The sequence below is a fragment of the Bradyrhizobium betae genome (assembly GCF_004123905.1).
Lineage (GTDB): Bacteria > Pseudomonadota > Alphaproteobacteria > Rhizobiales > Xanthobacteraceae > Bradyrhizobium > Bradyrhizobium betae_A.
In genome coordinates, this window is record NZ_MZXW01000017.1 from 57,672 (window position 1) to 173,014 (window position 115,343).

Annotated in this window: 96 protein-coding genes, 1 tRNA gene and 1 pseudogene (2 of these 98 cut by a window edge); 42 read left to right on the forward strand and 56 right to left on the reverse strand. The window is 64.0% G+C overall.

All coding sequences use genetic code 11. The features are described from left to right. The 5 genes in view from B5V03_RS15965 to B5V03_RS15985 are tightly spaced (at most 36 nt apart) and all read right to left on the reverse strand, a layout consistent with a single transcriptional unit that may run on beyond the window. Positions 1–1,560, reverse strand: partial view of a methyl-accepting chemotaxis protein gene (locus B5V03_RS15965; RefSeq protein WP_129271277.1) — the 5' portion only. Its footprint begins 138 nt before the window's first position; 1,560 of the gene's 1,698 nt are visible here — the first part of the coding sequence; it begins with the start codon at positions 1,558–1,560; its stop codon lies off the left edge, out of view. Positions 1,561–1,596: 36 nt separating this feature from the next. Then, the gene (locus B5V03_RS15970; protein WP_164988047.1) at positions 1,597–2,058 is read right to left on the reverse strand and encodes a chemotaxis protein CheW; all 462 of its coding nucleotides are present in this window, start codon (positions 2,056–2,058) and stop codon (positions 1,597–1,599) included. After that, entirely contained in the window at positions 2,058–4,166 is a 2,109-nt protein-coding gene (locus B5V03_RS15975) for a chemotaxis protein CheA (protein ID WP_129271279.1), read from the reverse strand. Before B5V03_RS15975 ends, B5V03_RS15970 begins: the two co-directional genes overlap by 1 nt. Further along, positions 4,163–4,528 carry a response regulator gene (locus B5V03_RS15980; RefSeq protein WP_092300982.1) on the reverse strand — a complete coding sequence of 122 codons (366 nt, stop codon included), beginning with the start codon at positions 4,526–4,528 and terminating at the stop codon, positions 4,163–4,165. The genes B5V03_RS15975 and B5V03_RS15980 overlap by 4 nt, the downstream gene beginning before the upstream one ends. Then, positions 4,528–4,851, reverse strand: coding sequence for an STAS domain-containing protein (locus tag B5V03_RS15985; protein ID WP_129271280.1), 324 nt, complete (start codon positions 4,849–4,851; stop codon positions 4,528–4,530). Before B5V03_RS15985 ends, B5V03_RS15980 begins: the two co-directional genes overlap by 1 nt. Before the next feature lie 286 nt (positions 4,852–5,137). Between B5V03_RS15985 and B5V03_RS15990 the strand changes: the two genes are divergently transcribed. The 3 genes from B5V03_RS15990 to B5V03_RS16000 all read left to right on the forward strand — a co-directional run bounded on the left by B5V03_RS15990 (position 5,138) and on the right by B5V03_RS16000 (position 9,306). Continuing rightward, positions 5,138–6,277 (forward strand): response regulator, encoded by a 1,140-nt coding sequence (locus tag B5V03_RS15990; RefSeq protein WP_129271281.1) that lies wholly within the window; start codon positions 5,138–5,140, stop codon positions 6,275–6,277. Between the two features lie 188 nt (positions 6,278–6,465). Next, positions 6,466–7,137 carry a hypothetical protein gene (locus B5V03_RS15995; protein ID WP_164988048.1) on the forward strand — a complete coding sequence of 224 codons (672 nt, stop codon included), beginning with the start codon at positions 6,466–6,468 and terminating at the stop codon, positions 7,135–7,137. A gap of 18 nt (positions 7,138–7,155) precedes the next feature. Further along, positions 7,156–9,306 carry an adenylate/guanylate cyclase domain-containing protein gene (locus tag B5V03_RS16000; RefSeq protein ID WP_129271283.1) on the forward strand — a complete coding sequence of 717 codons (2,151 nt, stop codon included), beginning with the start codon at positions 7,156–7,158 and terminating at the stop codon, positions 9,304–9,306. A 13-nt stretch (positions 9,307–9,319) separates the two neighbouring features. Here the strand turns inward: B5V03_RS16000 and pobA are convergent, their stop codons facing one another. Continuing rightward, positions 9,320–10,492 (reverse strand): 4-hydroxybenzoate 3-monooxygenase, encoded by a 1,173-nt coding sequence (pobA, locus tag B5V03_RS16005; protein WP_129271284.1) that lies wholly within the window; start codon positions 10,490–10,492, stop codon positions 9,320–9,322. Between the two features lie 50 nt (positions 10,493–10,542). Here pobA and B5V03_RS16010 point away from each other — a divergent pair, with 50 nt between their 5' ends. Further along, positions 10,543–11,448, forward strand: coding sequence for a helix-turn-helix domain-containing protein (locus tag B5V03_RS16010; RefSeq protein ID WP_129271285.1), 906 nt, complete (start codon positions 10,543–10,545; stop codon positions 11,446–11,448). A gap of 362 nt (positions 11,449–11,810) precedes the next feature. Then, a complete protein-coding gene (locus B5V03_RS16015; protein ID WP_129271286.1) occupies positions 11,811–12,422 on the forward strand; it encodes an NYN domain-containing protein in 612 nt (203 codons plus the stop codon). 24 nt (positions 12,423–12,446) lie between these two features. Here the strand turns inward: B5V03_RS16015 and pcaG are convergent, their stop codons facing one another. After that, positions 12,447–13,073: a protocatechuate 3,4-dioxygenase subunit alpha gene (pcaG, locus tag B5V03_RS16020; protein ID WP_129271287.1), complete on the reverse strand. Its 627-nt coding sequence runs from the start codon at positions 13,071–13,073 to the stop codon at positions 12,447–12,449. A gap of 5 nt (positions 13,074–13,078) precedes the next feature. After that, positions 13,079–13,861, reverse strand: a complete 783-nt coding sequence (gene pcaH, locus B5V03_RS16025; RefSeq protein WP_129271288.1) for a protocatechuate 3,4-dioxygenase subunit beta — start codon at positions 13,859–13,861, stop codon at positions 13,079–13,081. Positions 13,862–13,952: 91 nt separating this feature from the next. Here pcaH and B5V03_RS16030 point away from each other — a divergent pair, with 91 nt between their 5' ends. From B5V03_RS16030 to B5V03_RS16045, 4 genes are all read left to right on the forward strand, one after another. Continuing rightward, entirely contained in the window at positions 13,953–14,882 is a 930-nt protein-coding gene (locus tag B5V03_RS16030; protein WP_164988049.1) for a LysR family transcriptional regulator, read from the forward strand. Between the two features lie 145 nt (positions 14,883–15,027). After that, positions 15,028–16,302 carry an Lpg1974 family pore-forming outer membrane protein gene (locus B5V03_RS16035; RefSeq protein WP_129271290.1) on the forward strand — a complete coding sequence of 425 codons (1,275 nt, stop codon included), beginning with the start codon at positions 15,028–15,030 and terminating at the stop codon, positions 16,300–16,302. Positions 16,303–16,424: 122 nt separating this feature from the next. After that, a complete protein-coding gene (gene pncB, locus B5V03_RS16040; RefSeq protein WP_129271291.1) occupies positions 16,425–17,729 on the forward strand; it encodes a nicotinate phosphoribosyltransferase in 1,305 nt (434 codons plus the stop codon). Positions 17,730–17,975: 246 nt separating this feature from the next. Beyond that, the gene (locus B5V03_RS16045; RefSeq protein WP_129271292.1) at positions 17,976–19,283 is read left to right on the forward strand and encodes a GGDEF domain-containing protein; all 1,308 of its coding nucleotides are present in this window, start codon (positions 17,976–17,978) and stop codon (positions 19,281–19,283) included. 15 nt (positions 19,284–19,298) lie between these two features. Here B5V03_RS16045 and B5V03_RS41460 read toward each other — a convergent pair whose 3' ends face one another. After that, positions 19,299–19,919 (reverse strand): TetR/AcrR family transcriptional regulator, encoded by a 621-nt coding sequence (locus B5V03_RS41460; protein ID WP_206736156.1) that lies wholly within the window; start codon positions 19,917–19,919, stop codon positions 19,299–19,301. A 51-nt stretch (positions 19,920–19,970) separates the two neighbouring features. On the opposite strand from B5V03_RS41460, the gene B5V03_RS42910 reads away from it, so the two are divergent. The 3 genes from B5V03_RS42910 to B5V03_RS16060 all read left to right on the forward strand — a co-directional run bounded on the left by B5V03_RS42910 (position 19,971) and on the right by B5V03_RS16060 (position 24,675). Beyond that, positions 19,971–20,237 (forward strand): hypothetical protein, encoded by a 267-nt coding sequence (locus B5V03_RS42910; protein ID WP_164988066.1) that lies wholly within the window; start codon positions 19,971–19,973, stop codon positions 20,235–20,237. A gap of 351 nt (positions 20,238–20,588) precedes the next feature. Continuing rightward, the gene (locus B5V03_RS16055) at positions 20,589–23,993 is read left to right on the forward strand and encodes an acyl-[ACP]--phospholipid O-acyltransferase (protein WP_129271293.1); all 3,405 of its coding nucleotides are present in this window, start codon (positions 20,589–20,591) and stop codon (positions 23,991–23,993) included. Beyond that, positions 23,986–24,675 (forward strand): esterase/lipase family protein, encoded by a 690-nt coding sequence (locus tag B5V03_RS16060; protein ID WP_245502237.1) that lies wholly within the window; start codon positions 23,986–23,988, stop codon positions 24,673–24,675. The genes B5V03_RS16055 and B5V03_RS16060 overlap by 8 nt, the downstream gene beginning before the upstream one ends. Before the next feature lie 3 nt (positions 24,676–24,678). Here B5V03_RS16060 and tcuB read toward each other — a convergent pair whose 3' ends face one another. The 3 genes from tcuB to tcuA are packed head-to-tail and all read right to left on the reverse strand — an operon-like array spanning position 24,679 to position 28,237. Further along, complete coding sequence (gene tcuB, locus B5V03_RS16065) at positions 24,679–25,785, reverse strand: tricarballylate utilization 4Fe-4S protein TcuB (RefSeq protein WP_129271295.1); 1,107 nt, start codon at positions 25,783–25,785, stop codon at positions 24,679–24,681. 4 nt (positions 25,786–25,789) lie between these two features. Further along, positions 25,790–26,818 (reverse strand): esterase, encoded by a 1,029-nt coding sequence (locus tag B5V03_RS16070; protein ID WP_129271296.1) that lies wholly within the window; start codon positions 26,816–26,818, stop codon positions 25,790–25,792. 27 nt (positions 26,819–26,845) lie between these two features. Next, a complete protein-coding gene (gene tcuA, locus B5V03_RS16075) occupies positions 26,846–28,237 on the reverse strand; it encodes an FAD-dependent tricarballylate dehydrogenase TcuA (RefSeq protein ID WP_129271297.1) in 1,392 nt (463 codons plus the stop codon). A 148-nt stretch (positions 28,238–28,385) separates the two neighbouring features. On the opposite strand from tcuA, the gene B5V03_RS16080 reads away from it, so the two are divergent. Next, positions 28,386–29,066: a GntR family transcriptional regulator gene (locus B5V03_RS16080; protein ID WP_129271298.1), complete on the forward strand. Its 681-nt coding sequence runs from the start codon at positions 28,386–28,388 to the stop codon at positions 29,064–29,066. Between the two features lie 11 nt (positions 29,067–29,077). Here B5V03_RS16080 and ybaK read toward each other — a convergent pair whose 3' ends face one another. From ybaK to mobB, 8 genes are all read right to left on the reverse strand, one after another. Beyond that, on the reverse strand, positions 29,078–29,551 hold the full coding sequence (gene ybaK / locus B5V03_RS16085; RefSeq protein ID WP_129271299.1) for a Cys-tRNA(Pro) deacylase: 474 nt from the start codon (positions 29,549–29,551) through the stop codon (positions 29,078–29,080). Between the two features lie 218 nt (positions 29,552–29,769). Then, positions 29,770–32,538 (reverse strand): formate dehydrogenase subunit alpha, encoded by a 2,769-nt coding sequence (gene fdhF, locus B5V03_RS16095; RefSeq protein WP_129271300.1) that lies wholly within the window; start codon positions 32,536–32,538, stop codon positions 29,770–29,772. Further along, positions 32,535–34,244: an NADH-ubiquinone oxidoreductase-F iron-sulfur binding region domain-containing protein gene (locus B5V03_RS16100; protein WP_129271301.1), complete on the reverse strand. Its 1,710-nt coding sequence runs from the start codon at positions 34,242–34,244 to the stop codon at positions 32,535–32,537. The genes fdhF and B5V03_RS16100 overlap by 4 nt, the downstream gene beginning before the upstream one ends. A gap of 249 nt (positions 34,245–34,493) precedes the next feature. Next, a complete protein-coding gene (locus B5V03_RS16105; RefSeq protein ID WP_129271302.1) occupies positions 34,494–34,775 on the reverse strand; it encodes a hypothetical protein in 282 nt (93 codons plus the stop codon). 90 nt (positions 34,776–34,865) lie between these two features. Beyond that, positions 34,866–36,587 (reverse strand): OFA family MFS transporter, encoded by a 1,722-nt coding sequence (locus B5V03_RS16110; protein WP_129271303.1) that lies wholly within the window; start codon positions 36,585–36,587, stop codon positions 34,866–34,868. Positions 36,588–36,901: 314 nt separating this feature from the next. Beyond that, complete coding sequence (locus B5V03_RS16115) at positions 36,902–37,165, reverse strand: sulfurtransferase TusA family protein (protein WP_129271304.1); 264 nt, start codon at positions 37,163–37,165, stop codon at positions 36,902–36,904. A gap of 44 nt (positions 37,166–37,209) precedes the next feature. Continuing rightward, positions 37,210–38,466, reverse strand: coding sequence for a molybdopterin molybdotransferase MoeA (locus B5V03_RS16120; protein WP_129271305.1), 1,257 nt, complete (start codon positions 38,464–38,466; stop codon positions 37,210–37,212). 9 nt (positions 38,467–38,475) lie between these two features. After that, complete coding sequence (mobB, locus tag B5V03_RS16125) at positions 38,476–39,003, reverse strand: molybdopterin-guanine dinucleotide biosynthesis protein B (protein WP_129271306.1); 528 nt, start codon at positions 39,001–39,003, stop codon at positions 38,476–38,478. 208 nt (positions 39,004–39,211) lie between these two features. Between mobB and fdhD the strand changes: the two genes are divergently transcribed. Both fdhD and mobA read left to right on the forward strand, forming a co-directional pair. Then, positions 39,212–40,102: a formate dehydrogenase accessory sulfurtransferase FdhD gene (fdhD, locus tag B5V03_RS16130; protein WP_129271307.1), complete on the forward strand. Its 891-nt coding sequence runs from the start codon at positions 39,212–39,214 to the stop codon at positions 40,100–40,102. Next, the gene (gene mobA, locus B5V03_RS16135; protein ID WP_129271308.1) at positions 40,083–40,724 is read left to right on the forward strand and encodes a molybdenum cofactor guanylyltransferase MobA; all 642 of its coding nucleotides are present in this window, start codon (positions 40,083–40,085) and stop codon (positions 40,722–40,724) included. The genes fdhD and mobA overlap by 20 nt, the downstream gene beginning before the upstream one ends. 6 nt (positions 40,725–40,730) lie before the next feature. Here the strand turns inward: mobA and B5V03_RS16140 are convergent, their stop codons facing one another. The 4 genes from B5V03_RS16140 to B5V03_RS16155 are packed head-to-tail and all read right to left on the reverse strand — an operon-like array spanning position 40,731 to position 45,871. Next, positions 40,731–41,861, reverse strand: a complete 1,131-nt coding sequence (locus B5V03_RS16140) for an FAD-dependent monooxygenase (RefSeq protein WP_129271309.1) — start codon at positions 41,859–41,861, stop codon at positions 40,731–40,733. 52 nt (positions 41,862–41,913) lie between these two features. Continuing rightward, positions 41,914–43,857 carry a molybdopterin biosynthesis protein gene (locus B5V03_RS16145; RefSeq protein WP_129271310.1) on the reverse strand — a complete coding sequence of 648 codons (1,944 nt, stop codon included), beginning with the start codon at positions 43,855–43,857 and terminating at the stop codon, positions 41,914–41,916. Between the two features lie 13 nt (positions 43,858–43,870). Next, positions 43,871–44,977 carry a molybdopterin-binding protein gene (locus B5V03_RS16150; RefSeq protein ID WP_129271311.1) on the reverse strand — a complete coding sequence of 369 codons (1,107 nt, stop codon included), beginning with the start codon at positions 44,975–44,977 and terminating at the stop codon, positions 43,871–43,873. Positions 44,978–45,031: 54 nt separating this feature from the next. Continuing rightward, on the reverse strand, positions 45,032–45,871 hold the full coding sequence (locus B5V03_RS16155) for a substrate-binding domain-containing protein (RefSeq protein ID WP_129271312.1): 840 nt from the start codon (positions 45,869–45,871) through the stop codon (positions 45,032–45,034). Positions 45,872–46,208: 337 nt separating this feature from the next. Between B5V03_RS16155 and B5V03_RS16160 the strand changes: the two genes are divergently transcribed. Then, on the forward strand, positions 46,209–47,102 hold the full coding sequence (locus B5V03_RS16160; protein ID WP_129271313.1) for a helix-turn-helix transcriptional regulator: 894 nt from the start codon (positions 46,209–46,211) through the stop codon (positions 47,100–47,102). Positions 47,103–47,205: 103 nt separating this feature from the next. Continuing rightward, the gene (locus B5V03_RS16165) at positions 47,206–48,420 is read left to right on the forward strand and encodes an ABC transporter substrate-binding protein (protein WP_129271314.1); all 1,215 of its coding nucleotides are present in this window, start codon (positions 47,206–47,208) and stop codon (positions 48,418–48,420) included. A gap of 71 nt (positions 48,421–48,491) precedes the next feature. Here B5V03_RS16165 and B5V03_RS16170 read toward each other — a convergent pair whose 3' ends face one another. Next, positions 48,492–49,457: a TAXI family TRAP transporter solute-binding subunit gene (locus tag B5V03_RS16170; protein WP_129271315.1), complete on the reverse strand. Its 966-nt coding sequence runs from the start codon at positions 49,455–49,457 to the stop codon at positions 48,492–48,494. 107 nt (positions 49,458–49,564) lie between these two features. Between B5V03_RS16170 and B5V03_RS16175 the strand changes: the two genes are divergently transcribed. The 3 genes from B5V03_RS16175 to B5V03_RS16185 all read left to right on the forward strand — a co-directional run bounded on the left by B5V03_RS16175 (position 49,565) and on the right by B5V03_RS16185 (position 52,897). Next, complete coding sequence (locus B5V03_RS16175; RefSeq protein WP_164988051.1) at positions 49,565–50,539, forward strand: Bug family tripartite tricarboxylate transporter substrate binding protein; 975 nt, start codon at positions 49,565–49,567, stop codon at positions 50,537–50,539. Positions 50,540–50,883: 344 nt separating this feature from the next. Further along, positions 50,884–50,959: transfer RNA gene (locus B5V03_RS16180), tRNA-Ile, on the forward strand. Positions 50,960–51,247: 288 nt separating this feature from the next. Beyond that, complete coding sequence (locus B5V03_RS16185; RefSeq protein WP_129271317.1) at positions 51,248–52,897, forward strand: amidohydrolase; 1,650 nt, start codon at positions 51,248–51,250, stop codon at positions 52,895–52,897. 200 nt (positions 52,898–53,097) lie between these two features. Here B5V03_RS16185 and B5V03_RS16190 read toward each other — a convergent pair whose 3' ends face one another. After that, positions 53,098–53,367, reverse strand: coding sequence for a hypothetical protein (locus B5V03_RS16190; protein WP_129271318.1), 270 nt, complete (start codon positions 53,365–53,367; stop codon positions 53,098–53,100). Between the two features lie 387 nt (positions 53,368–53,754). On the opposite strand from B5V03_RS16190, the gene B5V03_RS16195 reads away from it, so the two are divergent. Next, positions 53,755–54,597, forward strand: coding sequence for an enoyl-CoA hydratase-related protein (locus B5V03_RS16195; RefSeq protein ID WP_245502238.1), 843 nt, complete (start codon positions 53,755–53,757; stop codon positions 54,595–54,597). A 236-nt stretch (positions 54,598–54,833) separates the two neighbouring features. On the opposite strand, the gene B5V03_RS16200 is transcribed toward B5V03_RS16195, so the two are convergent. Then, the gene (locus B5V03_RS16200) at positions 54,834–56,420 is read right to left on the reverse strand and encodes a peroxidase family protein (protein WP_129271319.1); all 1,587 of its coding nucleotides are present in this window, start codon (positions 56,418–56,420) and stop codon (positions 54,834–54,836) included. Between the two features lie 675 nt (positions 56,421–57,095). On the opposite strand from B5V03_RS16200, the gene B5V03_RS16205 reads away from it, so the two are divergent. Both B5V03_RS16205 and B5V03_RS42320 read left to right on the forward strand, forming a co-directional pair. After that, positions 57,096–58,139 carry an FkbM family methyltransferase gene (locus B5V03_RS16205; RefSeq protein ID WP_164988052.1) on the forward strand — a complete coding sequence of 348 codons (1,044 nt, stop codon included), beginning with the start codon at positions 57,096–57,098 and terminating at the stop codon, positions 58,137–58,139. A 197-nt stretch (positions 58,140–58,336) separates the two neighbouring features. Next, positions 58,337–58,702 carry a hypothetical protein gene (locus tag B5V03_RS42320; RefSeq protein ID WP_245502239.1) on the forward strand — a complete coding sequence of 122 codons (366 nt, stop codon included), beginning with the start codon at positions 58,337–58,339 and terminating at the stop codon, positions 58,700–58,702. A gap of 846 nt (positions 58,703–59,548) precedes the next feature. Here the strand turns inward: B5V03_RS42320 and B5V03_RS42325 are convergent. Next, positions 59,549–59,983, reverse strand: a complete 435-nt coding sequence (locus B5V03_RS42325) for a hypothetical protein (RefSeq protein ID WP_245502240.1) — start codon at positions 59,981–59,983, stop codon at positions 59,549–59,551. Between B5V03_RS42325 and B5V03_RS16215 the strand changes: the two genes are divergently transcribed. After that, a complete protein-coding gene (locus tag B5V03_RS16215; protein WP_433995339.1) occupies positions 59,879–62,671 on the forward strand; it encodes a tetratricopeptide repeat protein in 2,793 nt (930 codons plus the stop codon). The two genes, B5V03_RS42325 and B5V03_RS16215, sit on opposite strands and share 105 nt — an antisense overlap. Here the strand turns inward: B5V03_RS16215 and B5V03_RS16220 are convergent. The 6 genes from B5V03_RS16220 to B5V03_RS16245 all read right to left on the reverse strand — a co-directional run bounded on the left by B5V03_RS16220 (position 62,668) and on the right by B5V03_RS16245 (position 67,580). After that, entirely contained in the window at positions 62,668–63,465 is a 798-nt protein-coding gene (locus B5V03_RS16220; protein WP_129271322.1) for an adenylate/guanylate cyclase domain-containing protein, read from the reverse strand. The two genes, B5V03_RS16215 and B5V03_RS16220, sit on opposite strands and share 4 nt — an antisense overlap. Before the next feature lie 102 nt (positions 63,466–63,567). Then, a complete protein-coding gene (locus tag B5V03_RS16225) occupies positions 63,568–64,701 on the reverse strand; it encodes an aminotransferase class V-fold PLP-dependent enzyme (protein WP_164988053.1) in 1,134 nt (377 codons plus the stop codon). 53 nt (positions 64,702–64,754) lie between these two features. Next, positions 64,755–65,192, reverse strand: a complete 438-nt coding sequence (locus B5V03_RS16230) for a RidA family protein (RefSeq protein ID WP_129271324.1) — start codon at positions 65,190–65,192, stop codon at positions 64,755–64,757. Positions 65,193–65,276: 84 nt separating this feature from the next. After that, positions 65,277–65,936 carry an amino acid ABC transporter permease gene (locus tag B5V03_RS16235; protein WP_129271325.1) on the reverse strand — a complete coding sequence of 220 codons (660 nt, stop codon included), beginning with the start codon at positions 65,934–65,936 and terminating at the stop codon, positions 65,277–65,279. A 2-nt stretch (positions 65,937–65,938) separates the two neighbouring features. After that, a complete protein-coding gene (locus tag B5V03_RS16240) occupies positions 65,939–66,655 on the reverse strand; it encodes an amino acid ABC transporter permease (RefSeq protein WP_129271326.1) in 717 nt (238 codons plus the stop codon). Between the two features lie 19 nt (positions 66,656–66,674). Then, complete coding sequence (locus tag B5V03_RS16245) at positions 66,675–67,580, reverse strand: amino acid ABC transporter substrate-binding protein (RefSeq protein ID WP_129271327.1); 906 nt, start codon at positions 67,578–67,580, stop codon at positions 66,675–66,677. Positions 67,581–67,741: 161 nt separating this feature from the next. Here B5V03_RS16245 and B5V03_RS16250 point away from each other — a divergent pair, with 161 nt between their 5' ends. Next, a complete protein-coding gene (locus tag B5V03_RS16250; RefSeq protein ID WP_164988054.1) occupies positions 67,742–68,716 on the forward strand; it encodes a LysR family transcriptional regulator in 975 nt (324 codons plus the stop codon). Between the two features lie 40 nt (positions 68,717–68,756). Here the strand turns inward: B5V03_RS16250 and B5V03_RS16255 are convergent, their stop codons facing one another. The 3 genes from B5V03_RS16255 to B5V03_RS16265 all read right to left on the reverse strand — a co-directional run bounded on the left by B5V03_RS16255 (position 68,757) and on the right by B5V03_RS16265 (position 71,425). Continuing rightward, entirely contained in the window at positions 68,757–69,962 is a 1,206-nt protein-coding gene (locus B5V03_RS16255; RefSeq protein WP_129271329.1) for an adenylate/guanylate cyclase domain-containing protein, read from the reverse strand. A 112-nt stretch (positions 69,963–70,074) separates the two neighbouring features. Continuing rightward, entirely contained in the window at positions 70,075–70,659 is a 585-nt protein-coding gene (locus B5V03_RS16260) for a HutD/Ves family protein (protein ID WP_129271330.1), read from the reverse strand. A gap of 4 nt (positions 70,660–70,663) precedes the next feature. Then, on the reverse strand, positions 70,664–71,425 hold the full coding sequence (locus tag B5V03_RS16265; RefSeq protein WP_206736154.1) for a TetR/AcrR family transcriptional regulator: 762 nt from the start codon (positions 71,423–71,425) through the stop codon (positions 70,664–70,666). 174 nt (positions 71,426–71,599) lie between these two features. On the opposite strand from B5V03_RS16265, the gene B5V03_RS16270 reads away from it, so the two are divergent. The 4 genes from B5V03_RS16270 (at position 71,600) to B5V03_RS16285 (ending at position 75,626) form a co-directional block, all read left to right on the forward strand. Beyond that, on the forward strand, positions 71,600–72,220 hold the full coding sequence (locus tag B5V03_RS16270) for an isochorismatase family cysteine hydrolase (RefSeq protein WP_129271331.1): 621 nt from the start codon (positions 71,600–71,602) through the stop codon (positions 72,218–72,220). A gap of 62 nt (positions 72,221–72,282) precedes the next feature. Next, a complete protein-coding gene (locus B5V03_RS16275) occupies positions 72,283–73,389 on the forward strand; it encodes an HlyD family secretion protein (RefSeq protein WP_129271332.1) in 1,107 nt (368 codons plus the stop codon). Then, positions 73,376–74,965 carry an MFS transporter gene (locus B5V03_RS16280; protein WP_129271333.1) on the forward strand — a complete coding sequence of 530 codons (1,590 nt, stop codon included), beginning with the start codon at positions 73,376–73,378 and terminating at the stop codon, positions 74,963–74,965. Before B5V03_RS16275 ends, B5V03_RS16280 begins: the two co-directional genes overlap by 14 nt. 40 nt (positions 74,966–75,005) lie before the next feature. Further along, entirely contained in the window at positions 75,006–75,626 is a 621-nt protein-coding gene (locus B5V03_RS16285; protein ID WP_129271334.1) for a cysteine hydrolase, read from the forward strand. Between the two features lie 13 nt (positions 75,627–75,639). Here the strand turns inward: B5V03_RS16285 and B5V03_RS16290 are convergent, their stop codons facing one another. The 4 genes from B5V03_RS16290 to B5V03_RS16305 all read right to left on the reverse strand — a co-directional run bounded on the left by B5V03_RS16290 (position 75,640) and on the right by B5V03_RS16305 (position 78,573). Continuing rightward, positions 75,640–76,161 (reverse strand): hypothetical protein, encoded by a 522-nt coding sequence (locus B5V03_RS16290; protein ID WP_129271335.1) that lies wholly within the window; start codon positions 76,159–76,161, stop codon positions 75,640–75,642. A 329-nt stretch (positions 76,162–76,490) separates the two neighbouring features. Continuing rightward, the gene (locus B5V03_RS16295) at positions 76,491–77,336 is read right to left on the reverse strand and encodes an SDR family NAD(P)-dependent oxidoreductase (RefSeq protein ID WP_129271336.1); all 846 of its coding nucleotides are present in this window, start codon (positions 77,334–77,336) and stop codon (positions 76,491–76,493) included. A 9-nt stretch (positions 77,337–77,345) separates the two neighbouring features. Then, positions 77,346–77,897 carry a carboxymuconolactone decarboxylase family protein gene (locus B5V03_RS16300; protein WP_129271337.1) on the reverse strand — a complete coding sequence of 184 codons (552 nt, stop codon included), beginning with the start codon at positions 77,895–77,897 and terminating at the stop codon, positions 77,346–77,348. Next, a complete protein-coding gene (locus B5V03_RS16305) occupies positions 77,875–78,573 on the reverse strand; it encodes a TetR/AcrR family transcriptional regulator (protein ID WP_129271338.1) in 699 nt (232 codons plus the stop codon). Before B5V03_RS16305 ends, B5V03_RS16300 begins: the two co-directional genes overlap by 23 nt. A 135-nt stretch (positions 78,574–78,708) precedes the next feature. Between B5V03_RS16305 and B5V03_RS16310 the strand changes: the two genes are divergently transcribed. The 4 genes from B5V03_RS16310 (at position 78,709) to B5V03_RS16325 (ending at position 83,737) form a co-directional block, all read left to right on the forward strand. Continuing rightward, complete coding sequence (locus tag B5V03_RS16310) at positions 78,709–79,674, forward strand: Bug family tripartite tricarboxylate transporter substrate binding protein (RefSeq protein ID WP_129271414.1); 966 nt, start codon at positions 78,709–78,711, stop codon at positions 79,672–79,674. 25 nt (positions 79,675–79,699) lie between these two features. Further along, the gene (locus B5V03_RS16315) at positions 79,700–80,236 is read left to right on the forward strand and encodes a VOC family protein (protein WP_129271339.1); all 537 of its coding nucleotides are present in this window, start codon (positions 79,700–79,702) and stop codon (positions 80,234–80,236) included. 224 nt (positions 80,237–80,460) lie between these two features. Next, the gene (locus B5V03_RS16320; RefSeq protein ID WP_129271340.1) at positions 80,461–82,770 is read left to right on the forward strand and encodes a caspase family protein; all 2,310 of its coding nucleotides are present in this window, start codon (positions 80,461–80,463) and stop codon (positions 82,768–82,770) included. A 154-nt stretch (positions 82,771–82,924) separates the two neighbouring features. Further along, positions 82,925–83,737 carry a class I SAM-dependent methyltransferase gene (locus B5V03_RS16325; RefSeq protein WP_129271341.1) on the forward strand — a complete coding sequence of 271 codons (813 nt, stop codon included), beginning with the start codon at positions 82,925–82,927 and terminating at the stop codon, positions 83,735–83,737. Between the two features lie 37 nt (positions 83,738–83,774). Here B5V03_RS16325 and B5V03_RS16330 read toward each other — a convergent pair whose 3' ends face one another. From B5V03_RS16330 to B5V03_RS16345, 3 genes are all read right to left on the reverse strand, one after another. Continuing rightward, entirely contained in the window at positions 83,775–85,334 is a 1,560-nt protein-coding gene (locus tag B5V03_RS16330) for a L,D-transpeptidase (protein WP_129271342.1), read from the reverse strand. 446 nt (positions 85,335–85,780) lie between these two features. After that, the gene (locus B5V03_RS16335; RefSeq protein ID WP_129271343.1) at positions 85,781–86,830 is read right to left on the reverse strand and encodes a fatty acid desaturase; all 1,050 of its coding nucleotides are present in this window, start codon (positions 86,828–86,830) and stop codon (positions 85,781–85,783) included. Between the two features lie 645 nt (positions 86,831–87,475). Next, the gene (locus B5V03_RS16345; RefSeq protein WP_129271345.1) at positions 87,476–87,781 is read right to left on the reverse strand and encodes a GlsB/YeaQ/YmgE family stress response membrane protein; all 306 of its coding nucleotides are present in this window, start codon (positions 87,779–87,781) and stop codon (positions 87,476–87,478) included. 423 nt (positions 87,782–88,204) lie between these two features. On the opposite strand from B5V03_RS16345, the gene B5V03_RS16350 reads away from it, so the two are divergent. Both B5V03_RS16350 and B5V03_RS16355 read left to right on the forward strand, forming a co-directional pair. After that, entirely contained in the window at positions 88,205–88,882 is a 678-nt protein-coding gene (locus B5V03_RS16350) for a Crp/Fnr family transcriptional regulator (protein ID WP_129271415.1), read from the forward strand. Positions 88,883–88,938: 56 nt separating this feature from the next. Then, entirely contained in the window at positions 88,939–89,166 is a 228-nt protein-coding gene (locus tag B5V03_RS16355) for a hypothetical protein (RefSeq protein WP_129271346.1), read from the forward strand. An 86-nt stretch (positions 89,167–89,252) separates the two neighbouring features. On the opposite strand, the gene B5V03_RS42035 is transcribed toward B5V03_RS16355, so the two are convergent. The 3 genes from B5V03_RS42035 to B5V03_RS16365 form a co-directional block, all read right to left on the reverse strand. Further along, positions 89,253–89,591, reverse strand: a complete 339-nt coding sequence (locus tag B5V03_RS42035; RefSeq protein WP_129271347.1) for a hypothetical protein — start codon at positions 89,589–89,591, stop codon at positions 89,253–89,255. 46 nt (positions 89,592–89,637) lie between these two features. Then, on the reverse strand, positions 89,638–89,781 hold the full coding sequence (locus B5V03_RS41475) for a hypothetical protein (RefSeq protein WP_164988055.1): 144 nt from the start codon (positions 89,779–89,781) through the stop codon (positions 89,638–89,640). A 506-nt stretch (positions 89,782–90,287) separates the two neighbouring features. Continuing rightward, positions 90,288–91,724 carry a lipopolysaccharide biosynthesis protein gene (locus tag B5V03_RS16365; protein ID WP_129271348.1) on the reverse strand — a complete coding sequence of 479 codons (1,437 nt, stop codon included), beginning with the start codon at positions 91,722–91,724 and terminating at the stop codon, positions 90,288–90,290. A gap of 259 nt (positions 91,725–91,983) precedes the next feature. On the opposite strand from B5V03_RS16365, the gene B5V03_RS16370 reads away from it, so the two are divergent. Further along, positions 91,984–93,069 carry a glycosyltransferase gene (locus tag B5V03_RS16370; protein WP_129271417.1) on the forward strand — a complete coding sequence of 362 codons (1,086 nt, stop codon included), beginning with the start codon at positions 91,984–91,986 and terminating at the stop codon, positions 93,067–93,069. A gap of 97 nt (positions 93,070–93,166) precedes the next feature. Continuing rightward, on the forward strand, positions 93,167–94,234 hold the full coding sequence (locus B5V03_RS16375; RefSeq protein ID WP_129271416.1) for an endo-1,4-beta-xylanase: 1,068 nt from the start codon (positions 93,167–93,169) through the stop codon (positions 94,232–94,234). A 10-nt stretch (positions 94,235–94,244) separates the two neighbouring features. Here the strand turns inward: B5V03_RS16375 and B5V03_RS16380 are convergent, their stop codons facing one another. The 3 genes from B5V03_RS16380 to B5V03_RS16390 all read right to left on the reverse strand — a co-directional run bounded on the left by B5V03_RS16380 (position 94,245) and on the right by B5V03_RS16390 (position 99,548). Continuing rightward, entirely contained in the window at positions 94,245–95,192 is a 948-nt protein-coding gene (locus B5V03_RS16380; RefSeq protein WP_129271349.1) for a DUF6492 family protein, read from the reverse strand. A gap of 95 nt (positions 95,193–95,287) precedes the next feature. Beyond that, a complete protein-coding gene (locus B5V03_RS16385) occupies positions 95,288–96,082 on the reverse strand; it encodes a protein-L-isoaspartate O-methyltransferase family protein (RefSeq protein ID WP_129271350.1) in 795 nt (264 codons plus the stop codon). 1 nt (position 96,083) lies between these two features. Next, on the reverse strand, positions 96,084–99,548 hold the full coding sequence (locus B5V03_RS16390) for an ATP-binding protein (protein WP_129271351.1): 3,465 nt from the start codon (positions 99,546–99,548) through the stop codon (positions 96,084–96,086). Positions 99,549–99,684: 136 nt separating this feature from the next. Here B5V03_RS16390 and B5V03_RS16395 point away from each other — a divergent pair, with 136 nt between their 5' ends. From B5V03_RS16395 to B5V03_RS16405, 4 genes are all read left to right on the forward strand, one after another. Further along, positions 99,685–106,143, forward strand: a complete 6,459-nt coding sequence (locus B5V03_RS16395; protein WP_129271352.1) for a non-ribosomal peptide synthetase — start codon at positions 99,685–99,687, stop codon at positions 106,141–106,143. Positions 106,144–106,285: 142 nt separating this feature from the next. Next, a complete protein-coding gene (locus B5V03_RS41480; RefSeq protein WP_164988056.1) occupies positions 106,286–106,453 on the forward strand; it encodes a hypothetical protein in 168 nt (55 codons plus the stop codon). A gap of 219 nt (positions 106,454–106,672) precedes the next feature. Beyond that, complete coding sequence (locus B5V03_RS16400; protein WP_129271353.1) at positions 106,673–107,404, forward strand: 4'-phosphopantetheinyl transferase family protein; 732 nt, start codon at positions 106,673–106,675, stop codon at positions 107,402–107,404. Then, a complete protein-coding gene (locus B5V03_RS16405) occupies positions 107,401–108,381 on the forward strand; it encodes an LLM class flavin-dependent oxidoreductase (RefSeq protein ID WP_129271354.1) in 981 nt (326 codons plus the stop codon). Before B5V03_RS16400 ends, B5V03_RS16405 begins: the two co-directional genes overlap by 4 nt. Here the strand turns inward: B5V03_RS16405 and B5V03_RS16410 are convergent. The 3 genes and pseudogenes from B5V03_RS16410 to B5V03_RS16420 all read right to left on the reverse strand — a co-directional run bounded on the left by B5V03_RS16410 (position 108,378) and on the right by B5V03_RS16420 (position 111,396). Beyond that, entirely contained in the window at positions 108,378–109,217 is an 840-nt protein-coding gene (locus tag B5V03_RS16410) for an ABC transporter ATP-binding protein (protein WP_129271355.1), read from the reverse strand. The two genes, B5V03_RS16405 and B5V03_RS16410, sit on opposite strands and share 4 nt — an antisense overlap. Next, positions 109,214–110,014 carry an ABC transporter permease gene (locus B5V03_RS16415; protein ID WP_129271356.1) on the reverse strand — a complete coding sequence of 267 codons (801 nt, stop codon included), beginning with the start codon at positions 110,012–110,014 and terminating at the stop codon, positions 109,214–109,216. Before B5V03_RS16415 ends, B5V03_RS16410 begins: the two co-directional genes overlap by 4 nt. A gap of 4 nt (positions 110,015–110,018) precedes the next feature. Further along, positions 110,019–111,396: pseudogene (locus B5V03_RS16420) on the reverse strand (ABC transporter substrate-binding protein). A 346-nt stretch (positions 111,397–111,742) separates the two neighbouring features. Between B5V03_RS16420 and B5V03_RS16425 the strand changes: the two are divergent. Then, positions 111,743–112,582, forward strand: a complete 840-nt coding sequence (locus B5V03_RS16425; protein ID WP_129271357.1) for a Crp/Fnr family transcriptional regulator — start codon at positions 111,743–111,745, stop codon at positions 112,580–112,582. A gap of 202 nt (positions 112,583–112,784) precedes the next feature. Here B5V03_RS16425 and B5V03_RS16430 read toward each other — a convergent pair whose 3' ends face one another. The 3 genes from B5V03_RS16430 to B5V03_RS16440 form a co-directional block, all read right to left on the reverse strand. Further along, positions 112,785–113,810 (reverse strand): histone deacetylase family protein, encoded by a 1,026-nt coding sequence (locus tag B5V03_RS16430; RefSeq protein ID WP_129271358.1) that lies wholly within the window; start codon positions 113,808–113,810, stop codon positions 112,785–112,787. Between the two features lie 166 nt (positions 113,811–113,976). Beyond that, positions 113,977–114,918, reverse strand: coding sequence for an SMP-30/gluconolactonase/LRE family protein (locus B5V03_RS16435; protein ID WP_164988057.1), 942 nt, complete (start codon positions 114,916–114,918; stop codon positions 113,977–113,979). Next, on the reverse strand, positions 114,875–115,343 hold the 3' end of the coding sequence (locus tag B5V03_RS16440) for a PQQ-dependent sugar dehydrogenase (RefSeq protein ID WP_129271360.1). Its footprint extends 1,604 nt past the window's final position; the window shows 469 of its 2,073 coding nt (coding positions 1,605–2,073); its start codon lies off the right edge, out of view; it ends in the stop codon at positions 114,875–114,877. The genes B5V03_RS16435 and B5V03_RS16440 overlap by 44 nt, the downstream gene beginning before the upstream one ends.

Here is a 115,343-nt window from a genome sequence, read left to right on the forward strand (position 1 = left end):
CATGTGCGCAGCCTTGGTGCGAAGCTGAGTGACAGCTCGATCGATCGGGGCAGATGCGACGTTTTCGCCGCGTCCAGCGTGTTCGATTCGGAAGAAAGAGATGGTCGACTGGAGCTGCTCGGCCTGCGAGGCCAGCTCTTCCGAGGTCGAGGACACCTGCTCGGAGGCGCTGGCATTCTGCTGGCCGACCTTGTCGAGCTGCTGGATCGCCTGGTTGATCTGGGCCGAGCCGACGTCCTGCTCGCGGCAGGCCGCCGTGATTTCCTGAACCAGCTCGGCGGTCTTCTTGATATCAGGGACGAGCTTGGACAGCATGTCGCCGGCTTCCCGAGCGACCTTTACCGTTTCGGTCGACAGCGTGCCAATCTCGGCAGCCGCCGCCTGGCTGCGCTCGGCGAGCTTGCGCACTTCGGAGGCGACCACCGCAAAGCCCTTGCCGTGCTCGCCGGCGCGCGCGGCTTCGACGGCCGCGTTGAGCGCGAGCAGGTCGGTCTGACGCGCGATCTCCTGCACGATCGTGATCTTCTCGGCGATGGTTTGCATCGCGTTGACGGCCCGCCCCACGGCAGCGCCGCTGGCTTCCGCGTCCCTGGCCGACTGACCCGCAATCTTCTCGGTCTGGTTGGCGTTGTCTGCGTTCTGCTTGACGTTCGAGGCCATCTCTTCCATCGACGAGGAGGCTTCCTCGGCGGACGAGGCCTGCTCGGTCGCGCCCTGCGAGAGCTGCTCGGCGCTGGCGGAGAGCTCCTGGCTGCCGGCGGAAACGTTGCTGGCCGCGGTAAGAGCTTCCTCGACCACCTGACGAAGCTTTTCCACCATCGTGTTCAGAGATTTCACGAGATCGCCGATCTCGTCATTGCTGGAGACGTTGATCGTCTGGCTGAGGTCGCCGTTCGCCACCGCACCGGCAAGGCCGACCGCGCGGCTGAGGCCACGCGAAATGCTCATCGAAATCCAGATCGCAGCGATCAGGCCGATCGCCAGCGAGGCCAGCACGGCCGAGATCAGCAACATGTGAGCGCGGTTGCCGTCCTCGTGAGCCATCGCGGCCCGCTCCGCCATGTTCTTCTTGACGTTGGTGACGTAAGCATTCGCGGCTTCCATGGCCTCATTGACGGCCTTGCGGACCTCGACCGCGGAGAGCTCGACGGCTTTCGGCCTGTCGGTCCGGGCGGCCTTGAGAGCGCTGTCCTGAACGGCAACCATCCGGGCGTAGGCCGCGCCGAAATTCTCGATCAGCTTCTTGCCTTCGGTAGAGGCCTGCGCGTGGATTTCCTCCTTCAACTTCAGAAGCGTCTCGCGCTGCTTGGCGATCTCGGCGACAAAGCCGTCCGCCTCGCTATCGGGCGCCAGAAGGAGATTCTTCTCGGCCCGAACCTGGAGCAGAATGCCCTTCTCGATTTCTGCTGCGCGGTCCATCCGGCCGGCGCGCGATACGAGGTTGTCCGCCGTGTCGATCATCTCGCTCAACTTCACATAAGCGAGACCGCCCGCCGCCATCGAGAGCAGCAGGACGACGCCGAACGCGCTTGCCAGCTTCGCCTTGACCGTAAATCTCATTTCCAGCCCCTACCGATCTCGCCCCGAGACCGCATTTCAATTCAGGATGCGTTCCATGTTGGGAACGATGACAAACTCTTCACGCCACTTCGCAATGAAGCGAATGAACTCCGGCTTCCAGTGCATGCCGACGCGCGGCGTCTGCTGCACGTCGGCCTGTGAAATCTCGGTGACCTCGTAGACCTTGTCGGCGGTCACGCCGACCAGCACCGGCTCGCCGTCGAGATTGAGCTCGATGACGACGATGCGCGTGTCGGCCGAATTCTGCGGCTGCGGCATGCCGAAGCGGATGCGCAGGTCGGCGAGCGGAATGACGTTGCCGCGCACATTGATGACGCTGGGAACGAACGCCCGCGCGCCCGCCACCTTGGTGACCGGCACGGGATCGATGATCTCCCGCACGAGGCCCGCATCGAGCGCAAACTTCTCCTCACCGAGGCCGATCATCACGACCTGCATCGCGTTAGCCTGAGGTTCCCCCGTCAAACCGTCGTTCATCACGCCGCCTCACTGATATGCTGCTTCTCGACCTTCGACTGCGCCAGCGCGACGAGCTGCGCGACGTCGAGGATCAGCGCCGCCGTGCCATCCCCCAGAATGGTGGCGCCCGAGAAGATCGTGACGTCGGAATGCAGCTTGGAGAGCGACTTGATCACGGTCTGGTGGTTGCCGATGATCTGGTCGGCGACCAGACCGACGTGGGTCTCGCCGGTCGAGATGATGATCGTCTTCTGATGCCGGTCGGGCGTGCCCGACGCGGTCATGATCTCACGCAGCCTGAGGAACGGCACGAGGTTGCCGCGCACGTTGAGGAAGTTGCGGCCGCGGGAGCGCTCGTCCTCGGCCGTCAGCTCGATGCATTCCTCCACCGCTGACAGCGGAATGATGTAGCGGCCTTCGCCGACGCGGATCAGAAGACCCTCGATGATCGCGAGCGTCAGCGGCAGGCGCAGCGTCACGGTGGTGCCCTGGCCCGGCCGGGTCGACAGGTCGATCGTGCCGCGCATGTTCTCGATGGTGCGCTTGACCACGTCCATGCCGACGCCGCGGCCGGAGAGTGCCGAGATGGTCTGCGCGGTCGAGAAGCCCGGGTGGAACAGGAACTGGTGGATCTCGTGGTCGGTGAGCACGGCGCCGGCCGCGATCAGCCCCTGCTCTTCCGCCTTCGCACGGATGCGCGCGGTGTTGAGGCCGCCGCCATTGTCCTTGACGGTGACGAGCACCTGCGCGCCGGAATGAACGGCGGCGAGCTCGATCCGGCCCTGCTCGGTCTTGCCGTTGGCGGAGCGGGTCGCGGTGTCCTCGATGCCGTGGTCGATCGCGTTGCGGATCAGGTGCACCAAGGGATCGGCGAGGCACTCGATCATGGTCTTGTCGAGCTCGGTATCCTCGCCCGTGGTGACGAAGTCGACCGGCTTCGACAGATCGCGCGACAGATCGTGGATCAGGCGGCGGAAGCGGCCGAACAGCGAGCCGATCGGCACCATGCGCGCGCCCATCGTGGTGTCGCGCAAGGACGAGGCGAGGCGCTCGATTTCCTCGGCGATCATCTTGATCGAGAGATCGGAGCCGGACGAGGCCAGTTGCGTCAGGCGGGCCTGGGCGATGACGAGCTCACCGACCCGGTCCATCAACTCGTCGAGGCGCTCGGCCTGGACGCGGACGGTGGCGATGCCGCGATCCTGCTTGGCTTCGGGCTTCGGTTCGGCTTTGGGCTCCGCCTTGATCTCAGACTTGATCTCAGACTTGATCTCAGACTTGATCTCAGACTTGGCGACCGGCTGCTCGGCGACAGGCGCAGCAACAGCCGCGACCACCGGTGCCGGCATCTCGGCGACCGGAGCCGGCTCTTCGTCGAGCAACTGGAACAGCGGTAACGGCGCGGGCGCCTCGACATGCTCCAGCGGCGAGAGCGTCAGCTTCATCTCGTCCGAGACGAACATGAAGACGTCGTCAATTGCGTCCTTGTCGCAGGCCGCATGCAGCTTGACGTCCCACTTCAGATAGCAGTCTTCCGGCTCCAGCTCGTCGAGGAAGGGGATGCCGTCGGTCACGGGCACGACGAAGCAGGGGCCGAGCTTGCAAAGGTCTTCCAGCAGGTCGAGCGGGTTCGAGCCGTTGCGCAGGATGTGGGATTCGAATTCCAGATAAAGGTGCCAGCCGGCCTGCTTGCTCTCCGCGGGCGCCAGCGGCGGCGCCTCGGCGATCTCGGCGACGGGAGCGGCAGACTGGTCGGGAAACACGAAGCGCTTGAGGTCGTCGAGGATGGCCTCGCCAATGATGTCGTCGGTCGACTGCGGATCCTCGATCAGCGCGCGGATATAGTCCTTGGCGGCAAGCGCGACCGAGATGAGCTCCTGGGTCGGCTTGATCTCGCCCTTGCGGACGCGGTCGAAGGCGGTTTCGAATTCGTGGGTGAAGGAGGCGACCTTGTCGAAGCCGAACATCGCGCCCGAGCCCTTGATCGTATGTAGGGCGCGGAAGGCGGAATCGACCAGCTCGCGGTCGTCGGGACGCTGGCCGAGATCGAGCAGGGCCCCTTCCAGGACCTCGAACAGCTCGCTGGCTTCCTGGCGAAAGACCTCGGTCGGGTCCATCGCACTCATGCGCGCACCAGCTTAGCGACGACGGCGAGCAATTGCTCCGGCTTGAATGGCTTGGTGATCCAGCCGGTGGCGCCGGCGCTCTTGGCTTCCTGCTTCACCGTGTCGTTGGATTCGGTGGTCAGGAACACGATGGGCATGCCGACCGCGCTCGGCAGCTTGCGCAGCGCCTTGATCAGCTCCAGACCGTTCATGACGGGCATATTGAGGTCGGTGATGACGAGGTCGAGCTTGCCGGCCTGCGCCTTGGCGAGGCCTTGCGCGCCGTCACCGGCCTCGATCACGCTGTGACCGGCCGGCTCGAGCACGACCTTGATCATCTGGCGGATGCTGGGAGAGTCGTCGACCGTGAGAATCGTGGCCATTAGGTGCCATCTTTCTTTTGCGGGAAATGCTGATCGATCATCGCATCGCTGGCGAAGCCGGCACGGCGAAGAGTGTTGCGTAGAGACTGGGAGAATGAGGTGAGCACTACAGGGCGGCCCTGGGCCTCGCCCGTCCTGGCGGTCGACAGCAGAAGCTGGATCGAGGTGACGTCGGCCTTGTCGACGCTCGAGCAATCGATCTCGAGCCGGTCCTGCCGGCCGAAAGCTTCGCGGATCAGGTCATAGACATTGCGGATCGCAGCAATGCTGCAATCCGCGGGCAGCCGCAGGGACCACTTCGGCTCCGTAGTATCAGACGACATTCGTCCCCCAAATTTCCTCGGGGTTCGCTGCACGCATGGCGCGAATCCCGCGCACGACTATTCGGGTTGGAGAGTATGCAAACCCCTAATGAGAGCCTCCGTACAACTACGGGTCACAATCCCAAAAACTTCGCGTATGCATGCAGACGTGCATGGCCAGCACAAATCTCATGCGCTGGGCGCGGTCTCGATGCAGTTTGTGACGGGTTGGACGTTTGCTCCGCGTTAAATCGCAAAGGCTATTCGTTGAGGTCATGCCTCGCCATCCGAACGAGCCCGGCCGCCGATGCTGACTCAAGCGCTTCTCGTTGATGACAGCCGCTCTGTCCTCAATTTCCTGAAACGACATATCGAGGCGGAAGGCCTGGTCGAGGCCACGACCTTCCTCGATCCCGTCGAGGCACTGGCCTGCGCGCGCAAGCGCGTGTTCGACCTCGTGCTGGTCGACTACGAGATGCCGCATATGGACGGCATCAGCTTCATCCGCGCCTTCCGCACCCTGCCCGGCTGCGCCGACATCCCGATCGCGATGATCACGTCGCGACAGACCGACGACATCAAGATGGAAGCGCTGCAGGCTGGTGCAACCGATTTCTTACCGAAACAGCCACAAAGCGTCGAGATGACGGTGCGCCTGCGCAATCTGGTGCATCTTGGTGCAGCCGTACGCAAGCAGAACGACCGTGCCGCTGATCTCGCGAGCGCCGTCGCCGCCGCGACCCAAAAACTCGGCGAGCGCGAGGAGGAGATCATCCTGCGGCTCGCGCTCGCGGTCGAATACCGTGACAACGACACCGGCGAGCACACGCTGCGGGTCGCCCGCTACAGCCGCATCATCGCCGAACAGCTCGGCCTGCCACCCCGGCTCTGCCGCGACATCTATCTGGCCGCCCCCCTGCACGACGTCGGCAAGGTCGCCATTCCCGATAAGATCCTGCTCAAGCCTGGCCGGCTGACCGACGAGGAGATGGCTGTCATCCGCACCCACGCCACGATCGGCGAGAAGATCCTGGCGGACTCCAGTTGCGAGCTGATCCAGCTCGGTGCGCAAATTGCCGCAGGCCACCATGAGCGCTGGGACGGCGCGGGCTATCCGAACGGCCTCAAGGCGGACGAGATCCCGGTTGCCGCACGCGTGGTCGCGGTTGCCGACGTCTTTGACGCCCTGACGACGCGGCGGCCATATAAAGAGCCGATGCCGCTCGAGGTCGCCCGCAACTATCTGGTCGAGAACCAGGGCCGGCAATTCGATCCGGCCTGCGTCGAAGCCTTCTTGTCGCGCTGGGACGACGTCGTGGAGATCGCCGCCGGGCAGCAGGCGACGCCCTTCCAGAAGACCGAGGCTCCACTGGCGCCAATTATAGAGTGTGCGGTTGAGAACCGTCTGGTCGAGGATCGCTCGTCTGAGGCCGTTCCGGCCGATTGACATGATCAATCCGGGCAAGAGCTTGCCGCGGCTCTGTTTTCTCCAGTCGCCGGTTTGAACCTGTTCCTGCTAAAGTGGCACCAATTACTAAAAGTGATTCTGGTCACACTTGCCTGGGCGAGCCGCTGTTAAACATCGAACCAGGACGGAGACCGGCAAAACATCGGTCGAACTGGATGAGTATTGCCATGAAGAGCCTGATCGGCGCCGTTGTCGGCGCGTTCTGTGTTGCGACCCCCGCTTTGGCGGAAACCCCGGCCGCGATCGTCGAGGACGTGCAAGGCAAGGTCGACGGCATCGCGTTCATGGACTATGTGGCGCCGGGCAAGATCATCAAGCTCGGCCCGAAGGCGAGCGTTACGCTCAGCTATCTCAAATCCTGCGTGCGCGAGACCATCAGCGAAGGCGTCGTCCTGGTCGGCGCCGAGCAGAGCACCGTACAGCTCGGCGACGTGAAGCGGGAAACGGTGCCCTGCGACACCAACGCGGCAAAGCTGTCCGAGCGCGAGGCCAACCAGAGCGCTGCGACCACGTTCCGCACCATGCGCTCGGACATCAAGGGCGCCGCGCCGGCCAAGCTGCCGACGCTCTACGGCGTCGCGCCGCTGGTACAGGCCAAGAGCGGCAGCACGCTGGTGATCGAGCGCACCGACGGCAAGGAACCCAGCATCACCGTGCCGCTCAAGAATGAGATCATGGTGGGCGGCAGGTTCTACGACTTCGCCAAGGCCGGGAAGTCGCTGACCCCAGGCGGCAGCTATCTCGCCATTCTCGGCACCAAGCGTTACGCCTTCCAGGTCGATGCCAGCGCTACGGCTTCGTCCACGCCGATCGTCGGCCGCCTGCTGCGGCTCGAATAGGCGGCCTGGCGACAGGCGATGCGGCGGATCGGTGGGCGAGACATCGTTGCGGCGATCCTGATCGCGCTCCTCGCGGGCGCAATCTTCACGTCTCCGCCGCTTCAGGCCCTGCAAGGCCTCTCGCTCGACATCCTCACGGCGCTGCATGGCACGATCATCGGCGACAACCGCGATCCCGCGACATCGCCGGTCGTCGTCGTCGCGATCGACGGGGAGACCTACGACACCCCACCCTTCAAGGGATCTCCGACGCAGACCTGGACGCGCGAGATCGGCCGGGTGCTCGGAAGCATCACCGACGGCGGTGCCAAGGTGATCGGCTTCGACGTCATCTTTCCGAGCTCAATCGAGCAGTCGGAGATTGCCTTTGGCGACGCGCCGCTTGGCGATCGCATGAAGGGCTTTGACCGGGATTATCTCATCACGCTGCGGAAACTTTCCGACAACGGCAAGCTGGTGCTCGGCGAGATCCTCAGCAATGACCACCCGGATGCGCCTTACCCCGCACAGCGATTTGCGGTGAGAAACACTGTCCGCGCCCTCAACGTTCACACCGACACCGACGACGTGATACGGCGGATGCCGCTGAGCTTTTCCATCGACGACAAGCCGGTGCCCGCCATGGCCGTCGAGCTTGCCGCGCGCGCATTCGGCGCAGAGCCACAGACCGGGCCGTCTGGCGCAACGATATTGTCCAATTATGCCATCCCAAGCGCGGTGCCGAACACGCTGACGCTCAATTTCCGGGGAATGGGCCGCGACGTGCCCGTCTATTCCTTCGCCGATCTGCGGGCCTGCGTGGAAAAGGCCGATCGCGATTTTTTCCGACGCGCCTTCGACGGCAAGGTCGTGCTGCTCGGGACGATTCTCAACTTCGAGGACCGCAAGCTCACCTCAATGCGCTTCTCCGGCGGATATGACGGGACCCCCGCGCCGCGATGTGCGCAGCCCGTCCCGGCGGGCACCACACAAAAGGCCCGAAGCGACATCGCCGGCGTCTTCGTACATGCCACCGCGGTTCGGAACCTGATCGAGCGCGATGCCATAACCGAGCTTGGCCTTCCCGCACGGGCCATTCTCACGATCGTTTTCGCAGCGATCATCGCCTTCGCGGCCTGCATGCTCGCACCCGGCGGCGCGATGATCGCCTGGTTCGGCTTCACCGCCGTCTATGCAGCCGTTGCCGTCGTCACGTTCGTTCATGCCCTGGCGCTGCCATTGACCGAGCCCGCGCTCGCGAGCCTCGCCGCATTCGCGATGATGATCGGCTACCGTTTCGTGCTGGCCGATCGCGACGAGCGCTTCCTGCGCAAGAGCTTTGCCTTCTATCTCGCGCCCGAAGTCATCAACACCATGGTTGCCTCCGGCAAGATGCCGGCGCTCGGCGGCGAGATGCGCAACGTCACCATGTTCTTCTCCGACCTCAGCGGCTTCTCCTCCATCGCGGAGAAGATGACGCCGGGCGAACTGGTCACGCTGATGAACGAATACCTCTCCGCGATGACCGACATCATCGAAGGCCATGGCGGCTATGTCGACAAATATATCGGCGATTCCATCGTTGCCATGTTCGGTGCGCCGGCCGACGACCCCGCCCACGCCCGCAACGCCGTGCACGCCGCGCTGAAGTGTCACGGCAAGCTGGCCGAGCTCAACGCTGGCAACCCAGCCTTCGCCGGCCACGACCTGTCGCACCGCATCGGACTCAACAGCGGCGAAGCCGTGGTCGGCAATATCGGCTCGCGCCGCCGATTCAACTACACCGTGATGAGCGACACCGTGAACGTCGCCTCGCGGCTGGAAGGCGCCAACAAATATTACGGCACCGCGATCATGGCGTCGGAGACGACCATGGCGCAGAGCGGCGACACTTTTGCCTGGCGCGAGCTGGATGCGATCAGGGTGATGGGCCGCGGCGATGCGATCAGGGTGTTCGAGCCGCTGGCGGAGAAAAGCGCGGAGAGCGCGGAGCAGACAAAGGTGTCCGCGGCGTATGCGGAAGGGCTGGCCTACTGGCGCGCGCGGGAGTTTGCCAAGGCGTCTGATGCGTTCGAGAGAGTAGCAAACGCCGATCCAGCGTCAGCGCTGTTCGCCAAACGCGCGAGGGCACTCGCTGCAAATCCTCCAGCGCCGGAGTGGACGCCAGTCAACACCCTCGAAGGCAAGTAGCGTTAGCTACGCCTTAAAACGGCAACCCCACATAATTCTCCGCGAGCAATCGCTGCGCCGTCTCCGACGACAGCAGATACTCCAGCTCCGTCTGCTGAAGCCGATCCTCGTAGTCGAGCCGGTCGGGGAAACGATGCAGCATCATCGTCATCCACCACGAAAAGCGCTGCGCCTTCCAGATGCGGGCGAGTGCCTTGGCGGAATACCCCTCAAGGCCGGAATCGTCGCCGCTCTGATAATGCGCGAGCATGGCGTGGTAGAGATAATAGATGTCGGACGCAGCGCTGTTCAGCCCGCGTGCGCCGGTCGGCGGCACGATGTGGGCCGCGTCGCCGGCGAGGAACAGGCGGCCATAGCTCATCGGCTCGGCGACGAAGCTGCGCAGCGGCGCGATGCTTTTCTCGATCGAAGGGCCCGTGATCAGGCGGCCAGCGACCTCGCCCGGCAGGCGGCGCTTCAACTCGGCCCAGAACGCATCGTCGCTCCAGTCCTCCACCCTGTCGGTCAGCGGCACCTGGATGTAGTAACGGCTCAACACCTGCGAACGCAGCGAGCACAACGCAAACCCGCGCTCGTGCCTCGCGTAGATCAACTCCGGGGACACCGGCTTGGTGCGCGACAGCACCCCTAACCAGCCGAACGGATAGACCTTCTCGTATTCGCGCAGCACGTCCTTCGGAATCGATTTACGGCTGACGCCGTGAAAACCGTCGGCGCCGACAATGTAGTCGCAATCGACGCGAATGGTTTCGCCGTTCGAACGGTACGTGACATATGGCCGCTCCGACGTGAGATCGTGCGGCGTCACCTCTTCCGCGTTGTGCACGACCTTGCCGCCGAGGCGGTCGCGCGCCTCATAGAGATCGCGCGTCAGCTCGGTCTGGCCATAGACCAGCACGGAATTGCCGCCGGAATGCTTGTGCAGGTCGATGTGGGAGAGCACGCCGTCATGGGCGATCTCGAATCCCCCGTGGATCTCGCCCTCGCGGTCCATCCGCTCGCCGCATTGTGCCTCGCGCATCAGCTTTGCAAAGCCGTGCTCGAGCACGCCGGCACGGATGCGGGCCAGCACGTGGTCACGGCTGTATTTCTCCAGCACGATTGTGTCGATGCCCTTCAAGTGCAGCAGCTGGGACAGTAGCAGCCCGGACGGCCCACCGCCGATGATGCAGACCTGAACTTTCATTTTTGCGTCCTCCCGTTGGCACTTTTTTGCAGATTCAGCACTGCGAACCGATGGAGGCTTTCGCCTTTGTCTTGTACAATTCGAACATGAGAACCGCAGCCCCTGCCCCCACGATCCGGGTCTATAACCTCTTCGGCGAGTCCGGCGACCTGCCCGACGTCGTGCATTGCGAGACAATCGCGTCCCGCTCGGTGCTGCACGACTGGACGCTGGCCGTGCACCGTCACGCCCGGCTGCATCAGGTGCTGCTGATCGAGCGCGGCGGCGGTGAGGCGACGCTCGACGGACGCGTGGTGCCCTTGAAGCCGATGCAGATCGTCAACGTGCCGGTCGGACACGTCCACGGCTTCCGCTTCGTGCCCGATACCCAGGGCTGGGTGCTGACGATCGCTGCCGAGATTCTCGACGAGGCGCTGCTGGCCGCAGAAGGCCTGCGCGCAGCCCTGTCGCGATCAGCCGTGGTGCGCAGTACGCCGCAGATCCGCACCACCATGAAGCAAATTTTTGCGGAGCATGCCGCGCGCGATTTCGGCCGCGCACATGTGCTGCGCGCATTGTCGGCCGCCATGGTCGGGCTGGTGGCGCGCGCGCTCACCAGCGAGAGCGGCGGCAATGGCACGGCGGAAAGCGGCCTGTTCCGCCGCTTCGAGTCACTGCTCGAGCAGCACCATCTGGAACGCTGGAGCGTTGCCGACTACGCAAGCGCGCTGTCGATCACGCCGACCCATCTCAACCGCGTGACACGCGCGGCGACAGGCGACACCGCCTCACATTTGATCCTCAACCGGCTGATCCGCGAGGCACGGCGCAACCTCGTCTATACCAATCTTCCAGTCTCGACCATCGCCTATGCGCTCGGTTTCGATGACCCCGCTTATTTCAGCCGGGTCTACGCCGCCGCAACGGGAGTGTCACCGCGCGTCTTTCGCACCCAGCTGCATGGCCATGAAGGCTGACGCTTCGGACCAAAGACCAGGCGCGCCTATGGTCGGTGGCCACGATGCGAACCGCAATGGCCTTGTTACCGGCGCAGCTACTTACCTTGGTATATGGGATCCTATCCTTTGGATAGAATCCCTTTACCTCAGTACAATTGAGCAGGGCATGCGTGCGCCTTAGTGTGGCGGCATTCGGCGCCGTGGCGCTGGTGGCATGGAACCTCCCTAGCCTTGGCGCAAGACGGCCCTCCCCTCCTGTCCGGCCGTCTGCGCCGCTTTTTTAGCAAGCCATCGGCGCCTTCGGTGTTTTCCGGCCGACCTACCGCACCCCGGCGGCTGGACCGGCCGGCTTTTCGTGCGGAACAGGAGATTTGTGCATAATGCCTTCGATTGAGAAGATCGCACTCTTTATCGATGGCTCCAATCTCTATGCCACCTCCAAGGCGCTCGGTTTCGACATCGATTACAGGCGCCTGCTCGGCGAATTCCAAAGCCGAGGGGAGCTGTTGCGGGCCTTCTACTACACGACCGTCGTCGGGGATCAGGAGTATTCGTCAATCCGCCCCTTGATCGATTGGCTCGGCTATAATGGATACACCGTCGTCACCAAGCTCACCAAGGAGTTCACCGACGCCACCACCGGCCGCCGCAAGGCGCGGGGCAGCATGGATGTCGACCTCGCCGTAAGCGCGATGGAACTCGCCAAACACGTCGATCAGATTGTGTTGTTCTCGGGCGATGGAGATTTTCGTTCGCTGGTGGAAGCCGTGCAACGCCGCGGTGTCCGCGTGACGGTCGTCTCCACACTCTCCACTCAGCCCCCTATGGTCGCCGACGACCTGCGTCGACAGGCGGACGTGTTCATTGATCTGGCAGCACTGAAACCAAAAGTGGGGCGCGATCCGGCCGTCCGGCCGGGATCGCGCGAGATCGGTCAGTTACCGCCATTCCTCGCGCGCGGTGCGATCAATCGCGGCGACCAGGTGGAGTGATCCTGCGGGACGGCCGCCGTCCCCTCACACGTCGAAGAACACGGTCTCCTCCGGCCCCTGCAGATGGATCGTGAAGGAGTACACGGCCTTGCCGGCGCGCTCGCTACGTGTTGCGATCAACGTCTTGCGGCGCACCGCCGGCTCGACCAGATTGAGCACGGGATCGGCGGCGTTGGCGACCTCTTCATCCGAGAAATAGAGCCGCGTGTTGAGGCCGATGTTGATGCCGCGCGCGACGATCCAAACATTGACGTGCGGCGCGCATTTGCGCCCCGACTTGTCGGTCATGCCGCCGGGTTTGACGGTCTCGAACGTGACGACGCCACTTTCGAAATCCGAGCCCCCGCGGCCCCAGCCGCGGAAATCTTGCTCCAGCGCGCCGGCCGAGCGATCAGCCGGGTGGTTGTAGCGGCCCGCCGCATTGGCCTGCCAGATTTCGAGCAGCACGTCGCGCAGCGGCGAACCGCTGCCGTCGATCACCTTGCCTTCCAGCGTGATGCGTTCGCCCTGCGTGTTCGGCGTCACCAGCACGTTGGAAAAGTTCTTCTCGAAAATGTCGAAGCCGGCCATGGCCGGGATCAGGCCGATATGGACGTAGGGCCCGGCAGTCTGCGAGGCGGTTTCCTTGAGATAGTTGAGCGGCTGCGGCATGGGCTTCAGTTCCCCGCGGTGCGATTTTCGAAATAGATGGAGCGCTGGCCGCGCAGGACGATGTCGAAGCGGTAGGCGAGCGAGTCGAACGGCGTCGAGGCGTTGAGGTCGAGCGGCGCGACGAGGCGGTCGAGCGCGTCCTTGTCCGGAATCGTCGTCAGGATCGGGCAGACCGGAATCAGAGGATCGCCCTCAAAGTACATCTGCGTGATCAGGCGCTGAGCGAAGCCCGAGCCGAACACCGAGAAGTGGATATGGGCGGGTCGCCAGCTATTGACGAAGTTGCGCCAGGGATAGGGGCCCGGCTTCACGGTGCGGAAGTAGTAGTAGCCGGTGTCGTCCGTCAGCGCGCGGCCGCAGCCGCCGAAATTCGGATCGATCGGGGCCAGATACGTGTCCTTCTTGTGCCGGTAGCGGCCGCCGGCATTGGCCTGCCAGAACTCGACCAGCGTGTTCGGCACGCCGCGGCCGGTCTCGTCCAGTACACGACCATGGACGATGATGCGCTCGCCGACGGGATCGCCGTCCTTGGCGTAGTTGCGGATCAGATCGTTGTCGAGCGGCCCGAGATCGTTGTGCCCGAACACGGGACCCGTGATTTCCGAGACCGAGTTCTCGATCGACAGCAGCGCCTGGCGCGGCGAGCGCAGCACCGAGGATTTGTAGCCGGGCGCATAGGCCGGCGGATGGATGGTGTGGTCGCGCTGGAAGAAGCCGCCGTCGCGCGGCGTGAACGGTTCGGGGCTGTTAAGGCGGGGATCCCTTAAGGCTGGCGCCTGGGCGTTCATCGTGTCTCTCCCTGTGGCGCCCCGGTCCGGGCGCGCGGCTTATCGGGAGATCATGGGCCGGTCTATTCTCAAGATAAACAGATCGATTATAATGAATTGCATGAAGAAAATCGATCATTTGGCGCTCGACGGCCACGCGCTCGAACTGTTCCTGGCCGTATTGGAAGAAGGCTCGGTCACGGCAGCGGCGACGCGCCTCGGCCTGACGCAGTCCGCGGTCAGCCACGCCCTGAACAAGCTGCGGCGGATCGCCGGCGATCCGCTGTTCGCCAAATCCGGCCGCGGCATCGTCGCGACCGCGCATGCGCAGGCCCTCGCGGCGAAGGCGCGCGCGCTGATCGACGAGATGCGGGGCTTTGCCGGTGGCGTCAGCTTCGCGCCGGCGCAGGCTCAGCTGTCGCTGACGATCGCCGCCAACGACTTCCAGCGCGACCTGTTGCTGCCTCGCTTCTTCAGCCACGTCGCCGGACAGGTAGAGAGCCTGAACCTGCGCGTGATCCCCTCGCAATCCCCCTCGCCCGCGATGCTGCGCGAGAACCGCTGCGATCTCCTGATCACGCCGCTGCCGCCGTCCGGCGTCGACATCGTGCAGAAACGGCTGCTCAGCGATCACTACGTCTGCTACTACGATCCCAAGACACGCACCGCTCCGGCCAGCCGCGGCGCCTATCTCGCCGCGCGCCACGTCACAGTGGTCTATACCGACAACGAGCGGCTCGATTTCGACCGGAGGCTCGCGGCGAAAGGCTTCCACCGCGACATCGCGATCTCCGTGCCGAGCTTTTCCGGCGTGCCGTCCTTCCTGCGCGGCTCGCAGATGCTGGCGAGCATGCCGAGCCTGCTCGCCTCCGGCGTGATGGATGGCTTTGCACATGTGCAAATTCCGTTGGCTGCGCGCACGCGCACGCTGGCGGAACTACCGATGTTCATGGTCTGGCACCAGCGCTACCAGAAAGACCCGGCCCATCGCTGGATCAGGAACCAGCTTGAGGTGGTCGCGGCGACGGCCGCGGGCGGCTGAACGCCTCGACTGCGTCCGATTGGCCACACCAGAGTCCGGAAATGCCTCGCCGCACGCGCGGGCCTGCCGAGTTCAACCGTACGGTTGATGCGAGGTCCGCGATTCCAGGCCACGGTCTCGCCATTGGTGCGACGAGGTGAATGAGATGAAAAAGACTTTGGCCGTCGTGTTGGGCGCAACCGCGGCATTGGCAGCGGCAAGCGCCTCGGCCGGCGAGATCGAAGACGTCAATGCCCGTCTCGAATTGCTAGAGCGGCAGAATGCGGCGATCCGCAAGGAAAACGCCGCCTTGCGCGAAAGCCAGCGGCTGCTGGAAGAGAATACGCGGCTAAAATCGCAAAATACGCGCGTCGCCGTCGAAGCAGCGAGGAGCTCGACCCGATCGCACCAGGAAAACAGCGCGTTCCTCGCGGTGTCAGCGGTTTCGCGGCAGAACAGGAATCCTTTGCAGTCCTATGCCGCCGATTTCCCGGTCAAGGCTTTGCCGCCGACGGGGCCGGCGCTGTTCAGAGCCTGGATCGAAGGTGGCGCGATCTTCAGTGGCGGCGATCCGATCTCCAGCACTTACGGTCTCACCGGTCAGTTCGACCTGACACCCAAGGTCGGCTGGGAATCGGCAGTCGGCTTCGATTATCGCTTTGCCGGCTCTCCCTGGCATGTCAGTGGCCAGTTCCGCTACGGCGAGGGGGGCAAGACCACTGGTCTCGACTCGACATCGCAAACGATCGCTGCCGGGGCCGCCAGCGCGACAGGCACGGAGACCTGGGCCGCTGCTTACAAGGAAGCACATTGGCTCGCCGATCTCGCGGTCGGACGCGAGATTGCCGGCAGCGGGCCAAGTGCGCTTCAGCTCAAGGGAGGCGTCCGCGTTGCCGAGTTCGTCACCCGGAGTTCGAACTCGGACGTTCAGTTCTTGACGGTCTCGGGCCTCGCGCCAATCGTGGTCCCTGGATTTCCGGCGGTCACGACCGCCTCCACGAGCAGCTCGACAATCAACGAGGCGCGCGCCAGCTTCCTGGGCGCCGGCCCTCTCATCGGCATCGAAGGGTCAATTCCTTTTGCCGGCAAATGGTCGTTCGACTATGCCGGCGACGCCGCCATTCTGTTCGGCCGGCAGCAATCGACGAACAGTTCGAGGACCACGTCTACGATCACGCCATCATATCTCGCAGGTCTCTTCCCGACTTTCGACACCCTCAACACGGGCAACGCCCGGCTGTTTGCCGGCGTGCTGAGCGCCGATATCCAGGTCGGCCTGTCCTATTGGCTGACGCAGAACCTGAAGCTCGGCGCCGGCTACCGGCTCGACGCGCTCATCAACGTGTTCAACGAGACCGGCACGTCCAACGCCGGCTTTATGCCCGACCGCTATACGCACGGCCCGCGCGTCACGCTTACGGGACAGTTCGAGGCGATGTAGGGCACGATCGCGGGCTCGAGCGGGCTTGGCCCGCCCGGCCCGTTGTGCCGGGTGCCGGGCGATGGCCAGTCCCTCGCCAAACCCACTGGTTGCGCGCGGGCGGCCACGCTAGAATTCGTGCCATGACAGTGACCGACATTGCGAGCCGGACCTACAATCACAGCTGGCGGCTGGATCCCATCATCCGCAGCCTGCTGGATACCGACTTCTACAAACTATTGATGTTGCAGATGATTCGGGAAGACTACCCGAATCGGCAGGTGACCTTCTCGGTCATCAACCGCTCGCGCCATGTGCGGCTCGCCGAGATCATCGACGAGGGCGAGCTGCGCGCCCAGCTCGACCATGCCCGCACCATCCGCTTCGCCAAGAAGGAGCTGATCTGGCTGGCCGGTAACACGTTCTACGGCAAGACCCACATGTTCTCGGCCGACTTCATCCGCTGGCTGGCCGAATTCCGGCTGCCCGAATACGAGCTGCGCAAGGTCGAGGGCCAGTACGAATTGCACTTCCACGGGCCGTGGACCCACACCACGATGTGGGAGATTCCCGCGCTCGCGATCCTCAACGAGTTGCGCTCGCGCGCGGCGATGAAGGGCCGCGGCCGCTTCGAGCTCGACGTGCTCTACGCCCGCGCCAAGGCCAAGCTGTGGACCAAGGTCGAGCGGCTGCGCAAGCTGGAGAATTTGCGGCTGTCCGACTTCGGCACCCGCCGCCGCCACGGCTTCCTCTGGCAGCGCTGGTGCGTGGAAGCGGTGAAGGAAGGGCTGGGCTCGTCCTTCATTGGCACCTCCAACGTGCTGCTCGCGATGGACAACGACCTCGAAGCCATCGGCACCAATGCGCATGAGCTGCCGATGGTGGCAGCGGCGCTTGCCAAGGACGACGAGGAGTTGCGCTGGGCGCCCTATCGCATCCTCGACCAGTGGCGCCAGACCTATGGCGGCAATTTGCTGATCGCGCTGCCCGACGCCTTCGGCACCAAGGCCTTCCTCCGCGATGCGCCGGAATGGGTCGCCGACTGGACCGGCTTCCGCCCCGACAGCGCACCGCCGATCCAGGCCGGCGAGGAGATCGTTGCCTGGTGGGAGAAGAAGGGTCGCAACCCCAAGGACAAGCTGCTGGTGTTTTCCGACGCGATGGACGTCGGCTCGATCGAGGAGACCTATCATCATTTCGCCGGCCGCGTGCGGCTCTCCTTCGGCTGGGGCACCAACCTCACCAACGACTTCGTCGGCTGCCCCCCGGACGGCTCGTTCAATCTCGATCCGATTTCGCTGGTCTGCAAGGTGTCTTCGGCCGACGGCCATCCAGCGGTCAAGCTCTCCGACAACCCGGAGAAGGCGACCGGCCTGCCTTCGGAGATCGAACGTTATCTGCGCGTGTTCGGCGACGCCGGCCGCGTGCGCAAGCCTGTGCTGGTCTAAAACCGGCCGCAACTCTATCGATCAAGTAAACCGCGCAAGACGAATGCGAGGCATTGGCGCCTCAATGCCGCGGCAGTTCCGGTCTGTCGGCATTTGCGACAATCTGCGCGAATCCACTTCACAACGCCTTCACCCTGCGATCCAGTCTCCCGCATCTTTCGGGTCTAGTTAAGCAACCTTCTCCTCTACTTGGCGTTGCACGCGCAACGCTCAGCTGGGGTCGTTGATCGATTTGGGGAACGCAGGGTGCTTCGCAGAACAGCGTCGTCGACGAAGGGACACAGCTTCCTTCACGTCATCAAGCTCGTCTCGCCTTTCGTGATGGTCGTCGTGCTCCAGGCGGCGATCGCGGGATTCAGCCTCGAGGTGATGTCATCGGTCCGCGCCTATGTCGCGGGCGAAGCGCTATGGTCGCGCTCGCAGAAGAACGCGGTCTATTTCCTCAATCTCTATCTGCATTCGGGCGACAAGAACCAGTTCGCGCAGTACGAGACCTCGCTCGCCGTTCCCATCGGCGACGAGTTCGCGCGATGGGCGCTCGAGCGCGATCCTGTTGACGTCGAGGCCGCACGCATCGGCTTCCTGCAAGGCGGCAATCATCCTGATGACGTTCCGGGATTGATCTGGCTGTTTCGCTATTTCAACCGTGTCAGCTTCCTCCAGGAAGCGATCCATGAATGGGCCGCCACGGACCCGATGCTGCTGGAGCTGAGCGTGTTCGGCGAGGTCATCCGGTCCGAGCTGGAGAAGGGCCCCATTCAGGACAGCGGCCGCCTGCAAGTCCTGTCGTCGCGGCTCTCGGAGCTCAACGACGAGTTCACGGTGCATGCCAACCGCTTCTCCACTGTCCTTGGCGAAGGCTCCCGCGCGATCAAGGTGATGCTGACATGCATCAACATCGCCACCGCCGCGACGCTGATCCTGCTCCTGATCTGGCACACGCGGCGACTGGTGCTGCAACGGCAGGCGTTCGAGGATGCCTTGCATGATGAGAAGGAACGCCTGGCGTACCAGGCATCGCACGACTGGCTGACCGGCCTTGCCAACCGCCGCGCCTTCGAGGCGCGGCTGCAAGGCGAGCTGGACAATATCGCGGCGGGCTCGCTCGCTTTGATCCTGCTCGACCTCGACCAGTTCAAGAACGTCAACGACAGCTGCGGCCATCTCGCCGGCGACCGCCTGCTCTGCCAGGTCTCCAGCCTGCTGCAACAGGACCGAAGGCCGCATGATCTGGTGGCCCGGCTCGGCGGCGACGAATTCGGCCTGATCCTGCCGCAGTGCTCGCCTGCGAGCGCCGTCGATATCGCCGAACGGCTACGGCGATCGCTGGAGCTGTTCAGCTTCGCCTGGGACGATCGCGTCTTTGCGGTGACCGCCAGCGTCGGCGTCACCTGCATCGCCGACCGCGACACCACGCTCGAGGATGCGATGCGCCGCGCCGACGCCGCCTGCTATCGCGCCAAGGACAAGGGGCGCAACCGGGTTCAGGTCGACAGCGTACGGCCGGACGTCGTCCTCGTTGCGGCACGGCCGCGCGAAGCCGCGCGCGCGTGACGTTGCAGGCCCCTTTCACTTTGCGGGCAGAATCCCAAGGCCTGCGAGATGCACATCGACAAACTGCTCCACCTGCTGGCGCAGCATCTGTGGCGGCACGGCCACCATGCGCTCCTCGAGGCCGAGCGAGATGATGCCGTGCACCGCTGAAAACAGCGTGCGCGACAACAGCGCGATCTTCACGTCGTCCGCATCCGGGAGCAGCTGCACCAGCGGCAGGTGCATCAACGCGAAGGCGTCCATCACCATCTGAAGGATGTCATCGGGATAGGGACGGTCGTCCTCCATCCGGTGCTCGAACAGCGACCGCAGCAGATTCGCGTGCTCGGCAAAGAAGTCGAGATAGGTCTCGGCCAGCCCATAGAGCTGGCGGACGGGATCTTCGCTCGGAACTCCGCCAAGTCGCACCGTCAGCGCCTGAACGGTCTCCCGGTTGACCGTCAGGATCACGCCATCGAAGTCGCCGAATTCATTATAGACGCTGCCGACCGAGCAGCCGACGGCATCCGCGACGTCTCGAACCTTCAACGATCTCAATCCCTTGGACGCGATAATGCCGCGAGCGACCTCCAGAATCTGGAGCCGCCTCCGGAATTTTTTTTGGTCTCGCAGCGATTCTTCTTGAACATTGTTCATTTTCAAGCTACTCATGTGAACATTGTTCAAATTAACCCGGAGACCTGCAAAATGCAAACCCTCGCTGTTGATATCGCCTCCACCTTCATCGACGACGCCGCGGCTCTCGTGACTGGCCTTGGCCGAGCCGTCCTCAAGCTCTTGATGGCGCCGATCGATCGCATCGCTAATGCCTGCGACATTGCCGGCGTGCTCACCGAGCGCCGCGCGACCTTCCGGATGTGGCAGGCGAACCGTTCCCGCGCCCGTCGCGAGGGCCGCCGCTTCAGCCTGCTTGGCCGGCTCTCGCCCTTTCGCCACCTCGCCCATCTCACCTGAGGCAAGCACAGCCGGCACGTTCCGGTCGGCTCGAATACAAGATCCGGTTGCAAGGAAGGAATTACCATGTCCCCCATTCGCAGCCGGTCTCACGGATTTCGGTGATGCGGTTCAGATTTTCCTCATCGCCCGGCGCGATATCGCGATAGGTGCGGCCCTTCCGCCCGAACCGCGGCCGCAACCAGATATTTGCGAACCTAACGAGACCACCTGGAGACCAACAGGATCGGAGGAACCGAGGGGGCAGGCCGGCGACCGTCGTCACCCTGCAATCGTTGGTCCCATAGTCTTCCGGTCGTGACGTTTAACCGACTGCGTAACAACCTCTGCCTTTCCAAAACAGGACTCGTCATGATCAAGGAATTGATGTCGTCACGCCGCTTTGCGCCGCTGTTCTGGGCGCAATTCTTCTCGGCGCTCAATGACAACGTGCTCAAGAACGCACTCGTCATCATCCTGCTTTACAGTGCCGCGACCGGCCACGGCGATGCCCTGGTAACGGTGGCCGGCGCCGTCTTCATCTTCCCCTATTTCATCCTGTCCGGGCTCGGCGGCCAGCTCGCCGACAAATACGTCAAATCCGTCGTCGCACGGCGACTCAAATTCGTCGAGATTTTTGCTGCGGCCTTTGCCGCCGCCGGTTTCTTCCTGCACTCGGTGCCGCTGCTGTTCGCAGCGCTCGCTCTGTTCGGCATCATCGCCGCCCTGTTCGGGCCGGTGAAATACTCCATGCTGCCGGACCAGCTCGCGCTCGGCGAGCTCGCGACCGGCAACGCGCTGGTCGAAGGCGCGACCTTCATGGCCATCCTGCTCGGCACCGTCGCCGGCGGCCAGTTCGTGGCCGGCTCCGCACATATGGGCTGGGTCGCATCGGCCGTGGTCGTGCTCGCTCTGCTGTCCTGGGCCTTCGCTTCCCGTATTCCGCAAACAACGCCGTCCGCGCCCGAGCTGCCCGTCAACGCCAATCCCTGGACCTCGACGATCAGCCTGTTGAAGACGCTGCACGCCGACCATCGGCTGTGGGACGGCACCGTGATCGTCTCCTGGTTCTGGCTGGTCGGCGCCATCGTGCTGTCGCTGCTGCCGGCGCTGGTCAAGGACGTCATCGGCGGCAGCGAAGGCGTGGTCACGCTGTGCCTTGCGATCTTCGCGATCGGCATTGCGATCGGCTCGCTGTTCGCCGCCAGCCTCAGCCACGTTCGCCCGAACCTCGCGCTGGTGCCGATCGGCGCCATCATCATGGGCTTTGCCGGCCTCGACCTCGCCTGGGCCATCGCTGTGACCAGCAAGGGTCAGGACATCGCCGCAGTTGACTTCGCGACGTCGTTCGCGGGCTTGCGCATGCTGATCGACTTTGTCGCCTTCGCCTTCGGCGGCGGCCTGTTCGTCGTTCCGTCCTTCGCCGCCGTGCAAGCGTGGTCGGCGCCGAACGAGCGCGCCCGCATCATTGCGGCCGGCAATGTGCTCCAGGCCGCTTTCATGGTGGTGGGCTCGCTGTTCGTTGCGCTGTTGCAGGCGGGCGGATTGCATGTCGGCTGGATCTTCTTCGGCCTCGGCCTTGCCAGCTTCGGCGCGGTCTGGTTCGTGCTGACGAAATGGGGTAAGGAAGGCGTGCGCGATTTCGGCGGACTGTTATTCCGCGCGCTGTTCCGCACCGAGATCCGCGGACTCGAGAATCTGCCGCCTCCGGGCACGCGCATGCTGATCGCGCCTAACCATGTCAGCCTGATCGACGGCCCGCTGCTGCACGCCGTGCTGCCGATCGACGCGAGCTTCGCGGTCGATACCGGCATCTCCAAGGCCTGGTGGGCAAAACCGTTCCTGCGGGTGGTCAAGCACTACACCATGGACCCGTCCAAGCCGCTGGCCGCACGCGATTTGATCAAGCTCGTCGCCGCCGGCGAACCGGTGGTGATCTTCCCGGAAGGACGCATCACCGTCTCGGGATCGCTGATGAAGGTTTATGACGGCACCGCCATGATTGCGGACAAGGCCGACGCGGTGGTCGTGCCCATTCGTATCGAGGGTGCACAGCGCTCGCATCTCAGCTATCTCAACGGCAGCCAGATCAAGCGCTCGTGGTTTCCGCGGGTGACGGTCACCATCCTGCCGCCGGTCAAGCTGCCGGTCGATCCGGCGCTGAAGGGCAAGGCGCGCCGCAATGCCGCGGGCGCCGCGCTCCAGGACGTGATGATTGATGCAATGGTGAAGAACGCCATGCTCGATCACACGCTGTTCGAAGCGCTCGGGCACGCTTATCGCGACCGCGACACCGGCAAGGTCATCGTTGAGGACGCGCTCGGCACCCAGCTGACCTATCGCAAGCTGATCCTGGGCGCGCAGGTCCTGAGCCGGAAGCTCGAGACCGGCACGGCCGTCGGCGAGAATGTCGGCGTGCTGCTGCCGAATTCCGCGGGTGTCGCCGTCGTCTTCATGGCGCTGCAAAACATCGGCCGGGTCCCGGCGATGCTCAACTTCTCCGCCGGCCCGGTCAACGTCCTCGCCGCCATGAAGGCTGCGCAGGTCAAGACTGTGCTGACGTCAAAAGCCTTCATCGAGAAGGGCAAGCTCGACAAGCTGATGGCCGCGATCTCCGCGGAGGCACGTGTCGTTTATCTCGAGGACGTTCGCGCCTCGATCGGCACGGCCGACAAGATCAAGGGCCTGCTCGCAGGCACCGCGCCGCGCGTTGCACGCCAGGCCAACGATCCGGCCGTCGTGCTGTTCACGTCGGGCTCTGAAGGCACCCCCAAGGGCGTGGTGCTGTCCCACCGCAACATCCTCGCCAACGCGGCGCAGGCGCTGGCGCGCGTCGATGCGAACGCCAATGACAAGGTGTTCAACGTGCTGCCGGTGTTCCACTCCTTCGGGCTAACCGGTGGAATGATGATGCCGCTGCTCGCTGGCATTCCGATCTACATGTACCCCTCGCCGCTGCATTACCGCATCGTGCCGGAGCTGATCTACCAGACCGGCGCCACCATCCTGTTCGGTACCGACACCTTCCTCACCGGCTATGCCCGCTCGGCGCATGCTTACGACTTCCGCACCTTGCGGCTGGTGATCGCCGGCGCCGAGGCGGTGAAGGACCGGACGCGGCAAGTGTTCATGGAGCGCTACGGCATCCGCATCCTCGAAGGCTATGGCGTGACCGAGACCGCGCCGGTGCTGGCGATGAACACGCCGATGGCCAATCGCCCCGGCACCGTCGGCCGCCTCTCGCCGCTGATGGAAAGCCGCCTCGATCCGGTCCCCGGCATCGAGGAAGGCGGACGCCTCTCGGTGCGTGGACCGAACGTGATGCTCGGTTACCTCAGGGCCGAGAATCCCGGCGTGCTCGAAGTCCTCGCCGAGGGCTGGCACGACACCGGCGACATCGTCGCAATAGACGCGGCCGGCTTCATCACCATCAAGGGCCGCGCCAAGCGCTTTGCCAAGATCGCAGGCGAAATGGTCTCGCTGTCGGCGGTCGAGAGCATCGCGACCACGCTGTGGCCGCAGGCCGCATCGATCGCCGTGTCTATCCCCGACCAGCGCAAGGGCGAGCGCATCGTGCTGCTGACGACAGAGAAGAACGCCGAGCGCAGCGCGATGCAGGGTCAGGCCAAGGCGATCGGCGCCTCCGAGCTGACCGTTCCCGCGGCGATCATGGTGGTCGACAAGGTGCCGCTGCTCGGCACCGGCAAGACCGACTATGTCACGGCAACGACGATGGCCCGCGAGCAGGCATCCTCGCCGGAGCGCGAGGTTGCGTGAAGCCCAGCACACGGTCGTCGCACCGGCGGATACGCGGTGTGACGGCGTGGTGCTGCTCCACGGCATCGGGGTCGGTTCCTGGACGCTGAAGAAGCTGGAGCGAACGCTGCAGCGTCGCGGATTCGCGACGCTCAACCTCGACTACGCCAGCCGCAAGAAGCCGCTCGAAGCGCTTGCGGAAGAGATCCACACGCCGATCGCCGCATTTGCCGAGCAGCGCGATGGCGCGATCCATTTCGTCGCGCATTCCATGGGCGGGCTGCTCGCGCGGGTCTATATTTCGAGGCATCGCCCCGCGCGGCTCGGCCGTGTCGTCATGCTTGGCACGCCAAACGGCGGCAGTGAGGTCGCCGATCTGCTGAAGGATTTTTCGATCTATCACGCGGCATTTGGCCCGGCCGGCCTGCAGCTTACGACCGCACAAGCCCCCGTGCTCGCCGCCCTGCCGTCGCCCGATTACGCAGTCGGCATCATAGCGGGATGCCGCACCATCGCGCCGATCGCGTCGGCTTTTGTCCTGCCGCGTCCCAATGACGGACGGGTGTCGGTTGCGAGCGCGAAACTGGCCGACATGGACGACCACATCGTCATCAAGGCATCGCACACCGGACTTCCGCGAAACACCACCGCGATCGAGCAGACCATCGCCTTCCTGCGCGACGGCTGCTTCCAGGCTATCTGAATCTCAGGAGCCGGCTTCGCTGCGCCGCTCCTGCGCGTAGCGCACCAGCGCCGCGAAGCGGTAGATGCCGTGCACGAACTTGCCATAGGGCATGGTGATGAACAGCGCGAACACCGCGCCGAGATGCAGCGCCAGCAGCGGCCCCATGGCGCCAGTTTCGCGCAAGAGCAGAAGCAGCATTCCCGTGAGCCCGGTCAGGAACAGCATGGCGATGAAACCGACATCCATTCCGTAGCGCTGTTCGTCGAGCAGCTCGGGCGCACGGCGTGACTTCGCGATGAACAACCCGATCGGACCGACGATGAGGCCGATCCCGCCGAGCGTACCGAGCACCACGGGCAGGTCCCACCACGGATAAGGCGCCTCGCGTCCCCAGAGATAGTGATAGAGCGTGGCGACCGAGGTTGCGGCAAAGCACAGCAGGAAGCCGTAGAACGTGAGGTGGTGATACAGCTTGCGCCGGTCGTTCGGCTTGTCGTCCTCATTGTAGCAGCCGACGCCCCCGCCATGGAGATAGCGCAGCTCGCCGGCATCGCGGATCGCCTGGAAGATGGAGCCGCCGTCCGCGCGGCCACCGATCGGCGTACCGATGTCGCGCCAGAAGGCACGCACGCTCATGACCAGCGCGAGGATGGCATAGAGGAACGCGGCGCTGAACAGCGCAGCCATCGCGTTATGCGGCATCAACTTGTAGAACGCGCCCGGGCCGGTGTGCACGCCGAGCAACACGCTGCGGTCGTTCAGGGCTGCGAAACCCAGAATAAAGACCGCCATGCTCAGCGCGGCGACGATGCTGATGACGAGACCATTGCGCGCGAAGGCGCCGGACAGCGCCTGCGGCCAGGCATAGGCCGCATAGGATTCGGCGCGCGCGACCGCGAGCGTCTTCGGGACATTGACGTTGAATTCGTGCGGCGGCGAGAACTGGCAATCCACGTAGCAGGCGCCACAGGAATGGCAGAGGTTGGCGAGATAGTTGAGATCGCCGTCGGAGAAGGCGCGGCGCATTTCCATCGCCGGAAACACCGCGCACAAGCCTTCGCAGTAGCGACAGGAATTGCAGACCGTCATCAGGCGGTCGGCTTCGTCCAAAATTTGGGTTCCGTGCATGGCTCTACTTCGTCAGGTTCTTTCCCTCGAGCCATTTCTGGATCAGGCTAGCGACCTCGAGGTTGTTCTTGTCCATCATCACCATATGCGAATTGCCCTTGATGCCGGCCTGCGGGAGGTCGACGATGTCGACGCTGCCCCCGGCTGCCTTGACGGCGTCCGCAAAGGCGATGCCGTTGGCGCGGATCTTGGGCCAGCGCGAATCGCGCTCGATATAGTCGCCATAGATGATGAGCGTCGGAATGTTCTTCAGCACGTCCGCCTTGGCGGGATCGCCGATGCCGGCCGGCTCGATCGCAATCAGCGCCTTGACCTTATCGGGCCGCGCTTGCGCGACCTTGAAACCGAAAGTCCCAGCCTGGCTATGGAACAGGATCACCGAAGGGCCGACGCGGTCAAGCTCGGCGATATAGGCGGCGATGGTGGCATCGTCAGTCGTGGTCCAGCGCGGCACGTTCTGCTTGACGAAATTCTCGTAACCCTCGACGGGAAACTGGTTGCCCGGCAGCAGCTTTCGCTTGGCGGGATCGGGATCGTAAGAGTTCGGACCATCGCCGATGCGGAAACGCTCGAACGGATTGGCCGTGGTCAGGAAGACCGGCTCGCTCTTGAAGATATCGGGGTACTGCGCCCAGCCCGCGCGTCCGCGCTCGACCGCATCGGAATTGTAGACCGCCCAGCCCTTGCGCAGGAAATAATTCAGCCAGCCTTCGCGCCCGTCAGGCGTGGTCTCGTAGGTGACGCCGGTCAGTCCGCCGCCATGCCACATCAGCAACGGATAGGCGCCCTTCTCGTTGGCCGGCAGGAAATATTGCACGTACATCTGCTCGACTTGATAGGTGCCGTTGGGATCGACCTTGGCCGGCACGCCGCCGGGCGCGAACACGACCTCCTTCACCGGCTTGCCGGTGATTTCGACGAGACGCCCACCGACATGGAACGAGCCCATGTCGCGCAGGGTGATCGGCTCGGCTGCGCTGGCTTCACCGATCATTAGCAGCGCCGTGATCGAAGCGATGGCAATACGCGACATGGTTCCTCCTGACGTCTTTTCTTCATCCTAATTCTTGGCGTGGCGTGCCGCTTCGCGTCCCGCGATCCGGCCGAACACGCTGCCGATGGTCATGCCCATGCCGGCCGCATAGCCCTTGCCGAGCACGTTGCCGGCCATGATCTCGCCGGCCGCGAACATGTTGGCGGAAGGCTTGCCTTCAGCCATCAGCATCCGCGCCTCCTTGGTCACACGCGTGCCGAGATAGGTGAAGGTGATGCCGGGCCGCACCGGATAAGCGAGATAAGGCGGCGTCTCGATTTTGCGCGCCCAATGCGTCTTCTGCGGTGTGATGCCCTCGGTCACGCAGTCGTCGAGAATGGTGTGGTCGAAGGTGCCGGGCCGCACCGCGGCGTTGAACTCGGTGATAGTCTTGTCCAGCGCAGCCGGATCGAGCTCCAGCTTGCCCGCGAGCTCGGCGACTGTCTGTCCCGCGATCGGCGGGAACAACGTCGGCATGAAGCTCGTGACGACCGTTGAATCAAAAATGATGTAGGCAATCTGGTCGGGCTGTGCCGCGACCAGCCGACCCCAGATCGCATAGCGCTTCGGCCAGATGTCCTCGCCCTCGTCATAGAAGCGCTGGGCGTGCTTGTTGACGACGATGCCGAACACGACGGAGTCATGACGGGTGATGATGCCGCCGTCGAATTTCGGCGCGCGGGCATCGATCGCGACCGCGTGGCACTGCGTGGGGTCGCCGACCTCCTGCACGCCCTTGTCGAGCAGCATCTTCAAGATCGAGCCGCGGTTATAGGGCGTGCCGCGGATCAGGAAATTATCCGCCGCATCGCCCCAATATTGCTTCAGCCATTCGATGTTGGCCTCGAACCCGCCGGCCGCGGCAATCAGCGACGTCGCGCGGATCTCGGTCTCGCCCTTGATCGGCCGCTTGAGGCGCGCCGCGAGAAACATGCCGTCCTCGATCACGAGGTCAGTGACCTCGGCGTCGTATTCGACATCGACGCCGAGCTTCTCAGCGGTGAGATAGAGTGCGTTCAGCATCGCGCGGCCGCCGCCGAGGAAGAAGGAGTTGGTGCGGCCGAGGCTCAGCGTGCCGCCGAGCGACGGCTGCCAGCGCACGCCCTGCTCCACGATCCAGTTCAAAATGTCCTTGGACTCGCGGATCATGTGGCGGGCGAGCACCTCGTCGGTCTGCCCGCCGGTGACGCGCAGGAGGTCTTCCCAGAACTCGTCTTCGGTGTAGGGTCCGGTCAGGATTTCGGTGGCGGCGTCATGGGCGCAGCGCATGTTACGGGTGTGGCGGGTGTTGCCGCCACGGTAGAATTTTGGCGCGCCTTCGAGCACCAGCACGGAGGCGCCGCCGCGGCGCGCCGAGATCGCAGCGCACAGCGCCGCGTTGCCGCCGCCGATCACCAGCACGTCGTATTTGCTGCTCATGCCGTCTGCCCGATGCCACGCAGTTAGAGACATTCTGCCCGGCGGCGGTCCCGATCAACCGCACCGCCATTGCGTACTTTTGTATACAAAGATATACAGTATCCATGCAAGCGGCATCTCTGCATGGGCAGAATGCGCCCGAGGGACCATGGCCAGACGCTCGGCAAAGACAGGCGAATCAATCGCGCGCGGCGGCGTCGCGCTGGGCGAAGCCGTGTTCCGCTCGCTCTGCGAGGCGCTCCAGGCCGGCAGCTACCGGGCCGGCGATCGCCTGCGCGAGGAAGAGGTCGCGCAACGTCTGAAGGTCAGCCGCACGCCGGTGCGCGAAGCGCTGGGCCGGCTCGCGGCGCGCGGCTTCGTCGAGCCCGCCGGCGGCCGCGGCCTGATCGTCCGCAACCTCGATATCTCGGAGGTGCTCGAGCTCTACGCCATGCGCGAAATCATGGAAGGCGCCGCCGCGCGCCTTGCCGCCGGGCACGCCTCGGCTCCCGAGGTCGATGCACTCTGGGATATCGAGCAGGCTTTTGTGGAAGCGTCCGAGACCGACGCCGCCGAGATGGCGAGGCTCAACCGCGCGTTCCACGAGGCGATCTGCCGCGCCGCGCGCAACCGTTATCTCGACAACGCCTCGCGCGAATTGCAGGACTGGATCGCCCTGCTCGGCCCGACCACCTTCACCGTGACCGGGCGCCCCTCGACCAGCCACGGCGAGCATCAGGCCATCATCGAGGCAATCGCCGCGCGCGACGGCGACAAGGCCGAGCAACTCGCGCGCGTGCATATCCGCGAGGCGCTGCGCTGCCGGCTGAAACTGTTGCAGAAGCAGTAGGCGCCTGCCGTTCAAGCGAGCACGTCGGCAACGATCGCCTTCAGCGCGTCTCGCGCATCATCCGGCTTGAGCCGTATCTGCAAGCCACGCTGGCCGCCATTGATGTAGGCCTCGTCATGCGCGAGCGCGCTCTGCTCGATCACGGTGCGCACGGGCTTGCGCTGCCCGAACGGGCTGATGCCGCCGACCTTGTAGCCGGTGACGCGCTCGGCTTCCGGCGGCTTCATCATCTGCGCCGACTTGCCGCTTGTCGCAGCGGCGAGCTTCTTCATGGAGACTTCCTGGTCGGACGGGACGATCACGCAGACCGGCTTGCCGTCGACCAGCGCCATCAGCGTCTTCAACACGCGCGCCGGATCTTCGCCGAGCGCAGCGGCGGCCTGGAGCCCGATGCTCTCGGCGTCGGGATCGTAGTCATAGGTGTGGACGGTGAAGGCAACACCGGCGACTTCAAGCGCGCGCGTGGCGGGAGTGACTTTGGACATGGGCCACGTTTACCACCGTCATTGCGAGGAGCGAAGCAGTGCGGGGCAAGACAGCACCGTACAATCACTGTCATCGCCCGGCTTGACCGGGCGATCCAGTACTCCGAGACAGTTGTGATTGGCCCGATGGGCCGCGGCGTACTGGATGCCCCGCCTTCGCGGGGCATGACAGCAGTTTATGTGGCAAGCCTCGTCCCCAATAGCGACAGGAGGCAGCCCTACTCCGCCGCGTCCCGCATCTCGGCGCGCTCAGCCCTGGCCGCGCAGAACTTGAACTCCGGGATCTTGCCGAACGGATCCAGCGCCGGGTTGGTCAACAGGTTTGCCGCCGCCTCCGCGTAGCAGAACGGCATGAACACCATGTTCTCGGGGACGTCGCGGTCGGAACGCACCTTGACCTCGACGGCACCGCGGCGGGTCTCAAGCCGGATGAAATCTCCGGGCGCGAGCTTCTTCCTGTGCATGTCCTTTGGCGACATGAACGCGACCGCCTCCGGCTCGATCTGGTCGAGCACCTGGGCGCGGCGGGTCATCGAGCCGGTGTGCCAGTGCTCGAGCACGCGGCCGGTCGAGAGCACCATCGGATATTCGTCGTCGGGCACTTCGTCCGGCGGGATGACGTGGGCCGGCACGATCTTGCCGCGGCCGCTCGCGGTCGGGAAACCCGTGGTGAAGATGATCTCGTTGCCGGGCTTGTTCGGATCGTCGGCCGGGTAAGTAACTGCGCCCTCGCGCACCAGCCGTTCCCAGCTGATGTTCTTGAGCGACGGCATCAACTCCGCCATTTCGGTGTAGACCTCGCCGGGGCCGGCATAATTCCACGGCAGGCCCATGCGCTTGCCGATCTCCTGGATGATCCAGAGATCCTGCCGTGCATCGCCCGGGGGCTTGATCACCTGGCGCGCGAGCTGCACGCGGCGATCGGTGTTGGTGAAGGAGCCGTCCTTCTCGGCGAAGGCCGAAGCCGGCAGGATGACGTCAGCGTGGAACGCGGTCTCGGTGACGAAGAGATCCTGCACCACGAGATGATCCAGCATCGCCAGCGCCTGGCGCGCATGCTGGAGATCGGGATCGGACATCGCGGGGTTCTCGCCCTCGATATACATGCCCTTGATCTCGCCGGCGTGGATCGCATTCATGATCTCGACCACGGTCAGCCCGCGGACGGGATCGAGGTCCTGCTGCCAGAGCTTTTCGAAACTGCCGCGCAAATCATCGCGGCCGACCGGCTGATAGTCCGGCAGGAACATCGGGATCAGGCCGGCGTCGGAGGCGCCCTGCACGTTGTTCTGGCCGCGCAGCGGATGCAGGCCGGTGCCGGGACGGCCGACCTGGCCGGTGATCAGCGCCAGCGCGATCAGGCAGCGCGCATTGTCGGTGCCGTGGACGTGCTGGCTGATGCCCATGCCCCAGAAGATGATCGACGATTTTGCCCGCGCGTAGGTCCGCGCGACTTCGCGCAGGGTCTGCGCCGGGACGCCGCAGATCGCCTCCATCTTCTCCGGCGTGAAGTCCTTGATCTTCTCCTTGAGGTCCTCAAAGCCCTCGGTGTAACCGGCGATGTACTGATCGTCGGTCAAGCCCTCGGTGATGATCGTGTTGATCATCGCGTTCAGCATGGCGACGTCGGAGCCCGGCTTGAACTGCAAATGCTTGGTCGCATGGCGCGACAGCGATTGCCGGCGCGGATCCATGACGAAAAGCTTTGCGTTGTTCTGCTTGACCGCGTTCTTGATGAAGGTCGCGGCGACCGGATGGTTCACGGTCGGGTTGGCGCCGATCACGATGATGACCTCGGCGTCCATCGCCGCTGCGAACGGCGCCGACACCGCGCCCGAGCTCAAACCTTCGAACAGCGCCGCCACCGACGAGGCGTGGCAGAGCCGGGTGCAGTGATCGACATTGTTCGAGCCGAAGCCGGTGCGCACCAGCTTCTGGAACAGATAGGCCTCTTCGTTCGATCCCTTGGCCGAGCCGAAGCCGGCCAGCGCCTTCACGCCGTTGGTGTCGCGGATCTTGACCAGTCCCTTGGCGGCGATGTCGAGCGCCTCTTCCCAGCTCGCTTCACGGAAATGGGTGAAGGGATTGGCCGGATCGACCTGGTCGTTCGAATCCTTCTTAGCATTCGGCAGCCGCACCAGCGGCTTGGTCAGGCGATGCGGATGATGAATGTAGTCGAAGCCGAAGCGGCCCTTGACGCAGAGACGATTGTGATTGGCGGGACCATCGCGGCCCTCGGCGTAGATCACCTTCTCGTCCTTGACCTCGTAGGTGACCTGGCAGCCGACGCCGCAGAACGGGCACAGCGAATCCACCTTCTTGTCGGCATAGGTGACGCGGGTCTGGTTGTCGTCGAGCATCACGGCCGGCATCAACGCGCCGGTCGGGCAGGCCTGCACGCATTCGCCGCAGGCGACGCAGGTGGACTCACCCATGGGATCGTCGAAGTCGAACACGATCTTCGAACCACGGCTGCGATAGGCCATGCCGATGACGTCGTTGACCTGGACCTCGCGGCAGGCACGCACACAGAGACCGCACTGGATGCAGGCGTCGAGATTGACGCGCATCGCCGGATGGCTGGCGTCGGTGGCCCAGCGCTCGGCCGCGGGAAAGCGACTCTCGGTGACGCCCGTGGTCTCGGCCCAGTGCCAGAATTTCGAATCCGGGTCGTGCGAGGTCTCGCGCGCCGGCTGGTCGGCGACCAGCAACTCCATCACCATTTTCTGCGCCGACACCGCGCGCGCGGATTCGGTCTTCACCTTCATGCCGACCGACGGCGTGCGCTTGCAGGACGCCGCGAGCACGCGCTCGCCTTCGATCTCGACCATGCAGGCGCGGCAATTGCCGTCGGGGCGATAGTCGGGTGCCGGCGAATAGCACAGATGCGGAATCTCGCGCCCCTGCCGTTTGGCGACCTGCCAGATCGTCTCGCCGGCGTTGGCCTCGACCTGCTTGCCGTCGAGCTCGAACGTAATCTTCGTCATTCGGCCGCTTCCTTGAACTCGTCAGGGAAATATTTGATCACGGTGGAGAGCGGGTTCGATGCCGCCTGTCCGAGCCCGCAGATCGAGGCATCGCGCATCGCCTGGCTCAATTCTTCCAGCAGTGCACGGTTCCAGACCGGCTTCTGCATCAGCAGCGCTGCCTTCTGAGTTCCGACCCGGCACGGCGTGCACTGGCCGCAACTCTCGTCCTCGAAGAACTTCATCAGGTTCAACGCAGCTGCGCGCACGCTGTCCTTCTGCGACAGGATCACGATCGCGGCAGAACCAATGAAGCAGCCGTATTTCTCCAGCGTGCCGAAATCGAGCGGGATGTCGTCCATCGACGCCGGCAGGATGCCACCGGACGCGCCGCCCGGGAGGTACGCATAGAAGGTGTGGCCGTCGGCCATGCCGCCGCAATATTCGTCGATCAGCTCACGCACGGTGATGCCCGCGGGCGCGAGCTTCATGCCGGGATTTTTCACGCGACCCGAGACCGAGAAGCTGCGCAGGCCATGGCGCTCGTGGCGGCCATTGCCCTTCCACCAGTCGGCACCCTTCTCGACGATGTCGCGCACCCACCACAGCGTCTCGATATTGTTGATCAGCGTCGGCAGGCCGAACAGGCCAACCTGGAACGGATAAGGCGGCTTGTGCCGGGGCAGGCCGCGCTTACCCTCGATGCTTTCGAGTAGCGAGGACTCTTCGCCGCAGATGTAAGCGCCGGCGCCGCGGCGCATGTGCAGCGTCGGACCGCCCGCAGGCAATTTTGCGATCTCGCGCTCCAAAATCTGGCGCGAGGCCGGATATTCGTCGCGCAGATAGATATAGACGTCGGAGGCCTGCACCACATGCGCGCCGATCAGCATGCCCTCGATGAAGCGATGCGGATCGCTTTCGAGATAGACGCGGTCCTTGAACGTGCCGGGCTCGCCCTCGTCGCCGTTGATCGCCATCAGCCGCGGACCGGGCTCGCCCAGCACCGCGCGCCATTTGCGCCCCGTCGGGAAGCCGGCGCCGCCGAGACCGCGCAGCGAGGCGTCGTCGAGCGACTTCAGCAGATCGTCTTTCGCCAATTCACCCGAGCGCAGGCGATTGAGCAGCTTGTAGCCGCCACCGGCGACATAGGCGTCGTAGTCGATATATTTGGGCAGATGCGCGTGAGTGTCGCCGGCCTTTGCCGCAGCCATCACATTGGCGACGGTCGCGTGGTCGACGAAATTATGTCCGACTTCCGCGGCAGGCGCGGTGTCGCAGCGGCCGACGCAGGGCGCGCGCACGACGCGGATGCCGGGTCCCGCTGCGCTCTGCAGATCCTCCAGCAGTTTCTCACCGCCGAGCATCGCGCAGGTCAGCGAATCGCAGACGCGGATCGTGAGCGGCGCGATGTCGGGCTCGCCTTCCTTCACGATGTCGAAATGCGCGTAGAAGGTGGCGGTCTCGAACACTTCGGCGAAAGCGAGCTTCATCTCGTCGGCGAGCGCGGCGAGATGCGCGGCCGAGATCTGGTGATATCTGTCCTGGATCAGGTGCAGATATTCGATCAGCAGATCGCGCCGCCGCGGCCTGTCGCCGAGCAACTGCTCGATCTCATGCGCGGCGGTCGGATCGACCTGTCGCCCTTTTGGCGTAGCCTTTGCGCGCTTCCGTCCCTGGCCGGGATGTTCGAATTCGCGAACCTTGTGAACGTCGTCGTTGCTGCTCATGGAAACGTCGCGTTCTCCTCAAATGCGCGATGAATTTAGGCCGGATCGCCCGTGCGATCCGCCTTCATTTCCTGGTTCGATCAGCGGAACCGCCGGTACCGTGCGTGGCGCTGACCAAGTCTTGTTCGACGCGACTCTAGCCCCTGGTATGCCAGATGCAAGACAATTTAGAATGTCTCTATAATGATTTAGGAGACAGGCAGCCACCCCGCCATGCCCCTTTACGCACACGCCAGGCGGAACCCGACCTCACGTCTTGCTCATGCACTCCTCGATGTAGAACCAGCGGTCGTCGCCGATCAGCCCCTTGGATTTCACGTCGGCGCGGCAGGCCTTGAGTTTGGGCTTGTTGGCCGACCACTTCGCCTTCATGTCCTTCAGCTTCTGCATCGTGAGCTTGATCTTGCCCGGCTTGGCCTCGGTCGTTGCAGCCGGCGTGGTGGTAGCAGGCGCCGCCGCGGTTTGCGCGGACGCGGCATGAAGGCTTGCGGCCAGCAGCATGGCGGCAAGGCAGATACGGGTGCGAAGCATAAGAATCCCCCTAGATCCCATTCTTGACTTGAAAGACGAGCATCGCGGAACGCCGAACCGTCGGCATCCCGCGACGATGTTGGTTTGCGATCAGAGGATTCGCACCGCGCTCTCGAGCGTCTTGTACACGCCCCAGGCCAGCGGGATTGCCACAAACGCCCAGAACAGCGCGGCCTTGCCGTCGAGGCCGCCCGTGCCGATCCCGAACGAGCCGCTCTTCCCGGCTGCTGCGCCGGCGGTCGAGGCCTGGGCCTTCGCCAGCTCGGCTTCGCTCATGTACCACTTCGGATCGACCGGCTTGATCAAATAGTTGCAGATCAGGCCCGCGATCAGCATCGAGCAGAGAATGTACATGGTGGTGTTGTAGAGCTGATCGCGCGGCACGCCCGCGGCAAGCTGGAATTCGCGAATGTAGTTGACCACGACGGGGCCGACGATGCCCGCCGTCGACCACGCCGTCAGCAGCCTTCCATGGATGGCGCCGACGAACTGGGTCCCGAACATGTCGGCGAGATAGGCCGGCACGGTCGCAAAGCCGCCGCCATACATCGACAGGATGATGCCAAAGCCGAGCACGAAGAGCAGCTTCGAGCCCATCGCCGCAAAGGTCGGCGCCAATGCGTAGAGCACGATGCCGAGGATGAAGAACGTATAGTAGGTGTTCTTGCGGCCGATATAGTCCGACAGCGACGCCCAGACGAAACGGCCGCCGATGTTGAACAGCGACAGCAGACCGGCAAAGCCCGCCGCGATGCCCGCGATCTGCGCCTTTTGCGCGACGCTCAGCGCATTGAAGCCGACTTCCGGCAGGCCGATCAGCTTGCCCGCGAAGACTTCCTGAAGGATCGGCGAGGCCATGCCGAGGACGCCGATGCCGGCCGACACGTTGAGGCACAGCACACCCCAGATCAGCCAGAACTGGGGCGTCTTGTGCGCGTTGTTCAGGTGAACGTGGTGCTCGGAGATCATCGTCTTCTTTTCGCTCGGCGGCGTCCAGCCCTCGGGCTTCCAGCCGGTCGGCGGCAGGCGATAACGGAACGCGCCAATCATCATGAAGATGAGATAGCCCGCGCCCATGAGCAGGAAGGTCTGCCATGCCCCGACATCCGTCGCACTCTTCAACCCGGCGAAGGTGAAGTCGCGCACGTAATCGATGCCGATATAGGTGAGGTTGATCTTCAGGAAGCTGCCGCCGTCCATCAGAAGGGTGGCCAGCGGCGATCCGATCATGGCGCCGCCACCAAAACCCATGATGGCCATGCCGGTCGCCATGCCGCGCCGGTCCGGGAACCATTTCACCAGCGTCGACACCGGCGAGATGTAGCCGAGGCCGAGACCGATGCCGCCGATCACGCCGGAACCGAGCCACATGATCCAGAGCTGGTGGAGGTAGATGCCGATGGCGCCGAGCACGAGGCCACCGCACCAGCAGCAGGCCGCCACGAAACCGGCCTTGCGCGGCCCGACGCGCTCGAGCCAGCCGCCCCACAGCGCGGCGGAGAGGCCGAGCACGACGAAGAACAGCGTGTACATCCACCCCATGCTCGCGACTTTCCAGTCGCACGAGGTGGTGAAGAGCTCCTGCCACAGCGAGATGTCCGGACAAGCCTTCGGCGCGGTCAATCCGATCGCGCGCGACAGCGGCAGCCAAAACACCGAGAAGCCATAGGCCATGCCGATGCAGAGATGGATGCACAGCGCCGCCGGCGGCACCAGCCAGCGATTGAAGCCGGCGGTCGCGATGGTCCGCTCGCGATCGAGCAACCCTGCGCCGGCGCCCGAAATCCTCCCAGCGCTTTCAATTGTCGTCATGCATTCCTCCCCTAAGCCGCCCTTCTGAGCAGCCTGCCACTAAGATCCCGATCCTCAGCCCATTACGGTGCAGTTGTTGTCCCTGCTGCTCCGCAATCATCCGACGCGCGCGAGGATCGTCACGCGCCTCCAAAAAATTGACCCCGAGAGCGGGGTCGTATGCCCGATACGACGTGCAGGCTTCGTGGGTGGCCCGTTGATCCGCGCATCGCAGACAAGACTCAACCTCCGCGCCTGCACGGAGAAAGTCAATTTGGGCAGAAGCCTTGATCGATGTCGATAGACAAAAGGTCGGGATCAGCGCGGTAACGTCCTCAAGAACGCAACGCAGCATTCGCCTTTTCTATCGAGCCATTTGTCTTTTCTATCAAGAACACGATGCGCGCCTCGTTGCGCGCGGTGATCTCCACGGTGTCGCCGGTCTCCCGGATCAGGTTTGGAATGTCAATCACCGACAAGGGATCGGTACAGTGCACTTCGAGCTGATCGCCCGGCTGCAACGGTTTCAGCGCCTTGCGCGTCTTGAGGGCGGGCAGCGGGCATTTCAACCCGGTGAGATCGAGCGTGGTTCTGGTCATAGGCGCAACATGGCGGGGTGAGGCGATGGCGTCAACGCAACCGGTCAGAGCAGATCGATATAGGACAAAAAACCTACGCTCTGTCCCGGCTCGACACCAATGATGTCCTCGCCCAGTTCGATGAGCCCATCCGTCTCGACCAGTGAGGATAACAGTCCGGCGCCTTCGCGCGGGAACTTGACGGCTTCCAGCGCGCCGTCCTCTCCGCGCCGCAACGAGGCGCGAACATATTCGCGGCGGCCGACCTTCTTCTTGTACGCGAACGCCGCGCGCACCGGGATCGGCAACAGCGGCTCCGGCAGACCACCGGCCAGCGCCAGCACCGTCGGCCGCACCACATGGACGAAGGTGACAAAGCTCGCAACGGGATTGCCGGGCAGACCGATCAGCGGCGTACCGTCGATGATGCCCATCGCCACCGGACGCCCCGGCTTGATCGCCATCCGCCACAAGACGAGCGAGCCGATACTCTCAACCGCCGCCTTGACGTGATCCTCCTCGCCGGTCGAGACGCCGCCAGTGGTGAGGATCAAATCATGGCCCCCCGCAACCTGCTTCAAGCCGTTCGCGAGCGAAGTCCGCTCGTCGCGCAAGATGCCGAGATCAGAGACCTCGCAGCCGAGCCGGCGCAGCATCGCCATCAGCATGAAGCGGTTGGAATCGAACAGTTGCGAGGCCGCGCGCGGCTCGCCGGGCGACGCCAGCTCGTCGCCGGTCGAGAACACCGCGACGCGGATGCGCCTGACGACGTCGAGCCTGACAAGGCCGAACGCCGCGGCGAGCGCGACATGCTGCGGCCGCATGCGCTGGCCGGCACGTAGCGCGACGTGCCCTTCGGGAATGTCCTCGCCTGCGGGGCGGACATTGGCGCCCGGCTTCAGCCCCGGCGGCAGCACGATCTGGCCTGATACGTCGATGCGGACATCTTCTTGCATGAAGACGGTTTCAGCATCCGGCGGCATCGGCGCGCCCGTAAAGATGCGCGCAGTGTGGCCAGGCTTGATCGGCGCTTGTGCAAGGCCGCCGGCCTGGATGCGGCCGTCGAGCGGGAACGCCCGCTCCGCGCTTGCCGGAAGGTCGGCGTTGCGCACGGCGTAGCCATCGACGGCCGAGTTGGTGAACGGCGGCAGCGGCAGCGGCGCTGCGATATCGCGCGCCAGCACGCGGCCGTCAGCATCGACCAGCGCAACCGTCTCAAGATCGGCGATCGCGTTGACGCGCGTCGTGATCAGACCAACGGCCTCGTCGACCGACATCATCGGTCCACCGAAGGCAAAACAATCGTCCGACAGTTGCGCCATAGTGCCTCGTCAGCGCATCGCAGCGCTTTTCGCGACCGCTTCCTCGACCGGCATGGCCGCGCGCAGCAGCAGCGCCGCCGCAGCCTCGATGTCATCGAGATGGACGGTCGGCAGCCGGGTTTCAACCGCTATGTCCGTCGCGATCCCGACAATTCCGGGATCGTCGGGAAACAGCAGCGGCTTGCCGTTGGCGGCGCGATGCACCTCAATCTTGCGATGCGGCTCGCGCTTGAATCCTTCGACCACGACCAGATCGACGGCGGCGAGTTTGCTCAATAGTTCCGGCAGCCGCGGCTCTGCCGCGCCGCGCAGCTCGTGCATCAAGGCCCAGCGATTTGACGAAGCCACCAGCACCTCGGCCGCGCCCGCCTCGCGATGGCGCCAGGAATCCTTGCCGGGCACGTCGACGTCGAACTGGTGATGCGCATGCTTGATCACGGAGACGCGCAGGCCTTGCGCGTTGAAATGCGGGATCAGCCGCGTCAACAGCATGGTCTTGCCCGCACCGCTCCAGCCTGCAAGGCCGATGACTTTCATTCCAGCTCCGTCTCCGCGCGAGACCTAATACCTGATGGAACCACCGTCCCCTCCCCGTCATTGCGAGCGCAGCGAAGCAATCCAGAATCTTTCCGCGGCGGCAGTCTGGATTGCTTCGCTGCGCTCGCAATGACGAACGGAGGCATTTCATCCATTCCCCGCCATGCTTATATCGGCTTGACCCGAATGTCATGCTAACGTCGCGGCCATGATGAAGATCGACAAAGCCCCGGTGCCCCTGATCGTCCCCAACCCGGACGACCCGCGCCTGACCCGGAGCGTGACCGGCACCGACCAGGCCGGCGCCAGGGTCGAGATCAAGGTGCCGATGGAGCGGCCGCTGACGCTCTACCTGAATGCGCAGGAGATCGTCACCATGATGACGATCGGCGACTATCCGGAATATCTGGCGCTGGGTTATCTGCTCAACCAGAACATGCTGAAATATAATGACGCGGTCACCGAGGTCGAATACGACGACGACCTCCAGGTCGTGGTGGTGCGCACCGAGCACCACACCAATTTCGAAGCCAAGCTGAAGAAGCGCACGCAGACCTCGGGCTGCGCGCAAGGCACCGCCTTCGGCGATCTGCTGGAAGCGGTCGAGAGCGTCGCGCTGCCGAAGGCGGAGCTGCGCACCTCCTGGCTCTACCAGATGACGCAGACCATCAACACCATGCCCTCGCTGTATCTCGAGGCCGGCGCGATCCATGGCTGCGTGCTGTGCAAGGAGGGCGAGCCGCTCTGCTACACCGAGGACGTCGGCCGCCACAACGCCGTCGACAAGATCGCAGGATGGATGTACCGCCACGGCGTCGATCCCTCCGACAAGATCCTCTACACCACGGGACGCCTGACGTCGGAGATGGTGATCAAGACGGTGCGGATGGGCATTCCGATCCTGGTGTCGCGCTCCGGCTTCACCGCGTGGGGCGTCGATCTCGCCCGACAGGTCGGCCTGACGCTGGTCGGCCGCACCCGCGGAAAACGCTTCATCGTGCTCGCAGGCGAGGAGCGCATCGTCTACGACCAGAACCTCGCTTACGTCGAGGAGGAATCGGCGAAGCACAAGCGCAAGGGTGAAGGTGGTGACGACTGACATTCCGCTGACGCAAGGCGTACTGCTCGCCGGCGGTCTCGCACGCCGCATGGGCGGTGGCGACAAGCCGATGCGCACGATCGGTGGACGCACGATTCTGGAGCGCGTCATCGCGCGTCTGAAACCGCAATGCAGCGGGCTGATCCTCAATGCGAACGGCGATCCCGCACGTTTCGCCGCGTTTGGCTTGCAGGTCATCGCCGACGATGTGCCCGGCTTCCCCGGCCCGCTCGCCGGTGTTTTGGCCGCGCTCGACTGGACCGCAGCGAACCGTCCGGAAGTGGAGTGGGTGCTCAGCGCCGCCGGCGACTGCCCGTTCCTACCGCGCGATCTCGTCGCGCGCCTGCATGAGGCACAAGCGCGAGAGAACGCGCAGCTCGCGGTCGCCGCATCAGGCGACCAGACGCACCCGGTGATCGGGCTGTGGCGGGTGGATTTGCGTGAGCAGCTCCGTCACGCGCTGGTGGTCGAAGACCTCCGCAAGATCGACCGCTGGACCGCGCGCTACCCGCTCGCGACGGTGACGTGGCCGGCCGAGCCGCTCGATCCGTTCTTCAATGCCAACACGGTCGAGGACATCGCCGAGGCCGAGCGGCTGGCGGCGCTGGACGATGCGGCTTAGTCAAGCTCAAGCCGCCAGCGGCACCGACCAGGCGTCATAGCCGTAGACCCAGCTCGTATCTGTCCGCTCCCTCAGCCAGATATTCGCACGCGAAGTCTCCTGCACCCTTGTCGTTCGCACCTTGCGCGTCGCCTCGAAACGGCGGAATGCGTCCATGACGCCGTCGCGGTCAACACCATCAAGGCAGCGCGACAGCACGGCGGCGTCCTCGATCGCCATCGCCGCGCCCTGTGCCATATACGGCGTCATCGGATGGCAGGCATCGCCGAGCAGCGTCACCTTGCCGTCCGCCCAGCGATCGAGCGCCTCGCGATCCATGATGGCCCATTTGTGCACGTCGGGGCATGCCGCGAGCACTTTTCCGACCTGCGGATGAAAGCCTGCGAACGAGGCGCGCAGATCGCGCACGTCGCCCTTCGCCGACCAGGACTCGATGCGAAAATCCGGCTCAGGCTGGCTGGTGACGAGATAGACCTCGCTACGGTCAGGCTTGACGTAATAGATCACGATGTGGCGGTCCTCGCCCCACCATTTGGTGCAATCGTCGATCTTCTCGCCACCGAGCAGCGTGGCGGGATAGGTGGTGCGGTAGGCGATGCGGCCGGCGAATTTGACCGGCGCGGTGTCGAACAGGATGTCGCGCACGGCCGAATGCACGCCGTCAGCACCGACCACCGCATCGGCGACGGCACGCGTGCCATCGGCAAAGCCCAGCCGGACACCCTCGTTGGTCTGGTCGAGGCCGACCAGCTTGTGATTGAGCCTCACGACCTCGTCCGGCACCGCGCTCGCCAGCGCCGCATGGAGATCGCCGCGATGGGCGAGCAGATAGGGCGCGCCGAATTTTTCTTCCGCGCTTTCCCCAAAGATCATGTCGAACTTGATGTCGCCGCTCTTCCAGTCGCGGTTGTTCCAGGAGCGCGGATAAAACGACTGGCCGCGCATCCGCGCCTCCAGCCCGAGTGCGCGCAGCACCTTCATTGCGTTACAGCCGATCTGGATGCCGGCGCCGATGCGGGCGAATTGGGAGGCCTGCTCGTAGACCGTCACATCGATGCCAACGCGCCTGAGCGCCGCGGCCGTCGCGAGCCCACCCATGCCGGCACCGACGATCGCAACCGAAAGCGGCCTTGCCATCGCGTCCCCCACCCTGTTTTCCGCGCGGCTTGAATGCCGCGTCGTCGTCTACCTACGCAGGCCGGAAGCCCGCTTGCTCCAGCGCAGTGCGAGCCTCGTCCGAGTCGAGCGCGTCGAGAAAGGCCTGCACCGCCGGACGCTGTTTGCGCGCCGTCACCAGCGCGAAGTCATAATGCTCTTCCGCGAACGGAATGAAACCGAGGCCGGCCCCATGGGCGACCGGCGCAATGGTCATGCCCCAATCGGCGCGATGCTGCGCAACGGCGGCGGCAACGGCGTTGTGCGAGCGCGGCTGGTTCCAGTAGCCTTCAGGCCGCGCGCCGCCAAGCAGACGGTCGATCAGGATGCGCGTGCCGGCACCCTGGTTGCGGTTGACCATGATGCAGGCGGGGTCAGCGAGCGCGGCGGCAACCGCTTCCGTCGCACCGAGGCCCTCGAAACGCTTGTCGCCCTTGCGGAAGACAATGCCCTGCATCCGCCGCCAACCCGGCACGAGCTCGAGCCCATCGACGAGGTAAGGCGTGTTGTAGGTCTCGCTCTTGTCGTCGAACAGATGGATTGGCGCCAGGTCGCATTCGCCGCGTTTCGCCGCCGCAAGTCCGCCGAGACTGCCGACCGCAATCGAGCGTACGGTCAGGCCGGCATGGGCGAGCTGCGCCGTGACGAGATCGAGCCCGGTGCAATGGCTGCCGACGATGACAAGATCGGGCACCCGCACATGCGGCGTGAACAGCGTCACCTCGGCTTCAGTCCCTGCCGGCATCTGGTCAGCGAGCGCGTTGATGCGCAAAAAGCCGTCGGCCTGCGCGAAGGACGTGATCGCGCCAGAACCTTTGCCGGAGGGATAGGCGATCAGGCCGTCCTTGCCCTCGACCAGCGAGACCATGACGAATTCGGTCCGCCCGAGCTCGGAGGCGATGCGCACCGGCACGGTCGCGCTCACCTTGGCATCCGAGCGCGGCGGCAGCCCGGCCATCCTGCGCAGCACCGGCACGATCATGTCGTGGAAGGTAAACATCGCCGAGGTCGGAAAGCCCGGCAGGATCACCACCGGCTTGCCGTCGCACACGGCGAGGCACAGCGGCTTGCCGGGCTTGAGCGCTACGCCATGCGCGATGATGCCGGGTTGGCCGAGCCGGCCGATGATACGATGGGACACATCGCCCGCGCCTTTCGACGTGCCGCCCGAGAGCACCAGCATGTCGGCATCCACCAGCGCGCGGCGCATGGCGGCTTCGAGTTTTGCCTCGTCGTCGGGAATGGCGCCGAGGAAAACCGCTTCACCGCCGTTCTCGTCGATCGCAGCGGCGACGATCGCGCCGTTGGTGTCGTAGATCGCGGCGGGCGCGAGTGCTTCGCCGGGCTGCACCAGTTCGTCGCCGGTGGAGATCACGGCGACCCGCGGCTTTCGCGCGACCATTACCTCGGCAATGCCACAGGCCGCGAGCATGCCTATCTCGCGCGATCCGACGATCGTGCCGGCGCGCAGCAGGGCCTCGCCGCGCGCGATGTCGGAGCCCGCATAGGAGACGAATTGCCCGGGCGAGACGGCGCGACGGACCTCGATCGTTACAGGGCCGACCGGCTGGGTGTGCTCGACCATCACGACGGCGTCGGCGCCGCGCGGCAGCGGACCGCCGGTCGCGATCGGCGTTGCGGTGCCTGCCACCACTTGCAGCGTGGGCGGGGTGCCGCAGTGAATGGTCTCGCCGTTCAGCGCGAGGCGCATGGGTGAACCTTCACCGGCGGCTGAAAGGTCCGCCGAGCGCACCGCAAACCCGTCAACATTGGAGCGGTCGAACGGCGGCACGTCGATCGGGGCGGTGACGTCTTCAGCGAGCACCGTGCCGAGCGCATCAGCAAGCATGCGCGCTTCGCTCAGGATCGCCCGCGGGAAGAGCGCGGCTTCGAAACGCGCGATCGCATCCTCGCGTGAGAGGATTTTGAGGAACTGCTCCTGTTCAAGCGCGCTGCGGTTTTGCGGGATCATCGTCATGCCGGAATCCCTATCATTCCTGCATCAGATAAGCATCGACCGGCTCGCCCGCCGCAAATCCCTCGTGATTGCCGGGAATGAGCAGCCATGCATCGGCGCGGGCAATCGCCCGGAGCGGCCATTCGCCCACGGCAAGCGGTATCCACGTTTTATGTTCCTCGGCGAGCAGCGCCATTTCGGCGAGGCCGACGCTGGACGCGATTTTTCGCGCGAGCGGCAAGGTCACTTGCCGGCGCGGCTGCCGCGCCGACAGGCGATCGACGAGCGGAAGCACCAGCGCGAACCAGGCCGCGAGCGCATGATCCGGCGAGCCGGGCAAGACAACAACGGGAACTTTTCCAAGCCGCCCGATCGCGGCGGTGCGGCCAGGCTGAAGCGCAAGGCCATGGGCGATCACATCACCGCGCCGCGCCAGCGCGGTGACGGCGGCATCCTGTCGACCGACGCCGCTGCCGCCGACAATCAGGAGCAGATCGCAAGAGGACGCATTGAGCACATCGGCAATCGATGCTTCATCGCGCGCGGCGGCTTGGTGCGTCTTCACATCCCGCCCGACCGCGCGCGCGATCCCGGCGATCATATGCGCCGTCGGCGTCGCATCAGGCACATTGACGATGCGCAGCCGCGGCCGTCGCACGCTCAGCCTGTCCACCGCCGCGACACCCGCGAGCAACAGATCAGCGGGACCGACCGGATGTCCGTCTGCGCCCGCCGTGGTGCCCGCGGCGATGTCGCTTCCGGCGCGCCTGATACCCTGCCCCGGAACGCCCTCGGCCAGCACCTGGGCAAGCGAACCCGATATTTCGACGGCGTCAGCATCGAGCACACAATCGCATCCCGGCGGCATCGCGTCGCCGGCCTCAACCCAGACAGGCGCCGTCGCCAGAGCCAGCGGCGAATAGGCGGACGCACCGACGAGATCGTTGGCGCGCAGCGCCCATCCGTCTGTCGCGGCAATATCGTGTGGTGGCCAGGCCGCAAACAGCGGGCCGCCCGCCGCGATACAACCAGCCGCTTCAGTCAACGGCAACTCGACCGGCGCGATTGGATCAACGCCTTGCAGCAATGCGGCGAGCGCGGTGTCTAGCGGCGTCAGCGATGGCGGCAGGCGCTGGGTCATGCGTCATGATGGACCATGCATCGCGCGGTTTGGCAACCGGGCCGGACGTGGAGATCAGCCTCCGGACTTCTCCGCATTGGGGAAATACAGTTGCTGCCCGTCGACCTTGTAGCCGGCGATCGCCGCCTGCCCGTCCGGCGAGACCAGCCAATCGACGAAGCTTTGCGCGAGCTCCTTCTTCACATTCGGAAATTTTTCCGCGCTCATCAGCATCACGCCGTATTGGTTGAGCAGCCGCTTGTCGCCTTCGACGAGGACGTCGAGGTCGCCACGCTCCCTGAAGGAAATCCAGCTGCCGCGGTCCGACAGCACGTAGGCGTTCGCGGCGCGCGCGGTGTCGAGGGCAGCGCCCATGCCCTGCCCGGCCTCGCGATACCAGGCGCCCTTGGCTGCCGCGATGTCGATGCCGGCGACGATCCACAATGCGAGCTCCGCGGCGTGGGTGCCGGAGCGATCGCCGCGCGTCACGAACGGCGCACCCTTGGCCTCGATCGCCTTCAGCGCGGTGGCGATGTCCTTGCCCTTCACGCCGGCCGGATCGCTCTTCGGCCCGATCAGCACATAGTCGCTGTACATCACGTCGAGGCGCTTCACGGCAAAGCCGTCCGCAACGAACTTCTCCTCCTGCGGCCGCGCATGCATCAGCACGACATCGGCTTCGCCGGTCCGCGCCCCGTTGAGCACTTCGTCGGCACGCCGTGCGATCACCTTGACGTCGATGCCGGTTTTGTCACGGAACACCGGCAGGAGATAATCGAGCAGACCGGACTCCTGCGTCGATGTGGTCGAGGCCAGCACGATCGTTCGGTCCTCAGCGGATGACGCCACAGCGCCCAAGACAAGACCGCAGCCAAGACCGCAGAGAAGTACGCGTGCAACGGACAGGCGGCCCATGATCAGGTTCCCATTGGCTGTGACGCGATCATGATGATGGTCGATTACGCCGCACTCGTGACGCGTTCGCCCGTTGCGCCCTTCCATTCGGGATATTTCGGCAATCCTCCGAGCGGCACGCTGATTGCAATCATGCGCGGGCGGCAAGTCCGGCGCGAGACAAGGCCCGCACCACGCGAGCACTCGAAGATCGTTCACCAAAGCAGAAATCGCGCGCGAGGATGTGTTGCAAAGCAGCGAGATCATCGGGCATGGTCCCGGCCGACATAAGTTGCAATGCAGAATTCCACCTGCGTCGAACGTCAAAAAGAAGCAAGAATTTGCATAGGAATGCAGGATGGAATTCCTGACGACCAGCGAAGCCGCCGACTATCTTCGGCTCGGCGAACGCAAACTGTACGAACTTGTCACCAACGGTGCGATCCCCTGCACCAAGGTGACAGGCAAATGGCTCTTCCCGCGGCACGAGCTCGATCTCTGGGTGCTGTCGGGAATGGCGCGTCCGGCCGGCATGCTGATCGCGGAGCCGCCGCCGGTCGTGGGCGGCAGCCAGGACGAGCTCCTGGACTGGAGCCTGCGCGAATCCGGCTCGGGCCTGGGATCGATGAGCGAAGGCAGCGCGCGCGGGCTCGAGCGCCTGCAACGCGACGAGGTGATGGCTGCGGCGGTGCACTTCCACAGCCTCGACGCCGAGGGCAATCTTGCCTCCGACGCCAGCGCGACGGCGCTGCGTGACGCCCCAGACCTGCATGATGCGGTGCTGGTCGCATTCGTGCGCCGCGAGCAGGGTCTCGTGCTGCCGCCGGGCAATCCGAAACGACTGCGCGGCCTTTCCGACGTGCTCGCGCTCGGCGCCAGGATGGCGATGCGGCAGCAGGGCACAGGCGCGCAGATGCTGCTCGACGTGCTGCTGACACGCGCCGGCGCCACGACGCGCGACTTGCGGCGGATCGAGACGCCGGCCCTGACCGGGCCGGATCTCGCCGAGCTGGTCCGTGCGGGACAAGCCGATTGCGGCATCGCGACGCGCGCCGCGGCGCGCTCGGCCGGGCTCGATTTCGTGCCGCTGGTCTGGGAGAATCTTGACCTCGCGATGCGGCAGCGCAGCTACTTCCGCCCCGCCATGCAGGCCCTGATCCGGTTCCTCAGCGAACGGCGGCTGCGCCAGCGCGCGGAGGAGCTGACCGGTTACGACCCCTCGCCGGCCGGACAGATCCGCTTCGCGGCCTGACATTGACGCCCACCCCAAAATAGTTGCAAAAGAAACCAATTCAGCCGGGCCATACCCGGCACAAGCAACTTCGGCCAACGCGCCGGATCAGGGGAGGACAAGCGTGAATCCAACCAGATTTGGACTGCCGGTCGCGGCTGCCCTTGTGGCAGCGCTGCTGCCGGGCGCAGCTTCGGCGCAGGTGTCCGACGACATCGTCAAGATCGGCGTGCTCACCGACATGAACGGTCCGGCCTCCGCGCCGACCGGCCAGGGCTCCGTGACGGCCGCGCAAATGGCGATCGACGATTTCGGCGGCACCGTGCTCGGCAAGCCGATCAGTATCGTCGTCGGCGACCACCAATTGAAGGCCGATGTCGGCGGCGCAATCGCGCGGCGCTGGTACGACGTGGACCAGGTCGACCTGATCGTCGACGTGCCGGTCTCTGCCGTTGGGCTGGCGGTGCAGAACATGGCCAACGAGAAGAAGCGGCTGTTCATCACCCACTCCACCGGGACGGCGGATTTCCACGGCAAGTTCTGCTCGCCCTACGCGATGCAATGGGTGTTCGACACCCGCGCGCTCGCGGTCGGCACCGCGGATGCGGTGGTCAAGCGCGGCGGCGACAGCTGGTTCTTCATCACCGACGACTACGCCTTCGGCCATTCGCTGGAACGTGACGCCTCCAGCGTCATCACCGCCAATGGCGGCAAGGTGCTGGGCTCGGTGAAGCCGCCGCTGGCAACGCCCGACCTCTCCTCCTTCGTGCTGCAGGCGCAGGCCTCCAAGGCCAAGATCATCGGCATTGCCGCGGGCCCGCCCAACAACATGAACGAGATCAAGACCGGCTCGGAGTTCGGCGTGTTCAAGGGCGGCCAGCAGATGGCGGCGCTGCTGGCGCTGATCACCGACATCCACGGCCTCGGCTTGCAAGCGGCGCAAGGCCTGCTGCTGACGACCTCGTTCTATTGGGACATGGACGACAAGACGCGCGAATGGTCGAAGCGCTATTTCGCCAAGATGAACAAGATGCCGTCGATGTGGCAGGCCGGCGTCTACTCGTCAGTGATCCACTATCTCAACGCCATCAAGGAAGCCGGCACCGACGATCCGCTCAAGGTCGCGGCAAAGATGCGCGAGAAGCCGATCGAGGATTTCTTCGCCCGCAACGGCCACTTGCGCGATGACAATCTGATGGTGCACGACCTCTGGCTGGTGCAGGTGAAGACGCCGGAGGAAAGCAAATATCCGTGGGACTATTACAAGATCCTCACGACCATCTCGGGCGAGAAGGCCTTTGGGCCGCCGGACCCGGCGTGTTCGATGGTGAAGAAGTGACGTTGACGACTGGCGAATAGGGAGTAGCGAATGGGGACGAGCTCCATTCGCTATTCACCACTCGCCATTCGCTACTTCACCACGCCCATCTCCCGAAAATACTTCATCACGCCCGGATGGATCAGCTCCGGCTTCGGCGCCGCCGCGACCGTGTTTGCCGCCGTGGTCTCGCAGGCCTGCGCGAGCTGTTTGCAGAAGGTCGCCTCGGCGCCGTGCAGCGTCTTGGCGAGGCGATAGGCGACATCGTCGGGCAGGTCTTCGCGCGTGAGCACAAAGCTCCACGATCCGAGCGAGGCGATCGGCTCGGCCTGCTTCGGGTAAGAACCGGCCGGCACCGTGAGTGGCTTCAGGAACGCATGCTTGGCGCGGATGCGCGTGATCTCCTCTGCACTCGGTGCGATGAAGCGTGCGCCTGAGGCGCTCGAGGCGACCGCGGCAAAGCCGGGCCAACCGATGCCGGCACCCCAGAGTGCTGCGGCGCGACCATCCTCGACCATCGCGGGACCGTCGCCGGCGCGGTCGAGATAGATCGCCTTGAAATCCTCGTCCTGCTTCAGGCCGAGGCCATCGAGCACGTAGCGCGCCAGGATCGGCAGGCCCGAGCCCTTTGCGCCGAACGCCACCGGCTGCCCGACGAGATCGCGGATGGTCTTGTAGGGACTGTCCGCGCGCACGACGAACATGCCGGGGTTGGAATAGATCGCGGTGAGAATTTTGAGCCGCACCGGCGCGCGGCCGATGCCGGCGAAGGCTTCGTAGGCCGGCTCGCCCGCGACCAGAGCGAGATCGAGCTCGCCCTTCTCCAGCAGCGGAATGTTCTCGTTGCTGCCCTTGGTGTTGCGGGGTGCGATGGTGATGTGCGGATCGGCCGCGTTCATCACCTCCGCGAAGGCGTTGCCATAGAGCGGAAAACCGCCGCCGGGCGTCGCGGTGCCCAGACTGAGTGTCGTGGTCGGAATGGCCTTGCCTCCGGTTTGAGCAGTGGCGGGGCTGGCAAGCAGCGCCGCGCCAAGCAGAATGGTGATAGCGAATCTCATGATTGGTCCCGGCGAGCCTGCGTCAACACCGACTTGCGGCGATGTAGGCAGCGGCCCGTTTTTGTGAAAGCATGTGGCCCAACGACAATAGAACAATGGGAGGCGTCATGTTGCGAATTTTGCGTAACAGTGTTTTCGGGCTGGTTTTGCTTTCAGGTCTTTTCGGCGCCTCCCCTCCCGCCTCCGCCGCCTATCCCGACCGCCCGGTGCACTGGATGATCGGCTTCGCCGCCGGCGGCCCGGTCGACATCGTGGCGCGGATCATGGCGCAGGCGCTGTCGGATCGCCTCGGCCAGCAATTCATCGTCGAGAACAAGGCCGGCTCCGGCGGCAACATCGCGGCCGCGGCTGCGATCAACTCGCCGCCGGACGGCTACACGCTGCTGTTCGTCGCGCCCAACAACGCGATCTCGACCTCGCTCTACAAGAAGCTGCCGTTCGACTTTTTGCGCGACACTGTGCCGGTCGCCAGCATCATGCAGCTCACCAACATGCTGGTCGTCTCCAACGCGTTTCCGGCGAAGACGGTCCAGGAGTTCATCGACTATTGCAAGGCCAATCCCGGCAAGATCTCGTTCGCCTCGTCCGGCAACGGCACCTCGGTGCACATGTCGGCGGAGCTGTTCAAGGCGATGACCAAGTGCGACATGATCCACGTGCCCTATCGCGGATCCGCGATCGCCTTCCCCGACATCATCTCCAACAAGGTGCAGCTGATCTTCGACAACCTGCCCTCTGCGCTCGAGCAGTCGCGCGGCGGCAATGTCCGCGCCCTCGGCGTGACCTCGCCGCAGCGCTGGCCGAGCGTGCCTGACGTGCCGGCGATCGCCGAGACGATCCCCGGCTTCGAATCGGTCGGCTTCTACGGCATCTCCGCGCCGAAGGGCACGCCGCCCGAGATCGTCGAGATCCTCAACAAGGCCGTCGGCGAAGCGCTGAAGGATCCGAAGGTGATCGCGCGGCTGACCGAGAACGGCGGCATCCCGAAGCCGATGAGCCCGGCCGAGTTCGGCAAGCTGGTCGAGGACGAGACCGCGAAGTGGAAGAAGGTCGTGGAGTTCGCCGGGGTTTCGGTGGACTAGGCCGCGACCTGCCGCGAGCATGCGGCTCGCCAGCAAGGCGTTGGAGGGAGGTCGGCAGACCCCCCTCTCATCAAAAATGCCAAAACAACCCCATGCACAGTAGAGAGGCTAGCAATTCCAGTGGGTTACGGAGACGAAAAATCGGATCACCGCGAAACGGCTTGACCCGTCGGGCAAAACAGGCGTATGAGTGCATCATCGCCATTTTCGGTTATTCAAAAATTACCAGCGATGCTGCGTCGGCGTTCCCCTCCGCCAGAGCCAGCATTGCACCTCCGCCTCCATCCCTGTAAACGAACCGCGCACCGTTGCCGGCCGCGCATCCCGCGAGCCGTCTCGCGGCGGGGCCTGTAGCTCAATGGTTAGAGCCGGCCGCTCATAACGGTCTGGTTGCAGGTTCGAGTCCTGCCGGGCCCACCAGCCTTCGCTCGCTTCGCGAGCTTCGGCTCGGCAAGCCAGCCGCCACACATTGCAAGCGAAGCGAGTGAAGGCTGCCGCGCCGAAGCCCAAGGGCGTAGGCGGGCCATAGAATCAATGACCAGGGCCATCACCGGATTTTCCGGTGGACTGGCCGATCTCATTGGAGACATGATCACGATCACGGCACGCCCCGTTGCGACACGCGATGTCCGCGAGCGCATCCAGCGGCGGATGTGTGACGTCGCTCCTGCCTCTCTCACTCCTGGCCCTCTCATTTCGGGACTGAACATGCGCAAGCATCTCGCGATTTTGGTGATCTCGTGCTGGGCCAGCCTGGCTCACGCGCAAAAGGCCGACCTCATTGTCACGAACGCAAAAATCGTGACGCTGGATCCGGCATCGACGATCGCGCAGGCCATCGCGGTCCACGACGGCAGAATCGTTGCCGTCGGCGGCAACGAGGCCATGGAAGGCCTGATCGGGTCCGCGACGCGCCGCGTCGACGCTGGCGGACGCACGATCATTCCGGGATTGATCGATTCCCATATTCACGCCGTGCGCGCCGGCCTCACCTACGCAACCGAGGTCAACTGGATCGGCGCGAAGACGATTCCCGAGGCGATGGAACGCTTGCGCCAGGCGGCACAAGCGCGCCCGGCGTCGTGGATCATCGTGGCCGGTGGCTGGAGCGAATTGCAATTTGCGGAGAAGCGGCGGCCGACCCTGGCCGAAGTGATGTCGGCTGTTCCCGACAATCCGGCTTACATCCAGTTGTTCTATTCGGCGGTGCTGATGACGCCGAAAGCGCAGCAGGCGCTCGGGATATCAGCGGATCAGCTGCCGGCCGGCATCACGACCGAGCGCACTGCTGCGGGCGAAACCACGGGCTGGTTCAACGGCTCCATCGTCAGCATCTCGGCGCTGTTCGACCGCCTGCCGCGGCCGAACTTCGAAGACAATGTCGCCGGGACCCGGCAATTCTTCACGGAGCTCAATCGCCTTGGGATTACCGGGATCGTGGATCCCGGCGGCTTCAGCATTTATCCCGGCCATTACGCCGCCCTGCAAAAGCTCTGGCGCGAGAAATCACTGTCGGTGCGGGTCGCCTACAGCCTGTTCGCCCAGAATGTCGGCGCGGAATTCGAGGAGTACAAAAATCTCACGCCGTTCCTGCCGATGGGATTCGGCGACGACATGCTGCGGTTCAACGGCATCGGCGAGCGGATCACCGGCGCCATGTACAACAACAACGCGCCCGACGCGGCCGCCAAGGACAAGTTCCTCGAGATCGTTCGCTGGGCGGCCAAACAAGGGCTGACGGTCACCATCCACTGGCAGGAAGACAAATCCGTCCACCAACTCCTCGACCTCTACGACGAGGTCAACAAGGAGACGCCGATCGCGCCGCTGCGCTGGTCCATCGCCCATCTCGACAACACCTCGTCTGATACGCTTCTGCGGATGAAGGCCCTCGGTGTGGGCTGGACCATGCAGGACGCCATGTATCTCGGAGGCGACCGTATCGTGGCGCAGGCCGGCGATGCCGCGCGCAGCATGCCGCCCATCGTCACGGCGCTGCGCACGGGCGTCCATGTCGGCGCCGGCACGGATGCGCATCGGGTCGCATCCTACAATCCGTTCGTGGCGCTGCAATGGATGCTCGACGGCAAAACCGTCGGCGGATTATCGACGCGCGGCCCGGACCAAACACCCAGCCGCGAAGACGCGTTGCGGCTCTATACCGTGGGAAGCGCCTGGTTCTGCTTCGACGAGACGCGGCGCGGCACGCTAGAAAACGGCAAGCTTGCCGACTTCGCGATTCTCGATCGGGATTTCATGTCCGTCCCCGTCGAGCAGATCGGGGCGACGGCGTCGCTGCTGACGGTGGTGGGCGGCAAGGCCGTGTATGCAGCGGATGTTTTCGCGAGTGCGAAATAGCAGAGGAGGGCCGCCGTGCCGCTCTCGCGTGCTGTCACCGCTTTCTTCTCCGGCGCTTCGGACACCGCAGTCAAGTCAGCGTCGAGCGATCAAATGACGGCCATGTTCGCGATATGAGGCAAGCGCGGGTCGTCAAGCAAAAAGGGCTCCGCAATCTGCGGAGCCCTGGATTTGCGTCAGTTCGGCAGCTTCATTTTGCCTTACTTCATATTGCCGGCCTTGGTGCCGCCCTGATCGCTGCCCGGGCCAGAACCGCCCTGGCCGGATGCGTCAGGCTTCACCATTCCGCCCTTAACCATACCGTCATTGCTCATACCCGTGGTGCCCTTGGTCATCGCGCCCTTCTCGGTGTTGTGCATGCCGGGCTTCTGCATGTTGTCGGACTGCGGCGCGGGACCGGTCGAATTCTGTGCGAAGGCAGAGCCCCACATCAGTGCGAGGGCGGCGGACGCGATCATGATTTTCTTCATGGCAAACTCCTGGTTCATTTTGTCAGGGACAACATCGCGCAAAGTTGCCTCGTTCCAAAAACGATCGAGAACGCCACAAAAAATTCTCGCCGGGAACTCGAAACTTCAGAGACGGCACGCTGAATCTGCCATCATCGTTCTGTAAACGCACGGCGGGGAGCGCCACTATTTCAGATGTGCACGATTGCCCCTGTCATTTCCGATCCAATCGTCCGCACGATGATTGACACGCTTTTTGCGGCGCGGCCATCATTCGGATGACCGCCGTATCGATCGGTCCGCACCGGGATGCCTCATTCGATGATCCAAGCTCAGTCAAGATCATCGGCATCTGCGGCGCTGCTCCCGTCGATCGCGTTGCAGGCCCAGACATCCGGAGACAAGTCGATGACATCACAAACCGGCGAGGCCGCGCAGTCCACGCACATGGCGGACGTCCCGTATGGTCCGCAGACGAAGATCACCATCGAGCGCAAGGGCCATGTCGTGCTGTTTGGCATCAATCGGCCTTCCATCGACAACCGGCTGGATCCAGAGGCGACGGAAGGCCTGGCGCGCGCATACTACGACTACGACCGCGATCCCTCGCTCCGTGCCGCGGTTCTGTTCGGCCATGGCAACCGCTTCTCCAGGGGTGTCGATGTCGATGCCTACAAGGCCTTCGCCCAGTCCGGACACAAGATGATGGACGGGCCCGGCTTCATCGACCCGCTCGGACGGAGCGGGCCGGCACTGACGAAGCCTCTCGTCGTCGCGGTGCATGGCGACACCTGGAACATGGCGCACGAGCTTTTCCTGGTCGCGGACATCCGCATCGCGTCGGAAGACACCGAGTTCGGCCAGGATGAGAACACGCATGGCCGTTTTCCCGGAGGCGGCGCAACGGTCCGTTTCCCCCGGGAAGCCGGATGGGGCAATGCGATGCGGTTCATCCTGACGGGCGATCATTGGGGCGCGAGGGAAGCGCTCCGGATGGGAACGGTCCAGGACGTGACGCCAAACCGTGATGCAGCGCTCGCCAAGGCGATCGGGATCGCCAACAAGATCGCCGCATGCGGCCCGCTCGGCATCAGGACGTCGCTGGCCTCCTCCCATCTGGCGATCGAAGACGCTTCTGCGGCGCTGGCAAAGCTCGACGCGCAATATCGTGCGCTGTACGCGACCAGGGATTTCCGGGAAGGCCGCGATGCCCAGGCCGAGAAGCGCCCGCCGGTCTACGAGGGACCGTGACGGCACGCGGCCAGCCCTGGTTCAAAAGCCTTACACGCTCGCCTGCAGACGCGCGCGGCGAACTCGAGGATATGGGTCCGAACAAGACCGGCGCGGCCGCGGCGACATAGGCCATGCCGGCATCGGTCAAGGCAAGCCCTAGCGTCAGCGGACCAGCATCTTCGCGCCAGGCAGCGTCTCTAACTCGGAGGTCTTGCGGCTGAGAGTCGGCAACGCGGGCTCCGCCTCCATCCCGCTCACGCCACCGCCACATGTGACGGGTGGTCCATCGAGATGCGCAGGCCTGCGGCGCCATTCGGCAGGTTGCGGTTCGCGAGGTCATGCAACGACGATGTCGCGGCGATCGAAGCCCGCCCCTCACGCGTGAATGTCTCTTCCTTGAAGACGTGCGGGGCAAGCAACGGGTTCGTAAGAGCATGCGAGAAGGCGTCCAACGCGACCATGCGCCCGATCAACGGCGGGACCGCTGAACGGTCCGGCGGATCCTCGGCGAAGATGCCGACAAAGAACTCGATCCGCTCGACATCATTGGCGTAGAGCCGCTTCAGGGCGGCGACGACTTCCGCATCCCCGCTGATCTGCTCGAAACGGGTCACGCGCGGGTACTGCATTCTTTCGCGATAGTCGTTGTAGCTCGCCAGGCGGTTGTTGCGCCCCTGCCTCAGGCTGGCGAGTTCGACCGGCCGAAGAAACTCAGCCGTATTGAACAATCCGAGACGCCAGACCGGCGACTTGCTGGCGCTGTCGAGCGCGATTCCCAGCCCGTCCCGCAACAAGGGCTCATTGCCGAAGCGAGCTCCGCCGATCGGCATCAGAGTGCCGTTCCAGATCGCGGTCTCCGGCACCAGGCTGTGCCAGCGATAGAGCAGGTTGAACTCGACCGGAATCCTGTTCTCGCGATTCCAGCGAGCCGCGTAGCACGGCGTGGGATCGCTCAGCAGCTTGAACCAGTAGGGAGAGATGTGATTGATATATTCTTCCACGACAATCTTGATCAGCTGAACCACGTTGACGTTTCGGGCCGTCTGAAAGACGCGCTGATCGTCCCAACCGGGGTTCGCGGCCTCGATCACGCCACACAGGCGATTGTGTTCGCGCAGAAAGAGGGTGTTGATCGCTGCGGTGAAGACCGTGGAGTTTGCCCGTTCACCGCCGAATGCAAACAGCGTCGCCTTCCGGTCAGCCGGGAGTTCGTCCGGCATCTTCATAGGCGCGGGCAGAGCGTCGAATCTCGGGTTGCGAACGCCATGTTCGTCGAACAGGCGAGGCGCCCACTCCTCACCGCCACGGATCTCGGACAACAACCTTCCGCGCCTGCCGGGTTGCTGGTCGAGGAGGCGAAGGGCTTGCAGCACCGTCTCATTGAGTCCGTAGAGCTGACCCAAATCGATCTGATGGGTGGTGGTGGTCCGGCGCGTGTCCGAGCTGGACGTCATCAAGAACCCATCGGTGAACCACTGCGCGAAAGTCGGAAACAGCAGCGTGGACCGATCCGACAGGCGAGGACCCGATGCCTTGGTCACATAGAGAGGCTCGAACGCCTCAACCGCCGGCAGGTTGGGAATGTCTTTCGGCGGCAGGTAGCGGGAGAACCAGGTGCGATCCGTCAGCGACGACCACGAGGCATAGTCATCCATCGTGCTCAAAAGCAGCGGCCGAAACGGCGCCTTGCCGACGGCCTGGTTCACGATCACGTGGTTGACGATCCCGCTGAGCCAGGGGTGTCGGTTGACGAATCCCCAAACAGGCCGGCCATGCGTGAGGACAAGACTCTCAATCTTGTTGCGCAGACCGTCTCTGCTCGTATCGCGCTTTCCAATCATTCCTGACTCGGATCCCATCTCAGCACCCCGTGTGAATGAAGCCTGACGAATGAAGTTCGCGGGTATCTCGGTAAGTGAATAAAAAAATGCGAAGTATTCTTGCAGCTCCTTACAACCCTGGAAAGGCCTGCTTGACAAAATAAATCTAAGGGCGATCTGGCGCCGGACGGCCGAGCACGCCTTCGAAGCTGCAACGGCCTGCCGGATGAAGCCATGGAATGCTCACTCCACGCCAGAATTCCGGTGCCAGCATTCAATTGACCCGCTTTGCCTCGGCACGCATCATGAGGGCATCGTCCGCGAGACTTGCGTCACCGTAATACCGGGCGGCCTCTTCGGAGCCTTTTTGATGCAGCCGCGAACGAACGGATCACAGACTGTTCAGCCCGCGCCAGCCTCGCACCAGCATCGTGCCAGAAACTTCCCCAACCGGACGCACCCGCCGCGCTCGGTGGACCACGCATGCACAGCTGAACGCGAACTGACGGCACGGGAACGCAAACTTTCGTTGACCGTGCAGTCAACGATTCCGGTCGGGTTCGACCGCTCGGAATGCGGTGCACTGTCGGGTCCGCCTAGCGCTGGATGAAGAGAGGCTCAGTCATTCAAATGTCTTCAGAAGCTCAAATTTCGGCAGACGTTGCAATTTCATTCCTGTCTCACTTGCAGGCCAAATTGTACGAGATTGCCACGAGAGATCTTGAACAGAACCACGAGGCGGATCGTTACGGACCCGAGCCCAAGCGAGCGATGGGTCACGATATGCAGGAGTATCAGAGCAAACTCCAGGCAATGGCGCGGTTGAAAAACTCGAAGACGCTTCCTCTGATCTTGCTCGATACCTGGCAGTTGCTGCAGGACGACTATTCGAAAGACGTGCTGTTGGAGTTGTATCTTCAACGCGTGATCGGGCACGACCTCGTCAAGATCTTTCGAAATTCTCCAAAGTACTGGCAAGACCGGAGCCTGGCACAGAGCCTGCAAACGAACCGTCTGCCCGCGAAACCGATCAAGGGCATGAACTTCGAACTCACTCATTGCGACCTGAAGGACATCGGCTACGATCTCAACCTGTTTTTCGCTCCCATTGGGATCGATATGACCTTCCTGAAAACGCAATACGAATACCACGGCATACAGCCGAAGATCGCAGCAAAGACCGGGGATATCGTCATCGACGCCGGCAGCTGCTACGGCGACACGGCGCTGTATTTTGCAACGAAGGTGGGGGCCGCAGGCAAGGTCATCGGGTTTGAGTTCATCCCGGAAAATCTCGATATCTTGCGTCAGAACCTGGAACTGAATCCCAAATACGCATCGAATATCGAGATCATCGAGAGACCGGTATGGGAGTCATCCGAAAAGATACTCTATATGATGAACAACGGTCCGGGCAGCCAGGTTTCCGAACGTCCCCTCTTCCACGGCGCGGCCGAAATCAGAACCATCTCCATCGATGATGCGGTTCGTGACAAGAAACTGCCTCGCGTCGATTTCATCAAAATGGACATCGAGGGCTCCGAGCTTTCCGCGCTCAAGGGCGCCCTTGGCACGCTCGAGCGGTTCAGACCATCATTGGCGATTTGCGTCTATCACAAGCCCAATGATTGGGTCGACATTCCCCTCTTCATCCATTCCTTGAACCTCGGCTACAAGATGTGGCTGGACCATTTTACGATCTACCCCGAAGAAACCGTGCTATATTGCAGGGCTTTCTGAAACGGGGCGAACCGCGCCGAAGCCAAAGGGCGAGGGCAGCCGGCACGAGACTTCTTCGGGATCGCGGTGGGATGACTTTGACAGTGCCGTCAATGGCTCCGACCGGGTTCGCGGGTTCGAAGGCCCGCGCAGTGAGTGCATCGGTCACCGCGATCTCTGCCCTGTAGTCATGGACCTGCGGCGCGTAGCGGACCATATTGGCCAGGCATCACCTTGTTCGACGGGCAAGGGAGCCACCGAATGTACGCCAACATTCTCTTGAGCACGGATGGATCGGACGTCGCGAGAAGGGCCTCGAGCATGGCATTGCCTTGGGCTGTCGCCGCAAGAGCGGAGATGATATTGAATCAATCGGCAATGTCGTCGGCGTCCGTTTGAATATCGCCTCGTCGGACGGAGCCTGTGCCAAGCGCCTCTCGCGGCAGGAGAATTTCATGACGAGTGAAAAAGGCCCGAACATCAAGAAGAAGCAGAAATGCAAAAATTGCGAAGGCAAGGGTTTGCTCAAGAAAGGCGACAAGGTGGTGAAGTGCCAGCGCTGCAAGGGCACGGGGCTGCGGTGAGGCTGGGTTGGTGACCTCGGATTTCGGAATTGCGTTGACAGCGCACTCAATTGACCCCGCTTTGCCGTATGCTCACTGTCGATGACGTGCACTATCACCGTACTCTTTTGCCTCAAAATTCCTGATTTAACGCGGGATACCCGCCGTTTGCATTCTCCCATGGGCCGGTTGGAGCCATCATTTCGTAGCGAACGGAAGCCCCCTTCCCCATCGCCGGCCACCGCAAGAACTAAATCGTCAGTTCGGCGTTATCTTCGCACCATAGAGCCGTCTCGCGGAGGTCTGACGATGGACCCAAATGACCGGGTCGCTTTAGTCCTGTCTGCCGTCGCCCTGGCTGTCGTCATTGCAGTTGCATCGACAGCCACATTGGAGCGCGTCAACACGCGGACGGCCAGCAACGACGCAGCTCCCGGAACGGTAGGCCTCGCCAGGCCACATCCGCCGCTGGACCGCGCGGCCGGTGAACCGATACAGACGACTGGCACCCCGTCCAGCCCGAGCAATCGCCAGCGTCCCTGACCTAACATTGGGATTGCGGTGACAGTGCATCGACGGCCGGGCCGCTTGCGCGGGGTTGGAAGCTCGTGAATGAATTGCGCGCCGTCGCCGCAAGGGCGTACCGCGAGGTCCGCTGTTCAGCATACCATCGGGTCATCCCCGTGGTCGCAAACTCGCCCCGGTTGGTCCGCGGGCGCCGGTTCAAGCGCCTGGCGACGGGCGCGGCGAACCACCGATATTCCCAACTCACAAAGAGGTTTTCGATTGGCCTGGGCGCGCGGCCTCTTCACGAACACGAGACAGAGTTTTGCGCGGATAAGGGTTCCAGGACGGCACCCGCCAGCTTCACGCCAGCTTCACCGCAGAAACTGCCGCCATGGGACACCACGGTCGCGCTCGGTGCGATCCCACAAGCATGGCTGAACCGGAACAGGCGGTCAGCAGGATATTTTGTCTCCTTCTGGTCAGATCATGAATCGCCAAGAGCGCCGGGCCGCGGCCAAGCAGCAATCCAAAGCGGTCGCACCTCAGCATCTGCCGCAGCATTTCGAGGCCTTGAGACAGGGCAAAGCCCTGTTCGATCTCGGGCGTTATGCCGAAGCCCTCGACTGCTTCAACCTGTTCGAGAAGCACAATCCCGGCATCGCCCCCCTGTATCAGACGCGCGGCCTTTGCCTGCAGCGGCTCGGCCGGTTCGAGGAGGCGCAGGCAGATTTCGAGAGATCCATTGCGCTCAACCCGCTCGAGGCCGAGACGCACAAGAACCTCGGCACGCTTCATTCGCGATTTGGACGGATGGAGCAGGCCTTTGCGAGCTTCGATCGCGCGCTCGCAATTCGTCCGAATTTTCCTGCCGCGCTCACCGAAAAGGCACGGGCGCTGTGGAGCCTGCACTTGCTGGACGAGGCTTTCGCAGCCTTTCACAGATCGCTGGCGGTGGACCCGGGCAACGCGCACACGATCTGGAACGTCGCGCTGCTCCAGATGCTGACCGGAGATTTCGAGCGGGGCCTGGCGGGGCGCGAAGCCCGCTGGAAGGCGCATCTCGGCCTCGTCGACCGCGGTTTTTCGCAAACGCTCTGGCTCGGCGACCAGCCGATCGCGGGCAAGACCATCCTGCTTCATGCCGACGAGGGACTGGGCGATTCGATCCAGTTCGCGCGCTATGCACCCATGGTGGCCGCGCTTGGCGCGCAAGTCATCCTGGAGGTGCCGACGCCGATTCAGCCGCTGCTCGGTGACGTCACCGGGGTCGCAAGATGTATCGGACGATCGTCGACGCCGTCGCTGGCGTTCGACCTGCACTGTCCGCTTGGAAGCCTGCCGCTGGCGTTCAGGACGCGGCTCGACACGATCCCGTTCGCGGAAGGATATCTTCCTGCGCCCCCCGCTTCGCGGGTGAAGGCGTGGAAGGACCGGCTTGGTCCGCGCACCCGCTTCCGCGTCGGGCTTGCCTGGTCGGGCAATCCGGATCACAACAACGATCACAATCGATCGATGACCCTGCGCACGCTTGCTCCGCTGCTCGATTGCGACGTCCAGTTCGTCTCCTTGCAAAAAGGCGTGCGGGACCAGGACCGGGCGTTTCTCGGTGAACGTCCTGACATCGTCGACCTCTCGGACGATCTCACCGATTTCAGCGACACGGCGGCCCTGGTTGCCTGTCTCGACCTCGTCATCTCGGTTGATACCAGCGTTGCTCACCTCGCCGGCGCGCTGGGCGTGCCGGTCTGGACGATGCTGCCCTTCAACCCGGATTGGCGCTGGCTGCTGGGCCGCGACGACAGCCCGTGGTATTCCTCGATGAAGCTGTTCAGACAGCCGAAGCGAGACGACTGGCCCGGTGTCGTGGACTGCGTCCGCCGCGAGCTCGATGGGCTGGTTTCCGAATGGGGGTCGGGAGCACGGCAACGCCAGAGCAATGCCCCGATCACCAAACCACAGGACGCGGTGGTCTCAAATTACCTCGGCCATATGCTCTGGCAGCACAAGCGCACGGACGAGGCTGTGCTGCACTTCCGGCGGGCGTTGCAGCTGTATCCCCAATATCTGGAGGCGGCGAACAGCTGCGGAAGGCTGTTGTTCAATCTCGGACGGTATGCGGATGCCCTCGAATGCCTTGATGTCGCCGGGCAATCGGATATCGCCGGGCAACCGGACCCGAATTCCGCACTGCTGCATCAAATTCGCGGCGATTGCCTCCAGGAGGCGGGCCGGCTCGAGGAAGCCAAGGCCGCCTACGAGAGGTCCATTGTGCTCCACTCCGGCGAGGCGGACACGCACAACAAATTTGGCGTGCTTCAAGTGAAACTTGGCCGCCTGGACCAGGCATTGGCGTGTTTCGATCGGGCGCTTGAACTTCAACCGGCTTTTTCCGGAGTGCTGTCCAACAAGGCGTTGGTGTTGCTGAATCTGCAATTGCTGGATGAAGCTTTCGCGACCTTTCGCAGATCGCTGACGGTCGACCCGGGCAATGCGGTGGCGACCTACAATCTGGCGACACTTCAGCTGCTGACTGGAGACTTCGAGCCGGGCTGGCTCGGGCGCGAAGCGCGCTGGAAACTTCCCGTCGGTTTGCTCCATCGCGGTTTCTCGCAATCTCTCTGGCTTGGTGACCAACCGATCGAAGGCAAGACCATATTGCTTCATGCCGACGAGGGATTCGGCGACGCAATTCAGTTCGCGCGCTATGTCCCCATGGTGGCCGCGCTCGGAGCACGAGTCATCCTGGAGGTCCAGCCTCCGATCCAGCCGCTGCTGGCCGAGGTGTCCGGCGTCGCAATGTGCGTCGGCCGACCGTCCGCGGCGTCGCTGCCGTTCGACCTCCACTGTCCTCTTGGAACTCTGCCATTGGCGCTCGGGACCCGGCTCGATACGATTCCCAGCCCGGAGCCGTACCTTCCTGCGTCCCCGGTGGCGCGCGTGAAGGTGTGGGAAGACCGGCTTGGCGAGCACAATCGCTTCCGCGTCGGTCTTGTCTGGTCGGGCAATCCGGCTCACAAGAATGATCACGATCGATCGATCGCACTCGACACGCTTGCGCCGCTGCTGGATTGCGACGTCCAGTTCGTCAGCTTGCAGAAGGGCGCCCGGGATCGGGACCGGGCCTTCCTCGACGCACGTCCTGATATCGTCGACCTGACGGATCATCTCACGGATTTCAGCGACACGGCGGCGCTGATCTCCTGTCTCGATCTGGTGATCTCGGTCGACACCAGCGTCGCTCATCTCGCCGGTGCGCTGGGCGCTCCGGTCTGGACGATGCTGCCTTCCAACCCGGATTGGCGCTGGTTGCTCAACCGCGACGACAGCCCGTGGTATTCGTCCATGAGGTTGTTCAGGCAACCCGAGCGAGGCGACTGGGCCTGCGTCGTGGACCGCGTTCGCCGCGAACTGGAGAGCGTCGTTTCCACGTGGCGCAGCCGCGACAGGGCAAGCGACGAAGCGGTGTCTGCTCTCGCCCCCTAACCCTCCACCCGATACAGCCGCCAACGCGCCGGCACGCCCTTGAGCTGGTGGCTGCCGTGATCCCTGAGCCGGATCTGGGATTGCGCCGCGAGCAGGTCCTTCACCGCGCTCGACACCAGCACCTCGCCGGCGCGGGCTTTGGCGGCGACGCGCGTACCGATGTGGAAGGCGAGACCAACCATCTCGCCACCGCTCATCGTGTACTCACCCGCATGCAGGCCAACCCTGATATCGAGCCCCAGCGTGCGCACGGCCTTTTGAATCGAGGTCGCGCAATTGATTCCGGCAGCAGGCGCCTTGAATGTCGCCAGCACGCCGTCGCCGGTCGTCACGACTTCCTTGCCGCGCGAAGACTTCAGCTCTTTGCGCACCGCCGCGTAATAGAGGCTCATCACCTTGGTCCAACGCGCATCGCCGAGCTTCGCGGCCTTTGCCGTGGAGCCGACGATGTCGACAATCAGGATGGTGGCGAGTGCCCGCTTGAGATCGGCGCTGCCGTCCACGGATTTGCGCCGGGTCGCAATCGCGCCGGTCAGCGGTTCATAGTCATGGCTGCGGCGCCGGGCGATTGCGGATTTCGTGTAGTCCTGGGCGCGCTGCGCCGTGCCGCAACGAATTGTTTTCTCCTGCGGTAGACGCGTCCAGTAAACCTTGCGTCCCTTTCCCGCGCCCTGCACCTCCACGGCGCCCCACTTCAGGAACACCGCCGAGCCGATCCGCCGCACGCACCACGCCTTGGACGTGTATCCCGATACGTTCGACTGATGCAGGCCGATGCGAAGGAACTTGGGCATGAATGTGTGGCCGATCGCTGGACCATTTTGGCGGACCTGAGATTGAGCGTAGTTGGACGTTCGCGCGTTGGCAACAGCGCGCGAAGATTGGCCAGCCCGGTCTCAAACCCGCTTCACGAGACGCCCGAGCTCTTCGGTGAACCGTCCGATATCGTCGTCCGACGAGTAGACATGAGGAGCCACACGCACGATCCGCTCGAGGCCCCGCGCTTCGAGCTCCCATCGGGCATGGTCGAGGCCCACGGACGCGATCGCGATGCCGCGCATTGCCATCTCTCCCACAATGTCGTCCGCGGGCACTGATGCATGCTGGAAGGTCAGGAATGCCGCGCCGGCCTCCTCGTCCTCGAACACCGTGAGACCGGGCACACCGCGCAGGTTCGCGCCCAGACAGCGGAGCTTTTCGGTGTTGTGGGCACGGACATTCGCAAGGCCGATACGATCCAGCTCCTGAAAAGATGCCCGCAAGCCAAGACGACCGGCAGCGGAAAACTCCCACGCCTCGAAGCGTCGCGCATCCTCCCGCGACAGGAAACTGTCATCCGGACGCCATGTGCCGGCGCTCTGGTCGACGATGATCGGCCGGGCCAGACGATGCAGGGCCCGATCCGACAGCGCCATCATGGCCTGACCACGGCCAGCCCTGAGCCACTTCCGGCCCGGCGCGACCATGATGTCGGCAGAGGCCGCCGGCAGCGTCAGCTCGAACTGACCGATGGCTTGCGCGCCATCGACGAAATAAAGGCAGGTATCCGGTCGTGAAAGCGCACCAAGCGCTTCGACCGGCTGGCGCATTCCGGAACTGCTGGCAACGGCCGAAGCACAGATCGCAACCGTACGCTCATCGATCAGTGCGGCGGCTTGCTCGATGTCGATCCGCCCCGCTCCAGTCATGGGCAGTCTGACCACCTCCGCTCCGACGGCCGCCGCACGTCGCACGGCATTGAGAATATTCCCGCCCCAGTCATTGCGTGCGATCAGGATGCGATCGCCGCGTCGGAGCGGCATCGATGCAAGCGCAAGCGCCCAGAGCCGGCTCGCCTGCTCGCCGAAAGCAAGATGGGTCGGGGCGACGCCCATCAGGCGGGCCGCCAGGACACGCGTCTCTTCGATGGCGCCTCTTGCATCGGCCGCCGCCCAGTGCGCGCCGCGCCGGGCCTCGATATCAAGGTGGGATTTGATCGCCGCGACCACGCTCGCGGGCATCAGACCGGCGCCCGCGGCGTTCAGATGCATAAAGGTGCCGCCCTCTGCCGCAGGTGGATCTCGCAAGGACTCCCGCGAGATCATTATCCGGCTCGGATTGCCGCAATGATGTCGATCTCGACCGGGGCGCCGCGTGGAAGCTCGGCCACGCCGACCGACGTACGCGCATGCCGGCCCCTGTTGCCGAGATGCGCGACGAAGACTTCCGAGGCGCCATTCATGACCTGCGACTGTTGTGCGAATCCGGGCGCGGACGCGACATAGCCGGTGATCCGGAGAATCTGCTCGACCCGGTCGAGCCCACCGACGGCTTCCGCGAGCGCAGCGAGGCACAGCTCGGCGCAGACGGCGGCGGCACGCTGCGCCGTCGCAAGATCGACCTCAGCCCCCACCTTGCCCTTGAAGAGGAGTTCATCGCCGCGCCGCGGCAATTGCCCGCTGACATAGGCAACTCCTCCGTGAACGACGACCGGCACGTAGTCGCCGCCCGGCGCATTGGTCTTTGGAAGATTAGTGTTCATGCTCGTCTCTTTCAGTGATTTGGGACTTCGACAGAAATTACTTGGCCTGCGCAGAGGTCACAACCCCGATGGCCCTGCCACGCGTCATGCGGCGGCCATCCGCCGTTGAAGCCGCTTCACCACGCGAGATGCCGAGAAGCAGATCGCGAAATAGACGAGGGCCGCAAACAGATAGAATTCGATCAAACGCGCCTCCCGATTGGCGACGATGCCAATTGACGTCATGAAGTCGTGAAGACCGATGACATAGACCAGCGAGCTATCCTGGACCAGGGCAATGCTCTGCGTGAGCAGGATGGGCGTCATGCGGCGCAAAGCTTGCGGCAGGACCACGTAGCGGCAGGCCTGCATCCGGTTCATGCCGATCGCCAGCGCCGCGGCCATCTGTCCTCCGGAGATGCCGTTGATGCCGGCGCGCATGATCTCGGAATAATAGGCCGCCTCGAACAGGGTGAACGCGATGAGCGCGGACGTAAACGCCCCAACAGGCCGCCCGATGAACAGCGGCACCAGCAGATAGAACCAGAAGATCACCATGATCAGCGGAACAGAGCGCAAGCCGTTGACATAACCGGCAGCGACCGCGGCGACGGGCCGCCACGCCGACAGGCGCACAATTGCGATCATCGTCCCGAGCAGCATGCCGCCCGCCATCGCCAATGCCACCAGCACAAAACTGGTTTGCAATCCCTGCCAAAGGAATGGCCATGCGTGCACCACGGCGCTCCAGTCGAGGTTTCGCATGGTCAACCGCGCCCCAGCGTCCCGGGGATCGCGACCCGCCTTTCGACGGCGCGCATCCCGACGATCACGCAGAGCGTCAGCATGACATAGATGACGGTCGCGGCCGTCAGCGCTTCGATCCCCTGGAACGTCGCGGCCTCGATCTGGCGGCTCTGGCCGGTCAGCTCCAACACCCCGACGGTTAGTGCGAGCGACGAATTCTTGATGATGTTGAGGGCTTCCGACGTCAATGGCGGCAGCACGTTGCGCGCTGCAAGGGGCAGGAGAATGTAGCGATAGGTCTGCGCGGTGGTGAAGCCCATGGCCGCCGCCGCCATGCGTTGGCCGACGCCGATCGATTCGATGCCGGCGCGGACCTGCTCGGCAATGCGCGCAGCGGTGAAGCAGCCGAGCCCGGCCACGGAGAACCAGTATTCGGGCATCGGCAGGTCGCGCTTGATCCATAGTCCGAAGCCGGCAGGCAGCAGCTCGGGCAGCACGAAGTACCAGAGGAACAATTGGAGCAGCAGAGGGATGTTGCGGAACACATCCACATAGGCCGAGGCGATGGCACGGCAAATCCGGCTCGGCAGCGTGCTGAGCACACCAACGACGCAGCCGACCGCGAGCGCGACGATCCATGCCGCTCCGGCAACGAGAAGTGTCCATTTCACGCCAGCGAGGAGCCACCCGAAATAGGGCTCGACGAACAGGATGGTCCAGTTCCAGCGATACTGCATCGCGTGCCTGTCCGGATGTTCAGCGCGGCAGAGCCTGAACCCGGAAGGCGGCCAGCAGCTCGCCCTCGATTTTCAGACCGAGCGGGTCGAACCATCTGACGTAGATCTTCTCGGCCTCTCCCGACCGGAAGGCGTCGGCAAAGGCCGCCCGCACCAGCAACGCGAAATCCTGGTCGCCGCGCTGCATCATCGCGCTATAGGGGTCGTAGGTGAGCAGGCGACCGACGACCGCCAGCGAGCCTGCCGGTCTCGCCTTGTTGGCGGCGTAGACCTTGATCTGCACGCCGTCCGCGACGAACGCGTCGACGCGGTCGTTCTCGACCAGAAGCGCGCCCTCGGGAAGGTCTTTCACATAGACGAGCTGGACGCCGAGCGCCTTCTCCTCGTTGAGCTTGCGGACCGCGGCCTCGTTCGACGAGCCCTGCAGCGCGGCAACGCGCCGGCCCTTGAGGTCCTCGATTTCCTTGATCGGCGATGCTGCTTTCACGAGCAGCTGCGTGCCGGTGACGTAGAAGATCGGCGAGAACTCGACCTGCTCCTGACGCGTCAGGAAATTCGAGGTGGTGCCGCATTCGAGGTCGATCGTTCCGTTGGCCACCAGCGGGATCCGGTTGGTCACGTTGATCGGCGTGAACGTCACCTTGATGTCGGGCTTGTTCAGCCGCTGCCTCACGGCATCGGCCACCTTCATGCAGAGATCGACGGAATAGCCTTCCACCTTTTGCTCATCGTTGATGTAGGAGAACGGGACTGAGGCCTCGCGATGGCCGATGTTGATCGCACCACGCTCCAGGATGCGTTTGAGAATAGCGCTATTGCCGGGCCCTTGCTGTGCGGGGGACGGCTCTGCGAAGGCCCCCGCGACCAAGCTTGCCATCATCGCGATCGATGCCACGTTCATGATGCCGAATTTGCCCAGTCTCATCGGATGTCCTTCCAGACGCTCAATCCGCCAGCACGCTACGTCGCGGACACCGGATCTTTCCAATGCGAATGCGCGCGGATCTGATGCGGAATTTGCATCGGCCGACCGGAGAAAACCGGCTATCGTGCCCGCCACGAGAGATCGCGGGGAAGGCTACGACCATGCTCGATATCCGCTGGCTTGAGGATCTGGCCGCCGTCGCGGAGACCAGGAACCTGACGCGTGCCGCCGAGTTGCGAAATGTCAGCCAATCCGGGCTGAGCCGCCGGCTGCAATCGCTCGAAAACTGGGCCGGCTCGGCATTGCTCGACCGCCGCAAATCCCCCATCGAGCTGACCGATGCCGGAGCGCAATTGCTGGCCACGGCAAACGACGTGATCGGACGGCTCAATGCTGTCAGGCGCGCCCTGCGCGAAGATCACGACCACGCGGCGCGGAGCGTGCGCTTCGCCGCCCCTCACCTTTTGTCCGTGACGTTCTTTCCAAAGTGGCTGCCGCAGATCCAGGCAACGATCGGATCGACGCGGCTGACGATCCTGTCCGACAACCTTCCGGGATGTTGCGACGCCTTCGACGACGGCGCCGTCGATTTCGTCGTCTGTTACATGGATCAGGCCAACCGGCTGAATTCGGCCGGTGGAAAGACGCTGTCGATCTCGACCTGCCAGTGGCTGACCATTGGGCGTGAGAAGCTCGTGCCGTTGTCGGCCGTCGACAGCGGCAACCAGCCCCTGCATGATCTGGCGCCGGGGCCGCGGCGGTCGATTTCCTATCTCGGTTACAGCAGCGAATGCTCACTCGGCTGGGCCGTCGACCAGAAGCTCGCCGATGCGACAGACCTGCCCCAGCTCAATCGCATCTATGAAAACTCGCTGGCCGACGGATTGCGATCGATGACCTTGTCCGGGCTTGGCGTCGCGTGGCTGCCACTGACCACGACCCATCAGGACATCCTCCGCGGCCGTCTCGTCCGCACCGGTTTGCCTGAGCTGGATGTCGACCTCGACATCCGGATCTATCGGCCACAGCGGCGCCTCAGCCGGCGCGCGGAAGACCTTTGGTCACATCTGGTCGCAACCCGCTCGGTCGTCGAACTTCCGGAGCTTGCTGCAGCGGTTCACAGGGGACGGGCCTGAAGCATGATCCGGACAAGTGCGCGGCGGCTTTCCAAATCGATCATGTCCCGGTATCAGGCTGAAACGCGAACAGCTCGATCGGGTCGCTGAAGCCGCGCACCTCGTACTTGCCGACGCGCTCCAGCTCGAATTTCGGCTGCACCAGCTCGGCAAAATCGCGCGACAGCAGCACTGGCCGTCCGACCTGCTTGGTCAGCGCTTCAAGGCGCGAGGCCATGTTGACGGCGGGGCCGATCACGGTGAAGTCGAGCCGGCTGGACGATCCGATATTGCCGTACATAACATCGCCGACATGGACGCCGATGCCGTAGTTCAGCGGCGCGCGGCCTGTGCCGTTGTTCCGCGCGTTCAAGGCCGCCATCGCCACGCGCGCCTCGGTCACGGCATGCAGCAGGTTGGCGCAGGCATTGGGCTCGCTCAGCGGGAAGATCGCGAGCAGGCCGTCGCCGATGAATTTGAGGATCTCGCCGCCGTGCCGCGCGATCGGCTCGGACATCGCGTCGAAATAGTCGTTGAGGAGATCGATGACGTCGTCGCGCGGCCAGTTGTCGGAGATCTTGGTGAAATCTCTGAGATCGCAGATCATGATCGCGGCGCGCACCGTCGTGCCGGTGCCGCGCCGGGTGGCGCCGGCCAGGATCAGCTCGCCGGCATGGGCGCCGACATAGGTCTCCAGCAGGGTTCGTGCCAGGCGGTTCTTGACGCGGATCTCGCTGACCAGCGCCAGCACCGGCAAGACATTCTTGAGGGCGGCGACATGCGCGTCGTCGAAGCCGCCGGGCCGGTCGGTCGCGAAGGTGACGAGATGGCGCTTGCCGAGCGTGTGGTAGAGCGGCCAGGCGACATAATCGGTGAGGCCCTTCTCCCGCATCTCGTCATAGAGGGCATGCTTGCGGCCGAGCGAGCGATCCTGCTCGAGCCGCTCGCGCACCTCGGCGGCGCCGTCATGGATTTCGTTGGCAGAGCTGCCGATGTATTCGGAGCGCTCCCTCACGTCGAAATCGACCCGCGCAATCTCCGCCTCGCGCATGCCGTCGGACCACATCATGCGGGCCCCCAGCCATTGCGGGTGATGGATCAGGATGTGCACCGTCGACCGCTTGAGCGGAATGCCCGCCTGCTGGAGGCGGTTGCACATCTCGGCAAAAATGTTGTCGATGAAGCGCTCGTCGCGCGTACCGTTGATCAGCCAGTGGACGACGCCGTCGGACAGTGTGGCGGGGGGATTTTTGTCTGGCGCGGTCATGATCTGCTCTGGGCGGAGGTCTGCATCAGGCCAGATATCGTGCTCCGCGCCCGCCGCGTCAACCTGGCCAGTTGCATGGATTGTCGGTTCGCCCGATCGGGACAATGGCCGGCTAACCGACGGGCCGAATCGACGCCAGCACCGCCAGCCCTGAAACAAGCGCCAGTCCGGACGCCTCGGTCAACTCGACCTTCAGCGTGCAGCCGTCGGGGATGACAAACTCCTCGCTATTGAGACGAATGCCGCAATCACCGGAAACCGCATAAACGAGATGCGTGCCGACCGGCAATGGCCGATCGCCGGGCCCCCTGAGCGCGATCAGTTCGATCTCGGCCGCACCGCGCCGGGCCATCAGGTTCACGACCTCGACCGGACCTGCCTCGAGCTCGGTGACGATCTCCATCTCGCCGGTGAAGCGCACGGTCGTGAACGGCTCGCGCTCGTCGAACTCCTGCGTGGGCGATTTCAGCACCAGCCCGCGCCCGGCGACGACCATCTGGAGGCGATCGATGCCGGCCATGTAGGAGAACGGACCGGGCGTAATGATCGGCGTGGACGCGAAGCGCCAGAGCAGGCTGATCCAGTCCCTCACCGGCGCGTCGGCGCGCCAGGCGCCCGCGATATCGGTGAAGATGCCGCCGCCGTTCTTCCAGGGCGAGCGGGTGTAATTCTCGGATTTGAGCAGCGTGGTTTTCATGTGTTCACCGGCCTGACTTCGGCTTCGCTTTTAAGATGCTCATCGCAAACCGCGCCAACGCCTTGCCAAACTCCTGGTCCAGAGGCAAGTGCCCCAAAATCAGGCGGAAGTAGATCGCACCATAGAGAGTATCGAGCGCAATCTCGACATCGAGCTTGCTGTCGAACTCGCCGTTCCTGATCCCACGCTCGATCACTTCCCGGATCGCGACGCGGCGCCCGGCAAAGAAGCGCTGGCGAAAATCCGCGAGCATCTCGGGCTCCGATTGTCCTTCCGCGAGCAATTGGGCAACGATCCGTCCAAGTTTACCGTTGTATCGCCGCACCAGCAGCAAAAGATGACTGCTGATGTCGTCGCCGGCGCTGCTCGTGTGCGGGACCGGCACATTGGGAAGCATGACTTCGATGAAGGCCTCGACGGCAACCGCCGTTTTGCCCGGCCACCATCGGTAGATGGTCGTCTTGCCGACGCCGGCCTCATGCGCGATGGCCTCAATCGTGAGATCGCGAACGGTCGTCGTGTTCAGAAGGGAGATCGTCGCCTCCAGAACCGCCCGCCTGGAGGCCTCGCTGCGCGGCCGTCCAGGCGCAGCCGTCTCCGAGGGTAATTCCTTTTTTGCCATATCCCGCCCAATATTTATGAGACGAGACGTATCGTTATCATGTCCGGCCTGCGCGGGAAAAGAGACGCGCTGCACGACGGATCGACTTTCCCCCGGCAAATCCCAGCAGGACATGCCCGCCGCGTCAATCGCGGGCCGGCGCATTGAGAGTCTTGGGGCATCGGCCGGGTTCCGGCCGCCTAAATTTCAATCACTACGTATCGTATCGTATCTATTGCAATGACGTCGATCATACAATACGTGACGTATCGAAATTGAAACCGATCCCCCGACCGGGCGCCAACCATCGCCAAGCCTCGTCATCAGAAGGAAATCGCCGTGACGGAGAAATATTCGACGAAGGAAACGGCCCTGCTCCTGGTCGACCTGCTGAACGATTTCCTCGACGACAAGGGCAAGCTGGCCGGCCGTATCGGCCCGATGCTCCGGAAGACGGACCTCAAGGCGCATCTCGCCCGCCTGATCGCAGGAGCGCGCGCCGCAGGCGTCAAGATCTTCTATGTGCCGCACGGCCTGCACGAGCACAGCTTCGACGACGTCCGTCACGTCCATCCGAACTGGCAATGGGCGATGGACAACAAGGTGTTCTGGAAGGGGCAGTGGGGCGCCGACTTCTACGAGGCTTTCGCTCCCCGCGAGGGCGACACGATCGTCAGCCGGCATCGATCCTTCGACAGCTTCGTCAACACGGACATGCTGCCGAAGCTACGGGACGCGGGGATCGAGAAGGTCGTCCTGGCAGGGCTGACATCCGACACATGCGTCGAGAGCGCCGGCCGCCACGCTCTGGAAGAAGGTTTTCACGTGACGTTCCTGACCGATGCGGTCGCCGAATTCACCGAGGAAGCCCACAAGGCTGCGCTCACACTTTCGTATCCGACCTTCGGGCACGAGGTGACGACGATCGACAGCTTCCTCGCGGCCATCGAGCCGGCCTGAAAGATCGCGAACGGGGAGCGCGGCTTTTCGCCAGCGCTTCCCGCGCCAGCCAAGCGGACGATATGACCCAGACAGAGACCATCGCTCGTCCAGCCACTCCAGCCATTCACACGTGGCGGCGCTTGGCCATTCCCGTGGCAGCGATCGCCATCGCAACCGGATTTGTCGCGCTGGCGACGCTTCGATGGGACTCCTGGATGGCGAGCCTGTCGCTCCAGACCACGAACGACGCCTATGTGAGAGCCGAGATGACGCGCTTGAGCAGCCGCGTGGCCGGCACGGTCAAAGCGATCGAAGTCGTCGATTTCCAACGTGTGAAGACCGGCGATGTCCTGATCCGGATCGACCCCGCCGACTACGACGCCCAAGCCGCCCAGGGCGAGGCCGCCGTCGTGAGCGCCAGCGCCGCCCTCGATAATCTCGGCAATCAGGTCGAGCTTCAGAATGCAACCATCGCGCAGGCCGAGGCCCAGCACGCGTCGATGCAGGCGCTCGAACTCGCGGCCCGGCAGGAGGAAGAACGTCAGCAAACGCTGTCGCAGACATCTTCGGGGACCCGGCAGAAACTCGAGCAGGCCGTCGCCGCCAGCGCCAAAGCCCAGGCCGACGTCAAGGCAAGCATGGCCCTCGTCTCCGCCCAGCGCCATCAATTGGAGGTGCTGGCAGGAACGAAGCTACAGCGTGCCGGCGACCTGCTTGGAGCCAAAGCGTCCCTGGACGCCGCGAGACTCCGGCTCGGCTACACCACCATCGTTGCTCCCTTCGACGGCGTCGTCAGCGAGCGGCAGGTGCAGCCGGGGGACTACGTCACGATCGGCAGCGGCCTCATCAACGTGATTCCGCTGCCCAAGGTTTACGTCATGGCGAACTACAAGGAGACCCAGCTGACGCGGGTCCGAACCGGCCAGACTGTCGACATCGTCATCGACACTTTCGGAGATCAGACATTGCACGGCCGGGTCGAGCGCATCTCGCCGGCCAGCGGATCGCAATTTGCCCTGCTGCCGCCGGACAATGCGACCGGGAATTTCACCAAAGTGGTGCAGCGGGTGCCGGTACGAATCGAACTGGACGCGGGCCAGCCTCTGCTTGCGCGGCTGCTGCCTGGCATGTCGGCCACCACCCGCATTCACGTGGAAGGATTCGGGGCATCAGATGGCGCGAACTGAGGTTGTCGAAAGCGGTCCGGTATCAGCCGGACAGGTTTCGCAGCGTCCTCTGGTTGCGGTCGCAGCAGTCATGCTCGGATCGTTTCTGGCGAGCTTCGACACCCGCCTGCTCTCGCTTGCGCTGCCCGATCTGCGCGGCGCGATGGCCATGAGCTTCGACGAAGGATCATGGTTCAACACGGCCGGGACCGCCCCGCAAATCCTGATCGCGCCCGCCGTCGCATGGCTCGCCACCGCCTTTGGTGTGCGCCGGATTCTCGGAATTCCAGCCCTGGTTTACGCGGTGGTGTCGGTCCTCATCCCGCTCGTCCGCGATTTCCATGCGCTGCTGGCCTTGAATATCGTTCACGGACTTCTTCTCGGCACTTTCGTTCCGGCGACACTGCTGGTCATTGTCCGCGTGCTTCCGATGCAATGGTGGGTCCCGGCGCTGGCGATCTACTGCATTCGCGTCGGGTTCTCGATGAACTCGGGCGTTGCACTGGTCGGCTTCTATCTGGAGCACGCCGGATGGCAGTGGATCTATTGGCAGGGTGCGCTGGTCGCCCCATTGCTGGCGCTGCTCGTCCATCTCGGCAGCCCGCCAGAGCCCGTCAACAGGGAGTTGGTGAAGGACGCGGATTGGGGCGGGATGCTGTTGCTTGGTTGCGGGACCGCGATGATCTTCGTCGGTCTCGACCAGGGGAACCGCCTGGATTGGCTCCACTCAGGCACCGTCGTCTCACTGCTTGTGAGTGGCGCGGGGTTGACGATCTGCTTCTTCATCAACGAGGCGACCGTCGCGAAGCCATGGGCCCACGCCAACGTGCTGCTGTCCCGCAACATCGGCCTCGCTCTGGTCACCGTGTTGTTGTTCACGCTGACCAGCCTTTCCAATTCCTCCCTCGCGCCGGGCTTCCTCACCAACATCGTGCAGCTCCGGCTCTATCAGTCGGGCACGCTCTTTTTGGCCTACGCGACCTTGCCGATGCTGGCACTGGTGCCGTTGTCGATCTATCTCGTCGAAACGCACGACGTCCGGATCACCTTGATGATCGGTCTCGCAGCGTTCGCGGCCGCGGGCCTGCTCGGCACGCAAGTAACCCACGAATGGTCTCCGGCCGACTTTATTCCGATGGCGATGCTGCAATCGGTCGGCCAGACCTTCGCCCTGTTCGCCGTCATCCTGTTCACCCTGGCTAATTCGAACCCTGCCCGCTCCACCGCGTTTGCAGCGTATATTCAGGTGATGCGGTTGTGCGGCGCCGAATTCGGCGTCTCCCTGATGGCCACGTGGCTCAGGACGCATGAGCAGGTCTCCTCGAATCTGCTCGGCCTCAAGGTGATGCGCGGCGAGGCTGACACCACGCATGTGCTGTCGCAACTGGCGGCTCACTTCACCCCGCACGGCATCTCAGTCGCACCGGCACGCGCGACCAGCGCGCTCGCCACGGCGATCCAGCGCGAGGCGAATACTCTCGCCTATGTCGACGCATTCTGGCTCACGACCTGGTTCGCCATCCTCGCCCTGGTCTGCGTGGCCTTCATGACTCCGCCGCCCGTCGGACCCTTCTCCCCCAAATCGGGTGCCCAGTAAGTCTCTCCATCGACATCACGATGAACCAAATGAGGACCATATGACGAACAATACATACGCCGCCGACCGCACCGCGCTTCTCGTCGTCGACCCCTACAACGACTTCATGAGCGAGGGCGGCAAGCTCTTCAATGCCATCAAGGCAACCGCCGACGCATCAGGGATGTTCGGAAACCTCAGGGCTCTTCTGCCAAAAATTCGCGCTGCCGGGATACAGGTCTTCATCGTGCCGCATCATCGCTCACACGCGCACGACTTCGACAATTGGCAGCACATCAACATGTTTCAGAAGGCGGGCTTGCCGACCAAGGCGTTCGAAGTTGGAACATGGGGTGGAGAGTTCAACCCGGAGTTCGGGCCCCAGGAGGGCGACGTGATCATCAAGGAGCATTGGGCTCAAAGCGGCTTCGCCAACACCGATCTCGATCTGCAGCTGAAGCAGCACGGGATCCAGAAGATCATTCTCGTGGGCCTGATTGCCAATAGCTGTATCGAATCGACCGGTCGCTTCGGCATGGAGCTCGGCTATCACGTCACGCTGGTGAAGGATGCGACGGCGGCCTTCAGCGCCGAGGGCATGAAGGCAGCGGAAACGAACGGTCCGATGTTCGCTCACGCCATTCTGACCACGAAGGAGCTGCTGGAGCGGCTGCCTTCGTAGTCACGCCGATTTCTCACGCCTTGGCGTCGAGGTTGAGCCTGGTGCTCAACTCGTTGACCAGCGAATCCACGAACTGGTTCTGATAGGCCGAGATGCCGTTGAAATAGACCGGGCCGCCGGCCTGCACCAGCAGGCCGCCCCCGGAGATCTCGGCGTCCTTGGCGCCACCGGCGGACTTGGTGTCGAGCTGGCCCATGGCATCGTTGAGCTGGGCAGCGGTCTTGTCGTCCATCTCGCCGTTGGCCTGGAGCGTTGAGAGCAGCGACTGATAGGCACTGCCGAGGTCGGCGCCCGTGCCGGTCTCGGCGGTCGCGGCGAACGTGCCGTTGGTCTTGCCACTGTAGCTCTTGTAGGTCAGCGTCTCCGTGGTGGTGCCGTCGCTGTTGGCGTGGCTGTCGAGCATCAGCTCGAACGCGCTGCCATAGGCGCCCGTCGTCAGCATGTTCGGATCGTTCGGATTCTTGTTCTTGCCCGCACCCGTCTTGTCGGAGCCTGCGGTCCAGTTCGGCGGGACAGTGTAGCTGACGCTGGTCACGGCTTCATTCCTGTGGTCATTGCGGGGAGTATTCAGCAATTTATGTGCCAGCGAGGTGTCGTTGATTCCTATTGCGTTTCCTCGTCGAAGCGACGCGGACTTCGCGCAACGCTGCAAAAAGTGCCCGGCAGTTTGATCCCATCGCAGGCCGGCTGGGTTCGCCCCCACAAGCACGACGTCATCCTGAGGTGCGCGCCCTTGCGCGCCTCGAAGGATGGGCCGCGAGCGCCCGTGGCACATCCTTCGAGGCTCCCCACGCGGCGCGTTGCGCCACGTGGGAAGCGCCTCAGGATGACGTCGGTGGTGTGGTCGGCGCCGTTGCGCGTTTTTTACATCCCGCTCAAACCGCTGTCCACCGCGAGCGTCTGCGCTGTCACGTAGACGCTTTCGTCCGACAGGAAGAACAGCACGGCATAGGCGATCTCCCAGGCGGTGGCCTGGCGGCCGAAAGGGATGTGGCTCTTGCCGCGATTGGGGCGGCCGGCACCGGCCTCGCGGCCGTTGGGGGTGTCGACGAGGCCGGGATAGACGAGGTTGGCGCGGATGCCGCGGCGCGCGCCGAGATGGGCGATGTTACGCATGAGGCCGCCGAGCGCGGCTTTCGAGGAGTCATACACCGCCATCTGCGATCCCGCTTTCAGCGCAGCGATGGAAGAGATGAAGACGATGGCGCCGCCATTGTCGAATTTCGGCATCGCGGCGCGGCAGCACAGCATGGGACCGCGGACGTTGACATCGTAGATCCTGTTCCACTCTTCGGGGCTGACGGCATCGAGACCGGTCTTGCCGAAGGTGCCGATGTTCAGCACCATGCCGTCGAGGCCGCCCATCGCGCGATGCGCTTCCTCGATCATGCGCTGGACGTCGGCCTCCGAGGTGACGTCGGCGGCGATGGCGAAGCCTTCACCGCCGTCATCCGTGATGTGCTTGACAGTCTGCTGGGCCGAAGTGCGGTTGAGGTCGGCGACTGCCACCTTGGCGCCCTCGCGTGCACACAGAATGCTCATGGCGCGGCCGTTGCCGATCGGATCGGTAGTGGCATCGAACACGCGCTGGCCACCGCCGACGATCAGGATGCGACGGCCCTTCAGTCGTCCCCTGCCCGGCGCTTCGCCCAATGACTCAGCGCTCGGCGGGCGGACGCAACGTTCCAGCTTGCTGTCGGTCTCCGTCATCTCAGCCGCCTATTTCTTGCCGCCGTCATAGACCTTCATGCCGGCCGCGGGATCGAGATCGGTTTCGGTCGCCTCGGTGACGCGCGCCATCATCATGTAGAAGCCGAGGGCGACGATGGATTCGACGATCTCCTGATCGCTGAAATGTTTTCGCGCGGCGGCGAAGATGGCGTCGGGAACGCGGACGTTCTCGACCACCTCGCGGCCGAACTCCAGCAGCGCGCACTCGGCTTCGCTCAACGCGGTGGAGTCGTACTCGCCACGCTCGACCGCATCGATCTGGCCTTGCGTGCAGCCGACGCCTAGGGCGATCGGCACATGCTGGCGCCATTCATAGGCGCCGCCTTCGAGCTGGGCAGCCTGCAAGATCAACAGCTCGCGATTGACAGCGCTCAGCTTCTGCTTGTGCAGGATCGAATTGCCGAGCCGCATCGCCGGGATCATGTTGGCCTCAGCGTGGGCCATCATGCGAAAGATGTTGAGCTTGACCGGCATGCGGTCGAACGAGGCGCGGATGTCGCCGCTCGTCGTCTCCGGATCAATCAGGGGCAGCCTTGCCACGCGTTTCTCCCTTGGGTTTTCGTTTCTTGTTGGCGTCGTCGTTGCCTGCCGCAATCAGCGACAGGAAGAAGGCAAGATAGCGGTCGATCGCCTCGATCACTTTTGCTCGCGGCGAGGGCGTAGCGCCCATCACGTAGTGTTCGAGGCGGATGTAGATCAGGCCGGCCGCGAACAGCCGCGCAGTCTCGCGCGCATCAGGCGTCGAGACGAGGCCAGCGAGCGCAAAACCGCGAAAGTAGTCCGTCATCATGCTCTGCTCGCGCGCGTAAAAATGGTCGGCGAATTTGGCGCGAATACCGGGCACGCGGTTACGCTCCGCGGTAATGACCTTCTGGAACTGGTGCTCGCGCGGGTCGGACCATTGTTCGACGAGATCCAACGCAAACTGCCGGCAGAATGCGGCGGGCTGGCGCGCGAGTTGCTTGTAGCGTGGCTCCTCCAGCCGGCTCGCCGAGCTGGCCGGACCGTGCTCGCTGACGATCGCTTCCAGGATCGCGGCCTTGCCGGAGAAGTGGTTGTAGAGGCTGCTTTCGCGGACGCCGACGCGGCGCGCCAGCTCGCGCATGGAGGCGCCGCCATAGCCGCTCTGCGCAAACAGGTTCAGCGCCTCGCTCAGGATCCGCTCGCGGGTCGTGGGCGCAGCCGCTTCCGCAGCGCTGGAAGTGTGGACAACCATGACGGTTGACTAACGAACGATCGTTCGCTAGTCAACCGGACGCATTCAACTCCGCGCGTTCGAGACGTGGAGAGTAATCAGGGAGACGACGTCATGGCGCGCTTCGCTCAGCTTTTGCCCCCGCGGCGAGCCATCCTGAAGCTGCGCATCGTCGCATTCTCGCTGCTTGCCGTGTCGGCGGCCCTGCCGGCGCGAGCAGAAGATCCCGCCGCCTATCCCACGCACAGGATCAGGATGCTGCTGCCTTACGCGGCCGGCGGTGGCGGCGACGTGGTCGGCCGACTGCTCGCCGACAAGATGGGCAAGACGCTCGGGCAGAGCATCTATATCGAGAACCACACCGGTGCGGCCGGAACGCTCGGCACGCAGATGGTCGCGACCTCGCCGAATGACGGCTACACCATCACCGTCGGCGGCATGACCACGCATGTGCTGGCCCCCGCAATCTATCCAAAGCTGCCCTACGATTCGATCAAGGATTTTACGACGATTGGGCGCGTCGGCGTCTCCGCGATCATTCTGGTAGCGACCAAGGATTTTGCCGCCAACGACATCAAGGGCCTGATTGCGCTCGCCAAGAAGGGCGAGGCGATTCAATACGGAAGCTGGGGCGTCGGCTCGACCGGGCAGTTCTGCGCCGAAATCCTGATGCAGCAGACCGGCATCAAGATGGAGCATGTGCCGTTCAACGGCATTGCGAAGCTCGCCGGCGATCTGCTCGGCGGTCACATCTCGCTGGCGACGCTCGACGTGGCGACTGCAACGCCGCTGGTGAAGGACGGCTCGATCAAGGCGCTGGCCGCCTGTGGCGAACGCTCGCCGAGCCTGCCAGATGTCGCGAGCTACAAGGAACAGGGCGTGGCATTCGACCGCAGCCTGTCCTGGGCGATGTATGCACCCGCCGGCCTCGCGCCGCCGATCGCGCAAAAACTGTCGGCGGCGCTGAAGGACGCGCTCGGCGATGCCGCGGTGAAAGAGAAGCTCTTGGGGCTCGGCATCACGCCGCAATTCGTGCCGGGCGACGAGCAGCGCGACATCAACGCGCGCGACATCGCAGCCTGGAAGCAGGTTGCCAAGGACGCAAGCATCGAGGTCAAGTGACCAAGGCAACGAGAGGAGCGCGCGCATGAGCCGCATCTTCGGCGCGGTGCGCCAGAACGGATATGTGGTCCGGGACATTCACGCCGCGATGACGCACTGGATCGAGGTGATGGGCGTCGGGCCCTGGTACTACATGGACCGCGTCAAGACCGACTGGTTCCGACATCGCGGCCAGGATTCCGCCGTCGAGATGAGTATTGCGCTGGCCAATTCCGGCGATCTCCAGATCGAACTGATCCAGCAGCGCAACGATGCGCCCTCGTTGTACAGGGAGTTTCTGGACGCCGGCCATGAAGGCCTCCAGCACATGTCGTATTGGAGCAACGATTACCAGACGCTCTACGACAAGGCGCTCGGGCTCGGCTACAAGGTCGGCCACGAGGGCCAGATCGGCGGCGACAAGGGGCGCTTTGCCTATTTCAACACGCAGGCGCATCCGGGAACCATCGTAGAGATATCCGACATAAGTGGCACCAAGGGGCCGTTCTTCGAAAAAGTCCGGCAGGCGGCGCTGAAATGGGACGGCACGCGACCGATCCGCGAGGTCGGTGCGAAGGCGTAGGACCGGCGTTGGGCGCGCTGAAGCTTCCGCAGCGTCATGGCCGGGCTTGTCCCGGCCATCCACGTGTTTCTCTGTAGCACAGAGAACGTGGATGCCCGGGACAAGCCCGGGCATGACGACTGGGTCACCGGCCGGACTCGCCGGACGAAACCAAATAGAATTTGTATTGCGGCCCCGGTCGGATATTCTTGCCGACATTTCCAGATCCCGGCTTGGGGGCCGTGATGAAGTTCATTTATCTCTTTGTTTTCAGCGCGCTGGCGCTCGCCTTCCAGCCGGCTGCGGCCTTTGCCGACCAGCGCATGGCGCTGGTGATGGGCAATTCGGCCTATCAGCGCGCGCCCAGGCTCGCCAACGCCACCAACGATGCCAACCTTCTGGTCGAGACTTTCAAGAAGGCCGGCTTCACGGTCGTCGATGCTCGCAACGACCTGTCCGCCCAGGAGATGCGGCGCACGCTGCGGGATTTCGGTGCCAAGGCCCGCAGCGCTGATATCGCCGTCGTCTATTACGCCGGGCACGGCATCGAGATCGACGGCAACAACTACATCGTGCCGGTCGACGCCCAACTCGAGAACGACACTGACGTCTATGACGAGACCATCGGGCTCGATCGCATTCTCGTCGCCATCGAGCCGGCGAAGCGGCTGCGCCTCGTCATCCTCGATGCCTGCCGCGACAATCCGTTTTCGAAAAACATGAAGCGCACGATGGCGTCGCGGGCGGTTGCACGCGGCCTTGCCAAGGTCGAGCCGTCGAGCCCGAACACGCTTGTTGCCTTTGCCGCCAAGGCCGGCCTCACCGCGCTCGATGGCGACGGCAAGAACAGCCCGTTCGCGACCGCGCTGGCGCATCATCTTGCGACGCCGGGCCTCGATCTGCGCAAGGCGTTCGGCTATGTCCGCGACGAGGTGCTGCAGGCCACGACCAACAAACAGGAGCCCTTCATCTACGGCTCGCTCGGCGGTGACGATGTCATGCTGGCGCCGGCACTGGCACCTGCTGCTCCGCCGCCTGCACCCGCAGCATCCACCGACGCCAGCGCATCGCGCGACTACGAATTTTCCGAGCGCGTCGGCACGTTGGAAGCCTGGGATCTCTACATCGCCGCGCATCCGAGCGGGTTTTATACCGATCTTGCAAAGGTTCAGCGCAACAAGCTCGCAGCCGCCAGCCCTGCCCCGGCGCCGGCCGCAGTCACGATTGAAACGAAGATGGTGCAGACGACACCCGTCCTGCCGCCGCAGCCGGAGGCAACAAAGCCCGTTGCCGCACCGAAGCTCGCGGCCGTTCCAGCGACCGTCGCGCCGCTCGCGCTCACCGCTCCGCCGGTAACAGAGACGAAGAGCGTCGCTGCCGTCCCGTCGTCGAGCTGCACCACACGGATCGCACGGCGCGGCAGTGACGCCGTCGGCGGTCCCTTCATCCCGGTCTCGATCAAGCCGAATGTCGAGGGTGCAAGCGTCCGCACCATCGCCGTCTCGCCCAACGGAAGGGAGATCGCCACCGCCGGCGACGACGGCGTGATCCGGCTCTGGGATGCGTCCTCGTTCCGGCAAACGCGCGTGCTGCGCGGACATGCCGGCGCGGTCTATGCGCTCGACTACTGGGCCGACAGCACGCTGCTCGCCTCCGCCGGTTGGGACGGCAAGGTCAAGGTGTGGGATCTCAGGAGCGACGGCCAGAGCCTGACGTTCGATGCGGGCGCAAAGCAGTTCGCGGTCGCCTTTGCGCCGGAGCCATCGCTGAAATATTTGGCGTCGGCCGGCGAGGACGGTGTCGTGCGGATCTGGAATCTCGGCACGCGCGAGCTCGCCAAGAGCAAGCTCGATCACCAGAGCCCCGATCCCGCACGCGCGGCAGTGCGCTCGCTGAGCTACGCACCATCAGGCTCGGGCGAGTTCGTCTCGGCCGGTTACGACGGCAAGATCAGGTTCTACCGCACCAGCGGCGCAATCGACGCGAAGGATGCCTACGGCCGCAAGGCGCTTCGCGTCGCCTATTCGCCCGACGGCACGCGCGTGGTTACCGCCGGCTCCGATGCCGAGCTCGGCGCGGCCAAAGTGTGGGACGCAAGAAGCGGCAACGCGCGCCTCCTCGCGGGACATCGCGACTATGTCGTGTCGGCGAGCTGGTCGGCAGACAGCAAGCGCATCGTCACCGGTGGCGGCGGGCACGACAAATCGGTCAATCTGTGGGACGCCGACAGTGGCCGGCTGCTCGCAAGTTTTGCGGGCCATCAGGAAGATATCGAGGCGGTCGCGTTCTTTCCTGGCGGAACGCGGCTGATCTCGGCGAGCGAGGACAAGACCATCAAGGTCTGGGATATCGCCGAGCGGCGCCTGCTCCTGACCGCCATCGGCTTCGGTGACGACGGTTTTGTCAGCTACACGCCCGAGGGCTGTTACGCCGGATCGAGCGGCGTCGAGAGCCGGCTCAGCATCTCCAACGGCAGCCGCTACGAGCCGATGTCGATGGAGGCCCGCAAGGCGATGCAGGAACCGGCGGGGTTCACGTCGCTGTTGGCGCGCTAAAGCGCGATGAGATTGGGATGAATCGTCATCGCGCTTTAGGTTGTTGTTCGCGCATGATCTTTTCGGAAAACCGCTTCGCACTTTTCCGGATCATGCTTTAGCCGGCGATCTGTGGTAACATGGGCCTCGTGTCCGAACCTTCAGCGAGGCAAACATGTCTGCCACCGACAAGGTTTTCGCCGGCTCGATTCCGAAAATCTACGACGAGTATCTCGTCCCGATGATCTTCGCCGTCTACGCTGACGACATCGCAAGACGTATCGCCGCCCTCTCTCCTTCCGTGCTGCTCGAGATCGCAGCCGGCACCGGCGCGGTGACGCGCGCCGTGGCGGCGGCACTGCCGCGCGGGGTTCGCTACGTCGCAACCGACCTCAACGAGCCGATGCTCGCGGTCGCGGCGCGGCGTCAGGCGGATGATGATCGCATCACTTGGCGCCAGGCGGACGCAACGGACCTGCCGTTTGGCGATGCCGAATTCGACGTGGTGTGCTGCCAATTCGGCGCGATGTTCTTTCCGGACCGCGTCAAGGCCTACGGCGAGATGAAGCGCGTCCTGAGGGGCGACGGCACGTTCGTGTTCAACGTCTGGGATCGCATCGAGGACAATGTGCTCACGCACGAAGCGACGCTCGCGCTCGGCAAGATGTTTCCCGATGACCCGCCCCGTTTCATGGTGCGCACGCCGCACGGCTATCACGACAAGGCCGACATCAAGGCCGACCTCGAACGTGCAGGCTTCCGCGACATATCGATCGAAACGCGATCTGAAATCAGCCGCGCGCCTTCGGCCGAATATGTCGCGACCGCGCTCTGCCAGGGCACACCGCTGCGCAGCGAGATCGAGGCCAGGGATGCCAGCGGGCTTCAGGCCGCAACTGATGTCGTTGCCGAGGCGATCCGGACGCGCCACGGGTCCGGAGCTGTCGAGGGCAAGATCCAGGCGATCGTGATTGAAGCTCGCCGATAGTTGCAGGCTTCGGTCCGGTTCGCCGCGTGCCCGCGCCCTACCAGAAGCCCCGCTGCATCGGTTGCGCCGGCTGATAATACTGGTACTGGCCACTGCGACGACGCGGATTGACGGGTTGCGGGTTCGGGTCGCGCTGCTGGAAGAAGAAGCCAAATCCGTTGCCGCCCCAGCCGTCGTCGCTCGCCATTTCCATCGGCGGCGGCGCGGTCGGCTTGCGCGTGATGAATCCGCCCTGCGGCTGGTTGCTCAACACTGCGACGAATTCGGTGCGGTAGTTGGTCTCGGCGCTCAGCGGCTCGTCCGAGATGATAATGGACGAGCGCGGCAATGCGGTCGGCCCGATTCGATCCCACACATCCTGCGGAATGGTGATGCGGTCGAGCGCGCTCTTGGCCTCGTCCCCGTTGTCGATCGTGACCACGCTCCAGCGCAGGCCCGTATCGTTCTTCGCCATCGCCGTGAAGATATGCGTGCCGAGCGGCTGGTCGGGATTGCGGATGGTGACGGGAACCTCGATGCTGGTGTCGAACACCTCGCCGCCGCCGTCCGGCGCCGGCTTGTGCGTGTTCCGCCGCACATAGAGTTTTTGCGTCGCGCGGCTGATGTAGACCGAGACCGGCTCGAGCGCGAGTTTTGCGTCGGTCGCCGCCTTCACAGCCTCGGTCTTTTCAGCCGCGGCCACCTTGGCGGCTTCCTTCGTCGCGGCGACGGCGTCGCGCTTCGGCTGCGCCGCGGCCTTGGCGGCGTCGAGCTGCGTCGCGGCATCCGCGGCCTTGGCAGCGGCCTTCTGCTTCAGCTCCTCGGCCTTTGCCTTGGCCTGGTCGGTCTTGGCATTGGCAACCAACTTGTCGGCATAGGCGTTCTCTGCGTCGGCGCGCGCCTTCTGCTGTTCCAGCTTGCGCAGCGAGGCCGGCAGCGAGGCAGCCTCCTTCGCGGCCGCTGATGCCGCCCTCTTGGTTTCGTCGGCGGCCCGGGTGGCCTCCTCGGCCTCGGCTGACAGCTTGCCGATACGGCCGGGCGCGGCCGCAATGGCCTCCTGCTTCGGCATGAACAGCGCGGGATGAGAGAAATCGACCGGGGCCGCGTCGTTCGGCGAGATGATCACCCGCATTCCGATGTTGGTCTTGTCGAACAGGCCTTCCGCGAAGTTGAAGGGCATGCGCACGCAGCCATGCGAAGCGGCATAGCCGGGCAGCGGCCCGCCATGCAGCGCGATGCCGTTCCAGGTGATGCGCTGCATGTTCGGCATCCAGGCATCGTCATACATGGTCGAGTGGTGGTCCTTGTCCTTCTCGACGATGGCGAAGACGCCGGCCGGCGTCTCGCGGCCCGTCGTGCCGGTCGACACCGGCGCGCGAAAAATCCAGCCGTCAGCGTCGTAGAAGGTGACCTGCTGGCTCTTGATTGAAACCACCGCCATGATCGGCTCGCCGGCCTCGCGCGGCGCCACCGCCTCGGCCGGCTGGCGCGCCTGCTTGGCCGCGGTCGCCGGGCCCATAGCCGCGAATGCGACCACCGCCGCCAAGGTCACAATTCCGGGAGGCCCCCAACGCCGCATCGCCACGGTGGATTGCGCCGTTGTCATCAGGTTTTTCATGCCATCCTCGGTCGAAATGCCAGTCCGCTTGTGACGATCAAATGTCAGATTGCGATCTTTGAATTAAGAAATCGCAGCCGCCCTTCAAGCCGATGGCGGGAACGTCCGGCGCTCGGCTGACAAGTCTCTCATATACGACAGCCCGCACCGGCGGAAGGGTAGCCCACGGGTGAAGCTGCCCCGAGCTTCCCGCCGAACCCGCGTCAGAATGTCCGCCTTGGAGAGGGTGCGATTCCGGATGCCCGTCCCGTGGCGGAACCGGGCGTACCATTGGTCACAATCGGATCACAGATCGCCGCAGACCTCCTTGGGACCGTCCTTCGATCGCCAGCGCTTTGGCCTCGGAGCCCGCCACCTGCGATTCGGCCCGGCACGCATTCCCTGCTGAGCTCCCATCGCCGTCCGAGCGACCATTCGTAGGGAATGCAACTACGGGGCGCGCGGATTCATGACACTCGGCAGCCACGCCGCGGCGGCGCAAGCGAATCCGCTGAGGTCGAGGCTGCCTCGCCAAAGGAGACGAGCCGCAGCCGTTCCTCGTCCCACAAGGCCAGCCGCACGGTCCGCAAACTCTGGAGCAGCGTAATCCGGCCGACGCCAGCGAGCTGCGGATGGTCGCGCAACACGTCCGGCAGGCGATAGCTGGGAATTCGACTGGACAAATGATGGATGTGGTGCACGCCGATATTCGCCGTGAACCATCGTAAGAAACCCGGCAATTGGTAGTGGGAGCTGCCGTGCAGCGCAGCGTCGTGAAAACTCCAGGTCGCGTCGTGGGACCAGTACGAGTGCTCGAACTGGTGCTGGACGTAGAACAGCCAGACACCGATCGACGCCGCCAGGACGACGATCGGCAGGTGTACGAGCAGGAACGGCCCATAGCCGACCAGCCGGATCATCGCGGCGACGAGAACCGCGATCGCGATATTCGTGCCCATTGTACTCAGCCAGGGCTTCCAGCCGTTGCGCATTATCCCTACCGGCAATCGATGCTTCAAGATGAACAAATACGTGGGACCGACGCCGAACATCACGATGGGATGTCGATACAAACGATAGAGCGTCCGACGCCATCGCGACTGCCCGAGAAATTCGCGCACGGTCAACGTATCGATGTCGCCCAAGCCCCTGTGATCGAGGTTGCCGGAGTTCGCATGATGGCGTGCATGGTTATGCCGCCAGTAATCGTATGGCGTCAGTGTCATGACACCGATGGCTCGGCCGACCCAATCGTTCGCAACGCGACCGCGGAAGAACGAGCCATGTCCGCAATCGTGCTGGATCATGAAGAGGCGGACCAGCAAGCCCGCCGCGGGCACCTCGAGCAGCAGAGCAAGCCAATAGCCGCGGTCGAGAGCGGCCCAGATCAAAGCCCAGATGACCAAGAAAGGCACCGCGGTAATCGCCAGCTCGAGGACACCGCGCGCGCTGTCGGGCTCGCGATAGCGTGCGAGCAACTGTGCCGATGCGCGGATTTCAGGCGTCCTTTGAGTCATATCTGCTCTGCTCCCGAACTTATCGTCCAAGAAGCACGATCATCCGCCACGGACGCCTGCGGCGGCAGCCCTGAGGTCGTGCCCCCGCGTTCTCATACTGACCCATGCCGGGATAGGCCGCTGAGCAATATTGCTCACCTCGGAGCCAAGCCGATCAGCCGGCAATTTTCGGGAAAGTGAGCAATTTTGAACGGAGGCCAAGCTCAGCCCGCGCCATGCTCATCGCGCAGCCGGCGAATCGGCTGTCATCGGCGGCCGCTTCGGGTTCAGCATACACCGCCACATGGGCAGGAGCTTCCTATGTCCGAGATCTATGCTCGTCCAGAACCGACGCTGATTCCGATACCCCGGCCCCTCTGTCCGGCGTGCCAGAGTCGCATGATGCTGATTCACGTCGGAGCAAGTTGCGACGGTCCCGATCTGCGAATCTTCGAATGCTCCAGGTGCGGAAACGTCCACAAGATATCCGTGGACGATCCGATGAGATCAGCCAAGTAGCGGCTGAACGTTCGAGGAAAGCGGCCCCAGCACGGGGGTGCGAACCAGGGCCGCCATTCATCGGATATGATGAGTGGGCATCAGATCCGGTCGCCATCACCAAGTAACCCCGGCGACGTTCGTTCCAGGCAGACGCTCGCGGCGCGCTTACCAGCGTTTTCGCCAAACGCCGCCCCAGCTTCCGCCCCATCGGCTCCGACCGCGGACGAGCCCAATGATCACGAGCAGCAAGACCGCGCCGACCGCAGCGTCGATGATCTGCGCAACAATCCCCGAACCGAGATGGATTCCGAGTTGCGGAAATGCCCAGCTCGCAATGAAGGCCCCCGCTATTCCCACGACGAGATCGCCGACCAGGCCCAGACCCGTGCCCATGACGATCTGGCCCGCGAGCCAACCGGCCGCGATGCCCACAGCCAATATGACGAAAAGGCCCTCACCAGATATGTTCATTTCACGCGCTCGCCAGCGGACAGAAGAACTTCTGCCGGTGTTCAGAATAGACGTCGGCGACGGCGCGTGATGTGCAAAATCGCTCAGATGTCGATCCTATGATCGGCGCGCGCCTCGCCACCGGTCGTGGACCATTCCATCAAAGCTGAGCAATTCTGCTCTGCGGCAACGCCAATTGAGCGATAGGGTCCCGGCTGCTGGTCCAGTCCCCCCTCGATGGGCCAGACCGAACTCGATGCCGCACTCGTGATGGACCTGCATCAGACGGTCATACGTCATCGAGCGCAAGCGAGCCGGCGAAGCCACCGCCATAATTGGTCGGTCGGGGTCGCGCGGGCGCAAGGGCAGAAGCTAGATTTGCCTAACGCGCCCGGTACCGGGCCTGCTAAACTGAGGGACCTCCAATCCGGTTTTGACGACTTCATGCCGAAAGCGCCGAAAAGCTCATTTGATCCAAAAATCTTTCTCGCCAAGGTCGGCGAAGGTAAAGCCATATTGAAATTCGACAAAAGCCAAGTCGTGTTTTCGCAAGGCGACGCTGCAGATACCGTTTTCTATCTCCAGAAGGGGAAGATCAAGGTTCTCGTCGTCTCCGAGCAGGGCAAGGAAGCGGTGGTCGGAATCATGGAGCCTGGACAATTCTTCGGCGAAGGTTGCCTGAACGGCCATCCACTGCGGATTTCGACAACGGTGGCGATGGAACCATCTGTGATCACGTCCATCTCGAAATCCGCGATGCTTGCGACGCTCCAGAACGAACCAAAATTTTCCGAGATGTTCATGGCCTATCTGCTCAGCCGAAACAGCCGCATCGAGGAAGACCTGATCGACCAGTTGTTCAATTCCAGCGAGAAGCGGCTTGCGCGTCTCCTCCTGCTGTTGGCAAATTTCGGAAAGGATGGCGCCCCTCAGCCGATCGCGGTGCAGATCAGCCAGGAGACGCTCGCTGAGATGATCGGGACAACCCGCTCTCGGGTCAGCTTCTTCATGAACAAGTTTCGCAAGCTTGGCTTCATCAGCTACAACGGCAAGATCGAGGTTCACAACTCACTCTTGACCGCGGTCTTGTATGACAAGCCTGAGATCGTGAGGGGCGACTGAGGCGGTCTGGGGCCAGAAACGCTTCGCCTTCTCCTGCAACGATATGAAGGTACCCGATGAAAAAGCCGATTACGCAACCTGACGACATTGAACCGAGGACCATTCAAAGAGCCGACGTAGCACCGGCAGATGGCTTCTCACTTGTGGTCGATGGACGGTTCAAGACTCGTTACGACAGCGAAACGACTGCCCGAGAAGCCGGCGCCGAGCTGCTCGGCAGGTTCCCAATGCTGCAAATCATGGTCTACGATGCTGCCACCGGGACGCGGTCGCCGCTGCAATAGATTCTCAGCCGCGCATCCGCAACGGGCCACTGGCGCCCTGCTTGGGGTGTCGCGGTGGGCTTGCACGACGTTTCGCGAATGCGCGATCACCCTCGCTTGGGACGAGCGGACGGTGTGTCGGAGATGATCCGGCGCAGGCGGATTGCTTCCGCAAAGTCGTCCGTTGGCTGCCATTGCGGCCCGGGACGCTTCTCGGGCTCGTCAGGTTCCGGTTGCCCCTGGACGGAGAGCAGCCCTTGGCTGCCGCGATCCAGACGCTTGTCGGAGCCTGGCGCGTTGAGCGTATGGCCGACCAACTCACCCGAGAGACGATAGATGTTGTTTCCCTTGAGATCGTAGACTTTCTTTCCGCCGAGGTCGAAGATCGATGTGCCGTTCAGGACGCCGGCGCGGATTCCCTTGTCGTTGAATATGTATCCGCTCACGACACATCACCCATCGACGGCGTGTTGGTACGCCAGTGACAGGCTATCAAGTCGCACCCCGGACTTTCGCCTCTTCCTCGGCCAGGCGCTTCAAGAGCCATTGCCGCCGGACATCGTCTTTGGCCAGATCGATCTGCCTTCTGAAGATTTTCAGGTTCTCGCGATGAAGGAATTCTTCCAAGTCTTCCATTCGGGGGCACTCGCTTAGTTCGGCGACCTCAAATCATGACTGGCGAGCCAGCGCGCCGCGGTGGATTTCATGGGATCGGTTTCGACTGCGGTAGCGTGAACGTGATGGCAGCCGGCGCACGCGAACGTTCCGATGTCAAACGCGGATGAGCCGGGAATCCTCACCAAGCTCATGCGTTCGCCGCAGTTGGGACAGCTCGGCCGCGGGTCTGATACAAATGACGGAGCGGATGAGCGGGAATGTTGCAATTCCATCGATGCACCCTCGAAATCTGGCGGGAGCATTACAGCACTCTCTGTCACCGATAGATGCCAACAAGGGGCGGTGATATCGCCAGCATGAGCCGCCAGGTCCGAAGTTACTGGTCAATATTGACCGCTCGAACAAAATCAACCTCCGCCGGGAGCCTGGCCGGCCGTACGCTTCCGGCGGAAACGAGCCATCGCCAAGCCAAGGCGCGCTTCCAGAGCTAAAGACGGCGAGCCGAGCCTCGTCAGACATCGCGGCTAGACGCCCAGCGCCTTCCGGTTGAAGGTCCGCAGGAAACGGAGCGACAGCGTGCGCACATTCGCGACATTGAGCAGCCACGCCGCGGCGGCGTAGGCGAGGCCGCCCGCAAGGCTCACGATGACCAACGACATGGGGCCGGTGCCACTCACCTGCGATCGCGCAACGAGGATCGCAGCTGCCATTACGGCTGCGGAGGCAGCCACGCCGGCGAGGCGGTTGACATCGAACGGCAAGGGATGGGCACGATGCATCAGGACGATTGCGACAACGAAGCCGAGCGCCTCGGTCGCGAGTGTCGCCAGCGCCGCACCATGGAGGCCGTAGCCTGCAACCAGCGCGAACATCAGCGCCACGCTTATCACCAGTGTAACGAAGGACTGCGCCGCCAGCATGAAGGGTCGTTCGGCGAGCTGAAAGCTGATCTGGACGTAGAATTGATTGGCGATGCCGAAGAAGCGGGCGAGCACCAGGGTCGGCAGCAGCGCCGACACGCCGGCGCGGAAATCGACGCCGACAAGCGTGCCTGCGACCTGGTCGGCCGCGAGCGCCAGCCAGATCGCGACAGGCGCGACGACCACAAGCAGCAGCTCGAGGCTCTCGCTCAGCCGCTCCCGCGTGATCTCGTTGTTTTTCTCCGACAGCGACCGGAACACCAGCGGTACGGTCGCAGCTGCAACGCTGGAGGCGATCATCACCATGAACTGGCGCGGCAGGTCGGCGGCAACGCCAAAGATGCCGGCGGCGTCCTTGCCGAGCAGATAAGCAACGATCAGGCGGTCACAGGTCGAATACAGCGCGACCGAGAGACCGGCCAGCGTCAGCGGCAGGCCATAGCGCGCCAGCTGCATGAACTGGCTGCGCTGGAAGCGCGCGATCCTGGTGCGGTCCCCGATGAGATTGAGGATGATGCCGGTGAGCGAGCCGAGGCCGAACGCCGCGAGCAGGCCCATGCCGCCCCAGCCGAGCCAGATGCCGACGAGGCCGAAGCCAACGCTCGACGCGCTGCGCACGATCGAAATCGCCGCAAAGCGATAGGGCCGCAGCTTGGCGCGCTCGAACTCCTGACCGACATCGACCGCATTGGCCATGATCGCGACGAACATGCTGGCGAGCAGCAGCTCGACGCTGACATCGCTGCGGAACAGAAAGACCAGCGGGGTGGTGGCGCAGAGCACAGCGACCGTGAGCCCAAAGGCGACCATCGCCGTGCCGCGAAAATCCACCTCCGCCGACATTGCCTGATAGCGCGACACCGACAGCTTGATCCAGGCGAAGAAGATCGCGCCCAGAATGCCGGCGAGGCTGATGCCGACGACATAGACGCCGTATTCTGCCGGCGTGAGCAGCCGCGTGTAGGCGGTGACCGCGAAGAAACCCACCGCCGCGGGCAGGATGTAGGCGACGAGATAGATCGAGAAATGGCGATTCAGCATGCGTGCACGGGACCGGCGGCCTTGAAATCGAGCGGCCGTTCATCAGTTGGACCTTGGTGTGGCGATCGGACTGCGCCGCAGCATCCCCCAAGATAGTCATTTAAGTCTGCAAATCGGCCGCCGAATGGGGCGGCCCCACCGCTTTCGCGCGTTAGCGTTAAATTTGCCCTTTCCTTGAACCGGCGGTCGCGATCACCGAAAAGAAACCATGATTTCAGGTCGTCGCCCGACGTCCTGGCAGTGCGTGGACGTGACCAAGATGGACGTTGCCGAGCGTATCCGGGCAAATCCGGCTCAGCCGCCGCACGGCGGCGCTGACGCCCCTCTGGTTCCGGCTGCCCCTGAAGGCCGCGAGCGGATGACGCTCAACCTGTTTTTCGAGGAACGGGACGACCGCTGGTTTCCGGGCGACCGCCACATCCGGCCGCTGCTGCGCCGCATGCTGCTCGGCAAGACATGGATCAGCGGCCAGCGGCGCGTGTTCCTCAATCTCTGCGCGGGTCTCGACAGGGTCGGCATCCGCTATCGGACCAACGACTACGGCCATATCCGCAAGCATCCGGAGGAGCTCGCCTGCATCATCGGGCGGCCGTTCGTGCTGGACTGGTTCGAATGGAAGAACCCGCTGTTGCTGGGCGTTGCCATGTACAACCATCCGGTGGAAGCACCGGCCCATCTGCACGGCCTGCAAGCCAGGACCATCCTGGTGCCCTGCACCTGGTACGCCGACATGTGCCGTCCGTACTGGCCGCATGTCGAGATCTGGCCGGTCGGCATCGAGACCGATTTGTGGACGCCTGCGCCTGCCGACCAGAAGAGCGTCGATGTGCTGCTCTACGACAAGATCCGCTGGGAACACGACCGCTTCGATGCCGAGCTGATCGAACCGATCCGCCGGCAGCTCGAGGCAAGCGGCCGCACCGTCGAATTGGTCCGCTACGGCCACTACAAGGAAGACGACTACAAGGCGGCTCTGGCGCGCTGCCGCAGCATGGTGTTCCTGTGCGAGCATGAGAGCCAGGGCATCGCCTGCCAGCAGGCGCTGTCGAGCGGCGTTCCCGTGTTCGCCTGGGATCGCGGCGGGCCGTGGCAGGATCCGGAATATTTCCCGCACAGGGTCAGATACGAAGGCGGCGTGTCCTCGGTGCCCTATTTCGACGCACGCTGCGGCATGACATTTACCGATGCGGGCGGCTTCATCTCGGGCTGGAGCGACTTCTGGTCGCATGTCGCCGCCGGCGATTTCGCACCTCGCGACTATGTGATGGATAATTTGACGCTCGAGAAGGGCGCGCTTCATTATTACACGATTGCCGAAGCGGCCTTGCAGCGTCAGACGGGTTGACGACGTCCGGCAAAGTTAACCCAACAAACGGAAACCCGGGCGTTGCAAAGCGGCGCTTGGTACGATGGCGCGTTGGTTCCCGAAGGAACGCCGCAAATTGGTCAAGCTCGACAGACGCGAATTTCTGCTCGGCAGCGCCGCGACGCTTGCAGCGGGCGCATCCGCGTCAGCATTGCCGGCATCCAAACTTGCGCAGCGGCGCCCCGGCTTTGGTGCTGCCGCGACGCTCTGGGACCTGCAGGCCGATCCCAGGCTCGGCGAAGCCATCAGCACCTATTGCACGCAGGTCGTACCGGTGCTCGAACTGAAATGGCCGATGCTGCGGCCGGACGCGCACACTTTTGCTTTCGAGCGCGCCGATGCGATTTTGGATTTCGCCCGGCAGAACGATCTGACGATGCGCGGCCATGCGCTCGCCTGGTATCATGACATTCCGGACTGGACCAAGCAGATCAAGGACACCAAGGGTGTCGAGCGCGCTTACGTCGACCACATCGGCACTGTCGTGTCCTATTACAAGGACAAGCTGACGTCGTGGGACGTCGTCAACGAGCCGATCCCGGACAACCCGAAGAAGGTCACCGACCGGCGCGATACGTTCTGGACGCAGCATCTGGGTAAAGGCTGGATTCCGCTGGCGTTCCGCACCGCAGCTGCAGCCGATCCCTACGTGAAGCTCGCGATCAACGAATATGACATCGAGTCGGCGAAGGACTCGTTCATTGCCAAGCGCGCGGCCTACCGCAACCTCATCATGGAGCTGCTCGATCAGGGCGTTCCGCTCCACGCCGTGGGACTGCAATCGCATCTGCATGCCGAGCTCGAGATCGACACGCACGGGCTGGCCGAGTTCGTCACCGAGCTGCGTTCCTGGGGTTTGGAAGTTCTCGTCACCGAGCTCGACGTCGACGACCAGAAGCTGACGGGCAATCCGGCCGAGCGCGACGCCATCGTAGCCAAGCGCGTCAACGACCTCCTGACCGCGATCTCGACCAGCGGGCCGGTGCGCTCGATCCTGACCTGGGGCCTGTCGGATCGCTATAGCTGGATCAACGGCACCTTTGCCCGCGCGGACAAGCAGCCGAACCGGCCCTTGCCGCTCGACGGCGAGTTCAAGCCAAAACCGTTCATGGACGTGATCAGCAGGTTGACGAGGGACGCCTGAGCGGCGCGACCTAGCGCGTCTTCACCTCGAACTGAGCCTGATCTTCGATATCTTCGGGCGACAGGCTCGGACCACGACGATCGCGCGAATTCAGCCGGAACACGTCGCGGATGTCGTCGATCGAAGTCGACGAATAGGACTGGATGCAGAGCGCGACCTGCTCGGGCGAGGCGGCTGCGATCAGCGCTTCAATCGCCGGGCGATCGAGCCGCGTGTCGTCCCAATGCGACACGGCGATGCTGTCTTCGGTGATCCGATGTCTGGCGAGGTGCTCCGGCGAGTTCGCGACGAAGTTTCCGTAGAGCAGATACTCCGAGAATTTTTTCTTCCGGCACAGCGCCAGAGCCCAGCTCAGGCCCGTCGCCGACTTGATAGCGTCAGTCATCGCGCGCGCGGTGTCCTTGTCCCACACCAGCGCGTTGCCGACATAGTCGTCTGCCGGGAACGAGCGCTGCTTGATACCCAGAAGCTGATCGACGGTGCGGAGCCACAGGACATGCAGGGGATGATCGGCGTCGATCCCCTTGCGCGTGACGAAGAGCGGCGTCTTCTCGGCGCCGGCATATTGGCCGACGTCGAATTCGCGAAAGAACAGATTGTCCGAGTCAAGAATACAGACGCGCTGCTCGGGCGCATTGAGGACGCCGGCGATCTTCAGGATCTGCTGGATGTGCCAGCCATGTACGGGCGACGACAGCAGCGACAGCCAGACGCGGCGGCTGCTGATGAACTGAAGCGCCGGCGGCAGCGCGAACAGCCATTTCGGCAAATAGCGCGAGGCCGGCACGATGACGCGCTTGTCGGACACGAACCGCGCAAACAGCGGCAGGTCCTCATCGTTAACGAGAACATAATGCCGCGTGTATCCCGTCAGCCACGTGTCGATGCTCTCGCTGAGCAGCGAAAAGCGTTCGATATCCTTGGCATAGCTGGCAGTCAGCAGTGCAACGGAATGCATGGAGCGCGCTCAAATGGCCATTAAACCGCAGTCATAGCGGCGTCGGAAGGCGTTGGAAACTTACATTCGCAATCAAGGTAAAATGAAACGAAGCGTTAGCCATCCGACGGCAGCCCCTGCGCGATGCCGCGAAAGCGGAGCGGGGCAAGTGCCGAGGCGCGCTGCCACCAGTCGGCGACGCGGTCGTCGAGCGCGGTGGCGCCGCGGCCCTGGCCGGGGAAGATCCGGATCTGCTGGACTGCCTCGGCTTCGAAGCCTTTGCCTCTGCGCGAGATCTTGAGGGCGGCTCCTTCGCGGTCCCGCTGGGTCAGCGGCACCAGGAGGCGGCCGCGCGGGCGGAGCGACTGGAGCCAGAGCGGATGCGGGTGCGAGAAGCCGGCATGCACGATGATCACGTCGGCAGGCTCGCCGAGGTCCTTGCATCCGTCGCCGTGGACGACCGTGACATTGCGATAGGGGCGAAGGTAATTCGCCGCGCGAGCGGCAAGCCGCTCGTCGCATTCGATGGCATGCACCCCGCCCTTTGGGCCCACGATCTCCGACAGCACCGCTGAAAAATAACCGAGCCCGCAGCCGATCTGGATGACGCGGTCCTTCTCCCCGACGTCGAGCACGTCGATGAAATGCGCCCACAGGCTCGGCAAGCCCGTGTCGAGCTTGCGGCGCGCGTCGATCGCGACCAGCACATTGTCGTAGAGATGAACCGGATCGGCATCCGGCGTTAGCCGGTAGCTGCTCCCCGCCTCGCTCTTGATGCGCCAGGGTCCCTTCGCCAGAAACTTTTCGCGCGGGACGTCGCCGAGGGCTGAGAGCAGGCGCGTCGAGGAAATCCGCTCGCGCTTCGCGATTCTCTCCACGTAGCGCGCACGCGCGGCTGCCAGATCGCTCATGTCACGGATCGGCTCGTTCACGCACGGGCACGTCCGCACCGAGCTCGTTGACCAGCTGCATCGCCTGCTTCAGGTCCGGCGTGTAAAAACCTTCGCTGAACTTGCCGACGATCGGCGCGAGCAGGAGACTTGCGTGCTCGCGCTTGCCGGTCTCATGCGAGAGGCGCGCGAGGCTGACGGCGGTGCGCAGCTCCCAGGACAACGCACCCTGCTTGCGCGCGGTCTCCAGCGACAGGGCGAACAAATCCTCGGCCTCCTGCACCGCCGCCGGCCCGCCGTCCGACAGGGTGATCTCGCCTTGCAGGCGATAGACCTCGGCGAGGTAGGAGTGATCCCCGGTCCGCCTCGCGGTCGCGAGCGCGCCGTCGAGCGCGCGCAGGGCGGCATCGCGCATCCCGACCTTGGCGTAGGCCTCCGCGAGCAGGCAGCGGAACCAGCAGCCGGCAAGCCAGGAGTCCATCGCCTCGTATTCGTCGAGACCGAAACGCATCTGGCTGATGCCCTCGTCGGCCTCGCCGAGCTGTGCCAGCGCCCAGCCGCGCAGGATCGCGGCCTGCTGCTTCCAGTGCAGGAAATTGTGTTCGGTGGCGATGATCATGGCGCGGTTGGCATGGTCGCGCGTGCCCTCGATATCGCGCAAATGCTGGCAGAGATAGGCGCCGAATACGAGCGCGAAGGCGAGCGAGAAAGGATGGCGAATCTTTTCCGCGTGCAGGATCGCCTGCTCGCTGTGCTGTCGCGCCGCGTCGGGCCGGCCCAGGAACCACAGGAGGTAACCGAGATAGGACAACGAGACGACGCCGGGATCAGTGCCGTGGCGCTCCATCAGATCGGAGTGCAAATCGGGGCTGTAGAGGTTGATGCAGCGATGCAGATGGTGCTGCGCGGCGGCAAAGCGGCCGCGATAGAGCATGGTCATCGCGATGGAGCGATGCGCCTCGATCAGATAGCCGGTCTGCTGCGCCGGCTGCGTCCGCTCGTTCAGCCGCTCGCGCTTTGCGAACTTCAACAGCTCGACACTGAGATCGTGCGCACGGGTGAGATCGGCGCGGATGAAATGGCACACCCAGAGCCCGCGCGTGGCGGCGAAGGCCTTTTCGTCGTCGTCGAGCTGCTGGCCGAGCTCGAGTGCGCGAATGTAATTCTCCTCGACCTCCTGCACGGCGTAGCCCTTAGCGGCGATCAGCGCGTTGCCGAGTGCGATGCGCAGCTCGAGCTCCATCTCGTCTGCGCCCTGCATACGCGCATTGGCCTGCACGACGCTCAAGCCGCGGCGCAGATGGCCGATCGCCTCCAGATTGGCGCCGCTCTTGGCCGCCTGCTTGCCGGCCTTGAGCCAGAAGCTGGCGGCGCCCTCGCTCTGGCCCGATTCGGTCAGGTGATGGGCGAGCAGCTCCGGCTCGCGGTCGGTCTTCTCCGGGTACATCTCGGCGAGCACCTGCGCGATCCGTGCATGCAGCTTGCGCCGCTCGCTGTGCAAGAGGCTCGCATGCGCGGCATTCTGGATCATCACATGCTTGAAGGAGTAGAGCGCGTCGGGCGGATGGCCGCGGCGCATGATCAACCCCGCCTCCTCCAGGTGATTGAGTGCGGCCTCGATCTGCTCCGCCGGCGTGTTGGCGACCGCGTGCAGCGTCTCATAGGAGAACTCGCGGCCGATGGTGGCGCCGATCTGCGCGATCCGCTTGAACGGCCCCATCCGGTCGAGCCGCGCCATCAGCGAATCCGTCAACGTCGCCGGGATCGCGAGTTGCCGCCACGGGCCCGACAGCACGTAGCGTCCATGACGTTCGGTCAGGAGGTTGGATTCCAGAACGGTCTTGGTCAGCTCTTCCAGGAACAACGGCACGCCGTCGGTCTTGACGATGATCTCCTCGACGACCTCCTTGGGCAGCTCGCGGCCGGCGACGCGCTCGACCAGCGTCGCGCGCAACTGCCGGCTCAGGCGGTTCAGAACCAGCGTCGTAATGTGCGAATGCGCGTTCCAGCTCGGCTGGAATTCGGAGCGTGCGGTCATGATGACCAGGATCGGCCGGTTCTGCACCCGATCGACCAGCAGGTCGATCACCTCGCGCGAGGTCGGATCGATCCAGTGCAGATCCTCGAACGCGACCACCAGCGGCATCTCGCGCGCGAGGCCAAGGAAGTGACTGACCAGCGCCGCGACGGTGGCGTCCTTCTGTTGCTGCGGCGACAGGTCCAGCGGCGGATAGCGATCTCCGGTCGGGATGGACAACAGTGCGGCAAACAGCGGTGTGACCTGCTCGATGTCGCCATGGGCGGCGGCAATCGCGGTCTCCAGACTTGCCAGCGACTGCGCGGACGCATCCTCGCGATCGAGACCGAGCGAGAATTTGAGCTGCTCGGCAAACGGATAGAACGCCGTGGACGTGTAATAGGGCGAGCACTGGAACGAGACCTGCCCATGGCGGTCGCCCGATATCCGCTCGAATATCTCCTGGATGATGCGCGACTTGCCGATGCCGGGCTCGCCGAACTTGACCACGACCTGGCCGTCGCCGTCCTTGGCCTGCTGCCAGCGGCCCATCAGCAGCGCGATCTCCTCCTCGCGGTTGACGAGCGGGGTCAGCCGCGTGCCCATGGCGGCGGCGAAGCGGGTTTCCACCCGCGTGGCGCGCACCACGTGCCAGGCCTGCGCTTTCTCCGAGATGCCCTTCAGCGCATGGACGCCGAGATTGCGATAGTCGAACTTCCCCTTCAGTAGCGACTGCGTCGAGGTCGAGATCACGACTCCGTTGGACGGCGCCAGGCCTTGCAGGCGCGCGGCGAGATTGACGGTTTCCCCGACCGCGGAGTCACGCTCCTCGGTGCCCTGCCCGACGAGATCGCCGACCACGACGAGACCGGTCGCGATGCCGATGCGGACGGCGGGCGAATGGCTGAGCGCGCCGCGCGGCTCGATCGCGCGCGCGGTCGACAGCACCCGCACGATCTCGAGCCCGGCGCGCACCGCGCGCTCGGCGTCGTCCTCATGGGCGGTCGGATAGCCGAAATAGACCAAAATGCCGTCGCCGACGAAGCGGGCGGCAAAGCCTTCGTAATGCTTCACCACCCGGACGCAGGTCTCGCGAAAACTTGCGATCATGTCACGCACGTCTTCAGGATCGAACTGCGCGGAGAGCGCGGTGGAATCGACCATGTCGCAGAACATGGTGGTGAGCTGACGCCGTTCGGCCCCGACCTCCGTCCGGCTCTGCGGACGCGCCGCTGTCGGCGGCGGCTCCGCGGTTTCAGCCTGGAACAGCGCCGCCATCGCCCGCCGGAGCCGCTTGCGGTCGCCAAGCGGCAAGCCGAGCTCGACCAGGTCGGCTTCGGTCAAATCCCCCATGACATCGAGATCGAGGCGGTGCTGCGCGAAGAGATCGGTATAGTGGCCGAGACCGATGCCTTCGAGCCAGCGCTTCAGCCCGCCTTCCGCCCCCGTGCCCGGCTCGTTCTCCAGCATGGTGATTCTGCCCGACCATCACTCCGTCGAAGGGCTTAAGGGCCCCTCAACCACAGATTTTGGGGCTCAAACTTCACCTCAGACTGGACGCGTTCCCTAAGTCTTGGGAAGAATAGCTCAATCAGATCAAAAGGGAATGGCGTTGTCGGACATCGCATCCGGAGCGGGAGAAGGATCGGCCAGCGGGAGCGCCGAAACGAAGATATTCGCGCATATCGGCGGCCTTCTCGATTTCTACGCCCGCAAGACACCAGCAGCCCCTGCCCTCCTTGCGCCGGGCCGGCCGGCCCTCTCCTACGGCGTGCTCGGCGAGCGGACGCAGGATCTCGTCCGCACGCTGCGCGGGCTCGGCATCGCGCCTGCCGACCGGATCGCCGTTGCACTGCCGCGCGGCGCCGACAGTGCGCTGGCCATGATCGCAGTTGCGTCGGCCAGCGCCTGCATTCCCGTCAATCCGGACCTGACGGCAGACGAGTTGCAGCGCTATTTCAGCGAATTGAAGCCAAAGGCGCTCGTCACCCGGGCTGATATGAACTCACCGAGCCGTGATATCGCCAGGGCGCTGGATATCGCGGTGATTGATTTCGTGCCGGGGCCGAAAGACGATCTCGGCGGCTGCGCGTTCACGGGCCCGGTGATCGGGCCGGCGAGCGCCAGCGGCGCCTCGCGCGGCGACGACGATGCATTCATCCTGCTGACGTCGGGCACGGCGGCGCGGCCGAAGATGGTGCCGCTCACGCATCGCAATGTGTGCCTGTCCGCCACCAATGCCGGCCGCGTGCTGTCGCTCGCATCCCATGATCGCCTGCTCAATGCCCTGCCACTGTTTCACGCCCATGGCCTGATCTCCGGCCTGCTGACGGCGCTGGCCGCGGGCTCCAGCGTGATCTGCACCGAGGGCTTCGATGCATCGTCCTTTTTCGGCTGGATGCGGGAGCTGCAACCGACCTGGTACACGGCGGTGCCGACCATTCATCGCGCGCTGCTGACGGCAGCGGAAGCGAACCCGGACCGCGCCCGGTCATCGTCATTGCGTGTGATTCGCTCGGCCTCGTCCTCGCTCGCGCCTGCGATCCTGAACGGGCTGGAGGCGATGTTCGGCGTTCCCGTGCTCGAAACCTACGGCATGACAGAAGCGGCCTCGCAGATCGCGGCCAATCCGTTCGAGCTACGCAAGATCGGTTCGGTGGGACGCGCCGCAGGCCCCGAGATCGCGATCATGGACGAGACCGGCCACGCGCTTGCGCCCGGCGAGCACGGCGAGATCGTGCTGCGCGGAGCGAACATGAGCCGCGGCTATTACAATGACGAGGCGGCGACGCAGGCCGCGTTCCGCAACGGCTGGTTCCGGACCGGCGATCTCGGCTATCTCGATGCCGACGGCTATCTCTTCATTGTCGGCCGCATCAAGGACGTCATCAACCGCGGCGGCCAGAAGATCTCGCCGCTGGAGGTGGAGGAGGTTTTGCTGAGCCATCCGGCGGTGCTGGAGGCCGGCGTGTTTGCCGTCCCGCACCCAAAGCTCGGCGAGAATGTCGCAGCGGCCGTGGTGCTGCGTCCGAATTCCGAGGTGACCTCCGACCAGTTGCGGCAGTTCGCGCGGAAGCGTCTTGCCGCCTACAAGGTACCGAGCCTGATCCGCAGCGTGGCCGCGCTGCCGAAGGGCGCCAGCGGCAAGGTCAAGCGCAATGCGCTGGCCGAGCTGATCGCAACGGTGGGAGACCGCGACGAGGCGCAGCTGCCGCGCAACGCGCTGGAGATTCAGCTCGCGGAGATCTGGGCCGGCCTGCTGGAGCTGCCGCAGGTCGGCATCGATCAGGACGTCTTTGCGCTCGGCGCCGACTCGCTCGCGGCAACGCAGATGCGCTCGCGGCTGCGCGAACGCTTCAACGTCGACTTCTCCTTCGAGGACATTTTTGATTGCGCCACGGTCTCGGCGCTGGCGGCCCGGATCGAGAGCGCCACAACGCATCGCCAAGCGGCACTGCCGGCGTGGCGCCGAGCGGCTGCAGCCGATGCGCCGCTGTCGTTCCAGCAGCAGCGGATGTACGTGCTCTCGCGGCTCGACCCGACCCGCTACAACTATAATGTCGTCGAAGTCGCGCTTCTCAAGGGCATAGTCGACATCGCTGCGTTGTCTGCGAGCCTCACCGCGATCTGCGCCCGCCACGAGGCGCTGCGCTCGGTCTTCATCGAACGGCAGGGCGAACCGGCGCAGCTTGTGCTGCAGTCGCCGCCGCAATTCGAGCGGATCAAGCTCAAGCCATGCCCCGCAGACAAACAGGTCTCGATTATCAGGCGCGAGGCGCTCAAGCTCGCACAATATCCGTTCGACCTGGCGCGCGAACCGCCGCTCAAGGTCACGCTGCTGTCGTTCGACAAATCCAGCCACGCACTGGTGGTCAACGTCCATCACCTCGTCACCGATGGCTGGTCGCAGCGGCTGTTCTGGGAAGAGCTTGCCGCGCATTATTCCGCCACACGCGGGAAGAGCATGGCGGCACGGCCCTCGGCCACCTTCCAGTATCGCGACTTTGCGCTGTGGCAGCAGAGCTGGGCCGAGACGCCGGCGGCGAAGGAGCAGCTCGATTACTGGCGAACACAGCTCGACGGCGTCACCACGCTGCCGCTGCGGACCGACCGGCCACGGCCGGAGGTCTGGAGCGGTCACGGCGCCCGTCACTATTTCGAGTTCTCCAAGGCCCTCTCGGGCGATGTCCGCGCACTGAGCCAGGACCAGGGCGTCACCTCCTTCATGACGCTGCTCGCGGTGTTCCAGTGCCTGCTGTTCCGTCACACTGGACACGAGGATGTCGCGACGGGATCGCTGATCGCCAACCGCAACCAGATCGAGAGCGAGCGCCTGATCGGGCTGTTCGCCAACACCCTGATCCTGCGCAACGATTTTGGCGGCGATCCGGGTTTCGGCGAGATGTTGCGACGGGTGCGGCAGGTCACGCTGGATGCGTACCGCAACCAGGACCTCCCGATCGAGGAGGTGCTGCGCGCATTGCAGGTCGCGCGAAGGACGGACGGCAATCCGCTGTTCCGGATCATGTTCATCCTCCAGAACGCCTCGATCGAAGCGGCGCGCTTCCCGGGCCTGTCGACGCGACGGCTGGAGGTCGATCCGAAAGTGGCGCGCTTCGACATCACACTCGAGCTGGTGGAGGCCGACGGCCGTTTCACCGGCTTCTTCGAATACGCCACCGATCTGTTCGACGCGGCCACGATCGAAGGCATGGCCGCTCAGTTCAAGACACTGCTCAAGGCCGTCATCGCCAATCCGGAGCAGCGCATCTCGCGCCTGCCGCTCCTGACCGAGGCCGAACGCCGGCAGTTGCTGGCGAAAGGCCATGGCGTGCCGGCCAATTTCACCACGCGCGGCAATTTGAGCGAACGCTTCGATCGCCAGGCGAAGACAACGCCGAACGCGATCGCAGTGTCTGACGGACACACCTCCCTGAGCTATCGCGAGCTGGCGCGACGCAGCCAGGCGATCGCGCGGTGGCTAGCCCGCGAAGGAGTCGGCGCTGAGAGCGTGATCGCGCTGCTGGCGGAGCGTGGGCCCGATCTGCTCGCCGCCATGATCGGCGTGCAGCGCCTGGGCGCGGCCTTCCTCAATCTCGATCCCGACCAGCCGCCGGCCCGGCTCGCAACCATTTTGGGATCGAGCTGCGCCCGCATGCTGCTGATCGCGCGCGCGCGGTCATCCATGGCCGGGGCCCTGCTCGAACCGCTGGTCGAGCGCATCCATGTCGCTGATCTCGAGGACGCACTCGCGCTGGAGGCGACCAAGCCGGCCCGGGCAGCGCCGCGCGCGGCCGCGAGCCTTGCCTATCTCATCTATACCTCCGGCTCCTCCGGTGCGCCGAAGGGCGTCATGATCGAGCAGCGTGGCCTCTCGAACCATCTGGCGTCGCTCATTTCCGAGCTTGGGCTGTCGGCCAAGGATGTCATCGCGCAGACAGCGCCGCAGAGTTTTGTCATTTCGGTCTGGCAGTTTCTCGCAGGGCCCATGGTCGGCGCGCGCGTGCATGTCTGCGGCAACGCGGTCGTGCAGGACCCGATCCTGCTCGCGCAGGAGATCGAGCGCGAGGGCATCACGGCGCTGGAGATCGTGCCGTCGCTGCTGCGCGTGATCCTCGACCGCATGGACGAGGTACAGGTCCAGCGCGCCTTCGCGAAATTGCGTCTCCTGATCTCGACCGGCGAGCCACTGCCGGTCGATCTCTGCCGGGCCTGGTTCGCACGCTGCCCAAAGGTGCCGCTGATCAATGCCTATGGCGCGTCGGAATGTTCCGACGACGTGTCGCTGCATCGCCTGACCAAGGCACCAGCCATCGCGACGGCCAACGTTCCGGTCGGGGCGCCGCTGCCGAACACCCAGCTCTACGTGCTCGATCAAAACCTTCAGCCGCTGCCGGTCGGCGTGACCGGCGAGCTCTGCATCACGGGCGCCGGCGTCGGACGCGGCTATGTCAACGATCCCGCGCAGAGCCGGCAACGCTTCCTGCCCGATCCGTTCTCGCGCCAGGCTGGCAGCCGGCTTTACCGGACCGGCGACCTCGCTCGCCGCCGCACTGATGGCACGATCGAATGCCTTGGCCGTGCCGACCTTCAGGTCAAGGTCCGCGGCTACCGGATCGAGCTCAAGGAAATCGAGAACGCGCTGGCCGACCACCCCGGTGTGCGCGCCGGCATCGTCGAGCCGCGCCGCGAAGCCAGCGGTGATGTCAGGCTGATCGCCCATATCGTCGCAAGACCAGGCAGCCAGAGCAGCGCCAGCGAGCTCCGCGAATTCCTGAAGAGCCGGCTGCCGGGCCACGCCATCCCGTCCGCGTTCCTGTTCCTGGAGCAGGTGCCGCTCAATGCCCATGGCAAGATCGACAGGTCGGCACTGCTCGCGCCCGCCCAGCAGGAGACCGCCGGACCGGATGCTGCCGTGCCGGCACGGCGCTTCACCGAAAAAGTGCTCTCGGACATCTGGGTCGACCTGCTGAAGGTCGAGAGCATCAGTGTCACCGACAATTTCTTCGATCTCGGCGGCCATTCGCTGCTGGCGGGCCAGGCGATGGCGCGCGTTGCCCGTGCGCTCGGCGTGTCGCTGCCGATCAAGACCATCTTCGAGGCGCCGACGATCGAGGAGCTTGCCCGTCGGGTCGACGAAGCCGTGGCGGCGAAGCCGCACCAGCCTGCCGCAAGCCTGCCAAATCCGGCTCAAGCAAGGTTGGCCGAAAACGGCCCGCCGACGCTCTCGATCGCGCAGGATCAGATGATTCGCATCGAGCAGAACCTGCCCGGGCTCCCGCTGTTCAACCTGCCCTTCGCCTTCCGTCTCGAGGGCCCGCTCGATCCGGCAGCCCTCGCCCAGTCCTTCGGCGACATCGTGCGCCGCCACGAATCGTTGCGCACCGGATTCGGCTGGAGCAGCGGGGAGCCGGTCTGCCGCATCGCCACACCCAGCGAGCTCGGCCCCGTCCTTGCCGTCGAAACCATCGGCGACGGGCGTCGCCACAACAACAAGCGGCGCCAGGCCCTCGAATCCAGGAAGATCGATCTGCTGATCGAGCAGGAGACCTACACCCCGTTCGACATCGCACGAGCGCCGCTGTTGCGGGCGCGGCTGTTGCGCCTCCATGCCGACGACCACGTGCTGCTGCTGACGCTGCACCACGCCGTTGCCGACGGCTGGTCGATCGGCGTGCTGTTCGAAGAATTGTCGAGCCGCTATGCGGCGTTGGCCGGACGCCCCTGGGCGCCGCTGCCAAAACCGCCGCCGGCCTTTTCGGACGTCGCACGCTGGCAGCGCTGGTGGTGCGGCGCCGACGCCGCCCGCCGCCAGGCCGCCGACTGGACGGAGAATTTGCGCGGCGCGGCCCCGATCTTCGAAGGCGAAGCAAGCCCCGGCGCGTCCACCGGGCATCATCCGGTCACCCTGGAGCCCGACCTGATCGCGCGGCTCGCGGCATTCGCCGGCCAGCACAACAGCACGCTGTTCATGTGTCTCCTCACCGGCCTGAAGGCCCTGCTGCTGGCGCGGACCGGCCGCAGCGACATCTCGGTCGCCACCGCCATGGCCAATCGCGCCCAGCCGGACACCGACCGAATCGTCGGCCCGTTCGAGAACACGGTGATCCTCCGCACGACAATCACGCCGGATCTGTCGTTCGCGCAGGCCTTGGCGCGGGTCCGCCAGAGCGTGCTGGATGCGCATGCCCGGCAGGAGTTGCCGTTCAACATGCTGGCTGACCAGCTGGAGCAGGCAGGGATAGACACGGCTACGCTGCTCCAGGTCTACTTCACTCTGCAAAATCCGCTGCGCCAGCCGCTCGATCTGCCGGACATTGCGGTGCAATCGATCGGAAACGTTGCGCGTGAGGGGCAGCCGGTGCTGCCGATCGACCAGACCTGGCTGTCGCTGATGCTCAAGGAACGCCCGACCGGAATCACCGGTTCATGCAATTACAAGCGCGAATTGCTCGATGGCGGCATGGTCGGCGCGTGGATGGAGGATCTCGTGGCGCTGCTGGGAACCGCCGTCACCCAACCCAACACGCAGCTCGGCCGATTGCTCGCGCGCAGGGCGGCATGACCGGCTGTCCAGGACGAGCGAATACGAGTTCACTCGTCAAAGCTGTGAATGACCAAGTTGCATCTTGATTATTTGGCGCCAGCGCGCAAGATTATTCCCGCGTTTTGATTTGGACGATTATTTCAACCGGGGGAGTGTCATTATGGGTTTCATCAAATTTACCAAGGGTACCTCGCTGAGCGACAAGGACCGGAAGGCCCTGCAAAAGTTGCTGGCCGCGGAGAAGAAGAAGCTGCAGTCCGCGCTGAAGGACGTCGATGCCAGCCTTTCGATGCTGGGCGGCTCGAAGAAGGCCAAGAAGAAAAAGTAAGACTAGTCGGCGGAGACGCCGCACGAATCTTCGGATAACGGCCACACGCCTGCCGAGCTGGGGGGCTCGCACAAGCTTGCGTCCGTAAACCGTCTAGCAATTGACAAGAATCCGCCCGGGTGGACCGTTAGAAGCGGTCCGCTCAGTTGATTCTTGCTCAGTTGATTCTTCCGTCAGGGCCGGGGATTAGGCCTCTGCCTGACGCCAAAGGCCTAATTGATGGCAGACGACAGGATTGAACTGTTTGTCGGACTGATCGAGACCATTGACGCGCCCGGCGCAGCCGACGCGTGTCGATGCTTGCTCTCGGCGGAGGAACGGGTCCGCGCCGACCGTTTCATGTTCGAGCGGCACCGGCGGCAATACATTTTCGCACACGCGATGTTGCGCCTGGCGCTGTCGAAGGTCGCGCCTGACGTCGATCCCACCGACTGGTCCTTTGCGGCGGGCCGCTATGGGCGGCCGTTTGTCGCCTCGCCCAAGACCTCGACCTCACTGCATTTCAGCCTGTCGCACGCCGATGGCTGCGTTGCTTGCGTGGTGTCCGGGCACGAAGCCGTTGGCGTAGACGTCGAGACCGTGTCGCGGCGGGTGGCGCCGCTGTCGACCGCGCTTCGGTTCTTTGCGCCGGAGGAGGTCGAAACCTTGCGCGGACTGCCGGAGCCCGCAGCAATCGAGCGCTTCTTCGATTACTGGACGCTCAAGGAGGCCTATCTGAAGGCCAGGGGCTTTGGGCTCAATCTGCCGCTCGACGCCTTCGCGATGCAGGTGTCGCGCGAGGCCATCGAGATCAGCTTCAAGCCCGATATCGCCGACGATCCCCAGGGCTGGCGATTCCAGCTGTGCTCGCCGTCACCCTCGCATCGCCTTGCAATCGCCGACGGCTCCCGGGCGGAGGGCGGCCTTCCCATTACCCGCAATGCCTGGCCGCTCCAGGAAGCGGCTGAATGACGATCTCGCGGCTGCGCGTCTTTCCCGCGATCTCGCGCAACCGCGATCCCCAAAAATATGTCGGCGAGCTGATGCGGGTGGCGCAGTTCGCCGAACGCAACGGCTTCGAAGGCATTTTGCTGTTCGAAGGCAATGACGTGTTCGTCGAGCCCTGGGCGATGGCCCAGCACATCATGGCAGGGACGGCGCGATCCTCGCCGCTGATCGCGGTCAATCCGGTCTACATGCACCCGTTCACGGCGGCGAAATTCGTCTCGTCCTTTGCGCAGCTCAACGGCCGCAAGGTCTATCTCAACATGATCACGGGGACCGCGGTCAGTGATTTGCAGGGACTGGGCGACGAACAGTCGCATGGCGAGCGCTATGTCCGGCTCGGCGAATTCGTCGCACTGATGCGCCAATTGCTCTCGAGCCCGCGGCCGGTGAATTTCGAGGGCCGGTTCTATCGTGCAAGCAATTTGCAACTTCGCCCGCGCCTGCCGGTGGAGCTGATGCCGGAATTTTTAATCGCCGGCCAATCGGAAGCGGCGCAGCGTGTGGCGAAGGAGACCGGCTGCATCAAGATGCAGATGCTGCCGCCAGATCTCGATCGTGGGCTCGACGCACCCGGAATGAATTTTGGAATTTTTGCGCGCGAGAGCGGCGATGAGGCGCGGCGGGCGGCCAAGGTGCGCTTCCGCGATAATCCTGATGATCGCGAGCTTCTCGCGCTCACGGTGGAGAACAGCGACTCCACATGGAAGCGGCGGCTGTACGACGGGCAAAGCGGCGAGCTCGCGGACAACGGCTATTGGCTATTGCCGTTCCTCACCTTCCAGGCCGACTGCCCCTATCTCGTCGGCAGCTACGAGGAGATCGGCGCAAAGCTGAAGGAGTTTGCGGCGAAGGGCCTGACCACGGTCATGCTCGACATGGTCGCGGATGAAGCCGAGATGGAGCACGTCTGCAAGGCACTCGCGGCGAGCGGGATGTTTTAGGGCGGCGCGCCGAGTGGGCTCAGCCGCGCCAGCGGTTCAGCACCCTCCGGCCGCCGCAACAGCTGCATGACATGCCGCTTCAGGCGCACGAATTCGGGTTCGGTCACGAGTTCCTGGCTGCGTGGCCTTGCAAAGGGCAGCACGATATCCTCGATGACCCGGCCGGGCCTGGCGCTCATCACGACGATGCGATCGGCGAGGAACAGCGCCTCGTCGATATCGTGGGTGACGAAGACCGTGGTGATCGGGATCTTGCTCCAGATATCGAGCAGGACCTCCTGCATCATGCCGCGCGTCTGGGCATCGAGCGCGCTGAAGGGCTCGTCCATCAGCAGCACCCGCGGCTGGTTGATCAGGACCCGCGCGATTTCGACGCGCTGCTGCATGCCGCCCGATAGCTGCGCAGGGTAAAACGTCTCGAAGCCGGAAAGGCCGACCAGCTTCAGGATGGCGTCGGCGGCGCGGTCGCGTTCCTTCTTCGCGAGGCCACGCATCTTCGGGCCGAAGGCCACGTTGTCGCGAACCCGCTTCCAGGGAAACAGCGTGTGCTGCTGAAACACCATGCCGCGATCGGGGCTCGGCCCCTGAACCGTCTGCCCGTCCACCGTCAGTCGACCGGCCGTGATCGGCAGATGCCCCGCCAGCGCGCCGAGCAAGGTGGACTTGCCGCAGCCGGAGGGGCCGAGGATGCAGACGAGCTCTCCCGGCGCGATCGCGACATCGAGACCGCTCACCGCCTCGAATGCGTCGTTGCCCGCGCCAAGCGAAATCGAGACGTCGGCGATGTCGATGCGACCGACGCTCCCGGTGCTGATATCCGCGACCCGGATGTTCATCGTGCGACCTTCGGGCTGCGCCAAGGCATCAGAAGCCGGCCGGCCGTGGTCAACAGCCAGCTCGAGCCCATGCCAAGCAGGCCGATGATCAGCATGCCGACGATGATGTCGGCGTAGTTCTGGAGCGTGTAGGCTTCCCAGGTGTAGTAGCCGATGCCGAACTGCCCCGAGATCATCTCTGCGGTGACGAGGCAGAACCACGAGGTGCCCATGCCGATCGCAAGGCCGGTGACGATGCTGGGCGCGGCATCCGGCAGCACGACCTCCGCCAGGATCGCCAGCTCACCTGCGCCGAGGCTGCGCGCGGAGGCGACCAGCCGGCGGTCGACATTGGCAACGCCGTGGACCGTGTTCAGCACGATCGGAAACAAGGCGCCGATGAAGGTGATGTAGATCATCGAGAGCTCGGACGACGGGAACATCAGGATCGACAGCGGTATCCATGCCACCGCCGGAATCGGCCGCAGCAATTCGAGCGGCGGCAGCAAGAGGTCGCTCGCCGCACGCGACCGGCCGATCGCAAAGCCGAGGATCACCCCGATCACCACCGCCGCCCCGTAGCCCGCGAACACCCGCCAGAGGCTACTGGTGATATGCGCCGCCAGTTTCGGCGAACGCAACAAAGTGAGCGCGGATTGAACGACCTCGACCGGCGGCGGCACGTTGCGGAAGGTGACGATCCCGAGATTGGCATGCGTCGTCGAAGCGACCTGCCACAGGGCGATGCAGGCCAGGATCGAAAGGCCACGGACCAGCCATCGGACGCCGGCGGGCCGCGTCTGGATAGCGGTGGCCATGGCCTCACCGGCTCGCGACGAGGGACTCGCGCGCGGCCGCGAAGTCGAGGACCTCGCCGCCGTTTTGCTTCGACCAGCCATCGGCCGCCTGCTTGAGCAGGAACGCGCTCAGCTCACCTTTGGACGACCGCACGAACCAAGCCTGGTTTGCGAACAGCTTGATGCCGCTCTCGCGATCCTGGGCATAGACCACGCGGATGGCCTTGCCGTCCTTCTCAAGGCCGGCAAGCGCCTTCAGCGCATTCTCGGGCGAGGCATAGTGGCGGACATGGGCCTCGTCCTTGACCCAGATCTGCGCGACGCGGGTGACATCACTGATCTCGGCGCCGGTTGCCGCGTCCCTGGCTTTGAGCGGAAGCTGCGCATAGTTCTTCAGCTCCGCATCATAGTCGCGGCCCACCTGCGCGGTCGCGATGCGGATGAACTTGTCGGTGACGAACTGGTTGATGTCGAGATCGCTGTCGGCGCGCTTGAGCAGTTTTAGTGTCTTGATCGAGGTCGCGACCGCCTGGCGGTATTCGGGCTTCCAGGTGACGTCGCGGGTTTGGAGTCCGAGCGGGCCGTGAAAGAGATAGTCGACCTCGGCCTCGATGCCGGTGACCTTTGCGATCAACTCGCTGTACTTCTCCGGCTCCTCCGCGATCAGGCGATCCGCCTCGATCGCGGCGCGCAGATAGGCGACGACGATCTCCGGATATTTTTCGGCGTACTCCGCATCGACCAGCCCGCCGTGGAATGTCGGTGCGTTGGCCTGCGCGCCATCAAAAATCTTGCGCGCGAAGCCGCGCCACGGAAACAGCTCGGCGAACGGAACGAAGTCGGCATGCGCTTCGATCTTGCTGGCCTGCAGGGCCGGCCCCGCAACCTCCGGCGCCTGGGTGATGATGTTTGACGTCGGTCTCGGGATTCCAGCCCCTGGCTTCGATGGCACGGAGCAGCATGCCGTGCGAGGTCGAGGCGAAGGGAACTGAGATGGTCTTGCCCTTGAGCTCGTCGAGCGACTGCACCGGTGAACTCGACGGCACGACGATGCCGTTGCCGCTGCCCTTGGTGCTGCCGGACAGCACGCTGATGAAAAGGCTGCGGCGCCCCGCCTTCTGGAACGCGACGCCGTTGAGCGACCCGGGGAAATCCGCCATCGCGCCGAAATCGAGCTTGCCCGCGACCATCTCGTTGGTCAGCGGCGCGCCGCTCGTAAAATTCTTCCACTGGATGTCGTAGGTGACGTCCTTGTACTTGCCGTCATGCGGCAGGAATTTCTCGAGCAGCTTGAGCTCGCGAATCAGCAGTCCGCCGGTCGCGCAATTGATCGTCGCATCCTGCGTGCCGACCGCCACGCGGATCGTCTCCGCCTGCGACGGCCCGAACATGGCGACGGTCATTGCCACAACGGCCGCACTGATTCTCAAAGAGCTGAAATCGATCATCGAACTGTCCTCGGAGGCCGGCGCATGCCGGCAGCGATGCGAGCCGGCACTATCGAAGGCGCGGCGCAATGCATGAAGCAATTACTTGCATCGTCATTGGAGACGCTCGCGTCGCGAATCCGGAACGCAACAGCGCAAAGGATTTTCTCGAAACCGTGCGATCAACAGCGCAATCATTCCGCCGCCGGTCGCCGCACATATCAAGCTTTGCTAAGTGATTTGGAACGATCGCAAAGAGATGGACATCGCGCCATCGCCGCTCTTACCTACCCGCAAGACCTCGAAGAGTTGACGGATTGCGATGACCATACTCAAGGAAGCTGCCGCGACCGAGCCTGCCGCTTTCGCTGACCGGCCTCTTGCCGGCGCTCCGTTCGACTGGCCCGCCCGCGAGACAACGCGGCGAGCCCGCAGCGCACGCGTGAAGACCGCAAGCTCGGCGCTGTTCATGAGCGAGACCATCGATGGATTGAACGCGGGGGCGCATTTCCTCGATCGCCTGTCGGCGCCGGAGCAGGCGCGCGTGCACGCGGCCGGCCGCACCATCACGGTGCCGCAGGGCGAGATGGTGTTCAGCCAGGGCGACGGCCACGACGGCATCTTCATCATCCGCCGCGGGCAAGTGCGGGTCTACTACACGGCGCCGTCGGGGCGCGAGATCACGCTTGCCTACTGGACGCCGGGACATTTCATCGGCGGTCCGGAGATTTCCGGCGGCGGCATTCACATGTGGTCCGGCATCGCCATCGAAGCCTGCGAGATTTCAGCTCTCTCCGGCCCCGCGCTCGAAAAACTCCTGACCGGCATGCCCGGCTTCGCGCTGGCGCTGATCGACGGCCTGATCGCCAAGGGCAAATGCTACTCCTCGATGGCGCAGATCCTCGGCACGCGCTCAGTGATCGAACGGCTGGCGCAGTTCCTGCTCACGCTGTCGGAGCTGCATGGCGTTGCCGATGGCGACACCGTCATCATCAATCGCAAGATCACCCATGACCAGATCGCGGCTATGGTCGGCTCGACCCGGCAATGGGTCACGATGATGCTGAAGCGCTTCCAGAACCGCCGCATCATCGCCATCAACGGCAGCACCATCCGGATCAGGCGGGTGGATCTGCTGGAGCAGATCTTGTTTAGGGAGTGAGGCGCGTCGCGCGGAGACGAGCGCGGTCCTTCTCCCTCTCCCCGTTCTTACGGGGCCGCGACGAGCCTCGCTCGCGCTGAGAGGGTTGGGGTGAGGGGCCTCTCTCCGCGAGTGAGATGTTCGTGAGACCTGTACCCCCTCACCCGGATCGCAAGAGCGATCCGACCTCTCCCCGCAAGCGGGGAGAGGTTAGGAACCAGCCTCAGCGCGCTTCTTCGAATCCGGCCAGCACAGAGGTCAGGTTCGCGCCCAGAATATCCGAGAGATAGCCGCCCTCCTGCACGAACACGGTGGGCAGGCCCAGCTTCGCGATGACCTGGCCGATGCGGCGGAAGCCGGGCGTGGTGACGGCGAGGCCCTTGAGCGGATCGTGCTCGGAGGCATCGAGGCCGAGCGCGATGACGAGGGCGCCGGGCGCGAAGGACTCGATCGCCTTGCGTGCGACTTCCATCGCCTGGATGTAGCCGTCGTCGCCGGTGCCGATGGCCAGGGGAATGTTGAGATTGGTGCCGAGGCCCGGCCCCTCGCCGCGCTCATGCGCATAACCCCACACGTAAGGATAATACGCGACAGGGTCGGCGTGGATCGACACCGTGTAGACATCGGGCCGCGCATAAAAAATGCCCTGCGTGCCGTTGCCGTGATGAACGTCGACGTCGAGGATCACGACGCGCTCGTGCTTCTGCCGCAGATGTGCGGCGGCGATCGCGCTGTTGTTGAGGAAGCAGAAGCCGCCGGCCATGTCGCGATAGGCGTGATGGCCGGGCGGGCGGCAGAGCGCGTAGACTGCGTCTTCACCGTCCATCACCATCTGTGCTGCCGTAGCCGCAACGTCCGTCGCAGCGCAAGCCGCAGCCCAGGTGCCCGGACCGATCGGCGCCGCGGTATCGGCGGTGTGCCAGCCGAGCTTGCCGACGATATGGGTCGGATAGGTCGCGGCGTGGCGCACGGGATGGATATTGCCGATCATCTCCGGACCGGAATCGCCGAGCGCTTTCCAGGCGTCCCAGGCTTCGCTGAGAAACGACAGATATTCCGGGCTGTGAATGCGCGCGCGAGGCCCTTGCCCGAATGTCGTCGGCTCGACCAGTTGATGCTTGCCGTCCTTCAACCCCTTGAGCAGGCGGTCGGCGCGCTCGGGCTGCTCGGTCGTGCGCTTGACGACACCGCGAACCAGGAAGAATTGCGGATCATGGCTGCGGTGCAGTTCGGTATGGACGGCTTTCACTCAAACACTCCGTGGTCGCTTGCTCTCTGGACGCGTTTTCTTCACGCGAACCGGTGCGCTCGAAAACGCTATGGAAGATGCCACAGATGTCTTGATCCCCGCGGCGGCCAGAAGCAAGCAAGAAGAATGCCGCCGCCCTGCGCTCTGAGCAGACCGCCCTTGAAGCTCAGCAGCGCCCGCGCTGCAGGCAATGCTCGCGGCCCTGCTGGTCGGTGCGGAAGGACTCGACGAAGCCGCCCTGGCGCTGGGTGACGAAGACGGTCTTGCCATCGCTGCCGCCGAAGGCGAGGTTGGTCGGCTCCTTGCCCTTCAGTGCGATCTCGCGTTCGACCGCGCCATTCGGCTTCACCAGCGAGATCGTACCCTTGAGGATGCGCGCGATATAGAGCCGGCCGCCCACGTCGGTGCGCAGGCCATCGACCGTGTCAGGTTGGAATGTCTTGACGAGCTTTGCGCTGGTGAGCTCGTTGCCATTGATCGCATAGGACCAGATCTGCCCACTGCTGGATTCGCCGACGTAGAGCGTCTTGCCGTCGGGGCTGAGATCGATGCCGTTGGTGGTGCCCATCGCGCGCGGCGCCGACATCACCTGCCCCTGCACCGATCCATCCGCGGCTTTCGCGATGCGCCAGATGTGGCCTTCCCGGCCCTTCCAGTTCGGATCGCTCGCATAGATCGTGCCATCGCGCGCGACCGTGATGTCGTTGGGCTGGTTCATCTCGTCGGAGTGAAACCAGACGGCGGGCTCGGCGCTTCCCTTCGCAATGGTGAAGATGTTGTGCTTCTTGTAGTCGGCGATGAACATGGTGCCACCGCGATCGAAACGGATGGCGTTGCCGACGCTGCCTTCGGGAAGTGCCGTGAACAGCTCCGACGCCGCACCGCCCGCAGGCAGCTTGCCGATGGTGCCGGGCTTGCCGAGATTGACGACGAACAGATTCCCGTCGAGATCGGCGGCCGGTCCTTCGATGCCATAGGTGTACTCGCCCGGCGGCGTTACCTGCACGCTCTCGAACAGCTTCGTCTCCGCTTGCGCGGGCATCGCCGCGATGACGAGAAGGACGCTACTGCACAGGCACCAGAAATTCCTGCCGGATGTAATAGCCATCGTCGTCGCTGCACTCGCCATTCAGATAGGGGTCGGCCGGCCGGAAGAATCGGCTGAAGCCGGGTTTGTCTACAGCGCCCCTTTGTGTCACGACAACGACCTTGGTGGCCGGTATTTCGCCGCATTCCTTGTTGGCTTTGCTGAAGAACTTGCGCTGCGGCGGACCCGGCTTGATCCGCATCCGCGTGCCCGGAACCATCTTGGCGATGAGCAGGTCGGCGGTATCGAGCAGGCGCGCGTAGCTAGGCTCGGTCTTCGGCAGGCTCTCGCCGCCCGGCGGCATCAGCTTCTCCGCGCCGAGACCACGAAGGCGCGTGCGCAGCCTGCCGGCATCGGGGTCGCCCGGATAGATCCAGCCGTCCTGCGACAGCATGAAGCGAAGTACCGTCTTGTCCTTCTCTCCGTCCGATTGTCCGGCCTTCAGG

What these genes read in the sequence shown, in the direction of transcription:
- B5V03_RS16265 (WP_206736154.1), bottom strand. Translation starts at nt 71,425, where the DNA reads ATGCGCCGGCCCGCGATTGACGCGGCGGGCATGTCCTGCTGGGATTTG.
- B5V03_RS16250 (WP_164988054.1), top strand. Translation starts at nt 67,742, where the DNA reads ATGCTCGATATCCGCTGGCTTGAGGATCTGGCCGCCGTCGCGGAGACC.
- B5V03_RS16355 (WP_129271346.1), top strand. Translation starts at nt 88,939, where the DNA reads ATGAAAAAGCCGATTACGCAACCTGACGACATTGAACCGAGGACCATT.
- B5V03_RS16380 (WP_129271349.1), bottom strand. Translation starts at nt 95,192, where the DNA reads ATGCATTCCGTTGCACTGCTGACTGCCAGCTATGCCAAGGATATCGAA.
- B5V03_RS16225 (WP_164988053.1), bottom strand. Translation starts at nt 64,701, where the DNA reads ATGCATCTGAACGCCGCGGGCGCCGGTCTGATGCCCGCGAGCGTGGTC.
- B5V03_RS16195 (WP_245502238.1), top strand. Translation starts at nt 53,755, where the DNA reads ATGACATCACAAACCGGCGAGGCCGCGCAGTCCACGCACATGGCGGAC.
- B5V03_RS16405 (WP_129271354.1), top strand. Translation starts at nt 107,401, where the DNA reads ATGACGATCTCGCGGCTGCGCGTCTTTCCCGCGATCTCGCGCAACCGC.
- B5V03_RS16240 (WP_129271326.1), bottom strand. Translation starts at nt 66,655, where the DNA reads ATGCAGTATCGCTGGAACTGGACCATCCTGTTCGTCGAGCCCTATTTC.
- B5V03_RS16175 (WP_164988051.1), top strand. Translation starts at nt 49,565, where the DNA reads ATGTTGCGAATTTTGCGTAACAGTGTTTTCGGGCTGGTTTTGCTTTCA.
- B5V03_RS16160 (WP_129271313.1), top strand. Translation starts at nt 46,209, where the DNA reads ATGGAATTCCTGACGACCAGCGAAGCCGCCGACTATCTTCGGCTCGGC.
- B5V03_RS16325 (WP_129271341.1), top strand. Translation starts at nt 82,925, where the DNA reads ATGTCTGCCACCGACAAGGTTTTCGCCGGCTCGATTCCGAAAATCTAC.
- pcaG (WP_129271287.1), bottom strand. Translation starts at nt 13,073, where the DNA reads ATGCCGCAGCCGCTCAACTATCTCAAGGAAACCGCCTCGCAGACTGCC.
- B5V03_RS16235 (WP_129271325.1), bottom strand. Translation starts at nt 65,936, where the DNA reads ATGCGAAACCTCGACTGGAGCGCCGTGGTGCACGCATGGCCATTCCTT.
- fdhD (WP_129271307.1), top strand. Translation starts at nt 39,212, where the DNA reads ATGATGAAGATCGACAAAGCCCCGGTGCCCCTGATCGTCCCCAACCCG.
- tcuB (WP_129271295.1), bottom strand. Translation starts at nt 25,785, where the DNA reads ATGCACGGAACCCAAATTTTGGACGAAGCCGACCGCCTGATGACGGTC.
- B5V03_RS16150 (WP_129271311.1), bottom strand. Translation starts at nt 44,977, where the DNA reads ATGACCCAGCGCCTGCCGCCATCGCTGACGCCGCTAGACACCGCGCTC.
- B5V03_RS16335 (WP_129271343.1), bottom strand. Translation starts at nt 86,830, where the DNA reads ATGACTCAAAGGACGCCTGAAATCCGCGCATCGGCACAGTTGCTCGCA.
- B5V03_RS16395 (WP_129271352.1), top strand. Translation starts at nt 99,685, where the DNA reads ATGGCGTTGTCGGACATCGCATCCGGAGCGGGAGAAGGATCGGCCAGC.
- B5V03_RS16100 (WP_129271301.1), bottom strand. Translation starts at nt 34,244, where the DNA reads ATGAGCAGCAACGACGACGTTCACAAGGTTCGCGAATTCGAACATCCC.
- B5V03_RS16015 (WP_129271286.1), top strand. Translation starts at nt 11,811, where the DNA reads ATGCCTTCGATTGAGAAGATCGCACTCTTTATCGATGGCTCCAATCTC.
- B5V03_RS16245 (WP_129271327.1), bottom strand. Translation starts at nt 67,580, where the DNA reads ATGAGACTGGGCAAATTCGGCATCATGAACGTGGCATCGATCGCGATG.
- B5V03_RS16145 (WP_129271310.1), bottom strand. Translation starts at nt 43,857, where the DNA reads ATGACGATGATCCCGCAAAACCGCAGCGCGCTTGAACAGGAGCAGTTC.
- B5V03_RS16190 (WP_129271318.1), bottom strand. Translation starts at nt 53,367, where the DNA reads ATGAAGAAAATCATGATCGCGTCCGCCGCCCTCGCACTGATGTGGGGC.
- B5V03_RS16385 (WP_129271350.1), bottom strand. Translation starts at nt 96,082, where the DNA reads ATGAGCGATCTGGCAGCCGCGCGTGCGCGCTACGTGGAGAGAATCGCG.
- B5V03_RS16115 (WP_129271304.1), bottom strand. Translation starts at nt 37,165, where the DNA reads ATGACCAGAACCACGCTCGATCTCACCGGGTTGAAATGCCCGCTGCCC.
- B5V03_RS16255 (WP_129271329.1), bottom strand. Translation starts at nt 69,962, where the DNA reads ATGACCGCGCCAGACAAAAATCCCCCCGCCACACTGTCCGACGGCGTC.
- B5V03_RS15990 (WP_129271281.1), top strand. Translation starts at nt 5,138, where the DNA reads ATGCTGACTCAAGCGCTTCTCGTTGATGACAGCCGCTCTGTCCTCAAT.
- B5V03_RS41460 (WP_206736156.1), bottom strand. Translation starts at nt 19,919, where the DNA reads ATGAACAATGTTCAAGAAGAATCGCTGCGAGACCAAAAAAAATTCCGG.
- B5V03_RS16220 (WP_129271322.1), bottom strand. Translation starts at nt 63,465, where the DNA reads ATGCCCAAGTTCCTTCGCATCGGCCTGCATCAGTCGAACGTATCGGGA.
- B5V03_RS16435 (WP_164988057.1), bottom strand. Translation starts at nt 114,918, where the DNA reads ATGGCTATTACATCCGGCAGGAATTTCTGGTGCCTGTGCAGTAGCGTC.
- B5V03_RS16110 (WP_129271303.1), bottom strand. Translation starts at nt 36,587, where the DNA reads ATGACGACAATTGAAAGCGCTGGGAGGATTTCGGGCGCCGGCGCAGGG.
- B5V03_RS16200 (WP_129271319.1), bottom strand. Translation starts at nt 56,420, where the DNA reads ATGATTGGAAAGCGCGATACGAGCAGAGACGGTCTGCGCAACAAGATT.
- B5V03_RS16070 (WP_129271296.1), bottom strand. Translation starts at nt 26,818, where the DNA reads ATGTCGCGTATTGCCATCGCTTCGATCACGGCGCTGCTAATGATCGGT.
- B5V03_RS16320 (WP_129271340.1), top strand. Translation starts at nt 80,461, where the DNA reads ATGAAGTTCATTTATCTCTTTGTTTTCAGCGCGCTGGCGCTCGCCTTC.
- B5V03_RS15995 (WP_164988048.1), top strand. Translation starts at nt 6,466, where the DNA reads ATGAAGAGCCTGATCGGCGCCGTTGTCGGCGCGTTCTGTGTTGCGACC.
- pobA (WP_129271284.1), bottom strand. Translation starts at nt 10,492, where the DNA reads ATGAAAGTTCAGGTCTGCATCATCGGCGGTGGGCCGTCCGGGCTGCTA.
- B5V03_RS16365 (WP_129271348.1), bottom strand. Translation starts at nt 91,724, where the DNA reads ATGCTGAATCGCCATTTCTCGATCTATCTCGTCGCCTACATCCTGCCC.
- B5V03_RS16260 (WP_129271330.1), bottom strand. Translation starts at nt 70,659, where the DNA reads ATGAAAACCACGCTGCTCAAATCCGAGAATTACACCCGCTCGCCCTGG.
- tcuA (WP_129271297.1), bottom strand. Translation starts at nt 28,237, where the DNA reads ATGAGCAGCAAATACGACGTGCTGGTGATCGGCGGCGGCAACGCGGCG.
- B5V03_RS16350 (WP_129271415.1), top strand. Translation starts at nt 88,205, where the DNA reads ATGCCGAAAGCGCCGAAAAGCTCATTTGATCCAAAAATCTTTCTCGCC.
- pncB (WP_129271291.1), top strand. Translation starts at nt 16,425, where the DNA reads ATGACAGTGACCGACATTGCGAGCCGGACCTACAATCACAGCTGGCGG.
- B5V03_RS16295 (WP_129271336.1), bottom strand. Translation starts at nt 77,336, where the DNA reads ATGACGGAGACCGACAGCAAGCTGGAACGTTGCGTCCGCCCGCCGAGC.
- B5V03_RS16155 (WP_129271312.1), bottom strand. Translation starts at nt 45,871, where the DNA reads ATGGGCCGCCTGTCCGTTGCACGCGTACTTCTCTGCGGTCTTGGCTGC.
- B5V03_RS16415 (WP_129271356.1), bottom strand. Translation starts at nt 110,014, where the DNA reads ATGGCCACCGCTATCCAGACGCGGCCCGCCGGCGTCCGATGGCTGGTC.
- B5V03_RS15970 (WP_164988047.1), bottom strand. Translation starts at nt 2,058, where the DNA reads ATGAACGACGGTTTGACGGGGGAACCTCAGGCTAACGCGATGCAGGTC.
- B5V03_RS16345 (WP_129271345.1), bottom strand. Translation starts at nt 87,781, where the DNA reads ATGAACATATCTGGTGAGGGCCTTTTCGTCATATTGGCTGTGGGCATC.
- B5V03_RS16425 (WP_129271357.1), top strand. Translation starts at nt 111,743, where the DNA reads ATGACCATACTCAAGGAAGCTGCCGCGACCGAGCCTGCCGCTTTCGCT.
- B5V03_RS16030 (WP_164988049.1), top strand. Translation starts at nt 13,953, where the DNA reads ATGAATTGCATGAAGAAAATCGATCATTTGGCGCTCGACGGCCACGCG.
- fdhF (WP_129271300.1), bottom strand. Translation starts at nt 32,538, where the DNA reads ATGACGAAGATTACGTTCGAGCTCGACGGCAAGCAGGTCGAGGCCAAC.
- B5V03_RS16080 (WP_129271298.1), top strand. Translation starts at nt 28,386, where the DNA reads ATGGCCAGACGCTCGGCAAAGACAGGCGAATCAATCGCGCGCGGCGGC.
- pcaH (WP_129271288.1), bottom strand. Translation starts at nt 13,861, where the DNA reads ATGAACGCCCAGGCGCCAGCCTTAAGGGATCCCCGCCTTAACAGCCCC.
- B5V03_RS16280 (WP_129271333.1), top strand. Translation starts at nt 73,376, where the DNA reads ATGGCGCGAACTGAGGTTGTCGAAAGCGGTCCGGTATCAGCCGGACAG.
- B5V03_RS16000 (WP_129271283.1), top strand. Translation starts at nt 7,156, where the DNA reads ATGCGGCGGATCGGTGGGCGAGACATCGTTGCGGCGATCCTGATCGCG.
- B5V03_RS16410 (WP_129271355.1), bottom strand. Translation starts at nt 109,217, where the DNA reads ATGAACATCCGGGTCGCGGATATCAGCACCGGGAGCGTCGGTCGCATC.
- B5V03_RS16285 (WP_129271334.1), top strand. Translation starts at nt 75,006, where the DNA reads ATGACGAACAATACATACGCCGCCGACCGCACCGCGCTTCTCGTCGTC.
- B5V03_RS16055 (WP_129271293.1), top strand. Translation starts at nt 20,589, where the DNA reads ATGATCAAGGAATTGATGTCGTCACGCCGCTTTGCGCCGCTGTTCTGG.
- B5V03_RS41475 (WP_164988055.1), bottom strand. Translation starts at nt 89,781, where the DNA reads ATGGAAGACTTGGAAGAATTCCTTCATCGCGAGAACCTGAAAATCTTC.
- B5V03_RS16400 (WP_129271353.1), top strand. Translation starts at nt 106,673, where the DNA reads ATGGCAGACGACAGGATTGAACTGTTTGTCGGACTGATCGAGACCATT.
- B5V03_RS16390 (WP_129271351.1), bottom strand. Translation starts at nt 99,548, where the DNA reads ATGCTGGAGAACGAGCCGGGCACGGGGGCGGAAGGCGGGCTGAAGCGC.
- B5V03_RS16330 (WP_129271342.1), bottom strand. Translation starts at nt 85,334, where the DNA reads ATGAAAAACCTGATGACAACGGCGCAATCCACCGTGGCGATGCGGCGT.
- B5V03_RS16370 (WP_129271417.1), top strand. Translation starts at nt 91,984, where the DNA reads ATGGACGTTGCCGAGCGTATCCGGGCAAATCCGGCTCAGCCGCCGCAC.
- B5V03_RS16140 (WP_129271309.1), bottom strand. Translation starts at nt 41,861, where the DNA reads ATGGCAAGGCCGCTTTCGGTTGCGATCGTCGGTGCCGGCATGGGTGGG.
- B5V03_RS15980 (WP_092300982.1), bottom strand. Translation starts at nt 4,528, where the DNA reads ATGGCCACGATTCTCACGGTCGACGACTCTCCCAGCATCCGCCAGATG.
- B5V03_RS16305 (WP_129271338.1), bottom strand. Translation starts at nt 78,573, where the DNA reads ATGGTTGTCCACACTTCCAGCGCTGCGGAAGCGGCTGCGCCCACGACC.
- mobB (WP_129271306.1), bottom strand. Translation starts at nt 39,003, where the DNA reads ATGAAAGTCATCGGCCTTGCAGGCTGGAGCGGTGCGGGCAAGACCATG.
- B5V03_RS16035 (WP_129271290.1), top strand. Translation starts at nt 15,028, where the DNA reads ATGAAAAAGACTTTGGCCGTCGTGTTGGGCGCAACCGCGGCATTGGCA.
- ybaK (WP_129271299.1), bottom strand. Translation starts at nt 29,551, where the DNA reads ATGTCCAAAGTCACTCCCGCCACGCGCGCGCTTGAAGTCGCCGGTGTT.
- B5V03_RS16185 (WP_129271317.1), top strand. Translation starts at nt 51,248, where the DNA reads ATGCGCAAGCATCTCGCGATTTTGGTGATCTCGTGCTGGGCCAGCCTG.
- B5V03_RS16315 (WP_129271339.1), top strand. Translation starts at nt 79,700, where the DNA reads ATGAGCCGCATCTTCGGCGCGGTGCGCCAGAACGGATATGTGGTCCGG.
- B5V03_RS41480 (WP_164988056.1), top strand. Translation starts at nt 106,286, where the DNA reads ATGGGTTTCATCAAATTTACCAAGGGTACCTCGCTGAGCGACAAGGAC.
- B5V03_RS15985 (WP_129271280.1), bottom strand. Translation starts at nt 4,851, where the DNA reads ATGTCGTCTGATACTACGGAGCCGAAGTGGTCCCTGCGGCTGCCCGCG.
- B5V03_RS16275 (WP_129271332.1), top strand. Translation starts at nt 72,283, where the DNA reads ATGACCCAGACAGAGACCATCGCTCGTCCAGCCACTCCAGCCATTCAC.
- B5V03_RS16010 (WP_129271285.1), top strand. Translation starts at nt 10,543, where the DNA reads ATGGAGGCTTTCGCCTTTGTCTTGTACAATTCGAACATGAGAACCGCA.
- B5V03_RS16230 (WP_129271324.1), bottom strand. Translation starts at nt 65,192, where the DNA reads ATGAACACTAATCTTCCAAAGACCAATGCGCCGGGCGGCGACTACGTG.
- B5V03_RS16170 (WP_129271315.1), bottom strand. Translation starts at nt 49,457, where the DNA reads ATGAGATTCGCTATCACCATTCTGCTTGGCGCGGCGCTGCTTGCCAGC.
- B5V03_RS16120 (WP_129271305.1), bottom strand. Translation starts at nt 38,466, where the DNA reads ATGGCGCAACTGTCGGACGATTGTTTTGCCTTCGGTGGACCGATGATG.
- B5V03_RS16105 (WP_129271302.1), bottom strand. Translation starts at nt 34,775, where the DNA reads ATGCTTCGCACCCGTATCTGCCTTGCCGCCATGCTGCTGGCCGCAAGC.
- B5V03_RS42910 (WP_164988066.1), top strand. Translation starts at nt 19,971, where the DNA reads ATGCAAACCCTCGCTGTTGATATCGCCTCCACCTTCATCGACGACGCC.
- B5V03_RS42325 (WP_245502240.1), bottom strand. Translation starts at nt 59,983, where the DNA reads ATGAAGCGTGCCGAGGTTCTTGTGCGTCTCGGCCTCGAGCGGGTTGAG.
- B5V03_RS15975 (WP_129271279.1), bottom strand. Translation starts at nt 4,166, where the DNA reads ATGAGTGCGATGGACCCGACCGAGGTCTTTCGCCAGGAAGCCAGCGAG.